116 protein-coding genes, 1 tRNA gene and 1 other RNA gene (1 of these 118 running past the window's edge) are annotated in these 112,916 nt (G+C 55.8%); 48 read left to right on the top strand and 70 right to left on the bottom strand.

Annotated features, from left to right (window positions below):
• The 9 genes from Q1B46_RS06425 to Q1B46_RS06385 all read right to left on the bottom strand — a co-directional run.
• Window positions 1-1,131, bottom strand: partial view of a glutamate-5-semialdehyde dehydrogenase gene (locus Q1B46_RS06425; protein WP_299946030.1) — the 5' portion only. 132 nt of this gene lie to the left of the window's left edge; 1,131 of the gene's 1,263 nt are visible here — the first part of the coding sequence; it begins with the start codon at window positions 1,129-1,131; its stop codon lies off the left edge, out of view.
• Window positions 1,132-1,165: 34 nt separating this feature from the next.
• Window positions 1,166-2,272 carry a glutamate 5-kinase gene (gene proB / locus Q1B46_RS06420; protein WP_299660308.1) on the bottom strand — a complete coding sequence of 369 codons (1,107 nt, stop codon included), beginning with the start codon at window positions 2,270-2,272 and terminating at the stop codon, window positions 1,166-1,168.
• Window positions 2,260-3,294 (bottom strand): GTPase ObgE, encoded by a 1,035-nt coding sequence (obgE, locus tag Q1B46_RS06415; protein ID WP_299946027.1) that lies wholly within the window; start codon window positions 3,292-3,294, stop codon window positions 2,260-2,262. Before obgE ends, proB begins: the two co-directional genes overlap by 13 nt.
• 37 nt (window positions 3,295-3,331) lie before the next feature.
• The gene (locus Q1B46_RS06410; RefSeq protein WP_299946025.1) at window positions 3,332-3,868 is read right to left on the bottom strand and encodes a GNAT family N-acetyltransferase; all 537 of its coding nucleotides are present in this window, start codon (window positions 3,866-3,868) and stop codon (window positions 3,332-3,334) included.
• Window positions 3,865-4,473, bottom strand: coding sequence for a LysE family translocator (locus tag Q1B46_RS06405; protein WP_299946023.1), 609 nt, complete (start codon window positions 4,471-4,473; stop codon window positions 3,865-3,867). The genes Q1B46_RS06410 and Q1B46_RS06405 overlap by 4 nt, the downstream gene beginning before the upstream one ends.
• A gap of 95 nt (window positions 4,474-4,568) precedes the next feature.
• Entirely contained in the window at window positions 4,569-4,838 is a 270-nt protein-coding gene (gene rpmA / locus Q1B46_RS06400; RefSeq protein ID WP_074734607.1) for a 50S ribosomal protein L27, read from the bottom strand.
• A gap of 11 nt (window positions 4,839-4,849) precedes the next feature.
• On the bottom strand, window positions 4,850-5,464 hold the full coding sequence (locus Q1B46_RS06395) for a 50S ribosomal protein L21 (RefSeq protein WP_299946019.1): 615 nt from the start codon (window positions 5,462-5,464) through the stop codon (window positions 4,850-4,852).
• Between the two features lie 221 nt (window positions 5,465-5,685).
• Window positions 5,686-6,492 carry a DUF2059 domain-containing protein gene (locus Q1B46_RS06390; RefSeq protein WP_299946016.1) on the bottom strand — a complete coding sequence of 269 codons (807 nt, stop codon included), beginning with the start codon at window positions 6,490-6,492 and terminating at the stop codon, window positions 5,686-5,688.
• Window positions 6,492-7,334 (bottom strand): DUF2059 domain-containing protein, encoded by an 843-nt coding sequence (locus Q1B46_RS06385; RefSeq protein ID WP_299946013.1) that lies wholly within the window; start codon window positions 7,332-7,334, stop codon window positions 6,492-6,494. Before Q1B46_RS06385 ends, Q1B46_RS06390 begins: the two co-directional genes overlap by 1 nt.
• A gap of 123 nt (window positions 7,335-7,457) precedes the next feature.
• Here Q1B46_RS06385 and Q1B46_RS06380 point away from each other — a divergent pair.
• From Q1B46_RS06380 to Q1B46_RS06340, 9 genes are all read left to right on the top strand, one after another.
• Window positions 7,458-7,547, top strand: a tRNA-Ser gene (locus Q1B46_RS06380).
• A 202-nt stretch (window positions 7,548-7,749) separates the two neighbouring features.
• Entirely contained in the window at window positions 7,750-8,304 is a 555-nt protein-coding gene (locus Q1B46_RS06375) for a hypothetical protein (RefSeq protein WP_299946009.1), read from the top strand.
• A 208-nt stretch (window positions 8,305-8,512) separates the two neighbouring features.
• Window positions 8,513-9,541, top strand: a complete 1,029-nt coding sequence (locus Q1B46_RS06370; RefSeq protein ID WP_299946007.1) for a zinc-binding dehydrogenase — start codon at window positions 8,513-8,515, stop codon at window positions 9,539-9,541.
• 42 nt (window positions 9,542-9,583) lie between these two features.
• Window positions 9,584-10,459 carry a branched-chain amino acid ABC transporter permease gene (locus Q1B46_RS06365; RefSeq protein WP_299946004.1) on the top strand — a complete coding sequence of 292 codons (876 nt, stop codon included), beginning with the start codon at window positions 9,584-9,586 and terminating at the stop codon, window positions 10,457-10,459.
• A gap of 5 nt (window positions 10,460-10,464) precedes the next feature.
• Complete coding sequence (locus tag Q1B46_RS06360) at window positions 10,465-11,562, top strand: branched-chain amino acid ABC transporter permease (protein ID WP_299946001.1); 1,098 nt, start codon at window positions 10,465-10,467, stop codon at window positions 11,560-11,562.
• On the top strand, window positions 11,559-12,323 hold the full coding sequence (locus Q1B46_RS06355) for an ABC transporter ATP-binding protein (protein WP_299945998.1): 765 nt from the start codon (window positions 11,559-11,561) through the stop codon (window positions 12,321-12,323). The genes Q1B46_RS06360 and Q1B46_RS06355 overlap by 4 nt, the downstream gene beginning before the upstream one ends.
• Window positions 12,320-13,093 carry an ABC transporter ATP-binding protein gene (locus Q1B46_RS06350; RefSeq protein WP_299660281.1) on the top strand — a complete coding sequence of 258 codons (774 nt, stop codon included), beginning with the start codon at window positions 12,320-12,322 and terminating at the stop codon, window positions 13,091-13,093. The genes Q1B46_RS06355 and Q1B46_RS06350 overlap by 4 nt, the downstream gene beginning before the upstream one ends.
• Window positions 13,094-13,098: 5 nt before the next feature.
• A complete protein-coding gene (locus Q1B46_RS06345) occupies window positions 13,099-14,985 on the top strand; it encodes a long-chain fatty acid--CoA ligase (RefSeq protein ID WP_299945995.1) in 1,887 nt (628 codons plus the stop codon).
• Between the two features lie 30 nt (window positions 14,986-15,015).
• The gene (locus Q1B46_RS06340) at window positions 15,016-16,176 is read left to right on the top strand and encodes an ABC transporter substrate-binding protein (protein ID WP_299945993.1); all 1,161 of its coding nucleotides are present in this window, start codon (window positions 15,016-15,018) and stop codon (window positions 16,174-16,176) included.
• Window positions 16,177-16,245: 69 nt separating this feature from the next.
• Here the strand turns inward: Q1B46_RS06340 and rpsI are convergent, their stop codons facing one another.
• Together rpsI and rplM are read right to left on the bottom strand one after the other, a co-directional pair.
• Window positions 16,246-16,731, bottom strand: coding sequence for a 30S ribosomal protein S9 (rpsI, locus tag Q1B46_RS06335; RefSeq protein ID WP_299660250.1), 486 nt, complete (start codon window positions 16,729-16,731; stop codon window positions 16,246-16,248).
• Window positions 16,732-16,737: 6 nt separating this feature from the next.
• On the bottom strand, window positions 16,738-17,196 hold the full coding sequence (gene rplM, locus Q1B46_RS06330) for a 50S ribosomal protein L13 (RefSeq protein ID WP_074734624.1): 459 nt from the start codon (window positions 17,194-17,196) through the stop codon (window positions 16,738-16,740).
• A gap of 242 nt (window positions 17,197-17,438) precedes the next feature.
• Here rplM and Q1B46_RS06325 point away from each other — a divergent pair, with 242 nt between their 5' ends.
• On the top strand, window positions 17,439-17,804 hold the full coding sequence (locus tag Q1B46_RS06325; protein ID WP_299945991.1) for a nuclear transport factor 2 family protein: 366 nt from the start codon (window positions 17,439-17,441) through the stop codon (window positions 17,802-17,804).
• A 3-nt stretch (window positions 17,805-17,807) separates the two neighbouring features.
• On the opposite strand, the gene Q1B46_RS06320 is transcribed toward Q1B46_RS06325, so the two are convergent.
• Window positions 17,808-19,211: a PLP-dependent aminotransferase family protein gene (locus tag Q1B46_RS06320; protein WP_299945988.1), complete on the bottom strand. Its 1,404-nt coding sequence runs from the start codon at window positions 19,209-19,211 to the stop codon at window positions 17,808-17,810.
• Between the two features lie 99 nt (window positions 19,212-19,310).
• Here Q1B46_RS06320 and Q1B46_RS06315 point away from each other — a divergent pair, with 99 nt between their 5' ends.
• Window positions 19,311-19,538, top strand: a complete 228-nt coding sequence (locus tag Q1B46_RS06315; protein ID WP_299945986.1) for a DUF1127 domain-containing protein — start codon at window positions 19,311-19,313, stop codon at window positions 19,536-19,538.
• A gap of 60 nt (window positions 19,539-19,598) precedes the next feature.
• Here the strand turns inward: Q1B46_RS06315 and Q1B46_RS06310 are convergent, their stop codons facing one another.
• A complete protein-coding gene (locus tag Q1B46_RS06310) occupies window positions 19,599-20,042 on the bottom strand; it encodes a PaaI family thioesterase (RefSeq protein ID WP_299945983.1) in 444 nt (147 codons plus the stop codon).
• 58 nt (window positions 20,043-20,100) lie between these two features.
• On the opposite strand from Q1B46_RS06310, the gene Q1B46_RS06305 reads away from it, so the two are divergent.
• From Q1B46_RS06305 to gluQRS, 4 genes are all read left to right on the top strand, one after another.
• Window positions 20,101-20,886: an enoyl-CoA hydratase gene (locus Q1B46_RS06305; RefSeq protein ID WP_299945981.1), complete on the top strand. Its 786-nt coding sequence runs from the start codon at window positions 20,101-20,103 to the stop codon at window positions 20,884-20,886.
• A 250-nt stretch (window positions 20,887-21,136) separates the two neighbouring features.
• On the top strand, window positions 21,137-22,477 hold the full coding sequence (gene trmFO / locus Q1B46_RS06300) for a methylenetetrahydrofolate--tRNA-(uracil(54)-C(5))-methyltransferase (FADH(2)-oxidizing) TrmFO (RefSeq protein ID WP_299945979.1): 1,341 nt from the start codon (window positions 21,137-21,139) through the stop codon (window positions 22,475-22,477).
• A 37-nt stretch (window positions 22,478-22,514) separates the two neighbouring features.
• A complete protein-coding gene (locus Q1B46_RS06295; RefSeq protein WP_299945977.1) occupies window positions 22,515-23,129 on the top strand; it encodes a class I SAM-dependent methyltransferase in 615 nt (204 codons plus the stop codon).
• The gene (gene gluQRS / locus Q1B46_RS06290) at window positions 23,126-23,971 is read left to right on the top strand and encodes a tRNA glutamyl-Q(34) synthetase GluQRS (RefSeq protein ID WP_299945975.1); all 846 of its coding nucleotides are present in this window, start codon (window positions 23,126-23,128) and stop codon (window positions 23,969-23,971) included. Before Q1B46_RS06295 ends, gluQRS begins: the two co-directional genes overlap by 4 nt.
• 23 nt (window positions 23,972-23,994) lie before the next feature.
• On the opposite strand, the gene hisI is transcribed toward gluQRS, so the two are convergent.
• A complete protein-coding gene (gene hisI / locus Q1B46_RS06285; protein WP_299945972.1) occupies window positions 23,995-24,384 on the bottom strand; it encodes a phosphoribosyl-AMP cyclohydrolase in 390 nt (129 codons plus the stop codon).
• 48 nt (window positions 24,385-24,432) lie between these two features.
• Here hisI and Q1B46_RS06280 point away from each other — a divergent pair, with 48 nt between their 5' ends.
• Together Q1B46_RS06280 and Q1B46_RS06275 are read left to right on the top strand one after the other, a co-directional pair.
• Complete coding sequence (locus tag Q1B46_RS06280) at window positions 24,433-24,885, top strand: iron-sulfur cluster assembly scaffold protein (RefSeq protein WP_299945970.1); 453 nt, start codon at window positions 24,433-24,435, stop codon at window positions 24,883-24,885.
• A 57-nt stretch (window positions 24,886-24,942) separates the two neighbouring features.
• Complete coding sequence (locus Q1B46_RS06275; RefSeq protein WP_299945968.1) at window positions 24,943-25,581, top strand: MarC family protein; 639 nt, start codon at window positions 24,943-24,945, stop codon at window positions 25,579-25,581.
• A gap of 189 nt (window positions 25,582-25,770) precedes the next feature.
• Here the strand turns inward: Q1B46_RS06275 and Q1B46_RS06270 are convergent, their stop codons facing one another.
• The 5 genes from Q1B46_RS06270 to Q1B46_RS06250 all read right to left on the bottom strand — a co-directional run bounded on the left by Q1B46_RS06270 (window position 25,771) and on the right by Q1B46_RS06250 (window position 31,565).
• Entirely contained in the window at window positions 25,771-25,893 is a 123-nt protein-coding gene (locus Q1B46_RS06270) for a hypothetical protein (RefSeq protein WP_299660217.1), read from the bottom strand.
• A 111-nt stretch (window positions 25,894-26,004) separates the two neighbouring features.
• Entirely contained in the window at window positions 26,005-28,095 is a 2,091-nt protein-coding gene (recG, locus tag Q1B46_RS06265; RefSeq protein ID WP_299945966.1) for an ATP-dependent DNA helicase RecG, read from the bottom strand.
• Window positions 28,092-30,344, bottom strand: a complete 2,253-nt coding sequence (gene ligA / locus Q1B46_RS06260) for an NAD-dependent DNA ligase LigA (RefSeq protein WP_299945963.1) — start codon at window positions 30,342-30,344, stop codon at window positions 28,092-28,094. The genes recG and ligA overlap by 4 nt, the downstream gene beginning before the upstream one ends.
• A 125-nt stretch (window positions 30,345-30,469) precedes the next feature.
• Window positions 30,470-31,186 carry a response regulator transcription factor CtrA gene (gene ctrA / locus Q1B46_RS06255; protein WP_299945960.1) on the bottom strand — a complete coding sequence of 239 codons (717 nt, stop codon included), beginning with the start codon at window positions 31,184-31,186 and terminating at the stop codon, window positions 30,470-30,472.
• Window positions 31,187-31,271: 85 nt separating this feature from the next.
• On the bottom strand, window positions 31,272-31,565 hold the full coding sequence (locus Q1B46_RS06250; protein ID WP_299945957.1) for a DUF1153 domain-containing protein: 294 nt from the start codon (window positions 31,563-31,565) through the stop codon (window positions 31,272-31,274).
• Window positions 31,566-31,695: 130 nt separating this feature from the next.
• Between Q1B46_RS06250 and mnmA the strand changes: the two genes are divergently transcribed.
• Window positions 31,696-32,841: a tRNA 2-thiouridine(34) synthase MnmA gene (mnmA, locus tag Q1B46_RS06245; RefSeq protein WP_299945954.1), complete on the top strand. Its 1,146-nt coding sequence runs from the start codon at window positions 31,696-31,698 to the stop codon at window positions 32,839-32,841.
• On the opposite strand, the gene Q1B46_RS06240 is transcribed toward mnmA, so the two are convergent.
• The 17 genes from Q1B46_RS06240 to Q1B46_RS06160 all read right to left on the bottom strand — a co-directional run bounded on the left by Q1B46_RS06240 (window position 32,838) and on the right by Q1B46_RS06160 (window position 48,949).
• A complete protein-coding gene (locus Q1B46_RS06240) occupies window positions 32,838-33,419 on the bottom strand; it encodes a hypothetical protein (RefSeq protein WP_299660199.1) in 582 nt (193 codons plus the stop codon). The genes mnmA and Q1B46_RS06240 overlap by 4 nt on opposite strands.
• Window positions 33,419-34,576, bottom strand: a complete 1,158-nt coding sequence (gene lpxB / locus Q1B46_RS06235; RefSeq protein WP_299945951.1) for a lipid-A-disaccharide synthase — start codon at window positions 34,574-34,576, stop codon at window positions 33,419-33,421. The genes Q1B46_RS06240 and lpxB overlap by 1 nt, the downstream gene beginning before the upstream one ends.
• The gene (gene lpxI, locus Q1B46_RS06230; protein ID WP_299945948.1) at window positions 34,576-35,370 is read right to left on the bottom strand and encodes a UDP-2,3-diacylglucosamine diphosphatase LpxI; all 795 of its coding nucleotides are present in this window, start codon (window positions 35,368-35,370) and stop codon (window positions 34,576-34,578) included. Before lpxI ends, lpxB begins: the two co-directional genes overlap by 1 nt.
• Before the next feature lie 4 nt (window positions 35,371-35,374).
• The gene (gene lpxA / locus Q1B46_RS06225; RefSeq protein ID WP_299945945.1) at window positions 35,375-36,160 is read right to left on the bottom strand and encodes an acyl-ACP--UDP-N-acetylglucosamine O-acyltransferase; all 786 of its coding nucleotides are present in this window, start codon (window positions 36,158-36,160) and stop codon (window positions 35,375-35,377) included.
• Window positions 36,157-36,630 carry a 3-hydroxyacyl-ACP dehydratase FabZ gene (gene fabZ, locus Q1B46_RS06220; RefSeq protein WP_299660187.1) on the bottom strand — a complete coding sequence of 158 codons (474 nt, stop codon included), beginning with the start codon at window positions 36,628-36,630 and terminating at the stop codon, window positions 36,157-36,159. The genes lpxA and fabZ overlap by 4 nt, the downstream gene beginning before the upstream one ends.
• A gap of 72 nt (window positions 36,631-36,702) precedes the next feature.
• Entirely contained in the window at window positions 36,703-37,272 is a 570-nt protein-coding gene (locus Q1B46_RS06215) for an OmpH family outer membrane protein (RefSeq protein WP_299945942.1), read from the bottom strand.
• Window positions 37,273-37,294: 22 nt separating this feature from the next.
• Window positions 37,295-39,655 carry an outer membrane protein assembly factor BamA gene (gene bamA / locus Q1B46_RS06210; RefSeq protein WP_299945940.1) on the bottom strand — a complete coding sequence of 787 codons (2,361 nt, stop codon included), beginning with the start codon at window positions 39,653-39,655 and terminating at the stop codon, window positions 37,295-37,297.
• 348 nt (window positions 39,656-40,003) lie between these two features.
• Window positions 40,004-41,356, bottom strand: coding sequence for an RIP metalloprotease RseP (gene rseP / locus Q1B46_RS06205; RefSeq protein ID WP_299945937.1), 1,353 nt, complete (start codon window positions 41,354-41,356; stop codon window positions 40,004-40,006).
• A 5-nt stretch (window positions 41,357-41,361) separates the two neighbouring features.
• Complete coding sequence (gene dxr, locus Q1B46_RS06200) at window positions 41,362-42,534, bottom strand: 1-deoxy-D-xylulose-5-phosphate reductoisomerase (protein WP_299945934.1); 1,173 nt, start codon at window positions 42,532-42,534, stop codon at window positions 41,362-41,364.
• Window positions 42,534-43,316, bottom strand: a complete 783-nt coding sequence (locus Q1B46_RS06195) for a phosphatidate cytidylyltransferase (protein ID WP_299945931.1) — start codon at window positions 43,314-43,316, stop codon at window positions 42,534-42,536. Before Q1B46_RS06195 ends, dxr begins: the two co-directional genes overlap by 1 nt.
• Window positions 43,313-44,044 carry a polyprenyl diphosphate synthase gene (gene uppS, locus Q1B46_RS06190; protein WP_299660172.1) on the bottom strand — a complete coding sequence of 244 codons (732 nt, stop codon included), beginning with the start codon at window positions 44,042-44,044 and terminating at the stop codon, window positions 43,313-43,315. Before uppS ends, Q1B46_RS06195 begins: the two co-directional genes overlap by 4 nt.
• Window positions 44,045-44,053: 9 nt before the next feature.
• A complete protein-coding gene (gene frr, locus Q1B46_RS06185) occupies window positions 44,054-44,617 on the bottom strand; it encodes a ribosome recycling factor (protein ID WP_299945928.1) in 564 nt (187 codons plus the stop codon).
• Between the two features lie 183 nt (window positions 44,618-44,800).
• Window positions 44,801-45,796 carry an acryloyl-CoA reductase gene (gene acuI, locus Q1B46_RS06180; RefSeq protein WP_299945926.1) on the bottom strand — a complete coding sequence of 332 codons (996 nt, stop codon included), beginning with the start codon at window positions 45,794-45,796 and terminating at the stop codon, window positions 44,801-44,803.
• Window positions 45,797-45,846: 50 nt separating this feature from the next.
• Window positions 45,847-46,941 carry a dimethylsulfoniopropionate demethylase gene (locus Q1B46_RS06175; RefSeq protein ID WP_299945925.1) on the bottom strand — a complete coding sequence of 365 codons (1,095 nt, stop codon included), beginning with the start codon at window positions 46,939-46,941 and terminating at the stop codon, window positions 45,847-45,849.
• Window position 46,942: 1 nt separating this feature from the next.
• Window positions 46,943-47,449, bottom strand: coding sequence for a DinB family protein (locus Q1B46_RS06170; RefSeq protein WP_299945923.1), 507 nt, complete (start codon window positions 47,447-47,449; stop codon window positions 46,943-46,945).
• Complete coding sequence (locus Q1B46_RS06165; protein WP_299945921.1) at window positions 47,449-48,153, bottom strand: DUF1326 domain-containing protein; 705 nt, start codon at window positions 48,151-48,153, stop codon at window positions 47,449-47,451. Before Q1B46_RS06165 ends, Q1B46_RS06170 begins: the two co-directional genes overlap by 1 nt.
• A 4-nt stretch (window positions 48,154-48,157) precedes the next feature.
• Window positions 48,158-48,949 (bottom strand): DUF2182 domain-containing protein, encoded by a 792-nt coding sequence (locus Q1B46_RS06160; RefSeq protein WP_299945919.1) that lies wholly within the window; start codon window positions 48,947-48,949, stop codon window positions 48,158-48,160.
• 89 nt (window positions 48,950-49,038) lie between these two features.
• Here Q1B46_RS06160 and Q1B46_RS06155 point away from each other — a divergent pair, with 89 nt between their 5' ends.
• From Q1B46_RS06155 to Q1B46_RS06125, 7 genes are all read left to right on the top strand, one after another.
• Window positions 49,039-49,770 carry a FadR/GntR family transcriptional regulator gene (locus Q1B46_RS06155; protein ID WP_299945917.1) on the top strand — a complete coding sequence of 244 codons (732 nt, stop codon included), beginning with the start codon at window positions 49,039-49,041 and terminating at the stop codon, window positions 49,768-49,770.
• A 34-nt stretch (window positions 49,771-49,804) separates the two neighbouring features.
• A complete protein-coding gene (locus Q1B46_RS06150) occupies window positions 49,805-50,167 on the top strand; it encodes a DUF4345 family protein (protein WP_299945915.1) in 363 nt (120 codons plus the stop codon).
• Between the two features lie 36 nt (window positions 50,168-50,203).
• Window positions 50,204-50,549: a transfer-messenger RNA gene (gene ssrA / locus Q1B46_RS06145) on the top strand.
• Between the two features lie 102 nt (window positions 50,550-50,651).
• Window positions 50,652-51,086: an ester cyclase gene (locus Q1B46_RS06140; protein ID WP_299945913.1), complete on the top strand. Its 435-nt coding sequence runs from the start codon at window positions 50,652-50,654 to the stop codon at window positions 51,084-51,086.
• Window positions 51,087-51,212: 126 nt separating this feature from the next.
• Window positions 51,213-52,028, top strand: coding sequence for a sulfurtransferase/chromate resistance protein (locus Q1B46_RS06135; RefSeq protein ID WP_299945911.1), 816 nt, complete (start codon window positions 51,213-51,215; stop codon window positions 52,026-52,028).
• Window positions 52,025-53,275: a chromate efflux transporter gene (gene chrA / locus Q1B46_RS06130; protein ID WP_299945909.1), complete on the top strand. Its 1,251-nt coding sequence runs from the start codon at window positions 52,025-52,027 to the stop codon at window positions 53,273-53,275. The genes Q1B46_RS06135 and chrA overlap by 4 nt, the downstream gene beginning before the upstream one ends.
• Window positions 53,276-53,351: 76 nt before the next feature.
• The gene (locus tag Q1B46_RS06125) at window positions 53,352-53,819 is read left to right on the top strand and encodes a ClpXP protease specificity-enhancing factor SspB (RefSeq protein ID WP_299945906.1); all 468 of its coding nucleotides are present in this window, start codon (window positions 53,352-53,354) and stop codon (window positions 53,817-53,819) included.
• Between the two features lie 28 nt (window positions 53,820-53,847).
• Here the strand turns inward: Q1B46_RS06125 and Q1B46_RS06120 are convergent, their stop codons facing one another.
• Window positions 53,848-54,411, bottom strand: coding sequence for a hypothetical protein (locus Q1B46_RS06120; RefSeq protein WP_299945904.1), 564 nt, complete (start codon window positions 54,409-54,411; stop codon window positions 53,848-53,850).
• Between the two features lie 203 nt (window positions 54,412-54,614).
• On the opposite strand from Q1B46_RS06120, the gene fumC reads away from it, so the two are divergent.
• The 4 genes from fumC to Q1B46_RS06100 are packed head-to-tail and all read left to right on the top strand — an operon-like array spanning window position 54,615 to window position 57,068.
• Complete coding sequence (fumC, locus tag Q1B46_RS06115) at window positions 54,615-56,012, top strand: class II fumarate hydratase (RefSeq protein ID WP_299945900.1); 1,398 nt, start codon at window positions 54,615-54,617, stop codon at window positions 56,010-56,012.
• A complete protein-coding gene (locus Q1B46_RS06110; RefSeq protein WP_299945898.1) occupies window positions 56,012-56,188 on the top strand; it encodes a DUF4169 family protein in 177 nt (58 codons plus the stop codon). The genes fumC and Q1B46_RS06110 overlap by 1 nt, the downstream gene beginning before the upstream one ends.
• The gene (locus Q1B46_RS06105) at window positions 56,185-56,406 is read left to right on the top strand and encodes a ribbon-helix-helix domain-containing protein (protein WP_299945896.1); all 222 of its coding nucleotides are present in this window, start codon (window positions 56,185-56,187) and stop codon (window positions 56,404-56,406) included. The genes Q1B46_RS06110 and Q1B46_RS06105 overlap by 4 nt, the downstream gene beginning before the upstream one ends.
• 59 nt (window positions 56,407-56,465) lie before the next feature.
• Complete coding sequence (locus Q1B46_RS06100) at window positions 56,466-57,068, top strand: DNA-3-methyladenine glycosylase I (protein ID WP_299945893.1); 603 nt, start codon at window positions 56,466-56,468, stop codon at window positions 57,066-57,068.
• A gap of 12 nt (window positions 57,069-57,080) precedes the next feature.
• Here Q1B46_RS06100 and Q1B46_RS06095 read toward each other — a convergent pair whose 3' ends face one another.
• The 4 genes from Q1B46_RS06095 to Q1B46_RS06080 form a co-directional block, all read right to left on the bottom strand.
• Entirely contained in the window at window positions 57,081-57,962 is an 882-nt protein-coding gene (locus Q1B46_RS06095; protein ID WP_299945890.1) for a fructose bisphosphate aldolase, read from the bottom strand.
• 72 nt (window positions 57,963-58,034) lie between these two features.
• Window positions 58,035-59,384: a cytochrome P450 gene (locus Q1B46_RS06090; protein WP_299945888.1), complete on the bottom strand. Its 1,350-nt coding sequence runs from the start codon at window positions 59,382-59,384 to the stop codon at window positions 58,035-58,037.
• The gene (locus Q1B46_RS06085) at window positions 59,381-60,592 is read right to left on the bottom strand and encodes a hypothetical protein (protein ID WP_299945886.1); all 1,212 of its coding nucleotides are present in this window, start codon (window positions 60,590-60,592) and stop codon (window positions 59,381-59,383) included. Before Q1B46_RS06085 ends, Q1B46_RS06090 begins: the two co-directional genes overlap by 4 nt.
• A gap of 87 nt (window positions 60,593-60,679) precedes the next feature.
• A complete protein-coding gene (locus Q1B46_RS06080) occupies window positions 60,680-61,432 on the bottom strand; it encodes a cytochrome c biogenesis protein CcdA (RefSeq protein ID WP_299660127.1) in 753 nt (250 codons plus the stop codon).
• Between the two features lie 105 nt (window positions 61,433-61,537).
• Between Q1B46_RS06080 and Q1B46_RS06075 the strand changes: the two genes are divergently transcribed.
• Window positions 61,538-61,771, top strand: a complete 234-nt coding sequence (locus Q1B46_RS06075) for a sulfurtransferase TusA family protein (RefSeq protein WP_299945883.1) — start codon at window positions 61,538-61,540, stop codon at window positions 61,769-61,771.
• Window positions 61,772-61,822: 51 nt separating this feature from the next.
• On the opposite strand, the gene Q1B46_RS06070 is transcribed toward Q1B46_RS06075, so the two are convergent.
• The 6 genes from Q1B46_RS06070 to purC form a co-directional block, all read right to left on the bottom strand.
• Complete coding sequence (locus Q1B46_RS06070; protein ID WP_299945880.1) at window positions 61,823-64,564, bottom strand: ribonuclease E/G; 2,742 nt, start codon at window positions 64,562-64,564, stop codon at window positions 61,823-61,825.
• A 511-nt stretch (window positions 64,565-65,075) separates the two neighbouring features.
• Window positions 65,076-66,410 (bottom strand): sigma-54 dependent transcriptional regulator, encoded by a 1,335-nt coding sequence (locus Q1B46_RS06065; protein WP_299660121.1) that lies wholly within the window; start codon window positions 66,408-66,410, stop codon window positions 65,076-65,078.
• Between the two features lie 11 nt (window positions 66,411-66,421).
• Window positions 66,422-68,200: an ATP-binding protein gene (locus Q1B46_RS06060; protein ID WP_299660119.1), complete on the bottom strand. Its 1,779-nt coding sequence runs from the start codon at window positions 68,198-68,200 to the stop codon at window positions 66,422-66,424.
• A 36-nt stretch (window positions 68,201-68,236) separates the two neighbouring features.
• Window positions 68,237-68,905 (bottom strand): phosphoribosylformylglycinamidine synthase subunit PurQ, encoded by a 669-nt coding sequence (purQ, locus tag Q1B46_RS06055; protein WP_299945878.1) that lies wholly within the window; start codon window positions 68,903-68,905, stop codon window positions 68,237-68,239.
• A gap of 26 nt (window positions 68,906-68,931) precedes the next feature.
• Window positions 68,932-69,162: a phosphoribosylformylglycinamidine synthase subunit PurS gene (purS, locus tag Q1B46_RS06050; RefSeq protein WP_299660114.1), complete on the bottom strand. Its 231-nt coding sequence runs from the start codon at window positions 69,160-69,162 to the stop codon at window positions 68,932-68,934.
• A gap of 99 nt (window positions 69,163-69,261) precedes the next feature.
• Window positions 69,262-70,017 (bottom strand): phosphoribosylaminoimidazolesuccinocarboxamide synthase, encoded by a 756-nt coding sequence (gene purC / locus Q1B46_RS06045; RefSeq protein WP_299660112.1) that lies wholly within the window; start codon window positions 70,015-70,017, stop codon window positions 69,262-69,264.
• A gap of 187 nt (window positions 70,018-70,204) precedes the next feature.
• On the opposite strand from purC, the gene Q1B46_RS06040 reads away from it, so the two are divergent.
• Window positions 70,205-70,525, top strand: coding sequence for a DUF1476 domain-containing protein (locus Q1B46_RS06040; RefSeq protein ID WP_299660109.1), 321 nt, complete (start codon window positions 70,205-70,207; stop codon window positions 70,523-70,525).
• A gap of 121 nt (window positions 70,526-70,646) precedes the next feature.
• Complete coding sequence (gene bmt, locus Q1B46_RS06035) at window positions 70,647-71,660, top strand: betaine--homocysteine S-methyltransferase (protein ID WP_299945875.1); 1,014 nt, start codon at window positions 70,647-70,649, stop codon at window positions 71,658-71,660.
• 8 nt (window positions 71,661-71,668) lie between these two features.
• Here bmt and Q1B46_RS06030 read toward each other — a convergent pair whose 3' ends face one another.
• The 10 genes from Q1B46_RS06030 to Q1B46_RS05985 all read right to left on the bottom strand — a co-directional run bounded on the left by Q1B46_RS06030 (window position 71,669) and on the right by Q1B46_RS05985 (window position 83,111).
• On the bottom strand, window positions 71,669-72,445 hold the full coding sequence (locus Q1B46_RS06030) for an enoyl-CoA hydratase-related protein (RefSeq protein WP_299945873.1): 777 nt from the start codon (window positions 72,443-72,445) through the stop codon (window positions 71,669-71,671).
• Window positions 72,446-72,518: 73 nt separating this feature from the next.
• The gene (locus Q1B46_RS06025; protein ID WP_299945871.1) at window positions 72,519-72,974 is read right to left on the bottom strand and encodes a cytochrome c-type biogenesis protein; all 456 of its coding nucleotides are present in this window, start codon (window positions 72,972-72,974) and stop codon (window positions 72,519-72,521) included.
• The gene (locus Q1B46_RS06020; protein WP_299946684.1) at window positions 72,971-74,935 is read right to left on the bottom strand and encodes a heme lyase CcmF/NrfE family subunit; all 1,965 of its coding nucleotides are present in this window, start codon (window positions 74,933-74,935) and stop codon (window positions 72,971-72,973) included. The genes Q1B46_RS06025 and Q1B46_RS06020 overlap by 4 nt, the downstream gene beginning before the upstream one ends.
• A gap of 74 nt (window positions 74,936-75,009) precedes the next feature.
• Window positions 75,010-75,588 carry a holin family protein gene (locus Q1B46_RS06015; protein ID WP_299945869.1) on the bottom strand — a complete coding sequence of 193 codons (579 nt, stop codon included), beginning with the start codon at window positions 75,586-75,588 and terminating at the stop codon, window positions 75,010-75,012.
• The gene (locus tag Q1B46_RS06010) at window positions 75,579-76,190 is read right to left on the bottom strand and encodes a holin-associated N-acetylmuramidase (RefSeq protein WP_299945867.1); all 612 of its coding nucleotides are present in this window, start codon (window positions 76,188-76,190) and stop codon (window positions 75,579-75,581) included. The genes Q1B46_RS06015 and Q1B46_RS06010 overlap by 10 nt, the downstream gene beginning before the upstream one ends.
• A 149-nt stretch (window positions 76,191-76,339) precedes the next feature.
• Complete coding sequence (gene ccmE / locus Q1B46_RS06005) at window positions 76,340-76,786, bottom strand: cytochrome c maturation protein CcmE (protein ID WP_299945865.1); 447 nt, start codon at window positions 76,784-76,786, stop codon at window positions 76,340-76,342.
• Window positions 76,787-76,793: 7 nt separating this feature from the next.
• Window positions 76,794-77,822, bottom strand: a complete 1,029-nt coding sequence (argC, locus tag Q1B46_RS06000; RefSeq protein ID WP_299945862.1) for an N-acetyl-gamma-glutamyl-phosphate reductase — start codon at window positions 77,820-77,822, stop codon at window positions 76,794-76,796.
• Between the two features lie 94 nt (window positions 77,823-77,916).
• The gene (murI, locus tag Q1B46_RS05995; protein ID WP_299945859.1) at window positions 77,917-78,726 is read right to left on the bottom strand and encodes a glutamate racemase; all 810 of its coding nucleotides are present in this window, start codon (window positions 78,724-78,726) and stop codon (window positions 77,917-77,919) included.
• An 8-nt stretch (window positions 78,727-78,734) separates the two neighbouring features.
• Entirely contained in the window at window positions 78,735-79,613 is an 879-nt protein-coding gene (locus tag Q1B46_RS05990; protein ID WP_299945856.1) for a lysophospholipid acyltransferase family protein, read from the bottom strand.
• A gap of 78 nt (window positions 79,614-79,691) precedes the next feature.
• Window positions 79,692-83,111, bottom strand: a complete 3,420-nt coding sequence (locus Q1B46_RS05985) for an indolepyruvate ferredoxin oxidoreductase family protein (RefSeq protein ID WP_299945853.1) — start codon at window positions 83,109-83,111, stop codon at window positions 79,692-79,694.
• 169 nt (window positions 83,112-83,280) lie between these two features.
• On the opposite strand from Q1B46_RS05985, the gene Q1B46_RS05980 reads away from it, so the two are divergent.
• The 6 genes from Q1B46_RS05980 to grxD all read left to right on the top strand — a co-directional run bounded on the left by Q1B46_RS05980 (window position 83,281) and on the right by grxD (window position 90,211).
• Window positions 83,281-84,189, top strand: a complete 909-nt coding sequence (locus Q1B46_RS05980; protein ID WP_299660080.1) for a LysR family transcriptional regulator — start codon at window positions 83,281-83,283, stop codon at window positions 84,187-84,189.
• 269 nt (window positions 84,190-84,458) lie between these two features.
• Entirely contained in the window at window positions 84,459-86,702 is a 2,244-nt protein-coding gene (locus tag Q1B46_RS05975; protein WP_299945849.1) for a mechanosensitive ion channel family protein, read from the top strand.
• 192 nt (window positions 86,703-86,894) lie between these two features.
• Window positions 86,895-89,054 (top strand): phosphoribosylformylglycinamidine synthase subunit PurL, encoded by a 2,160-nt coding sequence (gene purL, locus Q1B46_RS05970; protein ID WP_299945847.1) that lies wholly within the window; start codon window positions 86,895-86,897, stop codon window positions 89,052-89,054.
• Between the two features lie 137 nt (window positions 89,055-89,191).
• Complete coding sequence (locus Q1B46_RS05965) at window positions 89,192-89,428, top strand: BolA/IbaG family iron-sulfur metabolism protein (RefSeq protein ID WP_299945844.1); 237 nt, start codon at window positions 89,192-89,194, stop codon at window positions 89,426-89,428.
• A 149-nt stretch (window positions 89,429-89,577) separates the two neighbouring features.
• Complete coding sequence (locus tag Q1B46_RS05960; protein WP_299945842.1) at window positions 89,578-89,862, top strand: hypothetical protein; 285 nt, start codon at window positions 89,578-89,580, stop codon at window positions 89,860-89,862.
• Window positions 89,849-90,211 (top strand): Grx4 family monothiol glutaredoxin, encoded by a 363-nt coding sequence (gene grxD / locus Q1B46_RS05955; protein ID WP_299945840.1) that lies wholly within the window; start codon window positions 89,849-89,851, stop codon window positions 90,209-90,211. Before Q1B46_RS05960 ends, grxD begins: the two co-directional genes overlap by 14 nt.
• A 1-nt stretch (window position 90,212) precedes the next feature.
• Here grxD and Q1B46_RS05950 read toward each other — a convergent pair whose 3' ends face one another.
• The 3 genes from Q1B46_RS05950 to Q1B46_RS05940 are packed head-to-tail and all read right to left on the bottom strand — an operon-like array spanning window position 90,213 to window position 91,788.
• Window positions 90,213-90,563 carry an MliC family protein gene (locus Q1B46_RS05950; protein WP_299945838.1) on the bottom strand — a complete coding sequence of 117 codons (351 nt, stop codon included), beginning with the start codon at window positions 90,561-90,563 and terminating at the stop codon, window positions 90,213-90,215.
• Entirely contained in the window at window positions 90,563-90,955 is a 393-nt protein-coding gene (locus Q1B46_RS05945) for a cell division protein ZapA (protein ID WP_299945836.1), read from the bottom strand. Before Q1B46_RS05945 ends, Q1B46_RS05950 begins: the two co-directional genes overlap by 1 nt.
• A complete protein-coding gene (locus Q1B46_RS05940) occupies window positions 90,955-91,788 on the bottom strand; it encodes a hypothetical protein (RefSeq protein WP_299945834.1) in 834 nt (277 codons plus the stop codon). The genes Q1B46_RS05945 and Q1B46_RS05940 overlap by 1 nt, the downstream gene beginning before the upstream one ends.
• A 235-nt stretch (window positions 91,789-92,023) precedes the next feature.
• Between Q1B46_RS05940 and tkt the strand changes: the two genes are divergently transcribed.
• Window positions 92,024-94,048 carry a transketolase gene (gene tkt / locus Q1B46_RS05935; protein ID WP_299945831.1) on the top strand — a complete coding sequence of 675 codons (2,025 nt, stop codon included), beginning with the start codon at window positions 92,024-92,026 and terminating at the stop codon, window positions 94,046-94,048.
• A gap of 54 nt (window positions 94,049-94,102) precedes the next feature.
• On the opposite strand, the gene Q1B46_RS05930 is transcribed toward tkt, so the two are convergent.
• Both Q1B46_RS05930 and Q1B46_RS05925 read right to left on the bottom strand, forming a co-directional pair.
• Window positions 94,103-94,513 carry a hypothetical protein gene (locus tag Q1B46_RS05930; RefSeq protein WP_299945828.1) on the bottom strand — a complete coding sequence of 137 codons (411 nt, stop codon included), beginning with the start codon at window positions 94,511-94,513 and terminating at the stop codon, window positions 94,103-94,105.
• 16 nt (window positions 94,514-94,529) lie between these two features.
• Window positions 94,530-95,501 carry a DUF808 domain-containing protein gene (locus Q1B46_RS05925; RefSeq protein ID WP_299945825.1) on the bottom strand — a complete coding sequence of 324 codons (972 nt, stop codon included), beginning with the start codon at window positions 95,499-95,501 and terminating at the stop codon, window positions 94,530-94,532.
• A gap of 180 nt (window positions 95,502-95,681) precedes the next feature.
• Here Q1B46_RS05925 and gap (Q1B46_RS05920) point away from each other — a divergent pair, with 180 nt between their 5' ends.
• From gap (Q1B46_RS05920) to gap (Q1B46_RS05910), 3 genes are all read left to right on the top strand, one after another.
• Window positions 95,682-96,683 (top strand): type I glyceraldehyde-3-phosphate dehydrogenase, encoded by a 1,002-nt coding sequence (gene gap / locus Q1B46_RS05920; RefSeq protein WP_299945824.1) that lies wholly within the window; start codon window positions 95,682-95,684, stop codon window positions 96,681-96,683.
• A 73-nt stretch (window positions 96,684-96,756) separates the two neighbouring features.
• On the top strand, window positions 96,757-96,900 hold the full coding sequence (locus Q1B46_RS05915; RefSeq protein ID WP_299660053.1) for a hypothetical protein: 144 nt from the start codon (window positions 96,757-96,759) through the stop codon (window positions 96,898-96,900).
• An 81-nt stretch (window positions 96,901-96,981) separates the two neighbouring features.
• Window positions 96,982-97,986: a type I glyceraldehyde-3-phosphate dehydrogenase gene (gene gap, locus Q1B46_RS05910; protein WP_299945820.1), complete on the top strand. Its 1,005-nt coding sequence runs from the start codon at window positions 96,982-96,984 to the stop codon at window positions 97,984-97,986.
• On the opposite strand, the gene coaD is transcribed toward gap (Q1B46_RS05910), so the two are convergent.
• The 3 genes from coaD to Q1B46_RS05895 form a co-directional block, all read right to left on the bottom strand.
• Window positions 97,978-98,469 carry a pantetheine-phosphate adenylyltransferase gene (gene coaD, locus Q1B46_RS05905; RefSeq protein WP_299945818.1) on the bottom strand — a complete coding sequence of 164 codons (492 nt, stop codon included), beginning with the start codon at window positions 98,467-98,469 and terminating at the stop codon, window positions 97,978-97,980. The genes gap (Q1B46_RS05910) and coaD overlap by 9 nt on opposite strands.
• A gap of 82 nt (window positions 98,470-98,551) precedes the next feature.
• Window positions 98,552-98,989, bottom strand: a complete 438-nt coding sequence (locus Q1B46_RS05900) for a CBS domain-containing protein (RefSeq protein ID WP_299660048.1) — start codon at window positions 98,987-98,989, stop codon at window positions 98,552-98,554.
• 61 nt (window positions 98,990-99,050) lie between these two features.
• Window positions 99,051-99,953, bottom strand: a complete 903-nt coding sequence (locus tag Q1B46_RS05895; protein WP_299945815.1) for a LysR family transcriptional regulator — start codon at window positions 99,951-99,953, stop codon at window positions 99,051-99,053.
• Between the two features lie 104 nt (window positions 99,954-100,057).
• Between Q1B46_RS05895 and Q1B46_RS05890 the strand changes: the two genes are divergently transcribed.
• On the top strand, window positions 100,058-101,557 hold the full coding sequence (locus tag Q1B46_RS05890) for a CoA-acylating methylmalonate-semialdehyde dehydrogenase (protein ID WP_299945812.1): 1,500 nt from the start codon (window positions 100,058-100,060) through the stop codon (window positions 101,555-101,557).
• Between the two features lie 191 nt (window positions 101,558-101,748).
• Window positions 101,749-102,348, top strand: coding sequence for a L,D-transpeptidase (locus Q1B46_RS05885; RefSeq protein WP_299660045.1), 600 nt, complete (start codon window positions 101,749-101,751; stop codon window positions 102,346-102,348).
• Between the two features lie 68 nt (window positions 102,349-102,416).
• Here the strand turns inward: Q1B46_RS05885 and Q1B46_RS05880 are convergent, their stop codons facing one another.
• Window positions 102,417-102,893, bottom strand: a complete 477-nt coding sequence (locus Q1B46_RS05880) for a fasciclin domain-containing protein (protein ID WP_299660044.1) — start codon at window positions 102,891-102,893, stop codon at window positions 102,417-102,419.
• Window positions 102,894-102,964: 71 nt separating this feature from the next.
• Window positions 102,965-103,816, bottom strand: coding sequence for a class I SAM-dependent methyltransferase (locus Q1B46_RS05875; RefSeq protein ID WP_299945808.1), 852 nt, complete (start codon window positions 103,814-103,816; stop codon window positions 102,965-102,967).
• Between the two features lie 135 nt (window positions 103,817-103,951).
• Between Q1B46_RS05875 and Q1B46_RS05870 the strand changes: the two genes are divergently transcribed.
• Window positions 103,952-105,067 carry a carboxylate-amine ligase gene (locus tag Q1B46_RS05870; protein ID WP_299945806.1) on the top strand — a complete coding sequence of 372 codons (1,116 nt, stop codon included), beginning with the start codon at window positions 103,952-103,954 and terminating at the stop codon, window positions 105,065-105,067.
• Window positions 105,068-105,070: 3 nt separating this feature from the next.
• Here the strand turns inward: Q1B46_RS05870 and Q1B46_RS05865 are convergent, their stop codons facing one another.
• Entirely contained in the window at window positions 105,071-105,931 is an 861-nt protein-coding gene (locus Q1B46_RS05865; RefSeq protein ID WP_299945803.1) for a hypothetical protein, read from the bottom strand.
• A gap of 160 nt (window positions 105,932-106,091) precedes the next feature.
• On the opposite strand from Q1B46_RS05865, the gene Q1B46_RS05860 reads away from it, so the two are divergent.
• From Q1B46_RS05860 to mmsB, 3 genes are read left to right on the top strand one after another with little or no spacing between them, the layout of a single operon-like run.
• The gene (locus tag Q1B46_RS05860; RefSeq protein ID WP_299945800.1) at window positions 106,092-107,234 is read left to right on the top strand and encodes an acyl-CoA dehydrogenase family protein; all 1,143 of its coding nucleotides are present in this window, start codon (window positions 106,092-106,094) and stop codon (window positions 107,232-107,234) included.
• 7 nt (window positions 107,235-107,241) lie between these two features.
• Window positions 107,242-108,282, top strand: a complete 1,041-nt coding sequence (locus Q1B46_RS05855) for an enoyl-CoA hydratase/isomerase family protein (RefSeq protein ID WP_299945798.1) — start codon at window positions 107,242-107,244, stop codon at window positions 108,280-108,282.
• 3 nt (window positions 108,283-108,285) lie between these two features.
• The gene (mmsB, locus tag Q1B46_RS05850; RefSeq protein ID WP_299945795.1) at window positions 108,286-109,158 is read left to right on the top strand and encodes a 3-hydroxyisobutyrate dehydrogenase; all 873 of its coding nucleotides are present in this window, start codon (window positions 108,286-108,288) and stop codon (window positions 109,156-109,158) included.
• Window positions 109,159-109,207: 49 nt separating this feature from the next.
• Here the strand turns inward: mmsB and uvrA are convergent, their stop codons facing one another.
• Both uvrA and Q1B46_RS05840 read right to left on the bottom strand, forming a co-directional pair.
• Window positions 109,208-112,066: an excinuclease ABC subunit UvrA gene (gene uvrA, locus Q1B46_RS05845; protein ID WP_299945793.1), complete on the bottom strand. Its 2,859-nt coding sequence runs from the start codon at window positions 112,064-112,066 to the stop codon at window positions 109,208-109,210.
• Window positions 112,067-112,173: 107 nt separating this feature from the next.
• Entirely contained in the window at window positions 112,174-112,740 is a 567-nt protein-coding gene (locus Q1B46_RS05840) for a methyltransferase domain-containing protein (RefSeq protein ID WP_299945789.1), read from the bottom strand.
• Window positions 112,741-112,916 lie beyond the last annotated feature (176 nt).

Here is a 112,916-nt window from a genome sequence, read left to right as displayed (position 1 = left end):
ATCGGCGAATTGGGTTGAGGCGTTGTGCATCAGAATGGCGCTGTCTAGGCGTTCAAAGAACTGCGCCGCCGCAACGCTATCCTCGGTCATGATGCAATCGGTATGGCTGGAGCCGAATGTACCAATATGATCGATGGCCGCTTGGAGATCAGCAACCGGCTTGGCTGCAATGATGCTGTCCAGAAACTCTTTACCCCAATCCCCGTCTGTGGCTGGGATGGTGTTGTCATTGGCCAAGATACCCTGCGCATGAACCTCGACACCCGCAGCCTGAAGCGCCGCGATGACGTCACGCCCCAGCGTTTCGACCACATCCTGATGCACCAGCAAACACTCAGCCGCGCCGCAGATACCAGTGCGTCGAGTCTTGGCATTCAACACCACATCCAGCGTCTTCTGAGCGTCAGCAGACTTGTCGATATAGATATGAACGATCCCTTCCAGATGGGCAAAAACTGGCACCCGCGCTTCACGCTGCACCAGCCCAACCAATCCTTTGCCACCGCGCGGAACGATAACGTCGACATAATCGGTCATCGTCAACAGTTCCTGCACCGCTGCGCGATCGCGCGTGGGGATCAATTGAATGGCATCTTCGGGAAGGTTGGCTGCCTTTAGCCCTTCGGCAAGACAGGCATGAATGGCTGTAGAGGAATGAAAGCTCTCAGACCCGCCACGCAGGATCACTGCATTGCCGGATTTCAGGCACAATGCCCCTGCATCTGCCGTAACGTTGGGGCGGCTTTCGTAAATTACTCCGATCACACCCAGCGGTGTACGCACGCGCTGGATGTTCAGGCCTGTGGGCATATCCCATTCGGCCAGAACTTCACCCACCGGGTCGGCTTGATCAGCAACCAATCGCAGCCCATCGACCATTCCCTGTACGCGGGATTCGTCCAGCATCAGGCGATCCATCATCGCCGGGCTCAGGCCCTTATCTCGACCGAACTCCAGATCCTTCTTGTTGGCTTCGATGATGTCAGCGCGATTATTCCAAACGGAATCTGCAGCCGCGATCAGCGCAGCGTGTTTGCGTTCAGCGCTGGCAAAGGCAAGTTCGCGTGCGGCTTTTTTGGCGCGCTTGCCCAGGTCTTCCATCAGGCTGGGAATGCTGTCGAAATCTTTCATCTCAGGAGCCTTTCAGGTGGTCTTGTCTATTCTATCACAGCGCCAGATCGTCACGATGGATCAGCACAGCGCGGCCCGGATAACCCAAAGTCGCTTCGATCTCTGTGGACTTGCGCCCCTTTATCGCGTCGGCCTCTTGCGCCGTATAGCGGCTGAGTCCTTGTCCCAAGGGGCGTGCCGCTGGGTCGAGAATGGTAACCGGGTCACCGCGGCCGAAGTCTCCGGTTACTTCGACAATCCCAACGGGCAGAAGGCTTTTGCCGTTCGTCAGTGCGGTGACTGCACCGTCATCAATCATGATCTCGCCACGCGGCTTCATTGCCGATATCCAGCGTTTCCTAGCAGCATGCGGATCAAGTGTCGCCGTGAACCAAGTGCAATTCGCACCATTCTCCAACGCTTTCAGTGGGTTCAGTGGCGACCCTTCGGCGATTGCCATTGTGCATCCAGCAGCTGTTGCCATCTTGGCCGCCAACAGCTTGGTCTTCATGCCGCCTTTGGACAGCCCCGAACCTGCGTCGCCGGCCATGGCTTCGATCTCGGGCGTGATCTGTTCAATTACATCATATCGCGTTGCAGTTGCATCCTCGGACGGATTGCCGGAATAGAACCCATCAACGTCGGACAGCAGTATCAATTGGTCCGCACCGACCGTCACGGCGATCTGCGCGGCCAAACGATCATTGTCGCCATATCGGATCTCATCCGTGGCGACTGTATCGTTTTCGTTGACAATCGGCGTGACACCCAGACCAAGCAAGGTTTCCAGAGTTGCACGAGAATTCAGGTACCGCCGCCGGTTAGCGCTGTCTTCAAGGGTGACCAAAACCTGTGCGGTCTTAATGTCATGCGGCGTCAATGCCTCTTCATAGGCGCGGGCAAGTCGAATCTGGCCCACGGCTGCAGCGGCCTGAGATTGCTCAAGCGGCAAGGTCTGCATTGGCAATCCGAGAACACCGCGGCCAAGCGCGATCGAACCCGAAGAGACCAGAATGACATCCGTCCCCTGCCCCTTCAGCCACGCCACATCCTGCGCCAGTGATTGCAACCAGTCCAACCGCAATTCGCCAGTATTCCGATCCACCAGCAAGGCGGATCCGATTTTGACGACCATGCGGCTGGCAGTGGTCAGGGTTGCCAAGACGCCGCCTCCTCGGTGGGTTTCTGGCGCAGGCGGTTTTCGTCGATCTGGGCCCGCAGCGCGCGCAACACATCGGTCACACCCAGATGCGCAACGCCCGACATCGCCATCACCGGACCGCCGACCGCCTCTTCCAGCTCGGATTTGATCAGTTCACGTTCCTCATCATCCAACGCGTCGATCTTGTTTAGAACAGTGATGCGCGGTTTGTCCGCCAGCTCTCCTCCATAGGCTTCGAGTTCGGTGATGATGGTGCGGTAATCCTCGACCACGGTTTCCGAGGTGCCATCTACCAGATGCAGCAGCACTGCACAGCGTTCCACATGCCCCAGGAACCGATCGCCGATCCCCCGTCCTTCATGCGCGCCTTCGATCAGGCCCGGGATGTCGGCCACGACGAATTCCACGTTGTCAACGCCGACGACGCCAAGATTGGGGTGCAGCGTGGTGAACGGATAGTCCGCAATCTTGGGCCGCGCGTTCGAGGTGGCCGCAAGAAAGGTTGACTTGCCAGCGTTGGGCATTCCCAGCAGGCCTACATCGGCGATCAGTTTCAACCGCAGCCAGATGGTGCGGTCGATCCCGGCCTGCCCCGGATTTGCCCGGCGTGGGGCTTGGTTGGTTGAAGATTTGAAATGCAGGTTGCCAAAACCGCCATTGCCACCTTTGGCCAGCAGGACACGCTGCCCGACCTCAGTCAGGTCGCAGATTACAGTTTCTTCGTCTTCGTCCAGAATTTCGGTCCCTACGGGCACGCGCAGAATGATGTCGTCACCATCCTTTCCGGTGCGCTGCTGACCGCGTCCGGGCTGCCCGTTCTTGGCGAAGAAATGCTGTTGATAGCGAAAGTCGATCAGGGTGTTCAGCCCATCCACAACCTCGGCCCAGACCGTTCCGCCTTTACCGCCATCCCCGCCATCGGGACCGCCGTATTCGATGTATTTTTCGCGTCTGAAGCTGACGCAACCTCCACCTCCGGCCCCGGACCGGATGTAGACCTTTGCAAGATCGAGAAATTTCATGTGTGTCCCCTACTGCAAAGGCCCCATCGGCCACAAGTCAGAGTTTCTTTGAATACGTCCAGGTGGGCACATTCGCATCGCGCGCCACTGAATAGGTTTCCGCGTCGCCAAGATACTGGAACCCGCAATGGGTCAGCACCCGGGCCGAGGCGGGATTGTCTTGAAACACGCTGGCGAACATCGAGGAATTCTCCAATGGGTTGGCAAGGACCAGCGTTTCGACTGACAACGACGCGATGCCGGTGTTCCAATACACCGGAGCAACCCAATAGCCGACCTCGGATTGATTGCGATCCAGCCGCGCCAGTGAAATCAAACCGATCAGTTCTGGTCCGCCATCTTTGGTGGCGTCCATCGCCCAGACATCTTCGTCTCGGTCATCGGCCATCGCACGCGTGACAAACGCATCAATTGTGCCAGGCGGCAAAGGATGCGGGATCCGGGTGGTCATGCGTGCCACGCGCTCATCGCCTGCATAATGCTCGATCAGTCCCATATCCGACCGGCGCAGTGGGCGCAGGTCGAACCGCTCGGTTTCAATGACCGGCTGATTTATTATTGCCTCAAGTTTCATGAGTGCGCTCCTCCTCCGAACAACACAAAAAGCACGGACGCCACTGTCAAACTGGCTAACGTCCACATCAGATATTTTTCCGCAGGGCGACCTTCAACCGCATGGGCGATCCGGTCACCGGCAAATGTCCAGATCGGGTGCAATACGATCTGGCAGATCAACAAACAGAGAGCGATCGTGAGCGTCGCATCAAAACTGGACGTTCCGGTCGCGACAAACCCAGTGAACCCTGCGATGATCATCGCCCAGGCTTTGGGATTGAGCGGATGCACAATCAGCCCGGCCAAGAACCCCGGCACTTTCTTGTCTGTCTGTCCTCTGGAAAGCCTTAAATTGGCAATTTTCCATGCCAGCCAGCAAATATAGACCGCTGAAGCGTATTTCAGGGCCTCGAACACCAGCGGCGCCTGATCGGCCACTTGCATCAGGCCAAACCCGACCGGCCAGATGATAAGCTGCTTTCCCAAGATGACCCCGCCCACAAAGGGCAGCGCCGCCCTAAAACCATAGCGCGCACCTGTACCCAGCAGGACCATATTGGCCGGTCCCGGCGTGCCGACCTGGCTGGCGGCAAAAATCAGGAAGCTGGTGGTTGCGATAGTCATTGGCTTGGATGATCACGACTGCGTTAAAACGAAAAAGGGACCGGCACTTTGTGCCGGTCCCCCATGAATTTTTCTTAAACCTTCTGGGTTTCGGCTTACTCTGCGGCCTCCGCCACTGGCAGGACCGAAATGAAGGTGCGGTTTTTAAGTCCCTTGTGGAACTTTACGGCGCCATCGACAGTTGCAAAGATTGTGTGATCTTTGCCCATGCCTACGCCTTCGCCCGGCCAAAACTTGGTGCCGCGCTGACGCACGATGATGTTACCCGGGATGGCGGCCTGGCCACCATACAGTTTCACGCCAAGGCGGCGACCAGCAGAGTCGCGACCGTTACGGGAGGAACCGCCAGCTTTTTTATGTGCCATTCTCTCTCTCCTTAGCCTTTAGCCAGCTCTTTGGCCTGCTCAACCCATTCGGGTTTCACTTTGACCGTTTCGATAGCAGCAATCTGTTCATCCGACAAGGCGGCCAGAGCGGCAAAGCTCTCGATACCGGCCTCGTTCAGCTTTTTGGCGGCGGCAGGGCCTACACCAGTTAGCGCGGTCAGATCGTCTGCAACAACGGCGGCGGGTGCCTCTGCTTTGGCTTCAGCTTTCTTGGCAGGCTTCTTCGCCGCCGGAGCAGCTTCGCCAACCGGAGCCGAACCGGTTGCAGCTTTGATGCCAGACTTGTCTGCGCCCGACGACAGGATGTCAGTAATTTTAACCAGAGTCAGCTTCTGACGGTGGCCAACGGTACGCTTCGAGCTGTGCTTACGACGGCGCTTGACGAACTTGATGACCTTGTCACCCTTGATCTGTTCGATCACGTCGGCCTGAACGGCTGCACCATCGACAAACGGTGCACCAACAACCGGAGCGTCACCGCCCAGCATCAGTACATCATTGAATTGAACTTTTTCACCTGCGTCGGCAGCCAATTTTTCAACGCGGAGAATATCACCCGCCTGAACCTTGTACTGCTTGCCGCCAGTCTTGAGGACCGCAAACATGCGTCTTTCCTTTGTCTAACCCGCGTTCTGTGGTCCCCTTTCGGGTGTTTTTGGCCCCAATTAAATTGAAGGCCACCTCGAACAGCGCGCCCTTTTCGGGCTGTGTGAAGGACCCAGGGATCAGCCCCTTGGGTCAATAATAACGATACCCGGCGCGGAGATTCCGGCCGGGATGCGGGCTTATCCAAACATTCGGGGGTAAAGTCAACCCAATTCCGAGGTCAAAGATCCGAGGCTAGCATGGCCTGTGCGACAGCCTCTCCCAACTGAAACGAGATACTGTTGATCATTTGATCAAACCCTTCGAACAAAGCGCTATTCAAAGCACGCCCAGCTTCGGTGCGCGAAAAAGCGATATTCTCACGCATCTGGAATTCCGACAGCGGTTGATAGGCCAAGAGTAGAAAGGAGTACATCCATTCCGTCGTCTCTTTCTCGGTTTCCGCTTGCTGCGAGAGCAATTCCGCAAGCCACGCCTCTTCATTCGCAAGGGATTCCTGCCCTGTCGCCAATCCGCGATAAAAACTGAAATCAGCGCTTATTGTACCTCTGACGTTCTGTTCAATCAGGTTGTTTACCTGAACATATTCATCCACCAATCGAAAAAAGGCATCCTGACGATCTGCCTGTTCATAAGCTGTGCGTGCCATTTCCTCGATCGTTTCGTCGGACAGGGCACGGCGCGCCGAATTTTCAAGCGAGATGATGGTCTGACCCAAATCGCTTTCAAAGAAGATAGCCGCCTGTTCCAGTTGGGCGTCGGTCATACTCCGTTCGACCGCGTTCGACATTTGCTTGTGCATCCAGACAGGATCATAAAGCTCTTTGATCTGTGCTTCGAAATAGGACCCACCCGAACCGCCGAGCATCGACTCATTTATCGATTGACCTTGCGCCCGACCCTCTTCGCCCAAGATTTCCATAAACTCAGAGACTTGCATGGCCTGTAGCAACCGATCGGCTTGTTCGTTTGCCGCCAGCGGAACCGCCCACATTACTAAGGCAGCAGCGGTTGCAAGAACACGCATCAGATATCCTGCGCGGGGCGAAGCTCAGCCATTCGGGCTGCCAGCACCTCAAACCGCATCGCCATGATCTCGTACTGGATGGCGTTCAACAGTTCATACACCTCTTGCATCAAAGGCTGTTCCAGCGCCTCAACATAGGCATCGACATCTTCGTCCGAGAAATCCTGATAGGTGTACGCCGCGCCTGCCAATGCAGACAGTTGCAGGGATCGACGCATATCACCTTCATTCCGGCGCATCATTTCACGCAGCTCGTCACCGCTGAGTTGCAGGTCGATAATCCCGGACGCACTCGCCGCTAGCAAAAACCGAACCTGAATCTCCTGCAACGCACGTAATGAAGTGCCACTCGCGTCCACGGCGCGGTTCATCCGCTTCAGACTTTCGACTCGGGTCGACCCATCCCTGATCAGCCCCGATACAATTTCCTGCCCGGCACGCTGTTTGGCATCGTCGTCTTCATCGGAATGGGCTGCGTTTTCAGCAACCACCAATCTTTGCCCCAAGTCTGAGGCGTAAAACGACACGGCATGGGTCAAAGCTTCATCGCTGAGTGTTTGCTCAAGGATCGAAACTGCGGTTTCGTGCATCTGTTCAGTATCGAAAACTTCTTCAGTCAGGCGCGCCCAATCTGATCCAAATCCGTCAGGATCTATGCCCAGCATCTCAGGGGCCGAGGCTGAAGCATGCACTATACTCTCTAGGGCAACGTCAAACCCGGTGGTGTTTAGAAAGGCCTCAATCCGGTCTCGGCTGGCGGCCTGAGAAGGCGGTGCAAACGCCCCGAGCGCGAGGAGCGGAAGAACAAGACTGAGGGCGAACTGGCGTATCTGGTAGGTCATAAGTATCAGCCTAGGTGTTTTCTTGCCTCTGGCAATGGAAAATCCGGGGATCGATAGAATCCAGAATTTTCCACTTGCACCCCCGCCCGTTCCTCACTAAATCCCCCCATCACAGACCCCCGCGGAGAGGTGCCGGAGTGGTCGAACGGGGCGGTCTCGAAAACCGTTGTGGGTGCAAGCCCACCCAGGGTTCGAATCCCTGTCTCTCCGCCACTTACTTTCGATTCTTCAAGACTTTATTGTTCCTTCGATTGGTCAATGTGGCCAGCGATGGCATGATGTCGCCACTGCGCGCCATGCCAATCAGCGCAGTGTAGCTCAAACCCGGAATGTGCCGCAATTTCACGGGTTTTCCCCTTGGCGTTGGCGTAAATTCGTACCATCTCAGCGACACATCATTTGAAGGAGACACCCTATGTCGCGCCTATTACTTATCGTTGCCATCGCCGTTATCGGCGCAGGTGCCTATTATTTTGCGACGAAACCCGATCCAACCCCGGCGGAACAGCTTCAATCTGCTGCAGAAGATGCATCTGACGCAGTTGGCGAGGCTGCTTCAGCGGTGCAGGAAGCCGCGACCGAAGCCGTAGACGCCGCAACTGAACAAGCCTCCGAAGCGGCGTCTTCGGTGGCGGATCAAGCAAGCGAAGCTGCATCGTCCGTTACTGAACAAGCCAGCGATGCTGCGGCGGCTTTGACCGACCAAGCCAATGACGCCGCTACGGCAGCGGGCGATCAGGTCGCTTCGCTCACTGCACAAGGGCAGGAATTGTTCAATTCGTGGGTGCAGGACGGCACGCTGACTGCTCAGAACTTCGACTATGACGCCATCGTCACGTCGGTTCAGGAAAGCACTCTCTCACAGGACATCAAGACGCAGGCCCTTAAGATTCTTGACGACATCAAAGCTTCGCCTGAGCTGATTGTCGAAAAGATACAAGACCTGCGCAATTTGCTGACCCAGTCGTAAACAAACTCTGAACCAGCCCAACATGGGCTGGTTCTACCAAACCTGACACATTGCCATTTGCGAAGATACGCGGTTGCACTAAAAAAAGACCGTGAACTTTACCTGTCAGATTAGCTGCGCTTACTCAATATATTGCTTCCGTTTGTCCGAGGGTTACATTGAGCTAACAATAATATTGTGCTGAACTTGCTTTCAAAAGGACTGTTTGATGACCTCTTTGCCAGACACCATGTTCGCCATTGTTCAGACCCACGACGGATATTCGGGCACAGCGACCCGCCCAACGCTGGAAAACGCCGCGGACTGGTTGGCGGAGGCGGAATTACCTCTGCCTACTCCGGGTCCGGGTCAGGTGTTGATCAAGCTGCGCACCGCTTCGGTAAACCCATCCGATATCCATTTCATAAAAGGCGAATATGGTCAGCCACGGGTCAAAGGCGCGGCGGCAGGGTTTGAAGGGTGTGGAGACATCGTTGCAACAGGAACCGGAGCCGAATCCCTGCAGGACCGGCGTGTGGCCTTTGTGGCTGCGGGATCGGGCGCATGGGCTGAATATGTTGTGACACAGGCGCAGATGTGTATTCCGTTGCGGCCCGATATCTCGGACGAAGATGGCGCTGCGCAGATCGTAAACCCGCTAACCGCCATGGCGATGGTGGATATTGCGCGAGAAGCGGGTGATGCTTTTGTAGTTTCTGCTGCGACCAGTCAGTTGGGTAAGCTGATGTGCAGCCTTGGGCGGGATCTTGGCCTGAAACCTATTGCGCTTGTGCGGCGTGCCGAAACTGTCGAAACTCTCAAAAACCTTGGTGCGGCAGAGGTCGTGGTAACCGGCAACCTGGAAGCAGCGAAGCAGTTCGCGGCCATTAGCGGCACCTTGAAACCTCGTGTTTTCCTTGATGCTGTGGCTGACCAGTTTTCTGAACAGGTATTTTGCGCCATGCCTAATGGTGGACGTTGGGTGTGTTACGGCAAACTCAGCACAGAACTGCCAAAACTGACGCAAATGGGTCAGCTCATTTTCATGAGCAAGCGGATCGAAGGGTTCTGGCTAACCCGATGGATGATGGATACGCCGCCCGCTGACCAGATGCGCGTTGTAGGCGAAGTACAGGCTCGATTCGCCGATGGGCGGTGGCGCACGGATGTCTCTGCCCGGCTCTCGTTGCGAGAGGTGTTGCCAAATCTGGCGGATGCTCTGAAAAAGAGTGACGGCAAAGTGATTATCACGCCATAGTAGAACAAAGCGCCGGACATAACCGGCTGAGGGAGGGTGAGATTGGATAACGCACAGCTGCTGATCAGCGGGCTGGCGAATGGCTGTGTCTACGGCCTTATCGCACTTGGCTTTGTTCTGATTTACAAAGCGACCGAGGCGGTGAACTTCGCCCAAGGCGATTTCATGATGCTGGGTGCGTTTGTCACTATTGGCCTGACCAATACCGAATATATGGGCCTTCCCTTCTGGCTGGCACTGCCGATCTCGTTGGGGATCATGGGGGCGCTGGGGTATCTGGTAGACCGATTGATCATCCGCCGACTGTTTGGTGAAAGTCAGACTGCCGTCGTGATCCTGACCATCGCTTTGGGTTTTGTCATCCGATTTGCCGCCGGGCTGATCTGGGGGCATGAGCCGCAAACACTACAGAACCCACTGGCCGGAAAAGATATTCGGTTTGGTGGCCTTGTTCTGGGGATGGAGGATGTGGCCGTCATCGTCGTCACTGTTCTACTGACCTGGGGCCTTTATGTGTTTTTCAGCAAGACCAAGCTGGGCCTTGCCATGCAGGGCGCGTCACAGAACCAGTTGGCGGCCTATTATATGGGTATCCCGGTCAAACGCGTGCAGGGTTTCATCTGGGCCCTGGCGGGCGTGGTCGCCGGGATTGCCGGTATTCTGTTCGCCGCCAAAGGATCGGTTGATCCAACAACCGGCCTGCTGGGCATCAAGGCCTTCGCTGCGGCGGTGATTGGTGGGTTCGGCAGTCTGCCCGGCGCATTGGCCGGAGGACTGATTGTCGGCGTGATCGAGCCTTTCGCCAGCCGCTATATCGCCGCAGGATACAGCCAGATCGCACCTTATGCACTGCTGCTGGCGGTGCTGATCTTTCGACCGCACGGGCTGTTTAGCCAGGTGCGGGTCAAGAAAGTCTGAAGTTCATGCGGATCGTCTTCAAAACCAACTATATGCAAGACCTTCGCCCTTGGAAGGACGGCTATCAGCTTGGCCTCTATCTGATCCTCTTGGCCGTTGCTGCCGCTGCACCCTGGTGGTTGGATGATTTCTATCTGGGTGAACTGACCAACGTGCTGATCTGGGCGATTGCGGGGCTCGGCCTGATGATCCTGACCGGCCATACTGGGCAAGCCAGCCTTGGACATGCCGCCTTTCTGGCCGTCGGTTGCTATGCCAATGTCGTAATGATCGAGGCGGGCGTGCCATTCCTGGTGGCTTTTCCTGTGGCGGGTCTGTTGACCGGTATTGTTGGTGCCACGGTTGCCATTCCTGCCCTTCGCCTGCACGGCATCTATTTGGCCATCTTTACACTGGCCCTGTCGGTCCTGATGGACGACATCATCGTTTTGGCCGAACCCATTACCGGAGGTGTTGCTGGCAAGTATTTGGGCGGTGTGGAAATCTTCGGCCATCTGGTTGATCGTTGGGCCACGCCAAGCCAATTCTTCTGGCTGGTGCTGGCCGTCGCCATCATCGTGACGCTAGGCTATATCAACCTGCTGCGCTCATCTTTGGGCCGCAGCTTCATCGCTGTACGCGATTCCGAGGTTTCGGCACAGGCGATGGGCGTAGACATCGCGCGCACCAAGACCATCTCATTCGCCCTGTCCTGTGCGGTCACCGGACTGGCTGGCGCGCTGATGGGACTGTTTGCAGGGGCGTTCAATAACGAGACCTTTAGCGTCGTCATTTCAATCCAATTGCTGATGATGATCGTGATCGGCGGGCTCGGCTCGATCCATGGCGCGTTTCTGGGCGCTATTGTAATTGGCTTCCTGCCGCAATTCTTGTCGATTTCAAAGGAATACGCCGCGGCCCTTCTCGGGGGCAACGCCGTCGCTATACCGGGGTTGGAGTTCGGCATCTTCGGCATGATCCTGATCGCCTTCATCCTGTTTGAACCTATGGGCCTTTATGGCCGGTGGCTGAAAATCCGAACGTGGTTCGAGCTGTTTCCATTCTATCGAAAGGACATGTTCAAACGACAAAAGTCTTATCTCAAGACGGAGCGTCTGAGATGAGCTTGTTGGAGTACGAAAACGTCACATTGAAATTCGGAGGTCTGACCGCAGTCGACAATTTGTCTTTCGACGTTCAGGAGGGTGAAGTTTTTGCCATCGTTGGCCCGAATGGCGCAGGCAAGTCCACCGTCTTTAACCTGATCTCACGCTTTTACGATCCCTATGCCGGGTCGATCCAGTTCGACGGGCATGATTTGCTGCGTGTCAAAGCTTCGGCTGTTGCGGCCTTTGGCGTGGCGCGCACTTTCCAGAACATCGAACTTTTTGAACACGCGACCGTTTTGCAAAACCTTCTGGTCGGGCGTCACCGCCATCGCAGAACAAATTTGATTTCAGAGATTCTGTTCACGCCCTCCGCACGCAGGCAAGAGATTGAAAATCGAGAAAAAATTGAAGAAATCATCGACTTCCTCGACCTTCAGGCATTTCGCGACAAGATGATCTCGGGCCTGCCTTATGGGGTTCGCAAGGTGGTCGAAGTTGCGCGGGCGCTGGCCACTGAACCGAAACTGCTGTTGCTGGACGAACCCGCCTCGGGTCTGTCGGTGGAAGAAACCACCGATATGCGCTGGTGGATCGATGATATCCGGCGGCAAATGGGCATCACCGTCCTGATGGTAGAACATGACATGGGGCTGGTCTCGGGCGTGTCAGACCGGGTTCTGGCGATGGCGGATGGCGCGAAGCTTGCGCTTGGAACACCTGCAGAGGTCCAGTCCCACCCGGCTGTGATCGAGGCTTATCTGGGCAAAGCCTCATGAGCCAGCCGATCCTAAGCATCCGCAATATCGAAAGCTTCTATGGCCCGATTATGGCGATACGTGGTGTGTCATTGGACGTGCATCTGGGTAAGATCGTCTCGATCCTGGGCGCAAACGGCGCGGGCAAGACAACGCTGATGAAAACCGTCTCGGGCGTGATGGATCCCGAGAAAGGTACGATCACATTTGATGGCCAGCAGATACAAGGATCGGAACCTCACAAGGTTGTTCAGAAAGGTATTGTGCATGTGCCCGAAGGGCGCGAGGTATTTCCGCTTTTGACCGTCGATGAAAATCTGAGTCTCGGGGCATATACCCTTTCTGACAAAGGTCAAATCGATCACGACCGCGATCTGGTTTTCTCATACTTTCCGGTTCTGAAAGAGCGTCGCACGCAAGAGGCCGGTACGCTGTCCGGCGGGCAGCAGCAGATGCTGGCCATCGGGCGCGGCTTGATGGCTAACCCGCGCATCATGTTGCTGGACGAACCCTCGTTGGGCCTGTCGCCGCTGCTGGTGCAAGAGATTTTTGGCATCCTTAAACGCCTCAACGATGAACAGAATATGACCATGATGCTGGTCGAACAGAACGCCAACGCCGCGCTTGAGCTGGCCCATCATGGCTATGTGATGGAGATCGGGCGGATCGTCATGGACGGTGCCGCCGATGTATTGCTGCAATCCGAGGACATCCAGAACTTCTATCTGGGCGTTCAGGAGGAAGGCGCGCGGGAAAACCGCCGCTGGAAGCGCAAGAAGACGTGGAGGTGAGCCGAATGGATGCAAGCCCCCTGCCCCCTCAGACCACGATCAATGGCGTACAGTTCAACGAAGCACCAGGTCAAAGGCCGTTGCGCGTTGATGGCTGTGTTACGACTTGCGAACTGTTTCAGAGACGCTGTACCGAGTTGGGACCGCGCACGGCGCATCGCGAAAAGGATTTCGGTATCTGGAAGTCCTATTCCTGGGCCGACTATTGGCAACATGCCAAGTGGATCGGGCTGGCCCTGCGCGAACTCGGGCTAAAGCGTGGTGAGGTCGTTTCGATCTTGTCCGAAGACCGCAAGGAATGGGCGTGGTTCGATATGGGCATCCAATGTGTCGGTGGGATTGCCTCGGGCGTCTACACCACGGATGCGGCCAGCCAGCTGAAATATCTGATCAATGACAGTGGCAGCCGGTTTCTGATCGTTGAAGACGAAGAACAGTTGGATAAATTCCTGGAAGTTGAAGAAGACCTGCCTGATCTGCTTATGGTCATTATTCTTGAAAACGAAGGCCTGCACGACCTCGATCATCCGCGCTGCATGATGATTGGGGATCTGTACGCTTTGGGGCAGCAGGCAGAGGCAGATGAACCCGGTGTATTCGAGACGGAAATCGCGATTGCCACACCGCAAGACACCGCCCTGCTCATCTATACCTCAGGGACAACCGGAAACCCCAAAGGTGCAATGCTGAGCCATGAGAACATCATGGCCGCAATCGAGGCCGGGGCGCATTCCCTGCCTTCCCAATCAACCGACGAACAGCTGTGTTTCCTACCGCTTTGTCATATCCTCGAGCGGGATGTGTCGATCTACTACCCTCTGGCGATGAAAAGTACCGTGAACTTCGCGGAAAGTCCTGAGACGGTGTTTTCAAATCTGCAAGAGGTCTCGCCCGCCACGTTCACCGCCGTGCCGCGCGTGTGGGAGAAGATCTATTCTCAGGTCATGTTCATGGTGAAAGAGGCAACGCCGACCGGGCGTTTCGCCTTTACACAGGCACTCAGGGCGGGCATGGCGCGGGCCGATTATGTTCTTGAAGGCAAACCTGTTCCTGCGACGGTGGGATTGCAGTTCTGGCTCTGGGATCGGCTAGTTTTACGCAACCTGCGCCGGATGTTAGGGATGGACCGGATGCGGCGTGGCGGTTCAGGTGCTGCACCGATCTCACCCGAATTGCTCAGGTGGTACTGGGCGATAGGTGTACCCATTGTCGAAGGGTTCGGGATGACTGAAACCGCTGGCATCGCAGCGCTGAACACGCTTGAGGCCAACAAGATCGGCACCATCGGAAAACCGGTCCCCGGCAATGATTTGCGCATCTCGGAAGACGGAGAAATTCAGGTCAAAGGACTGAACGTCTTTCAGGGCTACTGGCGCAACAATGCGAAAACGGCTGAGAGTTTCACCTGCGACGGCTGGCTGCGCACGGGTGACATGGGGCATATCGACGATGATGGCTTTGTCACCATCACAGGGCGCCTGAAGGACATCATCATCACGGCGGGCGGCAAGAACATAACGCCAGCCGAGATTGAGAGCGGTTTGAAGTTCAGTCAGTTTATCTCGGATGCGGTAATTATCGGGGACCGGCGTAAATATCTGACTGCACTGATTATGATCGATCAGGAAAACGTCGAGAAATTCGCACAAGAGCGCAAGATCCCTTTCTCGAATTTCGCATCCCTCTGCGCAGCGCCGGAGGTCATCGATCTGATCGGAGTGGAAATTGCCGCTGTTAACAAAGAGTTTGCACGGGTCGAGCAGATCAAGGATTTTCGTCTGATTGATGTATTGCTGACCGCCGAAGATGAGGAATTGACCGCAACGATGAAACTCAAACGTGGTTTGGTGGAAAAGAAACACGTACTTCTCATTGAAGATATGTACAATTAATTAAGGGGCGACCCAACAGGGAGGAGAACTATGAAACAAATGATTAAGGGGCTTGCTGCAGCCACAGCATTGACCGCATCCGCCACGATGAGCTGGGCGCAAACCCAAGGCGTGAGTGATGATGAGATCGTCATTGGATCAGTGAATGACCTCAGCGGTATTTTCGCAGCCGTGGGCGTCCCGGCAACCAAGGGCGCAAATGTGGTCTTCGATCGGGTCAACGCCGAAGGTGGCGTGCATGGGCGCAAAATTCGCTTTGTGGTTGAAGATAACGGCTATCAGATGCCGCGCGCGATGCAGGGTTATAATAAGCTGCTAAACCGCGACAAGGTGTTTGCGATGTTGCAATCGCTGGGCACGCCGATGAATGTCGCCGGTTTCAAGCTGCTGGACCCGAAAGGAATTCCCAACGTCGCCCCCCTGACAGCCGCACGGCAAATGCTGCAGGAGCCGGTGAAGAACAAGTTCACGTCGTTCTCGACCTACTACGATCAGGCGCGGATCGGGGTGAAATATCTGAACGGTGAATTCGGATCACAAACCGTTTGCACCATGTACCTGCCCACAGATTTCGGCGAGGAGATTCTTGAGGGCAGCAAAGCCGGCGCTGAAGAGGCTGGCATCACCTTTGGTACAGAGACCACTCATAAGCCGGATGAAACGGATTTCGTGGGTTCCTTGAGCAAGCTCAAGGAAGAAGGCTGTGACATCGTCACCATGGCTTTGGGTGTGCGCCAGGCGATCACTGTGGTTGGAACGGCCAAGAAGATGGGTCTTGAGGATATGAAGTTCCTCGGTACCTCGGCCAGTTTCCTGACCGTGGTTGCACAGGTGCCGGGCGGTGTCACGGACGGGTTCTATGCTGCTGCGTCCTGGCTGGACCTGTGGGCGCGCGCGGAGGAACCTGCGCCCGCAGCCTTTATCGCGGAATACAAAGAGGCCACGGGTGAAGATCCCGTCGGTTTCTCAATGCTTGGCTATTCGGCGGCAGAGATGATGGTCAAAGCGCTTGAGGCGGCAGGTCCTGACCTGACCCATGACAGCTTCATCACCGCCATGGAATCGTTGGACTATATGGATGAGTTGGTCGGTAACCAGATCACCTATGGACCGGATGACCATCAGGGCGCTGATACCGTATTTGTCAGTGTCGTCGAAAATGGCGCATGGAAGTTGGTTTACGAAGAATAAGCGATCCAACAACGCAAAGAAAAAGGGCTCGCATTTGCGAGCCCTTTGTTTTTTCGAAATCCGCGGCGATTAACGCTTCGAGAACTGGAACGAACGACGCGCTTTGCGCTTACCGTATTTCTTACGTTCTACAACGCGGCTGTCGCGGGTCAGGAAGCCAGCGGCTTTCAGGGCGCCACGCAAGCTGGGGTCGTACAGCTGCAGCGCCTTCGAGATACCGTGCTTGACCGCACCGGCCTGACCGGTCAGCCCACCGCCTTTGACGGTTGCAACAACGTCAAACTCGCCTTCGACGCCAGCAATCTGGAACGGCTGGCGCAGGATCAGCTGCAGAACGGGGCGTGCAAAGTACACGTCCTGGTCCTTGCCATTCACGGTGACCTTGCCGGAACCCGGCTTGATCCAAACGCGGGCAACAGCGTCTTTACGCTTGCCGGTGGCGTAGGAGCGGCCCAGCTCGTCACGTACGGGTTCACGTACGATGACTTCTTCGGCCACGGTTTCAACGCCTGCGACGGCGCTCAGCTCTTCGAGAGTATTGATCTGATCAACCATCGGTCATTAGCTCCGGGTGTTTTTCTTGTTCATGGATGCAACATCCAGAACTTCGGGCGCTTGCGCCTCATGGGGATGCTCAGCACCGGCATATACGCGCAGGTTTGTCATAACCTGACGCGACAGGCGGTTACCCGGCAGCATGCGCTTGACCGCTTGGGTCACGACGCGCTCGGGGTGCTTGCCCTCAAGGATCTGCTGCTTGGTGCGGGATTTGATGCCGCCCGGGTGGCCAGTATGCCAGTAGAAGTTTTCTTCACGCTTCTTGCCGGTCATCTGGATTTTGTCAGCGTTGATCACGATGACATTGTCGCCCATGTCCATATTCGGAGTGAAGGACGGCTTGTGCTTACCACGCAGGCGCATGGCTACGATCGACGCAAGACGACCCAAAACAACGCCCTCGGCGTCGATCAGGATCCATTTCTTGTCGATGTCTGCAGGGGTTGCAGAAAAGGTTTTCATGGCAGGATAGTCCTGTTTGATGTGAAAGACCGCCCCAGCGGAGCGGCCCGAATTCGATGGATGCGTATCTAGACACCCCCTGATGTCTCGTCAAGCGCCGCACCTTTAATATAACTATGCTAAAACAATAGCTTATAAAATAGGTATTATTTTACCCCAAATTTTACACCCGCAATTGGATTAGATTTCGCCGCTCTGGTACAACTATCAATAATCGACCTCAGTATGCTTCGGAGGATGACATGATAGAACTGAACCAAATCATCGCAGATTATGGAGCTGCCTGGCAGGAACATAGCGATGGCAAACGGCTTGAGTTGCTAAAGCGGTGCTTTTCAGAAACCGGCCAGTATATCGATCCGACCGCTCAGGTTTCGGGCAGAGATCAACTCTGCACCCATATCGGTGAAGTTCTACAGAATTCGAATGGACGGGTGGACATAACCAGTGAACCATCCTCGCACCATGATGTGGTGCATTTCACCTGGCACATGGTTGCGCCTGATGGTTCGGTCATGGTGTCTGGGCATGACTTTATTCGTCGCGATGATGAAGGTCAGATTGCCCATTTGGCAGGATTCTTCGGTGACCCCACGCCGATGAAATAGTCGCTAGACGCTTATTTGTTCTGGCGGATTGTCCAACAGCGCACGTAGGCGAAGCATGGCATCTTCAAACTTCTCCAATGAGACATGCCCATTTACTGCAATGCGGACTGCATTTGGTGCGCGACCGTCACGCAGCGCAAATTCGTCCGCAGATCGCAGTTGAATTCCTTCACGCTCGGCCGCGCGACTGAACGCAGCCGAACGCCAGCCTGACGGCAAATGCAGCCAGACAAAGGGAATTTCTGAATCCCAATTCAGGTCAAATCCACCCAAAGCGTTTACTGCGACTCGCACATATTCCCCCATCTTGACTCGGACATCTTTTGCCAGTTGCCTTGCCTCGGGGTGCCCCAACAACAACCGCGTCAGTTCGGCCAAAGGTTGGGCAAGCCCGAAATACCCGTACTCAGCACATCGGCGCAGATCGACACTCCGCTCTTTTGGCGCGATAGCGAAACCAACGCGCAGCGCAGGCGTCAGGGTTTTTGAGATTGATGAGACGTGCCAACCCCGCTCAGGTGCCAACGCCCTATAACTGGGCGCGCGGGCCTCACCCATTCGGTAACAATCATCTTCGACGATCTGGAGGCCATATTTGCGTGCAATCTCGACCACTTCCTTGCGCCGCTCTAACGGCGAATGGCCACCTGTCGGGTTCTGCACCTCGGGTGAAACGCAGATTGCCTGCGCCTTTGTTTGCCTAAGGATGTGATCCAGCGCTTCGGGGCTGATGCCCCACTTGTCCATCTTTACTCCTACAATCTCTGCGCGCATCAACTCCCCCGCCCGCCGAAACCCGGCATAGGACAGGTCTTCGACCAGAACGACGGGTCTCGGATCTTTCAGAAGGGTCTGGAACACGACGCAAATACCGCTTTGCCCGCCATGAGTCAGTACAATGTCATCCGCAGTCAATGAGCCAAGTGGAAGTTCAGACAACCAGTCGGCCACGACCTGACGCACCGGTTGATAGGCGTCCCGGGTCGGATAGTTCATGAACATCCTCGGATCGCCTTTGGCAACCTTTTCAAGGCATTTTCGGATCAAGCTTACCTGCCCGACATCCGGCAAGCGCGGGCTGAACAGACTGACGTTGGACTCATACTTGTCGTCTCTGAGATGCAGTTGTCGCGACCAGACATCATCCAGAATGGGCGATCGCGGCGGGGCAACAAATGTACCACGCCCGACCTCAGCTTGTAGCAAACCTTCATCCGTTAGAATTGTATAGGCTCTGGCAACTGTTCCTGGTGTGATCTTAAGTCGATACGCCAGTTCGCGGACCGGAGGCAGCTTCTTTCCGACCTCCAGTGATTTGTTTTGTATCGCTTTTCGGATCGTGTCGGCGACCAGAGTGTACTTTGGACCTTTGGATTTCGGGAGCGCCTCTGGCCAAATTGTATCCATTACAATTCTTCCTTTGATTCCGACACAATGTTGAATGTATCAAAACACTGTACCGAACATGTTAGTTTTGTGTCAATACAATTTGAAAGGATACCCAAGATGACACGCGCAATGCACAACCCCGCCCTCTTGCTGCTGAACGACAGCCCTCGGCTGCCGCTTATCGCCGCGCTGGCCGTGCGGTTCGCGGCGAGTGTCACTCAGTGGGAACAACGTCGCCGCAGCCGCATAAATTTGGGCAAACTGGATGACAGGCTGCTTCGCGATGTCGGACTGACGCGCCATCGCGCCGATGCGGAAATCAGCCGCCACTTCTGGATGAAATAGTTTATCCCCAGTCCCATCTTAGGGACCTCTTCCTGGCCGGGGTCTATCCCCGGCCCTTTTTTATCCGAATGCAGCTGCGGTTGAGCCTTCTGGGGGAATGGAATAGGTCATGCTTGCCCGGGCCACAGGCTTGTCGGAACCTTCCGAATACATCAGCACATCGCCAATGGCCAATGTTCGGCCCAATTTCAACAGCTTACATTCGGCAACTAAATCAGACCCGCTTTCGGGTTTGCGTAAGAAGTCCATTGAACTGCTGGTGGTTACCGCCAGTGATTGCCGACCCTTTCGCGCCAGAACCATTGCATACACGCTGACATCAGCCAGCCCGAACATGGATGGGCCGGATACGGTACCACCAGGCCTCAGATGACGGTTCCCAACTTTCAGGCGCATCGTGATCGTTGTTTCCGTCAAATCCTCTACGACAAAGTCGTTGTGAACCTGTGGAAACACGAGTTCCAGATATTCGATCAGTTCTTGTTTATTCAGCGCTAATGACATGCTTCCCCTCATGGCTCTGCCCGCCTAGAGTTGGCCCGAATGCCAGCGGGAGGGCAAGATGGCAATTCTGGAACGTAGCGACACAGGTGCAATAGCGCGGCTAAAGATGAACGCGCCCGAGCGGTTGAACGCACTTAGTGACGAAATGCTGGCAGCCTTGCAGGCCGAATTCGACGTATTGCGTGACGACAAGTCGATTCGTGTCATTATTCTTTCCGGCGTGGGGAAAGCGTTCTGCGCAGGGCACGATCTGAAACAAATGACGCAAGGCCGTCAGGCCAGCGACGGTGGGCTATCATATTTTCAAGATCTGTTTGATCGGTGCGCCAAAATGATGATGACCATTCAGTCCTTGCCCCAACCGGTGATCGCGCAAGCACACGGCATTGCCACCGCTGCGGGCTGTCAACTGGTGGCAACCTGCGATCTGGCAATCGCGGCCGAGGGAACGCGTTTTGGGGTAAATGGGGTCAATATAGGCCTGTTCTGCTCGACGCCTATGGTGGCGCTCAGTCGTAATATACCACGTAAACAAGCGTTTGAGATGTTAACTTCAGGTGACTTTATCACAGCCGAGCGTGCAGCTAAACTGGGTTTGATCAATCGATTTGTGCCTGAGCATCAGCTGGCCGAGGAAACAAATGCATTGGCTGAAAAGCTGGCGACCAAGCTGAGCAGCGCGGTCAAGATCGGCAAAACTGCGTTCTATCAACAGATTACGATGTCCACCGATCAGGCCTACGCCTACACCGCCGAGGTAATGGCGCAAAATATGATGGATCGGAATACCGAAGAAGGAATTAACGCCTTTATTGAAAAGCGACCGCCAAATTGGCGTCAGTAAGGCGACTATTTCATACATTTTTCTCTACTGTTCGCATTTTTGCACTTTCCAAAAGGGCGACACTGTGGCAATGCTGGGACGAGGCTAAGGCCTGAACACACTTTTGGGTCGCCGTGGGCGGAAGGTCCCTCCAGCTGGTTTCTCTCACCGGCGCAGACATTCCCGCAGCGGCGACCCCAAGACTTCATCCAAAAATTAGACTGATAACTGCGCATTGCGCATGACGTTGCTCTGCCTTATTTGGCAGCGCATGACAGACAAATTGCATATCGTGGGCGGCGGCATGGCCGGGTCCGAGGCGGCCTGGCAGGCGGCGGAAATGGGCGTGGATGTTGTGGTCCACGAAATGCGGCCCAACGTGGGCACCTTTGCGCATCAGACTGGCAATCTGGCCGAGATGGTGTGTTCAAACTCTTTCCGCTCAGATGATGACGAACAGAACGCTGTCGGCTTGCTGCATTGGGAGATGCGCGCAGCAAACGGATTGATCATGACCACCGCCGATAGCCATCGCTTGCCTGCGGGTGGCGCGCTTGCAGTAGATCGCGATCCGTTTGCCGAATCTGTGACAACCAAGCTGAGAGCCCATCCGCGCGTCTCGGTCACAGGCGAAGAGGTCACCACACTGCCCAAAGAGGGCCACTGGATATTCGCCACCGGCCCGCTGACATCACCCACATTGGGTCAGGCCATTCGCGCGGAGACAGGGGCCGAGGCGTTGGCCTTCTTCGACGCCATTGCCCCTATCATCTATGCGGATAGCATCGATATGAGCAAAGCTTGGATGCAGTCCCGCTATGATAAGGGCGAGACAGAAGAAGAGAGGACCGCCTACCTTAACTGCCCCATGGATCGCGATCAGTACGAAGCGTTCATTGACGCATTGCTGGCCGCAGATAAGACCGAGTTCCATGAAGGTGAAACCGCTGGTTATTTTGATGGCTGCCTGCCAATCGAAGTCATGGCTGAGCGCGGCCGTGAAACCCCGCGCCACGGCCCGATGAAACCCGTTGGCCTGACAAATCCACATGAGCCGGATGTAAAGCCCTATGCCGTGGTTCAGCTGCGCCGCGACAATGCTCTGGGCACGTTGTTCAACATAGTGGGCTTTCAGACCAAGATGAAATACGGAGCACAGACCGAAGTGTTTCGTATGATACCGGGACTGGAAAACGCCAGTTTTGCGCGGTTGGGCGGTATTCATCGCAACACGTTCATCAATTCTCCGACTTTGCTGGACGCGCAGATGCGCCTGAAATCCCAACCCAATATTCGATTTGCAGGTCAGATAACCGGGGTCGAGGGGTATGTGGAAAGCGCTGCGATGGGTCTGCTGGCTGGCCGTCTGGCCGCAGCAGAAATATTGGGTCGCACCCTGCCCGACCTGCCACAAGACAGTGCAATGGGTGCCCTGATCCATCACATCACCGGTGGTGCGGAAGCCAAGACCTTTCAGCCGATGAACGTAAATTTCGGTTTGTTCCGCCCGGTTGATGGTTTGAAAGGTGGCCGGCGGGGTCGTAAGGATCGCTACAAAGCATATACCGATCGGGCGAAAGCTGTCTGGAGCGACTGGGTAAACCAGTGTTGACTGGACGCCACTCCCGGCCTGCGCCTAACATGTAGGTATGAGCGACAAGTTTTTGAAAGACACATACAATCTGAACTCTGCCGAGGACACCCATGACCACTATCAGAAATGGGCGGGCTCTTATGATGATGAGGTTGGTGAACATGGCTATGTTACCCCGGATCGTGTTGCGGCGGCGTTAAAGTCTTTTGTTTCCGATGCTGATACTCCGGTGTTGGACTATGGGTGTGGCACGGGGTTGTCCGGTGTGGCACTGCACAAGGCCGGATTTCGCGTCATCGACGGGATGGACCCGACACCAAAGATGCTGGAAAGGGCAGCGACCAAAGAGGTTTACCGTAAATTAATCAGTTTTGATCTGGCAGATTCTGAACCGATCGAGGCTGGCTCTTACTCTGCGATTACATCCATAGGCGTTATCAGCGTTGGCGCAGCTCCGCCGGAAACCTTTGATTTGCTTATGGACGCATTGCCCAGTGGCGGTTATCTGGCGTTTTCCTTCAATGATCACACGCTGGCCGAGCGGGCATATTCCGGGCGCCTAAACGATTGGCTGGACATGGGCCATGCACGGCTGCTATTTCGCGAATATGGCCCACATCTGCCCGGAATGGACATGAAATCTGACGTTTACGTTGTTGAAAAAGCGTGACATTCGCAACGCGTTTCGCTCCGTCTTCGACGGGTCCGCTGCATCTGGGGCATGCTTATTCCGCGCTTCTGGCATACGATCTAGCGCAGGCTGCGGGCGGTGAGTTTTTATTGCGCATCGAAGATATCGATCAATCGCGATCCCGTCCCCAATGGGAAACCCAGATTTACGATGATCTGCATTGGCTTGGCTTGTGCTGGCCACAACCGGTGATGCGCCAATCCGACAGGCTTGGGCAATATCGTCAGACGCTTGGAGCGCTGATAGATTTAGGGCTGGTTTATCCCTGCGGATGCAAGCGGGCCGATATCGAAACCGCGGCCGGAGCGCCGCAGGAAGGTGTGCCCCAGTTTGGGCCAGACGGGCGCATCTATCCGGGCACCTGCCGCAAGCGCCCTCTTTCGGATGCGAGCCCTCACGATGTTCTGCGTTTGGATATGAACAAGGCCATAAACGCATCCGAACTTCGTACGTTTTGTGAAACCGGTGAGGCATTTGCAGGGGCGCACCCACTTGATGCCAACACGCTTCTAGACGCGGTGGGCGATATTATCCTCGTTCGGCGAAATATGGGCAGTTCTTACCATTTATCCGTTGTCGTTGACGACGCCGATCAGAACATCACGCATGTGGTGCGTGGGGAGGACCTTTTCGACGCAACGCAGATACACGTACTGTTGCAAGGCCTGCTTGGATTGCCAACACCGGTTTATCATCACCATAGGTTGATCCGAGACACGACGGGAAAACGGCTTGCAAAACGCGATGATGCCCGTGCCATTTCGCTCTATCGCCAACAAGGGGCTTCACCCGCAGAGATCAGGGCTTTGGTCGGTCTTTGACATGGTTGTTGCCACAGACGGCATTATTCCATCGGTGACATAAGCTCGACTTCGTTCCCGTCGCGTATGGCTGTGTAGAAACAGCTCCGCCGATTGGTGTGACAGGCGGGTCCGGTTTGGTTCACCAGCACCAGCAGACAATCCCGGTCGCAATCGACCCGAAAGTCCAGCAACTGCTGCACATGGCCAGAGCTTTCGCCTTTGACCCAGAACGCCTGCCGCGACCGCGACCAATAGGTGACGCGCTTGGACTCTAACGTGCGATTGATGGACTGGGCATTCATCCAGGCCATCATCAGAACCTCTCCGGTTTCTGCATCCTGCGCGATCGCAGGGATCAATCCCGCCTCGTTGAATTTCAGAGTCGACGGATCGAACAAGACTGTATCAGCCATCGCAAAAACCTTTTGCATCCCAGAATCCCGCCATTATGTATGGGGAATAGACAACGAGGGAAAGCCATGAGCGGCGAAACCGATCTGATCAAGCTCTATTCCGGGCGCATACTGGCACTTGCTGCGGATATTCCGCATCTGGACCGGTTGGACAATCCCGATGCGACAGTGAAGAAACGCGCGCCCCTGTGTGGGTCGACCGTGACAGTCGACGTCAAGGTCGAAGACGGGCGGATCACGGAGTTTGGGCAGGACGTCAAGGCCTGTGCGCTGGGTCAGGCATCGGCCTCGGTCGTGGGCAGCGCGGTGATCGGAACTACGCGGGCTCAGGTCGAAACCGCGCGCGATCAGCTTTCTGCGATGCTAAAGAAAGACGGCCCTGCCCCCGTTGCACCCTTTGACGGGCTCGAAGTTCTTTTGCCTGCACGGGAATACAAGAACCGCCATGCTTCGATCCTTTTGGCGCTTGAAGCGACTGCCGATGCGATGGAGCAAGCCGAACAAGCCAATTGCGCCTGAGCGTGGCCTTTCCGGGTAAAGCCGTATAGGGTTCCTCAACTGTCTTGGGGGGCTAACGTGAACAATTTGCTGGAACATTTCGTAACGCTCTGGGTTGTTATCGACCCGATCGGCACGATCCCCGTCTTTATCGCCGTCACCGCAGGTATTGCTGCAGGAGCGCGTCGAAAAACCGCCCTGCTGGCGGCATTGGTGAGCGCGGGCATTCTATTGTTCTTCCTTGTCTTCGGCCAGTTGGTGATCGAGGCGTTGGATATCGGCCTGAACTCGTTTCAGGTCGCGGGTGGAATTATCCTGTTCCTGTTCGCGCTGACCATGATTTTTGGTGAAAGCAAACAAGAGATCGAACAACGTCAGGCCGAAGAAGACATGGATGACAAAATGCACAAGACGAACCCGGCCATATTTCCGCTTGCTGTGCCTTCACTGGCGTCACCCGGTGCGATGCTAGCAATTGTTGTTCTGACCGACAACAACCGGTTCAGCATCGCCGATCAGAGCATTACCGCGCTGGTGATGTTGGTCGTGATTGCCATAGCGTTTGTATTGATGTTGCTGGCCGAGCCGATCATCCGGTTGATCGGGCATTCCGGCGCTGCAATCATCAGCCGCGTGATGGGGATGATCCTGGCATCTGTTGCGGTGAATTCCGTCCTGTCTGCAGCGATCGAAATCATCAAAACCGGGCAGCTGTAAAAAAAAAGAACCGCCGCACTTTCCGGGCGGAAAGGGCGGCGGCAAGTCATGCGTTTCTCATGTAGGGTCCGGATAACCGCGCGGGGCCGAGGCTGGCCCCTTCAAGGGAAATGGGACAGGCAGGTCACCCTTGATTAAGATGGGGAGACAAGCGCGGTGTTGTCGGCACGAGATCGCAGGCAGAAAGGCTTAGAACCCGCTCGGAAGGTGAAGGGCAACCACCAGCATCACGATCAGCGAAACCGCACCGGCTGCATCCTGCAAAATCGTGGATTGCGAGCGGGAAAAGGCAGTCTTGATCTGGGTCAGCATGGTCTCATCTCCGGTCAGGTATTAATCCTTTGTTGACCTTTTGTTCTCATATTTCAGTGAGTCAGTAAAGAACTTTTTGAGAACATTTGTGAACTTAATGAAATTTTTCGCTTAACCTACTGAAATCAAACGGATCGCTTGATCCTGCTTCATGAGCCAAAGAAGAACACGCGCCGCCTTCCCTCGGGCTGAGGTCAGTTTGGGGTCTGCAGACAGCAACGCACGCGCGTCAGATTGTGCCACAGCCATCAATCCGGCCTGCCTTTCCAGATCGGCAATGCGGAATTTTGGCAGACCAGATTGCGCTGTACCGATCAGATCTCCCGCGCCGCGCATCTGCAGATCAGTTTCCGCTATTCGAAATCCGTCCTCGGTTTCGCGCAGAACCTCCAGGCGCTTGCGTCCGCCTTCACTGAGCGGCGGTTGATACATGAGCAAACAGGTCGAGGCATCTTCGCCCCTGCCGACCCGCCCTCGCAACTGGTGTAGCTGTGCCAGCCCAAAGATTTCAGCCCGCTCAATCACCATGATCGTGGCGTTGGGGACATTCACCCCAACCTCGATCACTGTGGTTGCAACCAGAACTTTGGTGTGACCGGTCTGGAATGCGGCCATGGCTGCGTCTTTGTCCGCAGGTGGCATCTGACCATGCACGAGGCCAACCACGTCATCGCCCAGAATTGCACGCAGCCGTTTGAACCGTTCCTCGGCTGCAGTCAGGTCAGAGACTTCTGATTCATCGACCAGCGGACACACCCAATAGCATTGCTTGCCCGCATCAATCGCGCTGCGCAGATGGGCCACGACTTCATCCATGCGCTGGGTGCTGACGATCGCCGTCTTGATTGGTTTACGACCAGGCGGCTTTTCATCCAAAACCGAGACGTCCATGTCGCCGTATTGCGCAAGGGCCAGACTGCGCGGAATAGGGGTTGCCGTCATCACCAGAACATCAGCGCGCTGGCCTTTCTCGGACAGCTCCATCCGTTGGCGGACACCAAATCGATGCTGCTCATCAACAATGGCCAATCTCAGGGCGTTGAACTCAACATCGTCTTGAAACACCGCGTGGGTGCCGACCAAGATCTGTATGTCACCTTGTTTCAACGCGGCCAATTTTGCCCGTCTTTCGGCTCCCTTATCGCGCCCGGTCAGGATTTCCAGCACAACCCCGGCCTCTTCAGCCAATGGGCGCAATCCTTCAAGATGCTGACGGGCAAGGATTTCGGTGGGTGCCATCATCACCCCCTGCCCGCCTGCTTCGACCGCAATCAACAACGCCATGAATGCGACCAGCGTTTTCCCCGCCCCCACATCGCCCTGCAGCAACCGGTTCATCCGCGTCTCCAAGGCCATATCCGCTGCGATTTCTTCAATCGCGCGCGTTTGTGCCCCGGTTGGTCGATATGGCAGGCTGGCAAGGACCTGAGATTGCAGCGCCCCGGTGCCGAGGCTGACGATCCCCCGCGTCTTTCGTTCACGTTGCCGCGCCAAAGCCAATGTCAGCTGATGGGCCAATAGCTCATCATAGGCCAAACGCTCTCGCGCAGGGGCAAAAGGTGCCACATCATCCGCGCCATGCGGGTGATGCGCCATACGAATGGCAGTAGCCCAGTCGGGCCAGCTTTGCTGTTTCACTTGGGCAGAATCTGCCCATTCGGCCAGTACGGGTACGCGCGCCAGGGCGCTCTGCGCCGCTTTGAAGGCCGTTTTCTGCGTCACACCCTGCGTCAGATGGTACACCGGCTCAAACTCAGGCAGTTCGCCTGCGTTTTCAGGCGCGACCATATGATCAGGATGCACCATCTGTGCCATGCCATCGAACAGTTCAAGCTTTCCCGAAACAACCCGGCGCGCACCCTGAGGCAATATCTTTTTCAGATAGTCCCCTCGGGCATGAAAAAACACCAGTTGGAAATCCGCCTGACTGTCTTCCACATGAATGCGATACGCCCCCCCTTTGTTGCGCGGGGGTCGGTGTGTTCCGATCGCAACCTCCACAGTTAGAGTCGTCGGAAGGTCAGCCCCCTGTATTGTCTCACGCCGCCGCCGGTCGATCACCGCATAGGGCAGCGAGAACAAGACATCGCGCGGAGATTCGATCCCCAACTGGCCCAGCAGCTGCGCCGTTTTCGGCCCCACACCGTCCAGTGTTTCAAGCCCCGAAAACAGCGGGAAAAGTTGCTCGGGCCGGCCGCTCATAGATCGCCGATCAGCTGCAGCCAGCCATCTTCATCCAGGGTTTCAATCCCCAGATCTGCCGCTTTCTTTGCCTTGGATCCTGCACCCGGGCCCGCCACTAACAAATCTGTTTTCTGACTGACCGAACCCGACACTTTGGCACCCAGGGCCTCTGCGCGGGCCTTGGCCTCGGCGCGTGTCATCTTTTCAAGCGTTCCAGTGAATACGACGGTTTTTCCGGCCACCGGACTGTCCGAAGCAGGAGCATCCGGCGGATCAATGGTCAGGTGCTTGCGCAGATCATCAAACGCTTCGCGCTCCTCTTGATTGGCGAACGCGTCAGAGAGAGAAAGCCCAAGCGTGGCCCCAATTCCATCGATCCCGATCAGATCAGCCCAGGCGTTCGCCGCGTCCTCTGGGACGTTCCCATCGGCAATGGCTGCATCGCGAACCTCTTTCACCCGAGCGCGCCGGCCTTCATCGGAGGCGGCGATCCTTTCGGCATCTTCCGCCTCATCAGCCGCGCGTTGCGCGCGTGCCGCCGGGCGGGCCGTATCGATAGAGGCGGCCATTAGATCCCAATCCCGGTAGAACAACGCCAGATCCCGCGCGCCAACTTCGCCCACATGGCGGATGCCAAGCGCAAACAGAAGCCGGGCAAAAGGTATTGTGCGCTTGTCATCAATCGCAGCAAACAAGTTACTGGCCGATATTTCCCCCCAACCATCGCGGTTCTTCAACCGGGCAAGGTTACCTGCATCGCGATCCTGCAACGTGAAGATATCGGCAGGTGTATTGATGGGTAGAATGGGGTCGTCATAGAACATCTCGATCTGTTTTGCGCCAAGCCCATCGATATCGAACGCCTTGCGTGAAACGAAGTGCTTAAGTTTTTCGACCGCTTGTGCCGGGCAAATCAGGCCGCCAGTACACCGGCGCACTGCATCACCTTCTTCCCGAATTGCGTCGCTTGTGCATTCAGGGCAGTTCGTCGGAAAGGCATAGGGTTGCGCATCATCGGGTCGTTTCGACAAATCAACATCCGAGATTTTGGGGATCACGTCCCCGGCCCGGTAGACCTGTACCCAGTCGCCAACCCGAATGTCCTTGCCATCACGAATGGTACCACCTTTGGCATCCCGACCTGCGATATAATCCTCGTTGTGTAGGGTCGCGTTCGAAACGACTACACCACCCACGGTCACCGGATGCAGCCGTGCAACCGGGCTGAGCGCGCCGGTTCGGCCCACCTGAATGTCAATCGCTTCGAGCCGGGTCCAGGCGAGTTCGGCCGGAAATTTATGCGCAATCGCCCAGCGAGGCGTGGTTGAACGAAAACCCAGTCTGGATTGCAATCCCAGATCATTGACCTTGTAGACGACCCCGTCGATGTCATAGCCCAGAGTGGCGCGCTGCGCTTCGATCTGGCCATAGTGATCCAGCATCTGATCTGTCGTGTCGCATAAACGTGTTAGCGCGTTCACCTGAAAACCAAACGCTTTAAGGCGATCTATTGCCCCCATCTGTGTTTCGGCCAGCGGTTCGGACAGTTCCCCCCACGCATAAGCAAAAAACTTGAGAGGCCGCGACCGCGTTATTTCGGAATCCAACTGACGAAGAGAGCCCGCCGCTGCATTGCGCGGGTTAGAAAATGTTTTGCCGCCCGTTTCGGCTTGACGCGTGTTCAGTGCTTCAAAATCGTGATGAGACATGTAAACCTCACCCCGAACCTCAAGCACCTCTGGGGCACCTTCAACTCTGTGCGGGATATCTGAAACCGTGCGCGCATTTGTCGTCACGTTTTCGCCGGTCTCACCATCCCCTCGGGTCGCTGCCTGAACCAGCTCGCCATGCTCATATCGCAGCGACAACGAAAGACCATCGATTTTGGGTTCGGCTGTATAGGCAAGCGGCGCGTCGTTCGATAGTCCAAGATACTTGCGAATCGAACGATCAAAATCGGCAACATCTTCATCGTCAAAAGCATTGCCCAGCGACATCATGCGAATTGCATGATTTACTTTCGCGAACCCTTCTGAGACCCGCGCGCCCACTTGCTCGGTAGGGCTGTCAGTGCTTTTCAGATTGGGGAACCGCGCCTCAATCTCCGCATTGCGGCGCTTGAGTGCATCATAGTCCGCATCCGATATTTCCGGAGCATCTTCCGCGTGATAAAGCTGATTGGCCCGCAGCAATTCCTTGGCAAGGCGCGCCAGCTCAACTCGTGCTTCATCTTCCGTCAGATCTGCTGTTGCAGTGGTATCGCTCATGGCCCCGCCCTGTCACGTCGTCCTGAATCCCAGTGATAGGGCGAGGCCATGGTCAGGTCCAGTGTCGTGCTGAGCCGCGAGTGATTTTGCCGTCCCGGACCTGCGACGGCAGTGGCGGTATCAGATCAGGCGCCAACAGCCATCCGGGTTTCGCCCAAACTGCTTGATTGTGGATCGCGCAGAACATAACCGCGGCCCCAGACCGTTTCGATATAGTTTTCACCACCGGTCGCATTGCTAAGTTTTTTGCGTAGCTTGCAAATAAACACGTCGATGATCTTCAATTCAGGCTCATCCATGCCGCCGTATAGATGGTTCAGGAACATTTCTTTGGTTAAGGTTGTCCCCTTACGCAGGCTTAAAAGCTCAAGCATCTGGTATTCTTTGCCGGTCAGATGCACCGTCTTTCCGTTAACTTCAACGGTTTTGGCATCCAGATTGACGGCCACCTGCCCGGTATGGATGATTGACTGAGAGTGACCTTTGGAGCGTCGGATAATCGCATGGATACGCGCCACCAATTCCTCGCGATGGAATGGTTTGGTCAGGTAATCATCAGCGCCAAAACCAAAACCTTTGATCTTGCTTTCGGTATCATCCGCGCCTGACAAGATAAGGATCGGCGTCTCAACGCGCGCGATCCGCAGCTGACGCAATACCTCATGGCCGTTCATGTCAGGCAGGTTCAGGTCCAACAGAATGAGGTCGTAATCATAGAGCTTGGCCAGATCGATACCTTCTTCGCCAAGGTCCGTCGCATACACGTTGAGATTAGCGTGCGTCAGCATCAGCTCGATGCTTTTAGACGTGGTTGGATCATCCTCAACAAGAAGTATGCGCATTTTGTACTGCTCCAATTTAGGTCAAATTCTTCAACTGATTTGAGCCTGAATAAAAATGGTTAATCTGACGTTACCGTTGATTCATTTATTCACTTTCATCCTTAGGTTGTCGATATTTTTTTAGAGCAGTCGCCTTCAACGCATCAATGCCATGTTCAGCGACTGCCGAAACCCACGCGTTGAACTCTTCATCGCTGATGCCGTATCGCTTTTTCGCTTCGGACAACGAAATCAACCCATAGAGCACACCGCGCACAACAATAGCCTTGCGCGAGGCAACCCAACGCCGTGTGTCCGCGGGGGGCAGATCCGCGCGTGTCAGTACGCTTCCATCCGGCAGGGTAACCGACCTTGGCCCTTCCACTTTGTGCAAATACATCTGTTCTACCTTCCTCTGCTGCGACAAAGCTGCACCCAGCCTACTTAAAAGGGTGTGAAACTGCCCCTTGAGAGTGTGTAGAATTTTCTTATATTCTGCCGGTCTTTCTTAACCCGGACTGGAACCGTAGATGGCCCTCGATATCGAGACCCCGCTCAACTCGCTTGGCTTTGCCAAACCGCCCTCGGAAACGCGGGTAGTCGTGGCCATGTCTGGTGGTGTCGACAGTTCCGTTGTGGCGGCTTACCTGGCGGATCAGGGATATGATGTCGTGGGGGTGACGCTGCAATTATACGACCACGGTGCGGCGCTGGCCAAAAAAGGAGCGTGCTGCGCGGGAATCGACATCCACGATGCACGCCGCGTGGCAGAAGAGCGCGGCTTCCCGCATTACGTTCTGGATTACGAGAATATCTTCAAGGATGCCGTGATCGATGAATTCGCCGACAGTTATCTGGCCGGGGCGACCCCGGTGCCCTGTATCCGCTGCAATGAGCGTGTGAAGTTTAAGGACCTGTTGGAAACCGCCAAGGACCTTGAAGCCGATTGCATGGCCACCGGTCACTATATCCAGCGCAAGATGGGCCCAGATGGGGCCGAACTTCATAGCGCCGAGGATGCAAACCGCGATCAATCCTATTTCCTGTTCTCAACTACCCCTGAGCAGCTGGATTTTCTGCGCTTTCCTCTGGGCCATCTGCCGTCCAAGGACGCCACGCGCGAAATGGCCGCGCAATACGGGCTGGCCGTCGCAGATAAGCCGGACAGTCAGGACATCTGTTTTGTACCCGATGGCAACTATGCCAGCGTTATTGAAAAGCTGCGCCCCGGTGCCGTAGATCCGGGCGAGATTGTGCATGCGGACGGCCGTGTTCTTGCCCAGCACAACGGTGTGATCCACTACACGATCGGTCAGCGCCGCGGGCTTGGTATCGGCGGCCTCAGCGAACCTCTGTACGTGGTCAAGCTGGATGTGGACAAGAAACAAGTTGTCGTCGGCCCCAAAGAGATGCTGGCCACCCGGACTGTTCCTGTGCGCGAAATCAACTGGCTTGGCGACGAACCCTTCACCTCTCGGGATGAATGGCAGGTGTCGGTCAAGGTCCGCTCAACCCGCCCACCGCGTGAAGCGATCATTCGGCCTCTGTCGGATACAACTGCCGAGGTTGAGTTGCTGACACCTGAAGAAGGTATCTCTCCGGGGCAGGCTTGTGTGTTTTACGAAACCGGTGGAAGCCGCATCTTTGGAGGCGGCTGGATCTGGCGCGGTTACTAAATCGCGTCGGTCCATGAGTTGCTGAGGATATAAATTCCCGCGCAAACCATCACGTAGGGCACCAGCTTTTCAAGCCGTTGAGCAAACCCGCCGGTCATAATCGGGGAACGCGCGCCCAACAGCCCAAGCAAGGTTAGTGTCAGCGCCGCTGCCACGGCGCCTGCGACACCCGCAATCCGATAGCTCGGGGCCGAGTCTGCCAAGAGTGGCGCCAGAACTGCGAAGGTGTCCATCGACAGGCTTATGAACAGCAGCATGGTGATGAAGGTCGAGGCACCCGATGAAATGCGCGGTGTCTCCTCGGTCTCTGCACCCCGGAATTGACGAGCTATTCCGATCAACCCAAGGCCCAGCGGGATCACGCCCAGATAACCCGCCCAATGTGGCACCACGTCATCGACACCCAAGGCCAGCAACAAGGCGGCAGTGATGATCATAATCTGGGCCAGCAGGAACCCCGCCACGGTCCTGCGCGGGCCTGAAACCATCATAAGCGCAACAAGCGCCGCAAGATTGTCGAGGTTCGTCAACACCTGCGCCATGAAAGCAGACGCCGCAAAGATTACATGATCAAACATCACGCGTTCATTCTGTCTAGAATAGCCCTTGCCGCACGCAGGCCCGGAGCTTCTCCGCCCCGGCCAAGACGCTCCATCGTTGTTGCCATAGCCTGATGTTGAGCATCTGGTGTGGCGGCAACCTGTTCCAAGGCTGCGGCAATCTTGTCCGGCTGGCAGTCATCCAGCAGGCATTCAGGTACCGCGTGGGTATCCGAGACCAGATTGACCAGCGTGACCGTATCGAGCTTGACCATGCGCTTCGCGATCAGCGTGGTCAGCCAATTCAGATTGTAGGCTATCACCATCGGTGTCGCCTGTGCCGCCAGCTCTAATGAGACCGTACCGGATGCAGCAAGCGCAAGATCAGCCGCCGCAAAACCCGCCCGCTTCTGTGCCTGCGCGTCGTCCGAGGGCAATTCCCGCGGATCGATTACTATCGGGCGGCCATGCCAGTCCCGAACCTGCTCGGCAACCGCATCAACCATATGCGCAACCGCTGGCACCACCACACGCGTCTCGGGGCGATCATTCAGGAAACTATCAAGAGCCGCACCAAATATCGGTGCCAAACGTTCGACCTCACCTCGCCGAGAGCCGGGAAGCGCGAGGATGATAGGCGCGTCGCCAAGATCATGATCCGCGCGAAATTTCTCGACGTCTTGGTTGGACGCGATCGGTTCGTTAACAACGGGATGGCCGACAAAGTCACACTCCATCCCCGCCCGTTCCATGTAGGGCGGTTCAAACGGCAACAGTGCAAGAACGTGGTCAATTACCTTGGCCATCTTGTCCGCCCGTCCGGGTCGCCATGCCCAAACACTGGGCGCAACATAGTGGACGGTACGAATACTGCTGGAGGCTTTCACCAGCTTGGCCACTCGGAGCGAGAAATCCGGACTGTCGATGGTGATCAATACATCTGGCTGCGTATCCAGAACGGCCTGAGCGGTCTCTGCAATACGGCGTTTTAGGTGAAAGAACTTGGGCAAAACCTCGACCAAACCCATAACACTGAGTTCAGACATGGGAAAACGGCTGGCCAGACCCCGCGCCTGCATCAGCGGTCCACCGACCCCATCAAACTGTACCTCTGGCACGAGGGTTTGCAGACCTTCCATCAACGCGGCCCCTAACCGGTCGCCCGAAGGTTCTCCGGCGACCAGAAAAACACGCATCAGACCGTGCGCTCGCGGACAGAAAGGAACAAGCCGAGGCGATTGCATTCCTCAACGACACGGTCCTGTTGCAAGACGATGACGCCGCCCTTCTCAATGACGATCCCTGAAAGACCTGCCGCAACTGCACCCGACACAGTATCAGGACCGATTGCGGGCATATCCGCGCGCCGGTCCTGATCAGGTTTTGGACCTTTGAACAGAATGCCCCCACCTGCGTCGGGGCGTTGTGTCAAAGACTGCAACATCCAGGCGGTGCCATAGATGCCCTCAATCGCCAGTGCCTGTCCCTTCAACACAACACAGGCCTGACCGATATCTGCAGCCCCCATGCTGTGCAGGATGCCTGCTGCACGGTCTGCATCTGCATAATCGGTGTCTGAAGGCTGTGCGTCGGTCAGCGTACCAAGAGGCGGCAACAAATCCGGTGCGATTTCATGGGCCGCGCGTACAGTCAGATCCGCGTCCTCGAAGATACCTATAACCGCGCGCAAAGCACCGTCATCACCGGCCATTATGGCTTTTTGCAAGATCGGGACCAACGGCATCGTCGCGGCATCAATGCGCGCGGGGTTAACGGTTGGGCGGCGTACCGCACCGGCCATACAAATCTCGGTCACACCGCGCGCCTTAAGATCGGCGATAAAACTGCCCAGTTTCTCAAGCGGAAAGACAACATCGACGGTTAGCGTATCGGGCTCGAACCCTTCCAACGCACACACCAGCGGGCGGTTTTGCAAGCACGCGACCACCTCATCCGGTAACGCCCCTGTTCCCGCAATCAGCGCCAGCATGGTCTTACTTCCTCGGGGTCAGGAAAGAACGATCTGTATTTCCCGTCACAAAATCGACAATCTGGCGAACATATTCGTTGTCGGCATCCTCACCCAACCGGTTGGCCCGATCCATGAAAGTTCCGTCGCCTTCGGATAGTTCTTTGAAAGCTGCCCGCAGTGCCGAGATATCCTCGCGCGTTACGCCGCGCCGTTTCAACCCAACCAGATTCAAACCATCCAGCTCTCCGCGCGGTGCTTGAACCAGACCATAGGGAATCACATCATTCGGGACCATGGTCAGTGCACCAATGATGGCACCACGACCAACGCGCACAAACTGATGCAGACCCGAGATACCACCGACGATGACGTCATCCTCGATGATGCAGTGACCAGCTGCACCCGCGTGGTTGACCAGGATGACGCGGTTGCCGATCTGCACATCATGCGCCACATGGACACCCGCCATCAGCAAGCAATCATCACCGATCCGGGTGACGCCACCGCCACCATCTGTTCCGGTATTGATGGTCACATGCTCGCGAATGCGGTTGCGTTCACCGATCTCAAGACGTGTGTTTTCGCCACCAAATTTCTTGTCTTGTGGGATTTCTCCGACAACGGCAAAGCTGAAAATCACCGTATCATCACCGATCGAGGTAGCTCCGGTGACAATAACATGGGATTTAAGTTCCACTCGGTCGCCCAAGCGAACCTGTGGACCGACGTGACAGAACGGCCCGATGGTACAGCCCTGCCCTATCTGCGCCCCCTCTTCGATGATTGCGCTGGGATGAATACCGCTCATGTCGTTTTTTCCATGTCCCAATCGACATAGGCCGAGAACTCAGCCTCGGCGGCGACTTCTCCGTCAACAGTCGCACGACCGCTAAATTTGAAGATCTTGCCACCCTTCTTGCCGCGCACGGTTTCGACATGCATCTCAAGAACGTCTCCGGGCACCACTTTGCGGCGAAACTTGCACTTGTCGATGTTCATGAAATAAATCAGCAACTCGCTGTCGATCACATCCATGCCGACGCCCAGCATAACCCCGGCAGTCTGCGCCATCGCTTCGACTATGGTAACACCCGGCATGATCGGAGTGCCTGGGAAATGGCCCTGAAAGTGCGGCTCATTCATAGTGACATTCTTGATGCCAACCGCCGATTGATAACCATCTATTTCCACAACCTTATCGACCAGCAAAAACGGATAGCGATGCGGCAATATACGCTGAATCAGCTGAATGTCGGCGCTCTTGGTTTCCGTGGTCATTGTGCGGATGTCCTGTTCTGGATGTCTCTTTCAAATGTGGTTAGCAATACCCGCACTTAAGGGCAAGTCAGCCTATTCGTCATTGGTGTTTTCTAATGTCGACCCGTCACCAATTGCGGCATCTATCCGGGCGATCGCCGCTTCGGTGATATCTGACGCACCAGAGCTGAGAACGACGTTGGCCCGTTCGATAACAACCGAAGCCCCATATTCGCGCAGAAGTTCGATCAACACCGGTTGTGCCATTTCGAAAAACTGGTTGCGTGCCTCTTCCCCGCGCCGCGCCAAAGCATCAAGTTTCGCACGCTGGCCGTCACGGTGCGACTGGACTTTTTCATCGAATGCCTCAGCCAAGGGGCGGAATTCGTCGGCGGACAGCTCGGCCCGTTTCTCGGTCAGGTCTCTTTCTTCTTTGCTGAGCTGCGCGACGATAAGCTCATTCTCATCGGCTAAAAGGGCGCTCTCAGCCTCGATCTCGCGAAAGATGCGCTGGCCAAAACGAGAGTTGGCAAAAAGGCGTTCACTGGAAACGGTCAGTACATCCGTTTGCGGTACGCCCAACTGTTGCGCCATCAGTGGCATTGGTACCAACAGCACCAGCCAAACACACAGGGCCCGAAGTGGGCCCTGCAGTTTATCCATCACGCTGGCTATCATCCGATGATCAGAACTGTGCCTGAATGGTCAGGTCAAAGGTCTGTTCGTTGTCGAATTCTTCTTTCTTGAGCGCTTTGGAGAAGTTGAAGCGCAGGGGACCAAATGGCGTGGTCCACAGAACTGAGACACCCACAACATGGCGGATCGATCCACCGGCGCCGACGATGTCAGCACCCGAAGTGTCCACGTTATTGATGTTGTAGAGGTTACCCACGTCATAGAATACGCCGCCCCGCAAACCAAGCTCTTCCGGTAGGCCCAAGGGGAAATCGGATTCAAAGCGCGCAACCCAGTAGTAGTTGCCGCCGATGGCATCATCCTGGCCGTTCGACAGATCGCGCGGACCCAGACCGGCAGGTTCGAAACCTCGGAATGTATTCGGGCCCAGCACAAATCGATCAAGGGTCCGGCTGAAATCGTCCCCGGTCCAGTTGAGCGCACCAAGCTCCAGCGTCGCACGCAGCACAACCTCTTCATTCAACACGCGTTTCTGTGCAATCGCACGGGCTGTTGATTTGATATATTCATTGTCACCGCCCAATCCGGCAGCATCAACGCCTAATTCCAGAAGAACGCCCGCATTGGGATTCAATCCACCCAGTCGGCTATCGTACACATAAGAGATACCGATCGAGCTGGTCGTCCGCTTGCCCTGAGCGATTTCCGAGGCAATCACAGCGCCGTTTGACTCATTGTTTTGCTGAGTCATTTCGCTTTGGTTCCAGCCGTAACGCAGCCGCAGCGCCGAAAGCTCGCCGATGGCATAGCTGACCTGCGGATTGAAGAATACGGTCTTGGTATCGTAGCTTGCAAAGCTTGAGTTGGTACTTGCGAGGCCCAAACCCAGATCAAAACGCAGCTTCCGTCCCAAAAGATATGGTTCGGTAAAGTTGATCGTATACTGCTCAGAGTCCTGTGCTGTAGACAGCGTAACCCCAAGGTTTTGACCCCGGCCCAGGAAATTGGATTCGTTCAATCCGATTGCGATCCCGAAACCATCTGAGACCGAGTAGCTGCCGCCAAGGCTGAGTGAACCGGTTGGTTGTTCCTCGACGTCCACATCAACGATGACCTGACTGGGCGATGACCCTTCGCGGGTTTCGACATCAGCGTTCGAGAAGAAGCCAAGCGCGCGAATGCGCTCGGCACTTTGGCGAATTTCCCTTGGGTTGAACGGGTCACCTTCGACTGTGTCGAACTGACGGCGGATCACCCGGTCGAGAGTCGTTGTGTTCCCTTCAATGTCGATACGTTCGACGAAAATACGCGGGCCACGGGTTAGCACGAACTGAACATCCAGCGTCAGGTCACGCGGATTACGCGTTACCCGAGGTTCAACCCTGAGAAAATCAACACCCTGCTTCAGGCCTAGACGCTCGAGCCGGGCAATTGAGTTTTCGACCACAGTAGGTGAATAGATCACGCCGGGTTTAACCTTCAACGCGGCCTGATACGGCGCCGGATCGACACCAGGGATTTCACTTACGGTCGAAATCTGACCAAAGGCAAATTTCTGACCTTCGGTGACGTTCATAACCAGGAAGAATGCATCGCGTTCGCGCGTGAATTCCACGTTAGCGCTGTTTACCCGGAAATCGATATAACCACGTGACAGATAGAAATCGCGGATCACCTGCTTATCGAATTCAATGCGGTCTGCAATGAACGTGTCACCCCGCAGGAAAGTCCGCAGAATGTTGGCTTGCTTGGTTTCAAGAACGCGGCGCAGGCGGCGATCCGAATAGGCGCGGTTGCCGACAAAGCTGACGCGTTCAACCTCGATCGTTGTGCCTTCAGCAACTTCGAAAACCAAATCCACCCGGTTGTCGTTGCGGCGGATGATGCGCGGGATCACAGTGGCTGATACCCTGCCCTGCGCCGAATAGATTTCAGCGATCAGGTCTGCGTCTGCTTCAGCCACTTGGGGTGTAAAAACACGACGTGTTTGGGACGAGATCGCCTCAAGAAGCACGTCATCCTTGACGCGGCGATTTCCTTCGATGCTGATCTGATTAATTGTTGGGTATTCTTCGACGGCAATAACCAGAGTATTACCGCGCGGCGTCAGTTCAACTGTTTCAAAAACACCACTGTCAAGCAAACGCTGAAAAGCGTCGTTGATCTGTCCGGCGCTTACGGTCTGGCCCGGTTCGATTCCCGTTCGGGCGATGATCGTCGAGGTTTCGATCCGTCGATTCCCCTCAACTTCGAAGCGGTTGATCGTGTAGGATTGCGCTTGCGCGGGCTGCGGTATTATCAGCAAACCCGGTGTAGCAAAGAGAAAAAAGAGCGCTAGTGCCTGCCACAAAATGTTGTTTTTCTGTCCTCGAGCGCCGCAGAATGTGCCCGTGCCCCTGCAATCAGTCATTTTTGTCACTACCCAGAATTCTCAGCCTTTAGCTGCTGAGTAGCCCGATTGAAGACCCATGTCAAAAGACCAAACACAAAAAAACGGCCCACCGGGCCGCCGTGTTTTTCCTAGGCTTGATCGGGAGAATCACAAACCGACGAGATATCCGCCCACAGCCAGTGCCAAAGCGGTCACGCCAAAGCTAAGAAATACATCCCAATTCAACTGAAACAGGACACTGAAACTTTGATAAGATCTCTGAAACGTTTTGGTCATAGCTCTCAAGCTCGCTCATAGAAAGATACCTATGAACATACGCTCGAATTACGGCAATATTGCGTCCAAACGATGCCTGTCCCGCCATATTCAGCAGAACAGATCGTTGCTAACCGAGAAGATCATCAATGAGAGGATCAGGGTAATTCCAATCCCCATCAAAATACGCAATGCGTTATCGCTGGGCGGTTTTCCTGACACCGCTTCATACGCATAAAACACCAAATGCCCGCCATCGAGCGCCGGAATGGGAAACAAGTTCAGCAAGCCGACCGCCGTGGACAAAACAGCAATAAAGAAGATGAAGTTCTGCGCACCCTGACTGGCCATCGCACCGGACGTTTCGGCGATGCCAATTGGCCCAGAGATATTGCAAGTACTGATCGCGCCGGTAATCATATGCCACATACCAGACAATGACCCCTCGATGATGCGGCCTGTCTGAGCAAATCCGGTTTTGACCGAATCCCAGATACCCGCCCGAACGGTCTGAGGTTCGAACATCATCCCTCTGATGATACCGATCCGCCAATGGGTAACAAAGCCGCCATCAGCTTTGGGCTCGTCTGTCCGTCTGGGGGCGAGCGCGAACTCAAGCTCCGCACCGTTTCGCCACACATCCAGAAGCAACACGCGCCCATCCGAGCTTTCGACGCGTTCCTTCAGCTGTTCGAAGTTGAAAATTGGATCCCCGTCGACAGCGGTGATGACGTCGCCCTGCTGCAACTGAATATCCATCGCGGCACTTCGCGGCGTAACCTGTTGGATCAATGCGGGAAACAGCCATGGGGCTGATACATCGATGGTCTCACCGTCGCGGATAACAGTATAATCCAGCGCAGGTTGGACGGGCAAAGCATCCACGAAATCCGACCAACCGCCGGCATGATCGAAATCTGGTGTCGGAACGCCTGCGATGGCAACAATCTCGTCGCCTTCCAACAGTCCCTGCTCCACTCCGGGAAGCGGCTGCAGAGCGCCGACGGTCAGCGGCTCGCGCGACACCCCTTGCGACCAGTAGACAAGTCCAAATACCAGGATCGACATTGCAAAGTTGAAAATTGGTCCTGCGGCAACCGTAGCCGTTCGCGCCCATAGCGGGGCACCATGCATGGTTCGGCGCAGCTCTTCCGGGCTCTGCTCGACGATTTCATTTATCGCGTCCTCGTCTTTACCAGACGCGGCATTGGCATCCCCCAAAAACTTGACGTAACCACCAAATGGTAACAACGCGACTTGCCAGCGCGTGCCGCGCTTGTCGATGCGGCTCCAAAGAACAGGACCAAATCCGATCGAGAACACTTCGGCATGAATGCCTGACCAACGTCCGACAATGTAATGTCCGTATTCATGCACAGCGACAATCACTGAAAGCGCAATAACAAAGGCAGCTATCGTGTAAAGAAGATTGCCAAATTGCGGGATCAAAGAGAGTATGTCCAAAGATTTTATCCTGCTCGTTCCAATACGGTTTCATCGACCCACTGCCGTGCGAGATGGTCCGTTTGCTGTACATTATCAAGGGTCAAAGGCGCATCAATAAGGCCATCTGTGGCCTCAAACCGCTCTAACACGGCCGAAACCGCGTCGGCCATATCCAGAAACCGGATACGGCGTCCAATAAAGTGATCCAACGCCCGCTCTTTGGCGGCGTTGAAAATCGCACCAGACAGGCCGCCGCGTTGCATCACCTCGCGCGCCAGACGCAAGGCGGGATAGCGGGCTTCATCAGGTGCGTGAAAACGCAACTGCCCCAACTGAGCCAGATCAAGCCTTGCAACGGGTAGATCAAGCCGCTCGGGCCAGTGCAGAGCGTAACCGATGGCATGGCGCATATCGGGCGCTCCCAGATGCGCCATCAAGGCTCCGTCCCGAAAGCCGACCAGCGCGTGCACGATAGACTCGGGGTGCACCAGAACTTCGATGCGTGACGGTTCGATACCGAAGTATTCTTTAGTTTCTATAACTTCCAGCGCCTTGTTAAACATTGAAGCGCTATCAATTGTGATCCGCTGCCCCATGTTCCAGTTCGGATGGCTAGACGCTTGTTCAACCGTCGCTGTCGCCAGATCGCGAAGTGGCCACTCCCGAAACGCACCGCCGCTTGCGGTGATAATGATCCGTTCGACGCTTGCGATATCTTCGCCAACAAGCGACTGAAAGACCGCCGAATGTTCACTGTCTACAGGTAGCAGCGTGGCGCCATGCGTCCGAGCGGTCTCTAATACCAGTGGCCCCGCACAAACCAGCGTTTCCTTGTTCGCTAGTGCCAGTGTGGCGCCTTGTTTCAGGGCCTCAATCCCAGGTGCAAGGCCTGCCGATCCAACAATAGCAGACATCACCCAATCGGCAGGGCGCGCGCCCGCCTCGATTAAGGCCGCCTGCCCTGCGGCCGCTTGCACGCGGCTGCCAGCCAACGCGGAACGCAGATCATCCAACCGATCGTCAAATGCCGTCACCGCCACGTCGGCCCCAAAATGCACCGCATCTTCTGCCAATTGTGCAATATTGCCGCCGCCAGTCAGCGCGACCACGTCATAGGCATCAGGATTTCTTGAGATCAGGTCGAGCGTATTCTGCCCAACCGATCCCGTCGCGCCAAAAATGGATACCTTTCGCATCACATGCCTCCGGGCGCGTAAATCAGCCCTGCAAGCAGGACAAAGACCGATGCGCCCATCATCCCGTCGAACCGGTCCAGAAAACCACCATGGCCCGGTATCAGATTTGAACTGTCCTTAACCCCAAACCCGCGTTTGGTGGCGCTTTCGATGATGTCACCCGCCTGACTGGCCATCGAGGCCAGAACCGACACCAGCACGAAAGCCACACCAAAACCGGCGTACGAGGCAAAAACTGCACCTACCAAAGCTGCGGCGACCCATCCCCCGACAGTTCCAGACCACGTCTTCTTAGGGCTGACTTTTGGCCAAAATTTAGGTCCGCCGAATGTCTTGCCCACAAAGTACCCAGCGACATCCGTCGCAACAACGACCATGATCAACCAGACCATCCAACCAAAGCCCAAAGTCTCGCGAATCGAGACAAAACCCAGCCCCGACGTCGCGATCCAAATCGCAAACAAGACATATGTGCCACGCGCGCGACTGATCTGTCCGGCACCAACCAACGCAGGGGCGATTAAGCAAGGCAGCTTATAAAGCACTGGCAGGTGATAGCTCAGAACAACCGCGACGCCGGTCAGGATTGCCAGCTGAATCGCAACCCCACTCCGCTGAGGATCTATCATCCGGACCAGTTCCCAGATCATCAATCCGCAGGCGGTCGCGATGAATGCTTCAAACCACAATCCGCCCAGCCATACTTCGATGGCTGCTATGACCACCAGAACCGTCGCTGACAATACCCGAGCAGTCAGATCAGACCATCGGCCGTCACTCATGCTGGAACCGCTCCAAACCGCCGTTCACGTGATCCGTAGTTGTGGCACAAGCGTTCCAATTCTGCGGCAGTAAAGTCAGGCCACAACGTATCTATGAATTCGTATTCGGAATAAGCCGACTGCCACAGAAGGAAATTCGAAATCCGCGCCTCGCCACTGGTGCGGATCACCAGATCGGGGTCTGGCAGAACACGCGTATCGAGATATTTGGGCAGAGTTTCCTCGTCCACATCTTCGGGGCGCAACACGCCATCGGCCACATCACGCGCCAAACGCTTGGTGGCGCGGGCCACTTCATCCCGGCCGCCATAGTTCAGGGCGACCGTCAGATGGACCAGGTCATTGTGCTGTGTCTCACGTTCTAGCGTATCCATAAGCTCGATCAGCTTGGCATCCAGACGCACACGATCACCGATAAAGCGAACCCGGATACCGTTATCCCTTAACGTGTTGGTCTCTTTGATGATATAGCGGCGGAACAGGCTCATCAAACCGGCGACTTCAACCTGTGTTCGTTTCCAGTTTTCCGTCGAAAACGCAAAGATCGTCAGATATTTGATCCCAAGCCCCGGACAGGCCTCGACCACGTCGCGAACGCGGCGCGCGCCCGCATGATGGCCAAAAAGCCGAGGCCGCCCGCGCGCCTGCGCCCAACGGCCGTTTCCATCCATTATGATTGCCACATGACGTGGTCCGGCAAGCGGAGGGGTATGGGGGTCCTTAGGCATCACCGAAACTCAGACCTGCATAATCTCGGCTTGTTTGGTTTCAAGCGCCTCGTCGACGACTTTGATCATCGTGTCAGTCAATTCCTGCACTTCAGCCTCCCAGAATTTCTGGTCATCTTCGGATATACCGTCAGCTTTGGCTTTCTTGATCTGGTCCATCCCATCACGGCGTACGTTGCGGATCGAAACCCGCGCGTTTTCCGCATATTGACCCGCGACCTTACCCAGCTCGCGGCGACGTTCCTCGTTCAGTTCGGGAATCGGCAACATGATGATTGTGCCGTTCAACTGTGGATTGATCCCCAGACCACTTTCTCGGATCGCTTTTTCAACCTTACCTACAAGGCCTTTGTCCCAAACATTCACGGTAACCATTCGCGGTTCTGGGACATTGACAGTGCCCACCTGATTGATTGGCGTCATTGCGCCATAAGCGTCAACCATAACGGGTTCCAGCATCGAGGCTGACGCCCGTCCGGTCCGCAGCGAGGCAAATTCGGTTCTGAGGTTGGCCATCGCGCCATCCATGCGGCGTTTCAAGTCATCGGTATCAAGTTCGAAATCATCAGACATGCTGCTCACTCCCCGTCTTCAAGTGATGTTCTGATGGGTCTTAAGCCATCACAATTGGGATGTATAGCAATCTTGGTCACGAATTGTCGCAATGACCAGAACTGTTTCCGGCATTCCCCTATTCCAAACACCCAAGAATGGTCGGAAACCCGGTCCGGCCGTTTTTTCTTGCCTCCAACGAGGTCAGGCGTTCACGTCAACCACGACCCGACCCTTGACCTGTCCTTGAAGAATATCCGCACCCAACTGTGGCAAGTCAGACAGGATTGCCGGATGAATCATCGCCTCAAGCTTATCCATTGGCAGATCCGTCGCGATACGCTTCCAGGCGCGGACGCGGTTGTCGTAGGGTTGCATGACACTGTCGATGCCCAAAAGGTTCACACCACGCAGCAGGAATGGGATTACAGTTGCAGGCAAGCCGGCACCTCCGGCAAGGCCAACTGCAGCAACAGACGCGCCATATTTCATCTGCCCCAGCACACGGGCAAGCATGGCCCCGCCAACCGCATCAATGCACCCTGCCCAGGTCTCACTTTCCAATGGACGCTTGGTGGTCTCGTTCAACTCGTCGCGTGGAACGATTGTGGTTGCGCCCAAAGACTTAAGGTAATCAGCCGTTTCTGGGCGTCCGGTTACTGCCGCAACCTCATAACCCAGATGTGCCAGAATGGCGGTCGCTACCGAGCCGACACCACCCGCGGCACCTGTGACCAGCACCGGGCCATGGCCCGGTTGCAAACCGTGATCTTCCAGCGCCATAACGGCAAGCATGGCGGTAAACCCAGCAGTCCCGACCGCCATTGCCTGCCGTGTATCAATCCCTTGCGGCAATGGGACCAACCAGTCTGCGCGGGCGTTTGCTTTTTGGGAATATCCGCCCCAATGCGCCTCACCCACGCGCCAGCCAGTCAAGACGACCTTATCGCCCGGTTTATAGCGCTCATCGCTTGATTGCTCGACCGTGCCTGCATAATCGACGCCGGGAATATGCGGATAGCTGCGCACCAGACCGCCACCCTTGGGTGACATGCACAATCCGTCCTTGTAGTTCACTGTCGAGTAATTAACAGACACGGTCACTTCACCATCAGGCAATGCGTCCGGCGATATTTGCTTGACCGATGCGGCTGCGAGGCCACTTTCCTCATCCTTTTCAACGAGTAGTGCATTAAACATAACCTATCTCCTTCTATTGCCTTAAACGGCCATAACTTCGAATTCAGGGTTCAGCGCCAGAACGTCTCTTGCACTTCGGCCCACCGCATTCCGTGTTCGGTCATAACCTCGATCCGCGTACCGGGATCCCAATGCGAACGGTCGACCATTCCGATGGCAACATTCACTCCAAACTCCGGCGAATACGCTGCCGAGGCTACCTGACCGACCTGGCTCCCGTTGGCCCGCAAGGGCCAAGATTCGGTACACGGACCGATCGTGCCATCAATGACAAGCGGACGAATTTGCCGAGGTGGTCCATTCGCGGCCTGATCCACAAGCGCGGCCTTCCCGATATAATCCAGCGGAGAATTGCAAAAACGGGCAAGCCCGCATTCATAAGGAGTATTCTCGCGCCGCATGTCTGATCCAAAACTCAACAGACCGCTTTCTATCCGCTCAATTCCGTTGGGGCACCCCGCCTGCACATTCAGGTCGCGCCCATTGGCAAACAGCGTATTCCAGAGCGGCATTCCATAATCCGCCCCTTCAACATAAATCTCGAATCCACCTTGTTTGGACCAACCCGATCTGGCGACGACGAATGATGTATCTTCGAAGGCCAAGCGTTTGTATCGGAAGAATTTAATGTCTCTGACGTCATCGCCGAAAATACGAGCCATCAGATCATTCGCTTTGGGGCCTTGCACAGCGAGCGGAAACACGTCCGGCTCTGTAATTTCGACGTTCAGACCCAACGCGATCACGATGCCCAGGACAAATTGCCAAAGATCACCATCAGCAACGGACAACCAATAGTGGTCGTCTGCCAGTTTGATCGCGACCGGATCGTTCAGCATACCGCCATTGTGATCCACAATCGGCACATAATAACACTGATCCGCCTGCATCCGGTCCAAATCTCGTGGGCTGAGCATCTTCATTAACTGCAGTGCATCCGGACCCTTGATCTGAACCTGTCTTTCACATGAGACATCCCAGACCTGCACATGCTGTTTCAAATGGGCCGCATCGGCTTCAACACTATCGAAGACCGTTGCCAGCAGCGTGTGATTGTAAACCGTGTACCCCTTAACCCCTTCGGCCTCGACACCCGGTGTAAATGGGGTTTTGCGCACACGTCGGTTTGGCACAATGGCTGCCATGTCAGACATCCTCTGGCAGAAAGACAAGATCACTGACCGGCGCTTCAGAGCCTGCTTCGGTCAGCATCTGATGCAACTGTCCGCGATGGTGGGTTTGATGATTGAACATATGGATCACACATTGCACATAAGGCTTTGCCACATCGGCTTCTTTTGCTGCCGAGTACCAAGTGAATGAACCGCTTAATTCGGTATCACCCAATGTGTCGGCCCATCTGGTGATCCGAGCGTCGATAGTATCACGCAACGGCATCCAGTCTGCCATCCCTGTGCAAATCGAGACGCTGTCAGGAATTCCACCACCTGGCCCCGGACCTTTGTCAAACCGGGATATCCAGATCCAATCCCCCCAAAGCAGGTGATTGGCCGTCCCCATGATTGATCCAAAGAAGGCACTGCGATTCCGCACAAGCTCTTCACTTGGAAGAGCCCGAAGAAAGCCCTTCAACTGATTGTTTTGCCAGTGACTATAGCGCGCCATCTCACGGGCGTAGGCACCGGTAATCATCACTTTGGCCCGTGCCAGTTGATGGGACAAATCTCGGCCGATTTGCCACCGAAATCCCACACACGACCATAGTCGCGGACCTTGGATTTGGTGCCCCTGGCCACGATAATGTCGGGGCCCATCCAATATTTCGAGTTCGAAACCATCACCGGATGCTCAGGGTCCTTGCCTGTTAGCATCTCAATCTCGCCCTGAATCTTGCGCCCGATCACGATGCGGCGCTTGGTGCCGTCACGTTCGATCACGACCGGAGCACGCTCGGCCCCGATGATCTCGCTGACCAGCATGGTGAACAACCCGGTGGTTCCACCCGCCTGACCGCTGAATATTTGCAGCAGACCGTTATAGGCCTTTCCGCTGGCGCGCTCGTCCACATAGGCTGCGACTTTCCACTGACCTTCGCCCATACGGCCCGGGATATCGACCAGCAGCCCGACGTTTAGGCCCGACAGATCTTCGCCCTCAAAATGGCCCTCATCGATGATGATGCCCATCCACGCATGGCAATGCCCTTCGGTCGGAGGGTGCGCGCCCAGCGAAACCACGCATGGGCAGAACACGTCGCAGGAACAGTTCAGGATCAACTCACCCTTCACTGCCCAATTTGTCGGGCTCATCTCACGTCGCTTGGGATTTGGCATCCTGCTGTCAATTCTCTGACTGACCGGCAGCTTGTCTGCATTCGGTTTTCTGTTCTTAGCCATCGACTTATCCTCCGTAAGCAATGTGATGAACAAGCAACGCCAATCCACCCGATATTAGGACAAACCCCATGGGTCGGGTCACCGCGTGCCCGATCTGGGGTAGTTTCTCAAAAACCATGAACAAGGTCGCCAATCCCATCCACAACAGGCTCATGACGCCGCCGACAAAGCCTAAGGCCATAAATCCCCAACAGCATCCGACGCAGAAGGCTCCCAGCCCCAGCCCCATGCGCATTCCTCCTGCAAAGCCGGTTCTCCAGTGCCCAAGGAAATAGGTCATCGGTGCGTGGCAAACGCCATGACAGACCTCTTTCGCGCGGGTAAACTGGAAGGCCCCGACAACCATAAGAAGGCCAGCTGCCAGATAGGGGGACTTTGCAATACCCAGCATATCGATCGCGCCGCCAAACAAGAGCGCCAGTTGCAACCCCGTGATCACCGAAGCAAATCCAACCCAAACAAGGAAATACCCCAGCAACACACCCAGCCACCCTGCCCGTGTTCCGTTCGCGCTACGAATCAGATCATCATAGCTGCGCAAAGTCGGCACCAAAGTCGGCAACATCATCGCGGCCATCATGATCGCCCACATCCAGAACAGCGGGGCGAACTCTGCCATGGGCATGTACATGTCCATGCGCGGGTCCATTGCCGCCATGGCCTGCCCGATCGGGCCGGGGCGGCCAATCCAGTCCAGGTCCATGTCGCGGCTCATTTGGAACATCATCCACCACGACCAAAGGATCAGGATGTAAAAACCCAACCAAACTGCGCTGCGAAATACTGGGCGACTCACTTGCTCCTCCCGACTCGACTCGCTTGCATTTCAAATGTCAGACTTTTAAATGTCAGACAAATAAAAATTGTCTGCCAACGTAAATGACCATGAAAATTGATCCCCAGAGTTCTGCCGATCTGTCAGCACAAATCGCCCAAGCGATCCGGGATGCCATCATCTCGGGCCAACTGATCGTTGATGAGCGTTTGCCTTCAGAATCCGAGCTTGCCGATCAGTTCAAAGTTTCACGCCCGACAGTTCGCGAGGCGCTCAAGCGGCTGGCGGCGCAATCGCTGATCCGTACACAACGCGGCGCAACGGGCGGTGCTTTCGTGAATCGCCTGAGCTTTGAGGACGCCTACTCCCAGCAGGTTACAACCTCGACGCTGTTGCTGTCTATGAACGCAGTCAATTTCGACACCGCGTGTGAGGCGCGCTATGCGTTGGAGCGCGCCTGCGCACCACTGTCGGCGCAGCGTCGAACAGCGGATCAACTCGCCACAATGCGGGCCGAGATTTTTCGACAGGCACAGCCCGGTTTAACTGATGAAGCCTTCTGCGCTTCGGACGTCGCCTTTCATCGCGCGTTGGTGGACGGCGCAGGCAATCCGGTTTTGTCGTATCAACTGGCTGGCGCTGTTGAGGCGATGCAGCCTCTGATGAACATGATCACCTTCACCGCGCGTTCTCGCGAACAGATCATTGCGCTACACACCGCCATCGCAGACGCTTTGGAAACGCAGGACGCCCGTAAGGTCGACGCGGCACTGGTAAAGCTTGAAGTTTATACAAGGCAGCTGGCTCAGGACGTGGCCGAGAAGCGGCGCAAACCGGCATAACAAAAGAACGCAAAAACAGTGACATGAGGTTAAGATGACCACAGCCCTGAACGTGATTGCCGCATTGCTGACGATTGGCTTTGGTCTTTTTGGGCTTCTTGCCCCCGCATTTACAGCCAACGCGCTGGATCTGGCCCCGACCAAAAGCACCATGGGCCTTAGCGAGATGCGCGCATCAGTGGGCGGATTATTCGTCGTAACCGGCTTGGCCGCGTTGTTGCTCAACAATCCGATGGCTTATGCGATGTTGGGCATTGTCTACGCTGGCGCGGCGCTGGGTCGGTTTGTTTCCGTGTTTGTTGATCACCCACCTTTGGCCAAAGCACTGATATTTGGTGGAATCGAACTTGTTCTCGCTATCTGGCTAATCCTGGCCAACTTGAACAGAGCGTCATAACTTATTGAAACGCAACTGTCCTTTATCCCGTAAATCGAGTTTGCATCCTGCCGCGGCCTCACTTATATATGTGATGTCCTTCGGGACTATGGACATAAACGCGCTCGTAATAAGCGGATCGGACCCGGGGGCGGTACCCGGCGGCTCCACCAACATCCCTCATTTGGGGATCATGGGGCCGAAATAGGATCGACGAACGTCTAAAGGGGTTAGCTTTGTCTCGGCGGGGTGCCACCGTATCGGCCCGAAAAGTACAATTGCAAATGACAATCGTGCTCCGGTTGCAGTTGCTGCGTAAGCAGTAGCAAGACCGAAACTTAAGCCCTTGCGCCTAGCCGCGTAAGGCGGGGTTCGCAGGTACCTGGCAACAGAAACCTGCATATTCCCCCCAGTATTGCGCGTAATCTGAACAAGATGTCAGATTTTGTTCACGGTTTATTTAGGCCTGTGCCCCATCGTCACATTCAAAAGACAGGAGGCCGCTATGACCAACGCAGAAATGCTTCGTACCTGGTATTCCGAGGTTTGGGAACAGGGCAACACCGACGCAATCGACCAGTTTTTTACCCCTGACATCACCACGGAAGGGCTCATTCCTGAGATGCAAATGGATGGCGACGATTTTCGCGACCTGGTCACGGCATTCCGCCATATCTTGGGTGAAATAACTGTCGAAATGCCGAAGATTATGGAAAGCGGCGATTGGGTCAGCGCCTTTATTCACCTCAAGACCTTTCGCGCGGACAATGGTGCCCCAGTCACGGCGACTGGCCAAGTCATGGCGCGGTTCAAGGGTGAACAAATGGTAGAGGCCTATAACCAGTTCGATTTTGTTTCCCTTTTCGAACAGCTTGGACAGTTTCCGCAGGATACCCTTCCGGTATGCATGACCGGGCAAAGATTGGACTGGGCCGGATAATCACAACCGAAAGCTTGACCCATCCTGCATTTGCACGCTAGCAGATGTTCATGGGGTAGGCTTGCGAACACCCCGTGAGGCGGCAGCCCAAGTTCGCATGTATCCAAAGCAACAAGGAAACATGCAATGGCTGCCCCCAATGCAATTACACCCCGACAACTTTTACGCCTGATTGGAACACCTCAGGCCCCTGCACTTATTGATGTCCGCACGGATGCAGATTTCAAAGATGATCCCTGCCTCATCCCTGGGGCAGTCCATCATTCCCATGACGATGTAGCTGGTATCAAGAAACTGTCCGATGATCGGCCTTGTGTCGTGATTTGCCAGAAAGGCAAAAAACTAAGCCAAGGAGTTGTTTCCTGGCTACAGGCTGATGGCGTAACCGCTGAATATCTAGAGGGCGGAATGTTCGGATGGCATGACATGGCGGGTGCGCAATCTGTGCCCGTTTCTGCCCTGCCCGCCCCTGTAGGCGGTCATACGCTTTGGGTGACACGGCATCGCCCCAAGATCGATCGCATCGCATGCCCTTGGTTAATCCGCAGGTTTGTTGACGCGCGCGCGCGGTTTCTCTTTGTCGCACCGGGTGAAATTCAGGGCGTTGCCGAACATTTCGGGGCTATCCCCTTTGATGTCGAAGGCACGCATTGGAGCCATCGCGGCGATAAATGCACGTTTGATACGATGCTGGACGAGTTCACTCTGCATTCCGATCCGTTGAACCGCATGGCCACAATCGTACGTGCGGCGGATACGAACCAGCACGACACAGCGCCCGAAGCTGCTGGGCTGTTGGCCATATCGGTCGGGCTATCGCGCCAGTATCGGGACGATCATCAGCAATTGGAGGCTGGATTGCACCTCTATGATGCGCTCTACCGTTGGGCGCGGGATGGATCGGAAGAAACGCATGATTGGCCTGCAGGTCACGGTCAATGACCCCTTCATTTCGTGAGCTGATCAGGGTCTTTGGGCGCATTGGCCTGTTGTCCTTCGGCGGGCCCGCAGCGCAGATCTCGCTGATGCATCAGGAGTTGGTGGAAAAACGCCCCTGGCTGGACGAGCAAACCTATCTGCGTGCGCTTTCGCTGTGCATGTTGTTGCCAGGTCCCGAAGCCATGCAGTTGGCCACATACGCGGGTTGGCGACTGCGCGGCGTGACCGGAGGGTTGATCGCCGGCAGTTTGTTTGTGCTGCCGGGCGCGATGGTGATTGCCGTTCTTGTCTCACTCTATGCGGCATTCGGCACTTTACCTCTGGTTCAGGCTGGCTTTTTGGGCATCAAAGCCACCGTCATCATTATTGTTCTCCAAGCTCTGCGAAACCTTTCGAACAAAGCGTTGACGGATGTCGAACATCGGGTGATCGCGGGCCTCGCCTTTTTGGGGATTTTTGTATTCAACCTTCCATTCCCGTTGATTATCCTCTGCGCCGCGATATGGGGGTATGCCACCTCAAAAGAGCACGCGCCAACAACCGTCGCCACAAGCCCCAGCCTTGAGAAACCCGTTCGAACAGCGGTGTTCTGGCTCATTCTTTGGTTGGGGCCGTTGATTGTGCTGCATCTGACCGGGCAAGAGCTGCTCAGCGATCTGGGCTGGTTCTTTGCCCGTCTCGCGGTGGTCACCTTTGGTGGCGCCTACGCGGTGCTGGCTTACATGACCCAGACTGTCGTCGACAACTATCACTGGATCAGCACGGACCAGATGATCGACGCGCTTGGGTTGGCAGAAACCACGCCCGGCCCACTGATCCTGGTGACACAATTTGTGGCCATGCTCAGCGGACAGATTGCCGGGGGCACTTCTCTTGCGCTGGCGGCAGGTCTGGTCGCGTTGTGGGCCACCTTTGTGCCCTGCTTCCTGTGGATTTTTCTGGCAGCGCCACATCTGGATAGAATCTCCGCGCGCCCGCGCCTTGGGGCTGCATTGCGAGGAATCACTGCCGCCGTGGTCGGAGTGATTCTCAACCTTTCCGTGTGGTTCGGCCTGAATGTCCTGTTCAACAGCATTCCTGGATGGCACTGGGGTCCGGTCTCCATACCCCTGCCCGACCTGACAACGCTTGATATCAAGGCGCTGGTGCTGACGATCGTGGCGGGCCTGTTGATATTCCGCATGAAATCCGGTCTAGCGACCACACTCGGTTTTATGGCTTTGGCTGGAATCGGGTTGCAGTTTTTGTAATCAATACAGCCCAGCACGGTCTTTCGTTTCCGTTCGAATGGGCTATGCTGGAATTAACCACTTTCGAGGATCAAACATGTCGCAAGACATCGACTACGGGAATTTGATGCATACGGCCATGCGTGGCCTGATCAAGACCGTCCTTACCGACGTGTCCGAAACCGGCCTGCCCGGTGCGCATCATTTCTTTATCACCTTTGATACACGATATGAGGGCGCCGAACTGGCCGATTGGCTAAGAGATCGCTATCCGGGTGAAATGACGATTGTCATGCAGCATTGGTTCGAAAATCTTGAAGTCGGAGATGACGGGTTTTCGATCACTCTGAATTTCGGTGACGCGCCTGAACCGCTGTACATTCCTTATCTGGCGATCAAAACCTTCGTAGACCCTTCGGTTGAATTCGGCCTGCGCTTCGAAAGCCCTGAAGATGAGGAAGAAGAGGACTACGTGACCGAAGAAGCCGCCATCGAGCTTGAAGCCGAAGAGCAGGAACCCCATCAAGATGCAGATGTGGTTTCACTGGATAGTTTCCGAAAATAACTCGAATTTGCCCCGCGCGATGCGGGGTTTATTCTTTTTTCAGGAATGTTTCGACCGAGCGTGATTTAACTCCATCTCGGAACCGCGAGAATGACAGGTTCAACCCGCCTTCCGCCAGTGTCCGGTCGAACTGCTGCAGCTCGTAACCGCCGTTTTCAGCTATGAACAACGAAAACACCGTCAGGGTGTTCCCTTCAATCCGCCCCCAGACAAACGGTTCACCTTTCATCGGATCAAGCGGGACTTCGTGGCCAAACACGTTACGTTTCATTGCTGCTGAATAAACGTCGTTACGATCTGAGCTTTGGAAATCGACTGAGTATTCCTCATCCTTGATACGTCCGTCGGCTTTATACGTCGTGGTCGTCCAGCTTACATTGAAACCACTTTTGATTTCATGGATCGACACACTCATATCCCGAGGGGTCGAAGTTCCATCTGAATCAACAACCTCAGCTGATCCTGTGTAATCCCCTACAAAAGGTTCAATCCCCGTGGCGTGTGCTTGCTGCACAAGTGCAGCGAGCCAAATACACATGGCAAAAGCCAATGCGTACGCATACAGGGGTCTTTTCAAAAGTGATACGCGCATGGCTGCCTCCGTTGATATGTCCTTATTCTAACCTTAGCCCGCCGACGTACAATGGCACTGTTTTCGCTAACAGAAATTATTTGGTGCGGCGCTGTGTCTATACCTTTGTTCAGCCCGAGTTTAAGGTGCGCGCAACTGGCCGATTGCGCCACAGCCTTGCTGCGGGTAAACGGCATACGACTGCATACCAGACGGAGCGACCGATGTCCCAAACCCGTACCGAATCCGACAGCTTTGGCCCGCTTGAGGTTCCTGCCGACAAATATTGGGGGGCGCAGACCCAGCGCTCGATCATGAACTTTCCCATCGGCTGGGAGAAGCAGCCTGTCGCCATCGTACGCGCGCTGGGTGTGATCAAAAAAGCATGCGCTATGGAAAACAAGGCCATCGGTAAGCTGGACGCCAGGATCGCCGACGCAATCATTCAAGCTGCGGGCGAAGTTATTGAGGGCAAGTTCGACGACAACTTCCCTCTGGTCGTCTGGCAGACTGGATCTGGCACGCAGTCGAACATGAACTCGAACGAAGTGATCGCGAACCGTGCGATTGAGATCCTGGGCGGTGTGATTGGCTCGAAAGATCCCGTGCATCCGAATGATCATTGCAATATGGGCCAGTCTTCAAACGACACTTTCCCAACAGCGATGCACATTGCCACCGCAGTCAGTGTTCGTGACGTCCTGCTGCCCGGTCTGAACAAGTTTGCCGATGCGTTAGAACAGAAAGCTGCTGAATTTGCTGGCATCATCAAGATCGGTCGCACTCATACACAGGATGCGACGCCCCTGACGCTGGAACAAGAATTCGGCGCTTACGCACATCAGATTCGTCAGGGCATCGCGCGGGTCGAGGCATCGATGCCGGGTATTTATGAACTGGCACAGGGTGGCACCGCAGTCGGCACTGGTCTGAATACACATCACGGTTGGGATGAAGCTGTCGCGGCCAATATGGCCGAGATTACAGGCCTGCCATTTGTCACCGCACCTAACAAGTTCGAGGCATTGGCAGCCCATGACGCGATGGTATTCCTGTCTGGTGCACTCGCCACCATCGCCGGATCAAGTTACAAAATTGCCAACGATATCCGCTTGCTGGGCTCTGGCCCCCGTTCTGGTCTAGGCGAACTCATTCTTCCCGAAAACGAACCAGGTTCGTCGATCATGCCCGGGAAAGTGAACCCGACACAGGCCGAAGCTTTGACTCAGGTTGCAGCCCATGTGATGGGCAACGATGCCGCGATCAAATTTGCTGGATCGCAAGGTCACTTCCAGTTGAACGTCTACAACCCGATGATGTCCTATAATCTGCTTCAATCGATACAGTTGCTTGGCGATGCAACCGACAGCTTTACCGAACGCATGCTGCTGGGAATCAAAGCGAATGAGCCGCGCATCGAAAAGCTGATGATGGAATCGTTGATGCTTGTAACCGCGCTGGCGCCGACCATCGGGTACGATAATGCCACCACCGTCGCCAAAACGGCGCACAAAAACGGCACCACCCTAAAAGAAGAAGCGATAGCGCTGGGATTTGTAGATGAAGATACGTTCGACGCCGTCGTGCGCCCGGAACATATGATCGGTCCAAAGGAGCGGTAATGGGCAAACCGGTAAACCTGAACCGGTACCGAAAAGAAAAAGCGCGGGCCGAAAAAAAGGCTCGCGCCGAAACCAATGCTGCCAAGCATGGGCAAACAAAAGCAAACAAGACAGTTGTGAATCTGGAACAGGACCGGCAGCGTCGTGATCTTGATGGTCATAAGGTCGAAGAATGAGCGGCCGCCCCATCAAACGCTCTCTGACATTGCAGGGTCATCGAACATCGGTTTCGCTTGAAGATGAATTCTGGCAAGCCTTCCGCGAAATTGCTCGTGAAAAAGAGCTTCCGATCAATGTATTGGCGGCCAATATTGATGCGGAACGTGATCCGGAAACCGGCTTGGCATCGGCCATTCGTGTCTTCATTCTAGATTGGTATCGACAGGCTGATTGATCACTTGATTTATGCCATCAGCGTCGTTTACCCTCGATAAGAACAAAAAGGGTACACCCATGAGCGATTTGGCAACCGGCCCAGATGGAAATCCAAGATGCGCGTGGTGTAACGCCACGCCTGAGTTCTTCGAATATCATGACAACGAATGGGGATATCCAGTTTCCGACGATCGACGTCTTTTTGAGAAGTTGTGCCTTGAAAGCTTTCAGTCAGGTCTAAGCTGGCGCACCATATTGTCCAAGCGTGAAAACTTCAGAGCCGCGTTTTGTAACTTTGATTTCAACAAGATCGCAGAGTTTTCTGATCCCGATGTCGAGCGACTTTTGAACGACAAAGGTATCGTACGTCATCGTGGTAAAATCGAAGCTGTGATCAACAACGCCCGCCGCGTACAAGAGTTGATCGCAACCCACGGATCTCTGGCCGCTTATGTCTGGAAGTATGAGGCCGAGATGCCTCTTGCCCCACAAACCGCATCTACTTCGGCGGAATCTATTGCGATGTCAAAAGACCTGAAGAAACGTGGCTGGAAATTCGTGGGCCCCACAACCGTGTTTGCGTTCATGCAGGCCATGGGGTTGATCAACGATCATGCCATTGGATGCGCCATGCGCGAAAAAGCGGCGCAGTTGCGCCGCGATTTCATCAAGCCCGAATAAAGCTGCCTGCGTTCAGATCGAAGCGCGGTAGATATTGTCGATATTGCTACCAAGCGCTGCGTTGAATTCCGCATCAGATTGCTGCTTGGACAACCCTTCGGTCAGAGCGCGCGAGAAAGAGGCAATCATCTTGCCGTTCTTGCTGAGCAAATCGCAGGCTTGTTCAGTCGAATAACCACCAGACAACGCAACGACGCGCAGGACGCGCGGGTGGTCGGCCAGTTCGTCATATAGGTTGGCCTGGTTTGGGATGGTCAGTTTCAGCATCACTTCCTGGCCTTCAGCAAGCTGATCGAGGTTCTTCAGGATTTCCGATTTCAGGATATCTTCAGCCTCAGCTTTGGTTTCCGAATGGATGTTCACCTCGGGCTCGACAATCGGGACCATGCCCGCATCGGTGACCACGCGTGCTACGTCAAATTGCTGCGCAACAACATCAGCGATGCCCTGTGCGTTGGCTTCGTGAATGACTGAGCGTTCTTTGGTCCCGAAAACGTCTTCCGATTTGGACAACGTATCAGCCAGACCCGGGATCGGTTTCATCAACTGAACGCCGTTCGCCTGATCCTCAAGCCCTTTGTCGATTTTCAGAAACGGGACAATGTTTTTCTCTGACCACAGGTAGTCTGCGACCTTCTTACCGTTGATTTCTTCGCCCAGTGTCCGTTCAAACAGGATCGCGCCGATTACTTTGTCCTTGGTGAAATCGTGGGCCAGAATGATCCGCGCGCGCATTTTCTGAATTTCGCCGAACATCTCTTCATCAGATGAATAGTCTGAGGCGTCGACGCCATATAATGCCAGTGCTTTCGGGGTGGAACCGCCGCTTTGATCCAGTGCTGCGATAAATCCTGCGCCATCGGACATCTGCGCGCGCTGTTCTGCTTTCGACATAACTCATTCCCGTTCAATATGATTCCGCATTTTCAAACCGCATACAGCATGCCGTCAAGCGATGGTAGTTTGTTAGCGCTCAACCACACGCAACCAAATCCCATCTTTCGATCTGACGGTCAGATGTGCGACCGGTACTGGTGTATTGCCTTTGATTGTTTCGAAGCGATAGCGACGTAGCAGCATCGACAGGATGAGTGGGCCTTCGATCATGGCAAATCCGGCGCCAGTGCAGACCCGAGGCCCCGCAGAAAATGGGATATAGGCGTCGCGCTGGCATTTCTTGCCGTTCTCCGTTGCCCAGCGGGCAGGATCGAAATCGTCTGGCCTGTCCCAAAGTCGTTCATGACGATGCAGGTGCCAGGGGCTGACAACGATCTGGGACCCAGTCGGAACATCCCTGTCGCGGAACTGTTCGGGACAGGTTGCCTGCCGCACCATCATCGGCACCGGAGGATACAACCGAAGCGCCTCGCGAAACACATCACGACTGAGGTGCAGACGGGACATGTCAGAGAATTCGGGCGTGCCAATGGCCTGAGCTTCCTCAGCCAGTTTGTCCTGCCAGTCGGGATACAACGCCAACAGATACAATGCCCAGGCCAACGCCGATGCGCTGGTCTCATGCCCGGCCAAAAAGAAGATCGCGACCTGATCAACCATCTCCTGCGTATCAAAACACTTTTCGGTTTCTGGGTTCGGTGTTGTCATAATCTTTGTGGCCAGATCATCGGGCGCCGTTCCATTCTTGATTGCCGCTGCCCGCTCAGCCGTTAGTCGGCGGATCAGATTTCTTATCTGGCGAGCTGTCTGCCGGGTCTTACGGGAATGGAAACGCGGCACCCAACTGGGAACCGGTACAAAGGCTGCCAGATTCAACAAGGGTTGTTCCCGCTGATAGAGCCGGAATTTATCAAAGACCTGTGCGGCAACCTCATGTTCGATGGGGACCGAAAACAGGGTTCGGAAAATCACATCCGCCGCCACGTGGCTTGTGATGCCCTCGCACTCCACCTCTTGCCCGACATGCGCTTCAAGCCTGTCCACGCAGGCTTGCGCCGCGGCCACCATGGCTGGAAACGTATCTTTCAACCGCCCGCCTTCAAACGCAGGATCAATGATCCGCCGCTGCCGCCGCCATTCCGCGCCATTGGTAAGAAACACCGACCGACCAAGCAATGGGCGCAGACCTTCGCTGATACGGTTTGATTTTGGGAACGCATCGGGGCGATCTTTCAGCACGGTCCGGATCAGATCAGGCTGATTGATCAGGTATGACCGAAAGAACGGGGTTCGAAATTCGGCCATCCACGCCCGGTACAGGCGCTGGGGCTGGGCAGATAACAGGTCCTGTCGAAACAAACGCAGATACCGCCAGAGCGAGACCTTATCGGGACGTGGTGTTGGCTTTGGCGGCCTCATGTGTCCACCGTAGTGTATTTGGAAACCGCTTTTTCGATGCGCGAACGTGAAGGCGCACGGTTCATATATCGCTGCGCAAGCGTTTGGGGGCCTGCGGTTATTCTGAAGTAATCGTAATCATTGGGTCTATCGAAGGCGCAAAGATACTGGAAATGAAGCCGAAAGAACCGCCACCTGAGCTGCTTCCAGCGCTCAGGCGAAAGCGTCTGGGTGAACGCCGCAGAAAGAACCAGAGGCCATCGTTTACCGGAGCGCGATACCCCGCTGACCGCGACCGGATCACACAGCGCAAACGCACAGCCGTCACCTGGTGCCGATACATCGACCCAGTTGAGTTCTTCGCTTTCTGAAAGATATTGCAAATCGGCCCGTAAGGCGTTGGCCTTAGGCAGGAAGGAGACCATCGGCACGACCTGCCCCAAAGTCAGGAAAGACAAGGCTCGATCGCTTGAAATCCCCGACCCCCGCAACACCTCGGCCAACACAGTCACGCCCAGATGGGCACCAGAGCTATGGCCGACAACCAAAACTTCATCAAAATCCGACCTCAGAGCCAAAGAAACCTGCCCTGCAAACTGACTGAGACGCGCTTGTATCGCGGGTGAGTACTCCCCTTTCATGCGCGCCGAATGGGCGTAGTCATGCATTAGGTAATATGCAAAAAATCGGCTGTCTATTTTTCTAAACCAACGCATCAACCCAAAGATCACTGCCGAAGCAGGCAATAGTGACCACCACCCGATGAACGGGGCCAATCCAGCAACCACGCCCCAAGCGGCAAGCAGCGCCAGCGCCAGTTGAACCAAAAGCATTCCCACCGGGTATAGTGCTGCGATAACTGGCCCCTTGCGCAGTTGCATAAGTCGCCAAAGCGTTCCAGTTGTGATGTAAATCCAGGCGGTCCTTGCCATTTGGGCGTATGTCGCCGGAATCGATCGGGCCATGCTGTCCCGCACGATATCGGACCACACCAATACATCGATATCAGTCTCGACCGGCCCACCATCCTGTTGCGATGTGACGTGCCAGCCATATCCGCCGTCACCTTTCTTGGCGCTGATATCAATCTCATAACCTGAAATGGCCGCCTGTGCGTTGCCTTCTTTACGATAAAGCTCTCGGTAACGGCGCGGAGGAATCGGATCGTAACCGGGAATATAAAAAACCCGGCGCTTGCGCACCTGCAGATGGGGTTGTTGACTGCTCATGACCCGGCCCTCTGATCCGCAGACTAGCGCAGCGGTACCTTCAAGGTAAGACCCGCTGTTCAGCCATCCACGTTTAACGCCAGAGGGTTAACCAAAGTTCGCCAATGCCGGAAATGTTTCAAGAAGCCACCAGCTGAACTCGGTGAACAACCCGGTGATCAGCATGATACCGACAAACAACAGCAACCCGCCCATCACCTTTTCGATGGTGCCCATATACGGCTTGATCCTGTTCATCAGGGCCATCGACCGATTCAGGAACATTGCTGCCAGAAGAAACGGTATGCCCAACCCCGCAGCGTAAACCCCAAGCAACAAAGTGCCACGCGCGACCGAAGCCTCTGACGCCGCCAGAGATAAAATCGCGCCAAGTTGCGGACCGATACACGGGGTCCAGCCAAAGGCAAACGCAAGGCCCAGGATATAAGCACCAAAGACCGAACCACCGGAATCTCCGGTCTCAACCCTTGCTTCACGATCCAGAAGAGGAATGCGAAATACATTCAAGAAGTGAAGGCCAAAGACAATCACCACCGCCCCGGACAATTTGGCAAATAGCACCTGATTTTGAAGGACAAACGCCCCAAAGGCCGAAGCTGTGAAACCCAGCAGCAGGAAGACCGTCGACAAGCCAAGCACAAAAAACAGCGCCGAGAGTGTAGCCTTCCGTCGCGCCCGCGCTTCATCCTGCATTTCATTGATCGTTACACCGCTCATATAGGCCAGATAGGGCGGCACAATCGGCAGCACACAGGGTGACAGAAAGCTGATCAACCCGCCAAGCATGGCGATGAACATGGCAGGCAGCAGCCCAGCGTCGATGATATCAATTCCAAACATACAACTGCACATATGGTATCGAGTGACCTTCGTCACGGGGCCATTCAGTCACATCCTCGTGGTTGCATACTGGACAGCAGCGCAGCTTGGAAATATCTCAACCGGATGACAGATGAGACGGAAACACTGGATGCGCTGGGATTGTTATGCCCCTTGCCTGTGCTGAAAGCCCGAAAACGGCTAAAATCTCTGCCTGCGGGTGGGTTGCTTCGTATATTGGCTGATGACCCGGCAGCAATTATCGACGTACCGCATTTCTGCACTGAAGCGGGCCATACACTGATCTCAGCAGACAGTTCAAATGGGCACCAGATATATCTGATCCGCAAATCTGACTAAAGCCTCTGGTATCAGAAACGAAAAAGGCGGGCCAACTGGCCCGCCTTTTCATTATTGTCCCAATGACCACCAACCGCGCCGCTTTGGCTTGGCCGGTGATGGTTCAGGTTCCTCTGCCACCGTCTCAAGGACAGGCTCCGGCGTTTCGATATCGACGACCTCAGGTTCAGCAGGTTGCTCTTCGGTTTCGGCGACGACCGGTTCTGCTTCTGGTGATCCTTCATCCGACTGCACTTGCGCTGCCTCAGGCTCAGGCGTTTCCGCAACGTCCTGAGTGTCCTCGGTTTGCTCCGGCTGTTCAGCTTCAACAGCTTCGGGTTTTGCTGTTTCCGGTTTGCTCTCTTGCTCAACGGCTGGTTCGTCGTCTGCAGACTGTGGGGCTTTAGCTTCCGCCTCTGCTTCAACATCCTTTTTACGACGCCGCGGCGCCCGACGTTTCTTGGGTTTGGCCGTTTTCTCAGCCTCTTCCTCAACTACCGACTCAGCCTCATCTAGCTTGGCTTCGACCGCTTCAGCTTGAGCCTCGGAAACCTCTTCGCCTACGGTATCAGCCTCTTCGCCATTTCCGTCCGAGGCATCTTCACCACCAGAACTTTTCTTGCGACGCCGCCGACGCCGTTTGCGCTTGGGCTTAGTCTCTTCTTCGACCTCGACCGCAGTTTCTTCTTCGCTTTCGTCCTCATCAGTGGCGTCGACCATATCCATCAGCGACGCGTCCACCGAGACCACTGGCGCGGTTGCTTCCGGGACAACGCGACTCGCGGTCTTGAACTTCTCCATCGAGAAATCAGGGCTGACCAGATGCACATCCCCTTCGATCCGAACCGACAAACCATATCGCGCCTCGATCTGGGCGATATGTTCGCGTTTCTGGTTCATCAGAAAGTTGGCAATACTCACCGGGCAGCGCACCAGAACCTCGCGCGATCGGCGGCGGGTGCCTTCCTCTTCGATCTGACGCAGGATCGACAATGCCATATTGTCATCCGAACGGATCAGACCGGTGCCATGACAAGCCGGGCACGGCTGAGTCGTCGCCTCAAGCATACCGGGGCGCAGACGCTGGCGGCTCATCTCCAACAGACCAAAGCCCGAAATCCGCCCTACCTGAATTCGGGCACGATCCGTTTTCAGCTTGTCTTTCAGACGCTTCTCAACGGCCGCGTTATTCTTGCGCTCGTCCATATCGATAAAGTCGATGACGATCAGGCCCGCAAGGTCGCGCAATCGCAACTGGCGCGCCACTTCTTCAGCAGCTTCCAGGTTGGTCTTAAGAGCCGTTTCCTCGATCGAGCCTTCTTTGGTCGCCCGGCCCGAGTTCACGTCGATCGCGACCAATGCCTCGGTCACTCCGATCACGATATAGCCACCTGATCTCAGCTGAACCGTGGGATTGAACATCCCCGCCAGATAGCTTTCAACCTGATAGCGCGCGAATAGCGGCAGCGCATCCTCGTACCGTTTCACGTTCTTGGCGTGGGACGGCATGATCATCTTCATGAAGTCCTTGGCGATGCGGTACCCGCCCTCGCCTTCAACCAGAACCTCATCGATATCGCGGTTATAAAGATCGCGGATCGAGCGTTTGATCAGATCGCCTTCTTCATAGATTTTCGCGGGCGCAATGGATTGCAGCGTCAGTTCACGGATTTGCTCCCAAAGCCGTTGCAGATATTCATAGTCGCGCTTGATCTCGGATTTTGTACGCTTGGCCCCGGCCGTCCGCACAATAAGACCCGCGCCCAACGGCACGTCAATTTCCGAGGCAATGTCCTTCAGCTTCTTCCGATCCGCCGCGTTTGTAATCTTGCGGCTGATCCCGCCACCACGCGCGGTGTTCGGCATCAATACGCAATAGCGCCCGGCAAGCGACAGATAGGTTGTCAGCGCCGCCCCCTTGTTGCCCCGTTCTTCTTTCACGACCTGCACCAGCAAAACCTGGCGCACCTTGATCACTTCCTGAATCTTGTATCGGCGCGGCCGCGGCTTGCGCGGTGGGCGAATATCTTCGCTGTCATCTTCATCCGCTACGGATTCGATGGAATCGTCTTTCGCAGTCGCGTCGGTCTGCTTGTCATCGTCTTCGGAATCGCCATCTTCTCCTGCAGATTCCGGTTCAGCTGCGGCTTCGGCGCTCTCAGTTTCAGAGGCTTCCTCTGCCGCTTCGGTGGATGCATCCGCTGGGCTTTGCTCAGCAGTTTCTTCCGCATCTACGACTTCAGTAGCGGCCTCTCCCGTCTGCTGGGAACCACCTGCATCATCCGGTTCTTCCACAGGCGTATCCGCAACCGTCTCCATCGGAGATGTACCTTCAGGCACAGACAAATCTGCGGTTTCGTCACTGTCGTCCAGATCGATGGTTTCCATCCCCGACGGCTCGGAAGAGACTTCCATCGTTTCCACTGGATCGTCGGACTTAACGTTCGCTGCTTTGCTGCGCGAACGTGATCGGCGCTTTTTCGGCTTCGATTCTTCCGCGTCATCCCGCGCGCGCATAGATTCGGCATATGCACGCTCTTCCTCCATCAACGCCTCACGGTCGGCGACGGGGATCTGGTAGTAATCAGGATGAATCTCGGAAAACGCCAGGAACCCGTGTCGGTTCCCACCATAATCCACAAAAGCCGCCTGCAGCGACGGCTCGACCCGAGTTACTTTTGCAAGATAGATGTTGCCAGCAAGCTGGCGTTTGTTTTCGGATTCAAAGTCAAATTCCTCAACCTTGTTTCCATCGACCACCACAACGCGGGTTTCCTCCGCGTGGGTGGCATCGATAAGCATTTTCTTAGCCATGTGTCCTTGGTGCACCGCGCCAAACGCGTTGTCCTGACCCGTCCAGGCGGACAGGCGCTTTTGGGAAGGTGTCTTGTACGGGCGATATCGGACGGCGCGCGGCAGGGTCTGGCGCTATGGCCCCCTGCCCGTATACTCAATCGTTGCGCGCGCGTCATCGCGGTTCTTCTCCGACAGGCGCGTTGATCGCGGCCTGCCCATTTATTCCTTTCGCCCGTATAGACGGGCTCAGGCGTTCATCTGCCCAATCAAGGGCATAATCGGTCTGCAGTACCGCGCGGGATCGATCCTCGTCATCGGCTCAGCAGCGAATCTCAAAAAAACGGGGCTTGCAGGCGTAAAACGCCCGGCCCGTCCGACCACAATAAAAGCAGTCCTGTGGAAAAGACAATGGGCAAACTGCATTCAGCCCCGGAACGCAGCGCAGGATCTCTTCATCTGGCCCAAAATACCTCGGGGGCGTGAATTGGCCTGCAAGGCCAAGAGAGGGGGCTGGCCCCCTCTATGAGCGTTACAAATAGTCTGAACGCTGCAGCCCATATTTGGCCATCTTCTCGTTCAGCGTCCGGCGCGGCAGGCACAACTCGTCCATCACCGACGCGATCGAGCCCTTGTGACGGCGCATCGTGTTGTCGATCAGCATCCGCTCGAACGCTTCGACGTATTCCTTCAACGGCTTGCCTTCAGTCGTCATCACCGGCTGCATTTCCTCATGATCGGACATCAGCAAAGACGCAATCGTCCCAGAGCCGCGCCGCGATTGCAGTACCGCGCGTTCGGCAATGTTGATTAGCTGCCGTACATTCCCCGGCCACGGAGCTTGCAACAGTTGTGCCGCTTCCTGTGCGCTGACCTGCGGGGCCTCACACCCGTATTCCTCGGCAAACTGCTCACTCAGACGGGTGAACAAGGTCAGAATATCTTCGCCTCGCTGACGCAGCGGCGGCATGGTGATGCGCAACGCCGCAAGTCGATAGAACAAATCCGGTCGCAACACGTCTTCCGAGGTCTTACCTGCCTCTTGCAGGTTCGAAATTGCAACGATCCGCGTTTCCGCAGGCGTACCTTGATCATTCATCACGCTAAGAAGCCGGGCCTGCAGCGTATCGCTCAGCGCTTCGATGTCTTCCAGAACCAATGTCCCACCACGCGCTTCTTCAATGGCCGGCAATTGTGTGTCCTCGGGCAACATCGGTCCGAATAGACGTTTTGAGAGCGTCTCTTCCTCCAGCGCAGCGCAGGATACCAGAACAAATTTCTTGCCCGCTCGGCTACCGACCGCATGCAAGGCGTGCGCGACCAAGGTCTTACCGGTCCCTGTTTCACCATCGATCAGAACATGACCATCAGCCTGCCCCAGATCCAGAATGTCCTCGCGCAGACGCTCCATAACAGGGCTTGCACCGATTAACTTGTTCATGATCTGGGTGCCGCCCGAAAGCTCGCGCCGCAGTGCACGGTTGTCTAGCGTCAGGCGTCGTGCATTACTGGCCCGCTTGGCCAATTCTGACATACGATCCGGGTTGAAAGGCTTTTCAAGGAAATCAAACGCCCCGACACGCATTGCTTCGACTGCCATCGGAACATCACCATGCCCCGTAATCATGATCACGGGCAGAGTGCTGTCCGCACCCATCAGCTTTTTCAGCAACTGTATGCCATCCATGCCGGGCATCTTGATGTCAGAGATCACGATCCCCGGATATTCGGGCCCCAGAACCTTGAGTGCATCCTCGGCGCTGGCGAATGTCTCGGTGTCGTATCCCGACAGTGCCAGCCACTGGCTGATCGACTGACGCATGTCCTGTTCGTCATCCACGATGGCGATCTTCATGGCCTGTGCCATAGTCACTTCCTTTATTCCGCAGCCTCAAGGCCGTCGCTACCCAGAATGGGCAATTGCATCTCAAACACCGCGCCGCCCTGCTGTCCGTTGCGCGCAGTCAACCGTCCGCCATGGTCGTTCACGATCCCGGACGAGATGGCAAGCCCCAGACCAACGCCGTCTCCGGGGCGCTTGGTCGTGTAGAACGGCTCGAACAGGTTCTCGATATTCTCGATCCCGTGGCCATTGTCGCGCACGGTCAATACAGCCGTATCACCCGCGGCGAGGATTATTTCGACATCAGGTTCCTGAACAGATTTGGTGGCGTCCAGCGCATTGCGCAAGAGATTGACCATAACCTGTTCGATCCGCATCCGATCTCCCATCACTATAACAGGTTCTTCGGGCAGAATCTGGGTAATCTTGACATGCCGCTGCCTCAGCTGCGGCTCCATCATAGACAGGCTTGAGGCCAGTGCTTCGCCAAGATTTACTGGCGAAAACGCATCCGCGCCCTTACGCGCATAAGATTTCAGCTGGCGCGTGATGGCCCCCATCCTCTCGATCAACCCGTCAATGCGGCCAAAGCTGGCCAAGGCCTCTTCGGGGCGGTTCCGGCGCAGCAACAGACGTGCGCCTGCCAGATAAGTTTTCATCGCCGCCAGGGGCTGGTTCAGCTCGTGACTGACTGCAGCCGACATCTCACCAAGTGCGGCCAGTTTTGAGCTTTGCGCAAGGGTTTGCTCGGCAACTTCCAGCGTCTTTTCAACCCGTTCCCGCTCAGCAATTTCCCGCTGCAGCCTGGTATTCAATGCGCGAAGCTCCGCCGACTCGCGCTGGAACAGCGTCATACGCGACGTGGCCCTGCGGCTGAGCGCATAGAACGCGAGCGCCAGAAGAATCGCAAAGGCCATGATTTCCAGCGCAAGTACGCTATTCACCCTCTCCCGGATCGACGAATAGGTGGTGAACGAGGTCATCTGCCAACCCCGGAAGGGGATGCGCGTTTCCATCCGCATCACCGCCTCGCCCTGCAAATAGGCATCTGGGGGCAGCGCATTCCAATCTGTCGTCGCGCGGATCGCACGCTGAATGGCGCTTTGCGGGGGTTGACGCAGGATCGCGCTACCTTCATCCAGACCACGCCATTTCGGTTCCGTTGACAGGATTATCGCACCGGTGCTGTCGGTCACCATCACGGCGTCAGAAATCCCCGCCCAAGCGCGTTCGAATTTCTGCAGATCGACCTCTACGACAATGACACCAAGGATCTCGGCATTGGCCTCGATGCGGCGCGAATACACAAAGCTGTAACCACCTGCCTCACGCGGAATGACCGAGAATATCGTGGCATTCGACCGCATCGCATCAATGAAGTAAGGGGAGCCGCGATGACCTTCGCCGAGTCGGCTACGATCGGTCGCCGCGACCGTAAAACCGTCACCGTCCAACAAAACCAGTGAGGCAGCACCGATTTCCTCGACAAAGGATATCAGCCGCTGCGTCGACAATGTGTAATCACTGGACTGCAGTGCCGAAATCAGCGTCGGATCACGGGCAAGAAGCTGCGGAACAATGGAATTGCGTCGCAACTCGCTAAGCAGGTTGCCCGAATACAGCGCAAGACGAAGCTCGGCCCGGTTCCGAGTGGATTCGGTGAAACGGCTGGTCAAAAGACTATTGGTAATCCAGACCGTGGCGACGGTTGCGATCAGCAGAAAGAACACGGCAAGCCGCAGCCGCCAACCCATCGGCGACCCGCGCAGCCGGTTCAGGAACCAACCGCTGCCTGATTGATCTTCTGCACTCATATCCTGACGCTACGCGTCCAGACTGATGACCTCAAGTCACGCAGGTGTCAGCACCCCCGCCAATGCGCGGAAGAGCGCCGTTCCGTCGGTGCCTCCGTGGCCTGAATCCGCCGCCCGTTCCGGGTGGGGCATCATACCTAACACGCGACGGTTGTGCGATAATATGCCTGCAATATCGTCGCGCGAACCATTCGGATTTTCGGCGTAAGTGAAGGCAATGCGATCCTGATCTTTCAGTTCCGCCAGCACCTCATCGTCTGCAAAATAATTGCCATCATGATGCGCGATTGGGATCCCGATCACATCCCCAGCATTGTACCCTTCGGTGAAGGCGCTGTCGCTGGTTTCCACCTTCAGGCCAACAGTTCGGCAGATGTATTTCAGCCCCGCGTTGCGCAGCAACGCCCCCGGCAGAATCCCGGTTTCGGTTAGAACCTGAAAGCCGTTGCATATGCCGACGGCATAGCCGCCACGTTCGGTATGCGCAGCCAGCGCCTTGCAGATCGGCGACTGGGCCGCAATCGCCCCGCAGCGCAGATAATCCCCGTAGGAAAACCCGCCGGGCACACCTACGATATCGATGCCCTCAGGCAACGTGGCATCTTTGTGCCAAACCATATCGACCGAAAACCCCGCCTGTTCGAAGGCGACGGCAAGATCACGGTCGCAGTTGGAACCGGGAAAAACGATGACGGCTGCGCGCATGACGGACCCTCCTTGGTCGTGAAAACTTAGATCAGTTCGATCTCAAAGCGTTCGATGACCGTGTTGGCCAACAGCTTTTCACACATCCGGGTCACGTCTGCCTCGGTTGCGCCATCTGCCAGTTCCAGATCGATCACCTTGCCCTGACGAACACCTTCGACCTGATCAAACCCCATCGCACCCAATGCGTGACGCACGGCCTCGCCCTGCGGGTCCAGAACCCCGTTCTTGAGCATCACATGCACACGTGCCTTCATGTTCGAAAACTCCAGTCATGGACCGTTTGATGGTCCGTTTCGTTGCGCGCGGGATACCCCGCTTAGGCTTGTCGGACAACCCTGCCACCAAGGGCAGGATCAGTTGATCAGAGTGGGTTTGGTGACGTTGCTTTTGGGCAGTACACCAAGGCGACGGGCGACTTCTGAATACGCGTCAGTCAGGCTGCCAAGATCACGTCGGAACACGTCTTTATCCAGCTTTTGACCGGTCTCGATATCCCACAAACGGCAGCTATCGGGGCTGATTTCATCGGCAACGATCAGGCGCTGGAAATCGCCTTCGTATACCCGCCCAATCTCAATCTTGAAATCAACCAGACGAATGCCCACTGCCAGCATCATACCGCTTAGGAAATCATTTACACGCAGCGCCAGGCTGAGGATGTCGTCCATATCCTGCTGACTGGCCCAGCCAAAGGCCGCGATGTGCTCTTCGGTTACCAGCGGATCACCCAGCGCGTCTTCCTTGTAGCAGTATTCGACTATCGGGCGCGGCAGCTGGGTGCCCTCGGCAATGCCGAGACGCTTGGACATAGTTCCTGCCGCATAGTTGCGCACAATCACTTCCAGTGGGATGATCTCACAATTGCGGACCAATTGTTCGCGCATATTCAGACGCCGAATGAAATGGGTCGGCACGCCAATCTGCGATAGGCCTGTCATAAAGAACTCGCTCAGACGGTTGTTCAGAACGCCCTTGCCGTCGATGACATCTTTCTTCTCGGCGTTGAATGCGGTGGCGTCGTCCTTGAAATACTGCACGATTGTCCCGGGCTCAGGACCTTCATACAGGATCTTCGCTTTACCTTCGTAAATCTTTTTGCGACGCGCCATGAGCGACCTTTCCAGTCTGAGGAAAGGGAATGAGTCCCCTTACGTTGGCGCCCTCATAGTGCAAGCCCCGCCTTCCCGCAAGTTCGCGACCCCGAGAGGCTTTGACGCAGCGCAAATACCTTGCACCCGGGGTGTCGTATAGTCATATCATCAGGAAAGATCATTCAACCCAAGAGGTCCCCAACCAATGACCACATTTGACGAACGTGAAGCCGCATTCGAAAGCAAGTTCGCCCATGACGAAAAGATGCAGTTCATCGCACGCATGCGCCGCAACCGGTTCATGGCGGTCTGGGCCTCGGCGCTGAAAGGCGAAACCGTGGAACAGGCACGGAAATACGGGCAGGAGCTGGTGCATACAGATCTTCAGAATGTCAGCGAAGACGACGTGGTCGAGGCGGTCAAAGGCTATCTCGGTGATCTCGCGGATGAGTCAAAAATTCGCGAGAAGATGGTCGAGCTGCTGATTGAAGCCAAAGAACAGGTAATGGCCGAAGCCGACTCGTAAGGTTTGACTTGCAAGGCTCATGATCTTCATGAGTTTTATGAATTTGATTTGACGCCCCGGTCATGAGACACGGGGCGTCTCATTTTTTGATGGGCTTTGGCCTCATATTTGGATTGCCCCAATGACAAATGCGCTCAGCACCCTTCTGGAAACCGTCGACGTCATTCTTGCGGATGGGGCGACCGGAACTAACCTGTTCAACATGGGCCTGCAATCCGGTGATGCGCCGGAATTGTGGAACGTCGATGCCCCCGACAAGATCCGGGCTTTGTATCAGGGCTCGGTCGATGCGGGCAGCGATCTGTTTCTGACCAACACATTTGGCGGTACTTCTGCACGGCTAAAGCTACACGACGCCCAGAACCGAGTGGCCGAGCTGAATCGCATTGGCGCTGAACTGGGTCGTGAGGTTGCCGACAAAGCGGGCCGCCCGGTTATCGTGGCCGGTTCCGTCGGCCCCACAGGCGAAATCATGCAACCAGTTGGCAGCTTGTCGCATTCCGAAGCCGTGGAAATGTTTCATGAACAGGCCGAGGCGCTAAAGGCCGGTGGAGCGGATGTTCTGTGGCTTGAGACCATTAGCGCCCCCGAGGAATTTCGAGCTGCAGCCGAGGCATTCGCGCTGGCTGACATGCCCTGGTGCGGCACCATGAGCTTTGACACTGCGGGCCGGACAATGATGGGCGTCACGTCCTCTGACCTGGTGACGATTGTCGAGACTTTGCCCAATCCTCCGGTCGCCTTCGGGGCCAACTGCGGAACGGGTGCGTCCGACATTTTACGGACGGTGCTTGGCTTTGCCGCACAGGGCAACGAGCGTCCGCTGATTTCAAAAGGTAACGCAGGCATCCCAAAATATGTGGATGGACATATCCATTACGACGGAACACCCGAGTTGATGGGGCTGTATGCTGCAATGGCCCGGGATGCAGGGGCTACGATCATTGGCGGATGCTGCGGCACCATGCCTGCGCATCTGCGCGAAATGCGCGCGGCCCTGGATGCTGGCCCGCGTGGAGAACGCCCGACACTGGATCAGATCACATCAGCGCTTGGCCCATTTACATCGGCCTCGGATGGCACCGGAGATGATGCCGCGCCCGAACGACGCACGCGCCGCCGTCGCCGGGCCTGATCGACGGATCAGCGCCCCTCGAACTTCGCGGGGCGTTTTTCCAGAAACGCCACCACACCTTCAGCGAAATCGCGGGTACGTCCGCATTCACCCTGCAGATGTGCTTCGGCTGCAAGCTGTTGCGGCAACGTCCTGTCATAGGTCCCCCGGATCGCCTGTTTGATCGCCCGGAAGCCGGCGGTTGGACCATTGGCCAAATAAGCGGCCCGTTCGCGCCAGTGCGCATCGAACTGATCATCAGACACCGCTTCCCAGATCAACCCCCAATCATCTGCCTGACGCGCGGTGATTTTGTCCGCAAACAGGGCAGCCCCCATCGCTTTGGCAAATCCCATCTGACGCGGCATAAACCATGTGCCGCCAGCATCCGGCAACAAACCAATCCGCGCGAAAGCCTGCAGGAAATAGGCGCTTTCGGTTGCGATCACCACATCGGCGCAAAGCGCCAGATTGGCCCCCGCCCCCGCTGCTGGGCCATTGACGGCCGCGATGGTTGGGACCGGACAATCATAGACAGCCTCAAGCATCGGTTCATATTCGTCCCGCAGCGCGCGTTCGAGGTCGATCTTTCCCGTGCTCGACGCATCACCAAGATCCTGGCCAGAACAAAAAGCAGGCCCTGCGCCCGTCAACACGATTGCGCGCGCATGGCGGGCTGCGTCTTTCATCGCATAGGTGATCTCGGCCCGCATCTGCGTCGTCAGCGCATTCATCTTGTCCGGCCTATTCAGCGTCAAAACCGCCAGATCATCCGTGATATCCAGAAGGACCGCTTTGTATTCCATGTAAAACCTCACCTGCGCAGCGTTTGGCAAAACACTGACGCAAATGTGGAAAAAGGAAAAGCAGAACCGCGCGTCAGTCTTCCAGAATCCGTCGCAGACGTTCCTGTTCTTCCTCACTCAGTGTATCGGCATGCACTGCATTCTGATGCTGGGATCGCTTGCGTAAAAAGTTCCAGCCCACGCCAGCCGCGATCAGCAACATGATTGGACCCGCCAGCCATAGCATCAGATTGGCACCAGTTGTCGTCGGTTTCAGCAGGACATATTCCCCATAGCGGTCGACGATGAATTCCACCGCTTCCTGATCCGTATCTCCGGCGACAAGGCGTTCACGCAAGAGGATGCGTAAATCGCGCGCAAGCTCGGCATTGCTTTCATCGATGCTTTCGTTGCGGCAGACCAGACAGCGCAACCCAGTGCTGATGTCACGCGCGCGCGCCTCTAGCGCCGGGTCGTCCAAAACCTCATCCGGTTGAACGGCCAATGTCGGAGACGCGATCAGCAACAGGACAATAAGCAATCGTTTCATTCAGCTGGAACCCCGCTTGCAGGGGTTTTACGAGCCCCGGCAGCAACCCGAAAACGACGATCCGACAGGCTGAGCGCGCCGCCCAAAGCCATCAGGATACATCCACCCCAGATCCAATTGGCCAGAGGTTTGATATAGGTTCGCATCACCCAACCACCATCTGCCTGCTGATCGCCGATCACGACATATAGATCGCGCAGCAACCGATAGTCGATGGCTGCTTCGGTCGTGGGCATCCGCGCCACTGGATAGTCACGTTTTTCGGGGTGCAACGTTGTAATCTGCCGTCCATTCTGTTCGACGCTTACATCCGCCGTGGTCGAGAAATAGTTCGGCCCCTGCACCCGGCGCACATCTTGCAAGGTCAAGGTAAACTGACCAACCTCAAATGGCTGACCCGCTTGCGCGACACGGATATCCTCGACCTCCCAAGCCGTCAGACCTGCAATCGCGAAGATCGTGACGCCCAATCCGGTATGCGCAACCGCCTTGCCCCAATCCGCGCCGGGCAAACGGAACAGACGTGCCAAGTTGCCTTTGCGGCCCGTACGGCTCCAAAGGTCAACGATTGCGCCGAAGGTGATCCAAGCGCCAAGAAACAGGCCCACCGGCCCCAATGCACTGCGTCCAGTCTGCATGACCCAGACAAGTATCGCCAGCGCGACCGCCAACACAAAGGCGTAGCGAAGCGACCAAGCCGCCTTGCCCAATTTGCCGCGCTTCCAAGGCAGCATTGCGCCCACCGGCAGCACGATGCCAAGGGCAACCATGAATGGCGTAAAGGCCGCATTAAAGAACGGAGCACCAACCGAAAGCTTTCGATCAAACGCCATCTCGGCGATCATCGGCCAAAGCGTGCCAAAGAACACGACGAAACAGCTGACCGCTAGCAACAGGTTGTTCACAATCAGCGCACTTTCGCGGCTGACCATGCCGAAAACACCCTTTGCTTCCATCGCCTGCGCGCGCGCTGCAAACAGCGTCAATGCACCGCCAATAAAGACCACCAGAATGACCAGAATAAAGACGCCGCGTTCAGGGTCACTTGCAAAGGCGTGGACCGAGGTCAAAAGCCCCGATCGCACGATGAAAGTGCCGATTAGCGAAAAGCCAAAAGCGATGATTGCCAACAGGATGGTCCAGCTTTTTAACGCTTCACGCTTTTCAACCACGATAGCAGAATGCAGCAGAGCTGCGGCCAGAAGCCATGGCATGAACGACGCATTTTCCACCGGGTCCCAGAACCAGAATCCGCCCCATCCCAATTCGTAATAAGCCCACCATGACCCCAGTGCGATGCCGATGGTCAGGAATATCCACGCTGCAAGGGTCCAGGGTCGCACCCAACGACCCCATGCCGCATCCACGCGCCCTTCGATCAGAGCAGCAACAGCAAAGCTGAACGCCATGCTCAGGCCAACATAGCCCAGATACAGGAACGGTGGATGAAACGCCAAGCCGGGGTCTTGCAACAACGGGTTCAGGTCGCGGCCATCGAAGGGTGGCACCGGTAACCGATCAAACGGGTTCGAGGTGAATAGAATGAACGCAAAGAACGCCACACCGATCGCAGATTGTACTGACAGAACACGCGCCTTGAGTGTTGGTGGTAAACCCCCGCCAAAAACTGCCGCCATCGCCCCAAAAATGGTGACGATTAAGACCCATAGTAGCATCGAGCCTTCGTGGTTTCCCCATGTCCCGCTGATCTTGTACAGCATCGGCTTGGCGGAATGGCTGTTCTCGACCACGATCCGAAGCGAGAAGTCGGACGAAACGAAAGCCCATACCAAGGCCCCGAAGGAAAACGCCGTCAACAGGAACTGAGCGACGGCTGCGGGTTCAGCAAAGACCATCCATCCGTTCCAGCGGTTGGCAGCCCCAATCAGCGGCACCACCGTCTGAACGATGGCAACCAGGAAGGCTAAGATCAGTGCGAAATGGCCGAGCTCTGTAATCATGACCGAACTATACTTCGATGGCCCGGTAAGTGCCATTCACATTCGCCTGTGATCACCGCACATAGTGTCGCGCCTCAGGCTTCTCGCAGGCGGCGCCAGTCGTCTAGTGCAGGATTTGAATCCGGCTGCGCAACCCCCTGGGTCGGAGAAATATTCGAACCGGATTCAACCTGCCCCGAACTGTCATCGCGCAACCCTTGGATTGCCTCCAGATGTGCCATCACGTCTGGCGCCCGCAGCAATGTGGCACTGATTTCCCGTTGAAAATCCTGTGCTTTTACCTGATGCCGCGCACCAAAGTAAAACGACACGATAACCCCCAACAGCCACCATAGTGGTTCCGGGACCAATGCAATGCCCTGCATTCGCGCAGCGAACCATAGCGGATTAATCATAGCGGCCAGAAACAGACCCAACGTGCCCAACGCCAGTGCGGGACGCGGGAGGCGATTCAACCCGTCCATGAAGCGATCAAAACCTCCCTTTGCAGGTGTCGCGAATTCAGATCCGAATTGCGCCATGGCTGCCTGACGCAGCGCCGCTGAACGCACGGCCCCGCTCTCTGCATTTTCGCGAAATACTTCGGTGGTTTCTTGAACCACGTTGCGGCCACCACCAAACAAAAGCGCCAGCAGACCAGAGATCAAACCCATCCTGATATCCTTTTCTGAAAATCTGCAGCACTCAGATGATATTTGGGCGACAGGAATTCTTCGGCGCGTTTAATCCACCCACCTTTGCCACCGGCCCGCGTCCGGGCATATTTGCGAAGTGCTGCTCGCCGATCCGCCAATCTGAAATAATAGTTACGTCTTGCGACGCCATAAGCATCCCTAAGCGCCAGTGGCTTGGGCTTTGCAGCATCACCCGCCGCGCTTACGGTCTGAGGGCCAATGACCCCGTCAATTGCGACTCGGTATCCCATCTGACGCAGAACGCTTTGTAAAATCTGCACTGCCTGGGCGCCCGCGTTCACATACATATCAAATATCGATGCCTGCAATGCTTCGGGCAGCACTCCCAGGCGCGGCTTCTCGAAATAGTGATTGATAAAAATCTCAACGGCCTCTGCCTTGCTCAGCGCGCGCACATCCTTTCGGGTCACGGTGCCATCCCCATCCAGATCAAGGCCCAACCGGCGCATGGTGTGTATTGTCACCCCGTATTTCGTGGCCCCGCCGGGATCATCCGGATCGTCAACGAAGCCACCTTCGCGCGCGACAATACCTTCTGCGATCTGTCGAACCGTCTGCATGAAACCATCCCTTGTTCAGATGGCTCAAACGGTCAGCCAATTGTGTTAACACCGCAGAAAAACAAAGGGCGTTGCCTGCCTTTCACACGCAACGCCCTGCTTTTTCTGTTCAAAAACACTGCCGTCCGAGGCATGCAGCATAGCTGCATTCAGCTATCTCCGGCCTCCTTGTAAACGCCCTGCTCTTTCAGCGCGTCCACGACCTCTTTCGGCATGTAAGTTTCGTCGTGTTTTGCAAGGATTTCAGTGGCTTCAAACACGTTATCCACATAGCTGCCCGTACCGACCATGCCCTGATTTTCAGAGAACAGATCAGGCAGAACACCAGTAAATGCGACCTTGACGCTTTCGCCGCCATCCGTAACGACAAAATACACCGTCTCGCCCTGCCCTCGTATGATCGAACCTTCCTCGACAAGCCCGCCAATGCGGAACACTTCAGTCGGCTTGGGCGGTTCGGCGATCACCTGACTTGGAGAACGGAAAAAGTTGATGCCATCGCGCATCGCATATCCGATTAGACCCGTCGCCAGCACCAAGGCTACGACAGCCATTAGAATAACTTGAACTCGACGACGTTTCTTAAGCGTTTTCATGCCTTCCTCACGGGAACAGTGGGGCCATCATCAGGCCCAGGGTTTCATCTTCACCTAACATCAGGTTGGCGTTCTGCAAGGCCTGCCCACTGCTACCTTTTGTCAGATTATCCAGTGCAGCAACGACGATCGCGCGACGTTCGATCCGATCACTGGCAACCCCGATGTGGCAGAAGTTTGACCCCCGAACATGGTGGGTTGACGGTGTTTCACCAAAAGGCAGAACCTTTATGAAGGGCTCGGCGTCGTAAGCTGACTGCAGCGTTTCATAAACGCTCTGCGGATCACCCTTTACGTAGGTCGTGGCCAGAATACCCCGATTGGCCGGGATCAGATGTGGCGTAAACTGCACATGTACCGTACGCCCTGCGATTTCCGAGAGCTCCTGATCGAACTCACCCAGATGCCGGTGGGTGCCCCCCACCGCATAAGCGTTCGCACCTTCGCTAAGCTCTGCATGCAGTAGGTTTTCTTTTAGTGCTCTCCCTGCGCCCGACACCGTGCATTTGAGGTCCAGAATGATGTCATCCAAATCAATCACACCCGCCGATACCAGCGGCCGCAATACATACTGCCCAGTCGCGGCATTACACCCGGTCCCGGCGACCAGCCGCGCGGTTTGAATCTTATCACGGTAGAATTCGGTCAGGCCATAGACGGCCTCTGCCTGATGCCCAAGCGCGGCATGTGGGTTGCCGTACCATTTCTGGTATTCATCGCCATCCCGCAGCCGGAAATCCGCAGAAAGGTCCACTATTTTCAGAGTATCGGGCAGCTCGCGGATGACCTCCTGGCTGGTCTTGTGCGGTAGGGCGCAGAAGCACAGGTCGATCTGCGAAAAGTCGATCTCGGAAATCTTGCAGAGCACGGGCAAGTCCATATGGCGCAAATGCGGAAACACCTGCGCCATGGTTTGCCCGGCCTTGCGCTCGGCGGCCAGAGCTTTGATTTCCATATTCGGATGACCGGCGATTAGCCGCACCAGTTCTGCGCCGGTATAGCCGGAAGCACCCAGAATTGCGATTTTATGGGTCATGTCAGACCTCTTTCATTCATGTGTCACATGGGGTGACCGCCGCTGTGACGGTCAACGAATTACGAAATGGGAAAAGCGCCGTCCTTGACCTTGGTCAGGCGGCTTCAAACGAGATTTGTCGTCGGAGAAATTGCGTCGCACGATCCGTCACGACACCTGGCTTGCCCGTTGTCAAATATCTGCCTGCGCCCTCACCTATCATATTTGGGTGGCGTTGCAGGTAGTCCGCTAGACTCTCGGCGACTAAGTCTCCCTGGCTGTAAACTTTCACATCCGAGCCAAGTGCCTGTTGGAACGCTTCGGCCATCAATGGGTAATGCGTACAACCCAGAATCGCCGCTTGCGGTTCCGGCATCTTGCGTTTCAGTGCGTCCACATGGCTGCGCACCAAGGCTTCGGCCAGAATTAAATCGCCCTCTTCGATGGCATCGACTACGCCGCCGCAGGCCTGCGCTTCGACATCCACACCAATCGCCCGGAATGCCAGTTCCCGCTGAAACGCGCGGCTGGACACCGTTGCAGGCGTTGCAAACAACGCCACATGCTGAATCTGAACTTCGCGCGGTGGAGAATTGTCGCCCCATTGCCGTTCCGTCAGCGCCTCGATCAGAGGCACGAATACGCCCAACACGCGCTTGCCCTCGGGTACACCAGCCTCCTGCATCCGGCGCAAAGCGGCGGCGCTGGCAGTGTTGCAAGCCAGAATCACCAGGTTGCAGCCGCGATCCCACAGATCCTGCACGGCGGTGCGGGTCAGGTTGAAAATATCTTCAGCATCGCGCACGCCATATGGCGCGTGCGCGCTATCCGCATAATACAGAAAATCCACGTCGGGCAGACGTTTCTGCGCGGCGTTCAGGACGGTCAGACCGCCCAACCCGGAATCAAAGATACCTACTGCCATTTGCCCCTTCAGGCGCGATGCCGTTCCTCAAATTCATAGCCATAGTCATAGGACTTTAGTGGCTCTGGAGACAGCTCATACGTGGCTTTGCGCAGGAAATCCATCATCTTGCGCGTATCCCTGCCCAGTGGGTCCAGAATATCGCGCCCGATCGGGTCTCCGACGACGACACGGACCGGGGTGTCGACGCGTTTTTTGAACTCTTTGATCAGCAAACCCATCCGCAAGGTGTTGTGCAGATGGCTCGCAATCTGAAACAGTCGTGAGGTGTGACCGTCGAAGAACACCGGCACCACGGTCGCATTCGACTTGGCAACCATGCGAGCGGTAAACCCGCGCCACCCCGGATCCATGGGATGCGCAAACGGTTTGACCGCAGTGCTGACAGTGCCACCCGGAAAAATCCCGATTGCCCCGCCATCGCTGAGATAGTTCAAAGCGGTCTTACGCGTTTCAAGGTTCAGCCTCATCGCCTCTTTCGTGGCGTCAAACGAGATTGGCAGGACGATCCGGTCCAGGTCTTCGGCTTTGCGAAAGACATGATTGGCCAGAAGGCGAAAGTCTCCGCGCGTCTGGGAGAGGATATGCCCCATCATCAACCCGTCCAGGATGCCATAGGGGTGATTGGCGATCAAAATGAGTGGACCGTCTTTGGGAATGTTCGATAACGCACCGCCCACCACATCCAAAGTCAGCCCATAGCGATCCACCATCACAGACCAGAAATCACGACCCTGCGCGACGTCCTGATCATACCCGTCCGCACGACGGATCAGGCGCATTCGGCCCGTAGTGTTTTCCATCAACTTGATCAGCATACGCCCACCCCGCGTTTCGGCTGAGTGGGCATATGAAATGTCACGGGCGACATGATGGCGCGAGGGCATAGGTTCCTCCGATTGTTTACCGAGTAGATAAAGCCGAGGATCCATTTTGCATAGCTCGCGTGACAGGCTTGTGAAGCTTCACTCTGCCGCAGCCGTCAATACAGGCCCGCCCTCTCGGATCACGGCAAGCAAATCTTCGCGTCGTTTCGCAGCCTTAGCCTCATTCGCCACCAGAACCGGACCAAACCCGCGAATATCCAAGGGCAGAGCCGCAAGAGCCGCAACCGCATCACGTATCTCAGGTGTCAGAATAGGCAGGACTTCTTTCATATCCTGCTCGTACTGACGGATCAGAGCGCGTTCCATTTTGCGTTCAGCCGTATATCCGAAAACATCCAACGGCGTACCGCGCAGCGCTTTCAGTTTCGTCAAAATCTTCAACGGCCGCAGAAACCATTCGCCAAACGCCTTCTTGGCTGGCCGCCCATTCACCCCCTTTGTGCCTAAGGTCGGCGGCGCAAGATGGAAGGTCATCTTGAAGTCACCATCAAACTCGGCCTCCGCCTTCTGGCGACTGTCTAGCAGCAACCGTGCGACCTCGTATTCATCCTTATATGACAATAGCTTATGGTATCCTTTGGCAACTGCCTCACGGACGTCTTGATCCTCAACGCTCTCAACCAGTTTGCGATAGCGCTTCGCCAATCGCTTGCCCTGATAGTCTGTCAAATGCGCTGCGCGGAAATCGATCACCTGATCCAGCGTCTTTGGCAACTCTGCCACGTTCGGTTGTAGAATGTTGGAGACATCTTCGGGATGGGTCACCGCCCAGCGACCAACTTCGAATGCTCGTTTGTTGCGTTCGACCGCCGCGCCATTCAGCGCAATCGCTTCCATGATTGACTGATGACTGATCGGCAGCAGACCGCGCTGCCACGCTGCGCCAAAGATCATCATGTTGGAATAGATCGAGTCCCCCATCACAGCCCGCGACAGATCGGTGGCATCGAACAGAACCACCCCATCTTTCAGACGCGCCTGCAAGGCGAGTTCAAGCTGATCGCTGGGTATCGTGAATTCGGTATCACGCGTAAAGTCACCGGTGATGATCTCATGATTGTTCACCACCGCTCCGGTCTGCCCGGTCTGAGTCAGACCCAGTGTTTTAGCCCCAGCCGAGACCACCAGATCACCGCCGATCAACGCATGCGCCTCGCCCGTGGCGACACGGATTGCGCTGATATCTTCGGGCCGGTTGGCCAGACGACAATGGATATGAACGGCACCGCCTTTTTGCGCGAGGCCTGCCATTTCCATCATACCCGCACCTTTACCGTCGATTTGCGCAGCCTGTGCAAGAACCGCCCCGATCGTGACGACCCCGGTACCACCAACACCGGTGATGACCACGTTGTGCGTTCCGTCGATTTGTGGCAGCGAAGGTTCGGGCAGATCGGGCAGCTCGATATCGGTGGTCGCCTCTTTGCGGACCTGTGCACCCTCGACGGTGACAAACGACGGGCAAAACCCATTCAGGCACGAGAAATCCTTGTTGCAGCTCGACTGATCAATGGCGCGTTTCCGCCCCAGTTCTGTTTCCTTCGGCACGATCGAGACGCAGTTCGACTGAACGCCGCAATCCCCACAACCTTCGCAGATATCAGTGTTGATAAATACCCGCTTATCCGGGTCCGGGAACGTCCCCCGCTTGCGCCGCCTGCGCTTTTCCGCAGCACAAGTCTGGATGTAAACAATGACCGATACACCTTCGATTTCACGGAACTTTTCCTGAACCTGCATCAGTTCCGACCGCTCGAAGGTTTCGACACCGACAGGCATCGCTCCGAAATTCACATCCTCTTTCTCATCGTAAACGACTGCGACATCTTTCACGCCCATAGCCTTGACTTCGGCCACGATACGTTCAGCACTCAGCCCGCCTTCGTTTTCCTGCCCACCAGTCATAGCGACGGCATCGTTAAACAGAATCTTGAATGTAATGTTGGTCCCCGCCGCCAACGCAGCCCGGATCGCCTGAACACCCGAATGGTTATAGGTTCCATCACCGAGATTCTGAAACACGTGATTGGTGGTCGAAAACGGAGCCTCACCCACCCAATTTGCCCCCTCACCACCCATCTGAGTGAACCCGGTGGTCTCACGATCCATCCACTGAACCATGTAGTGACAGCCTATCCCCGCATAGGCCCGGCTGCCTTCAGGCAACTTGGTCGAGCTATTATGTGGGCATCCCGAACAAAAATAAGGCAATCTTGCAGCGATTTCCTGGGCATTATCAGCGCGACGTGCCTCGTCCAGTTTTGCAAGACCTGCGCGAACGCCATCGGTATCATGGCCTTCCTCAACCAGAATCTGGCCAAGTTTTTCGGCGATCATGATTGGATCAAGCGCCCCTCTGGTCGGGAACAGCTCTTCCCGATGCAGCGTTCCGGCACCGCCCTTGTACCAACCGTACACACGGCGCCCACGTCGGTCGTCAAAAATGGCCTCTTTGACTTGAACTTCGATCAGCTTGCGCTTTTCCTCGACGATGACGATCAGGTCCAACCCTTCAGCCCAGTCGTGGAACCCCTTCATATCCAAGGGGAAAGTCTGTCCGATCTTATAAGTGGTTATGCCTAGGCGCTCGGCTTCGTCCGCGTCGATGTTCAGCAACGACATGGCATGAATCAGGTCCAGCCAGTTTTTGCCCGCCGCGACAAAACCAATCTTGGCACCGGGTTTGCCCCAAACCCGCTTGTCGAGTTTGTTCGCGTGCGAAAATGTCTCGGCCGCAAAGCGTTTGTAATCAATGACCCGCGCCTCTTGCAGGTGGGGCGTATCGCCCAGCCGGATGTTGAGACCGCCCTCCGGCATATCGAACTGAGGGATCGTAAGCTGCATCCGGTCCGGGCGTCCGTCCACAACCGAGGTGACCTCGATTGTATCCTTCATCGTCTTCAGCCCGACCCAGACCCCGGCAAACCGGCTGAGGGCAAAGCCATAGATGCCGTAGTCCAATATCTCCTGAACGCCTGCCGGGCTGACCACCGGCATATACATATCGACCAGAGACCATTCAGATTGATGCAAAACGGTCGAGCTTTCGCCCGTGTGATCATCGCCCATGGCCATCAGCACGCCGCCCTGCTGGGCTGTACCTGCCATGTTGGCATGACGCATAACGTCACCTGAACGATCAACGCCGGGGCCTTTGCCATACCATAGGCCAAATACGCCATCGTACTTCCCGTCGCCACGCAGACCAGCCTGCTGACTGCCCCACAAAGCGGTGGCAGCGAGGTCTTCGTTCAAACCGTACTGAAAGGTCACATCGCTTTCAGTCAGTTGCTTTTCTGCACGCGACATTTGCAGGTCGACAGCACCAAGGGGTGAACCGCGATATCCCGTTACCAGACCGGCGGTGTTAAACCCCATCGCACGATCGCGTTCCTTTTGCATCAACATCAGACGCACCAACGCCTGAGTTCCATTCAAAAGAACCGGACTTTTGGTTAGATCGAACCGATCATTCAAGGTGATTTTCGGCTGACTCATCTGACGTCTCCCCTCGTCGGATTAGTGTGCTGCATTTGTGTTCATATTAGGTCACGAATGCTGACCTGTATAGTAATTTTCTCCTTTGCCGTAACGATTTCCCGGTTTGATTGTGGAATTTGTTACGTGTTTCATATAGGGCTGCCGAAGGATAACGAAAGTTGCGGCGATGGATTGGGACAAGCTCAGAATATTTCACGCGGTTGCAGATGCCGGAAGCCTCACACATGCAGGAGACAAGCTGAATTTGTCTCAATCTGCTGTGAGCAGACAGATTCGTGCGCTCGAAGAATCACTGGATGCGACCCTGTTTCACCGACACGCGCGCGGCCTGATTCTGACCGAACAAGGCGAGTTGCTGTTTGATGCAACCTCGGCCATGTCGAAACGACTGGATACCGCCGCTGCAAGAATCCGCGATAGCGAGGATGAAGTTTTTGGTGTGTTGCGCGTCACCACGACATTCGGCTTTGGCACCCTTTGGCTCGCGCCGCGTCTACCCAAACTTTACGAACAATATCCTGATCTCAATGTCGATCTGATGCTGGAAGAGCGTGTATTGGATTTGCCCATGCGCGAGGCAGACGTTGCCATTCGCATGAAAGAACCCAGCCAGGCCGATTTGGTACGCAAACGTCTGATGACAGTGCAGATGATGCTTTATGCAACAAAGACCTATCTGGACAGCCATGGTGGCAAACCTGAAACGCTGGAAGAAATCGCCAAACACAGGCTGATCTGCCAGACCCCTTCTGCACCCCAGGTTGGTGCCAGTGCCTCGATGGTCAAACACCTTATGACGTATAACCCGGGCTCGCTTTTAACTGTGAACAACTATTTCGGGGTTCTACAGGGTGTGCTCCATGACCTTGGGATTGGGGTCCTGCCCGATTATGTGACCGAGGACTTCCCCGATCTGGTTCCAATCCTGTCTGATATTGAAACCGCAGATGTCCCGGTTTACCTTGCCTATCCAGAAGAGTTGCGCCATTCCAAGCGGATATCGGCCTTTCGTGATTTCGTTCAGGATGAAATCATCGCCCACCGCAAGCAACTGAGGCAAATGGGCAAACTCTAGCCATGCGCTCAGGGCATAGCGGGCATGATGCTTAGATTGCCTAATAGGCCTTGATCGTTAACAAACTGATCCCTAAATGAGCAATTGAAGGCGGTGATGCTGTAACGCTCATCATCTTCATACCTCCCTGTTGGACTACGGCCGAGCTTAGTGCTCGGCCTTTTTTTTGCGCAAGTTGTAAGTCAACTCAGAGAATAATACTGGGAAAATCGAACACCCGGGCCTATGATCCGGAAAAACAATTATAATTCGTGTTCGAGGGCAATCTCATGTTCCACTCAATCCGCCTATTGCTGGCGATGGTAACTGTCATATTTCTGTCAGTTCCGCTTCATGCACAAACCACTGGCACGTCGACCGTTACAATACCCGACGATCTGACGCCTGAGCAGGTCGACGATCTGGTTGCACGGATGTCCGATGACCAAGTGCGCGCAATCCTGCTGGAACGTCTTGATGCCGTTGCAGAAAAACAGGCCGCAGAAAGTGAAGGCCACGAGGACCCTCTGACCGAGATCCACGAGATCTGGGCTGAGATGGTCACATCGTGGACTCAAGTTCTGACGACGTTACCCAATATCGTCAGCGCGCAAATCAAAGCGTTCGACAATTTCTCAACGACGTTCGGGTCAACCGGTGTGTTCAAGCTTTTTGGGCTAATCTTGATGGTTCTGGTTGCCGGATACGCCGCCGAGAAACTGTTTGGCCTGCTTACCCGGAAATGGCATGAACACGCGGGTGGAGAAGAGGATGCAGACCTTTGGGGTGCTGTGCGGTATCTGTTCCGCCGGTTCTGCCGCGAGATCGCCGGGTTGGTTGTGTTCTATGTCGTGATACGCGCGCTTGGGCGCGGTCTGTTGACGACAGAACAGATTACGTTTGCTGCCCCATTTGTGTTCTACCTGATTTGGATTCCACGACTGGGCTCGGCAGCCTCACGGTTCATTCTGGCCCCCAACAAACCGCATTATCGGCTGGTCAACATTGATGATCATTGGGCGAAATACCTGCACCGAAATCTGATTGGCCTCCTTATTCTGGTCGGGCTAACCTTGTTCGTCGTTCGGTTCAATGCGCTCAACGGCGTCACACCTGCGGATACCCGGATTGGTTTCTGGCTCAACGCTGCGATACACATCTATATCGGCGTGATCGCCTGGACAGCGCGGGAGGGGTTGTCTCAGATGATGCTGGGCACCGACCCGGATCACACCAAATTCGACGAGGAAGTCGCCCACTATTACCCCTATTTCGCCATCGGCGTTTCAGCCGTCATCTGGCTGCTTGTCGAGTTTCTGATTGCCCAGCGTGATCCCGCGACCCTCGCTTTGCTCTCTAAGGGGCCACATTTCACAACAATGTTCTGGCTGTTGATTGCCCCGGCGTTGGATACGCTCATTCGCGGGCTCGTACGTCATCTTCAGCCCCCGATGTTGGGTGAAGGTCCGCTGGCTGAAAAAGCGTATCGGTCGACCAAGCGCAGCTACATCCGGATTGGTCGCGTTCTGGCCGGATTGTTTGTTGTCTTCATGATTTCTCGTACCTGGCAACTTGACCTGCGCCACATCGCGTCGGCTGGCATCGGAGCTGAGGTTGGCGGCGCGGTCATCGAGTTCCTGCTGATCATTGCGGTCGGCTACATCATGAACGAGGTCGTCTCGCTGTGGATCAATCGCCGTCTGGCGAAGGAACAGACCGCTGCCGAGGCTTTGGACGAAGAAGCCGGTGGCGAAGGCGGCGGCGCGGGCGGCTCTCGGCTGGCCACCGTACTGCCGTTGCTGAGGATCACCGCTCAGGCGACGATCGCAGTAATCTTCGGCCTGCTGGCTCTGGGTGCGTTGGGGATCAACATCACCCCGCTTCTGGCCGGTGCCGGTGTTTTGGGTCTGGCCATCGGCTTTGGTGCGCAGAAATTGGTGGCTGATATCGTCGGCGGTGTCTTCTTCCTGATCGATGACGCGTTCCGTGTCGGCGAATATGTCGATGTCGGCGGCACCATGGGAACGGTCGAGAAAATATCGATCCGGTCCATGCAGCTGCGTCACCACCGTGGTCCAGTTCACACGATTCCCTATGGCGAGATTCAGAAGCTGACCAATTTCAGCCGCGACTGGGTTATCATGAAGCTGAAGTTCACCGTGCCTTTCGACACCGACCCCAACAAGGTCAAGAAGATCTTCAAGAAGATCGGTGCCGAGATGATGGCCGATGAAACCCACAAGGATGGTTTCCTGCAACCGTTCAAGTCTCAGGGCGTCTTCGACTTTGACGATGTTGGCATGATCATCCGGGGTAAGTTCATGGCCCTACCCGGTAAGCAGTTCACACTGCGCAAAGAGATCTTTAACCGGGTCAAGGCCGAGTTCAATGCAAACGGTATCGACTTTGCCCGCCGCGAAGTTCGCGTTGCGATTCCGGGCCTGGATGATAACGAAAACCTGTCGGAAGAACAAAAAGCAGCCGTAGGCGCGGCCGCTGCGGATTCTGTTAATAAAGGTCAGAATCCAGCTTAGCCGTTTGGGTCAGACGCAAGTAAAATTGCGGCTGATCCAGCAAATCTGCAATGCACCCAATGCGGAACCGGCGTCATCGCCGGTTCCGTTTTTTCTTATGTGGGTGACCCTGCGCTGTCTTGACCCTTCCCACGGGCGCGCCCTTGCCCTACAAGGCCCGCAATCTCGGTCACCATGGACACAGGACAGACGATGCAAGAGCCCGCCATCACCCCGGATCTGATTTCTGCACACGGGCTCAAGCCCGAGGAATACGACATGATCCTCGAGATCATCGGGCGCGAGCCGACATTCACCGAACTGGGCATCTTCTCGGCCATGTGGAACGAGCATTGTTCCTACAAATCCTCGAAGAAATGGCTGCGTACCCTGCCCACATCCGGCCCTCAGGTCATTTGCGGACCGGGCGAGAACGCGGGCGTTGTTGATATTGGTGATGGCCAGGCTGTGGTGTTCAAGATGGAAAGCCACAATCATCCGTCCTATATCGAACCCTATCAAGGTGCAGCGACTGGCGTGGGCGGCATTCTACGCGATGTCTTCACCATGGGCGCGCGTCCGATTGCCTCGATGAACGCGCTGTCCTTTGGTGAGCCCGACCACCATAAGACGCGTCAACTGGTGAATGGTGTGGTTGAAGGCATCGGTGGTTACGGCAACTGCTTTGGTGTTCCCTGCGTGGGTGGTGAGGTCCGTTTTCATCCGGCTTATAACGGCAACTGCCTTGTGAACGCTTTCGCTGCGGGTCTGGCCGACAGTGATAAGATTTTCTACTCGGCCGCATCGGGTGTCGGTATGCCCGTTGTTTATCTGGGCGCAAAAACCGGTCGTGACGGCGTGGGCGGCGCGACGATGGCATCCGCCGAGTTCGACGATACAATCGAAGAAAAGCGCCCCACCGTTCAGGTAGGCGACCCCTTCACCGAAAAACGCCTGATGGAAGCCACGTTAGAGCTGATGCAGACCGGCGCAGTGATCTCGATCCAGGATATGGGTGCTGCGGGCCTGACCTGCTCGGCTGTAGAAATGGGTGACAAGGGTGGCCTTGGAGTGCGCCTCGATCTGGAAAACGTGCCCCAGCGCGAAGAGAATATGACCGCATACGAGATGATGCTGTCCGAATCTCAGGAACGGATGCTGATGGTTCTCAAGCCCGAACTTGAAGCCGAGGCCCGTGCCGTTTTTGACAAATGGGACCTGGATTTCGCCATCGTTGGCGAAACGATCGCCGAAGATCGCTTCCTGATCATGCACAAAGGTGAGGTCAAGGCCGATCTCGTTCTGTCCAAACTGTCCTCGACCGCACCGGAATATGACCGCCCATGGGAACCGACCCCCGAGGCAGAAGAACTTGCCGAAGTGCCTCAGATCGATCCAATCGATGGGCTGCGCGCGCTGCTTGCTTCGCCAAACTATGCCGGCAAACAATGGGTGTATGAACAATACGACACGATGGTCATGGCGGATTCGAACCGTACTCCGGGATTGGGTGCAGGAATGGTCCGTGTTCATGGCACTGACAAAGTGCTGGCTTTCACCAGCGACGTCACCCCGCGCTACGTCCGCGCCAACCCGGTCGAAGGCGGTAAACAAGCCGTGGCCGAAGCTTATCGCAACCTAACCGCTGTGGGCGCGAAGCCGCTGGCAACCACGGACAACCTGAATTTTGGCAACCCCGAAAAGCCCGAAATCATGGGCCAGTTCGTTGGCGCGATCCAGGGCATCGGTGCCGCGGTTGGTGCTCTGGATATGCCCATCGTGTCGGGTAATGTCTCACTTTATAACGAAACCGACGGTCAGGCGATCCTGCCCACACCAACAATCGGTGCTGTGGGTCTGCTGCACCATGCGGATGAGATCATCGGCAACGAAGTCCGTGAGGGTCATGTTGCGTTGGTGATCGGTAAATCCAACGGCCATCTGGGCCAATCTGCATTGCTGGCCGAGGTGTTCAACCGGGAAGATGGCGATGCCCCTCATGTCGATTTGGACGCCGAGCAGCGTAATGGCGACTTCATCCGCGCCAATCGCGAGATGATCAAGGCCTGTACCGATCTCAGCGATGGCGGGCTTGCGCTGGCCGCGTTTGAACTGGCCGAAGCTGCCGGTGTGGGCGTTTGTCTCGATGATGCGTCGACCGAATTCCTTTTTGGCGAAGATCAGGCCCGTTATTTGGTTGCGTGCAACTTCGATCAAGCCGAGGCGTTGATGATCGCCGCCGGTCAGGCTGGGGTTCCCTTGATTTCGGTCGGCCGCTTCACCGGCGATTGCGTCAAGATCGGCAGCTCTGAGGCCGCGCTTGAAGAACTGGCGGCAACTTTCCGCAGCAGTTTCGCCGAAGCTGTCGCCTGATCACACCAACATCGCGTTTGCTCAAATCTTGCGCCCAGCCTCGGGCGCAGTTTTCGTCATGATGGCGCACCCGAGCGCCCTTGCGCGCCCGGTTCAGGCGCTCTACATCTTGGGAAAGACCTTCAGGAGAAACCTACATGCCGATGAGCGCCCACCAAATCGAATCCCTGCTGCGCGAAGCCTTTCCCGACGCGGAAATCCAGGTTGGCGGTCAGGACGGCGTACATATGTCCGCGATGGTCGTAGACGAGAGCTTTCGTGGCAAGAACCGCGTGCAACAGCAGCGCGCAGTTTATGCGGCTCTGAAAGGTAAGATGGATGGTCCGGCTGGCGAGCTGCACGCGCTGGCGTTGACGACAAAAATCCCGGAGTAAGTGTCGACACTGCTGGATATCCTCTTTGCCTTTTCGTGGTGTGATGATGTCGTTGGGTTCGTTAAATATGGGCCTCGATATTGGAGAGACACAAGGCAGAAACAGCGTCGCGATTACTTATTTCAACACGCAAAGGATTGAATTTGATCATGGGCCTCCGGATCATAGCCGCAATTGCAGCATTGATAGTTGCCGCCGCGTTGATCGAAGCCTATGTGAAGCGCAACAGAAAACGAAAACTATCAGATATGCGCCCTGACCCCGATAAGCTGAGTAAGGTCGAGGGCGTTGAACGCTACGGGCCGGACCCTGTGAAACTTGCGCAAGCAGAACACCGGCGGCTTGAGGAAGAAGGATGGGCGCCAACGCTGCCCCAGACTGGAACGACCACCGCAGAAGCGGATGAAAAGGAAAAGCAAGATGAGCGACGTTAAGACTCAGATCGACGAGACCGTCAAAGCCAACGATGTGGTGCTTTACATGAAAGGCACCAAAGAGATGCCACAATGCGGCTTTTCTTCGCGTGTGGCCGGAGTGTTGAACTACATGGGCGTTGAATACGCCGATGTGAATGTTCTGGCCGATGAAGGGGTGCGTCAGGGTATTAAGGATTATTCCGACTGGCCGACTGTTCCTCAGCTTTATGTCAAAGGTGAATTTGTCGGCGGCTGCGACATCATTACTGAAATGACGCTATCGGGTGAGCTGGACACGTTGTTTGACGAAAACAATGTGGGCTACAACAAAGACGCAGCGGACAAAATCCGCGAAGCGAACGGCTGATCTATCGGCTGGTGCAGTCCCTGAGCAAGACAAGTTCCGGGGCTGTGCTGCCTTCAGCCTGATGGCTGATTGTGGCTTCCCAGCCTTTGGATCGCAGGGTGTATGTCCCTGCCCCGTCTACCGATTCATAACGGATGCCCGACCCGCTTTGGACCTGCTTCATTGCAATCAATTGGTCCTGCAACAGCATTGCGGCAGCCCCTGCACCATCGGCGGCGTTGAAGTAGGACACCGGCACCTGTGTGTCGTTCTCACAGCTAAACGTCACTGACAGAATGTCGATCTCGGCCAGTGCTGCCGTACCACACAGCGAGGCGGCGGCCGCCAACTTAACTGCGCGGGCAACCGTCATCAGGCTGTTCTCTCCTCGATCACCGCTGCCAAGGCCTCCGCACGTGCGGCCATTTCCGCCAGCGTATCTGTGACTGAGGGCGGTACAACCGCAACTTCGATCCGTTCAGGCTCGGGCTGAGGTTGGTTGCGCAAACGCGTCAACTCAGTCTCAGCCTCAACCAGTTTGGCTTCTGCCATCTTCAGGCGATCTTCATGCGCTGCAGCTTTGTCAGCCAGCATGAGGCCAGCCATCAGCAGCATGCGCGCCTCGGGCATGCGTCCGATCTGATCCGACAGAACCTGCGCTTCGTCATCCAGCAGCTTTGCTGCGGCTTGCAGAAAAGGTTCTTCACCTGCCTGACACGAGACGTCAAAACCTCGACCACCGATGTGAATTGTAACTTCGGGCATTATTCTACCTCTCCTTCAGCCAGGTTGGCATGGTTCAGCAGGGGTTCAAGTCGCGCCAGAACCGCATGTGCCTCGGCAGCGTCCGATGCCCGCGCGGCGCGGGTCGCCTCAAGTTCAGCAGCGGTAGCCCGGTTCAGCATATCTGCATCTGACACGCCCTTTTCAGCAGCAGCTCGCAATTCATCCACCGAGCCGCGCAACTGTTCATTCGCATTGCGCAATCGCTGTAGATCGTCATCAAGACGTGACATCGCCGCGCCATGACTAGAGCGTTCAGCGCGCAACATCTCAAGCTCGGCGTTAAGTTCAGTCAGGCGCTCACTATCAACCAATTCCGCGCGCAGGTGGGAAATTTCCGCCTCCATCTCTTCCGCGCGGTCGGCAATCGGGGTCAATTGTTCGACCTCGGCCCGCAACGACTCGGCCTCTTCCGCGGCATTCTCGAAAGATTTCAGAGTTTCAATTTCCGCTTTCAGCACTGCCACTTCGTCACTGTTCTCTAACGCGGCCTTGGCTTCGGCCAGCTCAGCGCGCGCAGCCTCAACCGTTGCAAGCTTCGAAGTCGCTGCCGCCAACTGCTCACGCAGTGCATTAACCTCATCTCCGGAACCAACCTGCGCCCGCAATGCGTCTATTTCTATTGCGTGCTTTTCCTTAAGAGACTTCAACCGCTCTTCTAGCTGCGCATTGGCCAACCGTTCTTCTTCAAGCGCCGTGTTCACCGCAGCATCATCACTGACCGCAGGTCCTGCGCCCTGAAGCGCGTCAACTCCGCTGCCGATCCGCTCCATCGCTGTTATGATACGGCGCTGTAGTTCTTCGATCTGACTCATGCCCCTGTCACCTCTTTACCAAGGTTCATTCTGCTATTCGCCTGCCCGAATCAAAAAGCGGCGGCTCTCGGGCCCAGTCTAACGGAATGTGACAGAAAATACCCACTGTTTGGTTTCAATCACTTGCACAACGCACTTGAAGCGCGGAAAAGGCCGCTAAGCCAGTTCTGCTTGCACTTTGGCAATCGAATGGTATTCAGCGCCCATCTGCCCGTAACCCAAAGGAACTACGCCCGTGGACCTGACTGCGCTGCGCAATGCCAACCCCGAACACTGGGACAAAGCTGCGGCCATCCGCACCCTGACCCTTGACGCCGTCGCTGCCGCCAATTCCGGCCATTCCGGTATGCCGATGGGCATGGCCGATGTCGCGACCGTATTGTTCGAAAAGCACCTGAAATTTGACGCCTCTGCGCCGAACTGGCCGGACCGCGACCGGTTCATCCTGTCGGCGGGCCACGGTTCGATGCTGGTCTATTCGTTGCTGTATCTCACCGGACATGCAGACGTGACGCTGGAAGAGATCAAGAACTTTCGCCAGCTTGGTGCCAAAACAGCCGGCCACCCCGAGAACTTCCTAGTTGATGGTATCGAGACCACCACAGGCCCTCTGGGTCAGGGTATTTCAAACGCTGTGGGCTTCGCCATGGCCGAGGAAATTCAACGCGCGCAATACGGCAAGAAAGTGGTCGATCACTATACCTATGTGATCGCAGGCGACGGCTGCCTGATGGAAGGTGTCAGCCAAGAGGCGATCACCCTTGCCGGCCGTCATGAGCTGGGCAAACTGATCGTCTTCTGGGACAACAACAACATCACCATCGACGGCACGGTAGACATCGCCGACCGCACTGATCAGGTGCGCCGTTTCGCAGCGTCGGGCTGGCAGGTACTGGAAATCGATGGGCACGACCCCAAAGCCATCGACGCCGCCATCGAGCGCGCCAAGAAATCGAACAAACCGACCATGATCGCCTGCGAAAGCCACATCGCTCTGGGTCATGCCGCGCAGGACACCTCAAAAGGCCATGGCGCGTTGACGGATCAGGATCAGCTGAAAGCTGCCAAAGAAGGCTATGGCTGGCCGCACGGCGCATTCGACATCCCAACAAACGTGAAATCCGCTTGGGAGGCAATCGGCGCGCGCGGAACCTCTGAGCGCGCAGCCTGGGAAGAGCGTTTCGCCCAACTGTCCGAACGCAAGCAGGCCGAGTTCAACCGCGCCTATGCATTCGACGCACCCAAGAAACTGACCGGTGCCATCCGTTCGTTCAAAAAACAGATGTCAGAAGAACAACCCAAACTGGCCACCCGCGCCTCTTCGGAAAAAGTTCTGAATGTCGTGAACCCAATCATGCCTGAAACGATTGGTGGTTCGGCGGATCTGACCGGTTCGAACAACACTAAATCTGCTGATATGGATGTGTTCCTGCCGGAAAACCGCAAAGGTCGCTATATCCACTATGGTATCCGCGAACACGGCATGGCGGCAGCGATGAACGGCATGGCGCTGCATGGCGGCATCCGCCCCTATGGCGGGACCTTCATGGCCTTTACCGACTATGCCCGCCCGTCCATGCGTCTGGCTGCATTGATGAAAATCCCGACCGTGTTCGTGATGACCCATGACTCGATAGGTCTGGGTGAAGACGGCCCGACCCACCAGCCGGTGGAACATCTGGCCATATCGCGCGCCACGCCGAACACCTATGTGTTTCGTCCCGCAGATGTCATTGAAACTGCCGAGGCTTGGGAACTTGCCCTGACCTTCAAGCAAAGCCCATCGGTCTTGTCCCTGACCCGTCAGGGTGTGCCGACTGTTCGGACCGAGCACAAAGGCAGGAACCTGACCTCACAAGGCGCTTATGTGCTCGCTGATGCGGAAGCCAAGCGTCAGGCAATCCTGATCGCCACCGGTTCCGAGGTCTCGCTGGCCATGGAAGCCAAAGCGATGCTCGAGGCCGAAGGTATCGGCACCCGCGTCGTCTCAATGCCCTGCATGGAGCTGTTTGCCGAACAGGATGAAGTCTATCGCAAACGCGTCCTGCCTGCTGGTGCCATCCGTGTGGGTATCGAGGCCGCCGTTCGCGCCGGAGGTTGGGATCGCTGGCTGCTGGGCGAGCGCGGTCGTGAAGCCAAGGCGGGTTTCATCGGAATGTCGAGCTTTGGCGCGTCGGCCCCGGCGGGTGAGCTCTACAAGCACTTCGGCATTACCGCCGAAGCGACCGTTGCCAAGGTCAAGGAATTGCTGGGGCTATAAACTCTCGGCTCAACAGTCAAAGATACAAAGGGCGGCTTTCTCGGCCGCCCTTTCCTATTTTGGCTGGTCCAATTCCGCCTTTAACGCCTTATGCGCTAGTTTCGCAAAGTCCAATCGCAGTTCGTACCGTTCCGCGGGTGCAATCCCTCCGGGTACGTATTGCCCGGCCCAAGACAAAACTTGCCGCACATGCGTTCCATAAAGCGGAACGAAGTGCGCGGACTGACCCGTGAGCAGGTTGAACATGCGCCCGCCTGCCCATTTGGCACGTTCGGCAGCTTTTTCCGCCGTGTCGATCCGAAAATGCAGAACCCGATACAGTGCGTTCGGCTCAAACGGCATTTGTTCCGCACCAAGGTTCATGGCAGCCAACGCTGTAGCTTTGCGTTTAGCTGCGAGCCCCCTCAACTTAAACCGGGTCCGGAATTGAACCGGTCGATAGGCTGGTAAATGACTTAGTTCCATCACTCACACCTTCGATTCAGTGAGCGTTGGGCTTACTTGAAGTTTTCCCGATCATCGGCGCAATCACTTTCGTCGCCAACGGTATCAAAACAAATCCCCAGGCCAAACCGAATACACCGTCCATGGTGGCTTTGGCGATCCACTCTGCGACTTTCTCCCATTGAACTGGCACCGCATGTCCGACAGCGTAAGCCCAATCATGGATATGATGCCCAAGCCAGCCAAAACCCAGAACCTCCATCCCGTGGATGATGATCGACCCTCCGACCCAGAGCATTGCAGCCGTTCCAACGATTGAAAGCGTCTTCATCACACCCGGCATGGCTTTGACCAGACCTCGGCCCAGCCCGCGCCCAATGGGCGTCGGCGCGTTCTGTGCCAGATACAAGCCCACATCGTCCATCTTCACAATCAGCGCGACCGAGCCGTAAACCGCAAGGGTCACACCCAGCCCGACCACCGCAAGCGTCGCGGCCTGCATCCAAAGGTTGGGTGCCTCGATCGCTGCCAACGCAATGGTCATAATCTCGGCGGATAAAATAAAATCGGTCTTGATCGCGCCTTTGACTTTCTGTTCTTCCAGATGTCCCGGGTCGCGGTTTTTCAAGTCTTCTTCGATGACGTGACTGCCATGCGGGAACAGGACGTGAAAGATTTTCTCGGCCCCTTCAAAGCAAAGGTATGAGCCACCGATCATAAGCAACGGTGTGATCAGCCAAGGGGCCAAATTCGCCAACAGCAAAGCCACGGGCAGCAACAGAACAATTTTATTGAATACCGATCCACGCGCGATCCGCCAAATGATTGGTAATTCCCGCGCCGGTGCGAACCCTTGAACGTATTTTGGGGTCACTGCCGCGTCATCAATGATCACACCAGCCGTTTTGGCTCCTGCCTTGCCTGCTGCTGCCACGACATCATCCACGGATGACGCCGCAACCTTTGCTATACCTGCCACATCATCCAACAGGGCCAACAGACCACTCATCGCGTATCCTCGTGTTTCGCTGCTGTTGCCGACACTACCTGATCCACCCCTTAGCGCAAGCGTTAGCGCAACCGGAGAAGGTTTGCGCTAACACCTTAAAAATATGCCATTTTTGCCCTTTTGAGATTCACCTTTCACGGCTATATGGCCTGCAACACAAGCGCAGTTTGGAGACGTCGGATGACCATCAAGGTCGGTATCAATGGTTTTGGCCGCATTGGCCGCTGTACCCTGTCGCACATCGCCGCATCGGCGCGCAACGACATCGAAGTGATCAAGGTGAACGCCACCGGCCCGCTGGATACCTCGGCGCATCTGCTGAAATATGACAGCATACATGGCCGTTTCCCGCGTGAAGTTTCCATCGAAGGCAACACCATGGATCTGGGCCGTGGCCCGATGGAGATGTTTTCAACCTACGACATGAACGAACTGGACTGGGAAGGCTGCGACGTCGTTCTGGAATGTACCGGCAAATTCAATGACGGGTTGAAAGCGCAGACTCACCTCGAACGTGGTGCCGGCAAAGTCCTGCTGTCGGCCCCCGGCAAAAATGTCGACAAGACCATTGTATTTGGCGTGAACCACAACACCCTGACCGCGAACGACAACATGGTATCCAACGGCTCTTGCACCACCAACTGCCTTGCTCCGCTTGCCAAGGTTCTGGATGAAGGCATCGGCATCGAACATGGCATCATGACCACAATCCACGCCTATACCGGCGATCAGCCGACGTTGGACCGCCGTCACAGCGACCTGTATCGCGCGCGCGCAGCGGCCATGTCGATGATCCCGACCACAACCGGTGCTGCAGCGGCACTGGGAGAAGTTCTGCCAAACCTCAAAGGCCGTCTGGATGGTTCGGCCATCCGCGTGCCAACGCCAAATGTCTCGGCCGTCGACCTGTCTTTCCGCGCCTCGCGCGATGTTTCTGTCGAAGAGGTCAATGCAATCGTCGAAGAAGCTGCCAAAGGTCCCATGCAGCGCGTGCTTGGCTATGAGCCCGCGCCGCTGGTCTCGACCGATTTCAACCACACCGAGGAAAGCTCGATCTTCGCGCCCGACCAAACCCGCGTTGTTGACAGCCGTATGGTTCGCGTACTGGCGTGGTATGACAATGAATGGGGTTTCTCGGTTCGGATGGCTGACGTCGCCGTTGCGATGGGCCGCCTTAACTGACCCTTTGCACATCGCTTGTACCTTTAGGCCCGCTCAGGTTATCTGAGCGGGCATTTTCGTTCAGGGCGCAGCAATGACAAATCAAATCGCCATCTGGCTTGGAGTTCTGATCCTTGGCGCTCTGATGCTGGACGTTGCGCTATTTGGAACCGAGCATCTGCTGTTCCTTGGCAAGAAACTCTACGAATTTTTGGATTGGATCGCCTTCTGGCGCTGACACAGGTTTCGCTTGACTTTCGCGCCAATCTGGATTTGTTAGCGCTAACCATTTATCGATCGCATTTGGACGGAGCGTACCATGACACTCAAGCTGGCAATCAACGGATTTGGACGGATCGGACGCGGTGTGTTGCGGGCTGTCATGGAATCTGGGCGCACCGACGTGGAAATCGTTGCTATCAACGATCTGGCAAAGCCCGAAATGAACGCCCATCTGTTCGAATTCGACAGCGTGCATGGGCGCTATTCCAAACCAGTAACGCTCAGCGATGCTAGCCTGGATGTCGGCGCTGGACCGATCCGGTTGACCAGTGAACGTGACCCAGAAGCGCTGGACTGGTCGGACGTGGATGTGGTTCTGGAATGCACTGGCGTTTTCCGCACTCGTGAAGCGGCTGAACGACACCTGAAGAATGGGTCGAAGAAAGTTCTGATCTCGGCCCCTGCCCGTGGTGACGGCGGTGTTAAGACCATTGTCTTCGGCGTGAACGATCACGAACTGACGGCAAATGATGTCATTGCTTCGAACGCATCGTGCACCACCAACTGCCTGTCACCCGTCGCCGCAGCACTGGATGCAGGGCTGGGTATCAAGCACGGCAACATGACGACCATCCACGCCTACACGGCCAGCCAACCGGTTCATGATACAGCGGGCAAAGACCCCTATCTGTCACGCGCTGCAGCGCTGTCGATGATCCCAACTACAACCGGTGCGGCCTCGGCAGTTGGTCTGGTATTGCCGCAATTGGCCGGGAAACTGACCGGACAAGCCATTCGGGTGCCTACACCCAATGTCTCGGTCGTCGACCTGGTGGCCGAAGTTTCGCGCCCGACCACCGAAGATGAGGTCAACGCCCTTTTTGTTGAAGCTGCAGCGAAAATTCCCGGCGTTTTGGCCGCCGAGAATCGCCCGCTGATTTCGATCGATTTCAACCACGACTCGCATAGCTCAACGGTATCGCTTGCTGAAACCAAAGTTACCGATGGCACGTTGGTGCGTGTCCTCGCATGGTATGACAACGAATGGGGTTTCTCGAACCGGATGCTGGACACCGCGGCGGCGATGGGTGCCTTAGCCTAACCGTTCACGCAGGGCCGTATTAACGCGGGGCGTGACAAATTTTGAAACGTCCCCGTTCAATCTGGCAATTTCCTTGACCAGTTTCGAGGCGATGGCCTGATGCCGTGCTTCTGCCATCAGGAAGACCGTCTCGATCGAGTCGTCCAGCACGCGGTTCATACCAACCATCTGGAATTCATATTCGAAATCAGCGACGGCGCGCAGCCCGCGAACAATGATCTGTGCGCCAACATCGCGGGCACAGTCGATCAGCAGGTTCTCAAACGGGTGTGCTACAATTTCTGTACCGGTCTGTTCAGTCAGATGGGCGCATTCCGCCTCGATCATCGCGACGCGCTCTTCAAGGGAAAACAGAGGGCCCTTGTCACGATTGATGGCGACACCAATCACAAGCTTATCCACCAGCGCGGCCGCACGGCGGATAATGTCAATATGACCCAGAGTGATCGGGTCAAAAGTACCGGGATACAATCCAACCCGCATAGGGCTCTCCAGCGCAACAATATTTCTGCGCAAGCAAACATAACTTTGCCGCAGGTGCAAGAGGCTGAAACAGCCCCTGCGACTAGTGGCCCATGATCATGCCTTCCAGCGCGTCTTTTTCCATTGCAAGTTCAGCCAGTTGCGCCTTTACAGCATCGCCAAGCGTTACGATTCCAACCAGTCTGCCGTCTTCTAAAACGGGCATATGGCGAAATCGGCCCTCGGTCATTTGCGACAGGATGGACTCGACCGAATCTTGTTGGCTTGCGGTTACTAGCTGCTTGGTCATGTAGTCGCTGACGGGCTTATCCAGGCATCCGCTACCGCTGGCAGCCAGTTCACGAACAATATCCCGTTCCGACAAGATGCCCGAGGCTGTCTGCCCCCCATCTTCGGAAATGATGACCGTACCAATCCGCTTCTCTGCAAGTATCCCAGCGGCCTGAGAAACAGTCGCCGTAGGCTCAACTGTCATCACATCACTGCTGGCCTTGGATTTGAGAATGGCCTGTACAAGCATTAGCAAAAACCTCCGGAATAACGTACTGTTTTCCAAAGCGTTGCCGGAATGTCTGAAGGTGTCAAGGTGAAGCTTCTGCTTCCAGCCGCGCCACTTCGTCCCGCAGGCCACGGGTCAGTGCCTCGGCAAAGCGATTCAACCGTTCATTGCGCTGATCGCCCTGATGGCGAACCAGATAGAATCCACGGGTCAGACTTACCTGATCCGTCAGGATTTTTTGCAATCCTCGATGGAACGGCAACGTAAAGTCATGCGCCACACAGACCCCTGTGCCCAGTGACACCTGCCGCAACTGCACCGAGACCGAGTTTGATGCAAGCGCGACACGCTCAACACCAATATCGTTGAGGTAATCCAACTCGCGATCAAAGATCATATCCGGAATATAGCCGATCATCCGGTGCCCCTTTAGATCCTCGACCGTTCGGATTTCGGCGTGGCGACTCAGGTATTCTTTCGTGGCGACCATGTGCAGCCGATAATCGGATATCTTTTGAACCAAAAGCTGCCCGGCAGTGGGTGCGCTGACGGTGATGGCCATATCGGCCTCGCGCCGAGACAAATTGATAATACGTGGTAACGCCAGAATCTGGATGTCGAGATCAGGGTTCGCATCGCTGATCTTGGCGCAGACCTGAGGCAAAAGGTAATTTGCGCTCCCATCCGGTGCCCCAATTCTGATCTGACCGCTTAGCGACTTGGCCGAGCCCGACATGACCCCGGTCGCCGCACGCATCGCCTCTTCTGCCTGCAGCCCGTGCTCCATCAACCGCTCACCCGCAGTCGTCAATACATAGCCCTGCTGTGATTTCGTGAACAACACCGCGTCCAGTGCCGCCTCTAATCGCGCGATCCTGCGCCCGACGGTCGCCGGATCGATCTTGAGCACGCGCCCCGCTGCCGAAAGGCTCTCGTCACGTGCGACCGCAAGAAAAATCCGCAAATCATCCCAATTCGGTGTCATGATCCAACCTTTGCATTTTTGCAAAACTGATTTGAAACATTGCCTCTGTTCAGGGGATTTTCGCAAGCCTATTCTGCGCGCAACTTAATTCGGAGGAATTTGCAATGCAGGACCTGACCCATTTCATCAATGGTGAAAACGTCGCCGGTACATCGGGACGTTTTGACGATGTCTTCAACCCCGCCACTGGCGAGGTGCAGTATAAATGCCCAATGGCCAGCGTGTCTGAAACCACCGCAGCCATCGAAGACGCAGCGGCCGCGCAGGTCGCCTGGGGTGCAACCAACCCGCAGAAACGTGCACGCGTCATGATGGCAATGGTTGGGCTGATGAACCGCGATATGGACAAACTGGCCGAGGCCCTCAGCCGCGAGCATGGCAAGACCCTGCCCGACGCCAAGGGTGATCTACAGCGTGGTCTGGAAGTGATCGAATACTGCATCGGCGCCCCGCAGATGCTGAAAGGTGAGTTCACAGACAGCGCAGGACCCGGCATCGACATGTATTCGATGCGCCAGCCGCTGGGCGTGGTTGCCTCGATCATGCCGTTCAATTTCCCTGCCATGATGCCCTTGTGGCATGTAGGCCCGGCACTGGCTTGCGGCAACGCTGTGGTTCTGAAACCATCCGAGCGTGACCCCTCGGTGCCATTGATGCTGGCCGAACTGTTTGTCGAAGCAGGTCTGCCAAAAGGCGTGTTCCAGGTGGTCAATGGCGACAAAGAGGCCGTGGACACCCTGCTGGACAGCGAAATCATTCAGGGCGTTTCGTTTGTCGGCTCGACCCCAATTGCGCAGTATATCTATTCCCGTGCCACTGCGAACGGCAAACGCGCACAGTGTTTCGGTGGTGCCAAAAACCACATGATCGTCATGCCCGACGCAGATTTGGACCAAGCTGCCGATGCCTTGGTTGGTGCAGGTTTCGGCGCTGCGGGCGAACGCTGCATGGCAATCTCGGTTGCTGTCCCTGTGGGTGAAGAAACTGCAGACGCCCTGATCGAAAAGCTGATCCCGCGTGTCGAAATGCTAAAGGTTGGGCCATATACCGCAGGCGATGACGTGGATATGGGTCCGGTCGTAACCGGAGCCGCCAAGGAGCGCATTCTGGGCCTGATCAAATCGGGCGTGGAACAGGGCGCGAAGCTGGTTGTCGATAATCGTGACTTCAGCCTGCAAGGTTATGAGGACGGCTTCTTTGTCGGCCCGCATTTGTTTGACCACGTCACGCCCGACATGGACATCTACAAGCAAGAGATTTTTGGCCCGGTTCTGTCGACCGTCCGCGCTGGTTCTTACGAAGAAGCGCTGAAACTGGCCATGGATCACGAATATGGTAATGGCACCGCAATCTTCACGCGCGACGGTGACACCGCACGTGATTTTGCCAACCGCATCAACATCGGCATGGTCGGTATCAATGTCCCGATCCCGGTTCCGCTGGCTTATCACACCTTTGGCGGCTGGAAGAAATCCATGTTCGGCGACCTGAACCAGCACGGCGCGGACAGCTTCAAGTTCTACTCGCGCACCAAAACTGTCACATCGCGCTGGCCGTCAGGCATCAAGGAAGGTGGCGAGTTCAACTTCAAAGCGATGGACTGATCTACCCACTCATATTTCTGGAAACCCGGTCCAACACAGGCCGGGTTTTTTTCATACATCTACGCCAATTCATGCCTGATCGCCCACCTCACAAGAAATTCAGAGGCGCACCTCTGGAAAAATCAGGCAATCACCAATAGTTTATCGTCAAATAAATCAATCGAGCAGTTCGTATCATTCCGGAGGCAACCTTGTCCCAAAATCATTTGACCCGCCGTCATGCACTGTTGGGTGCTGCGTCTTTGATCGCGGCCCCCGTCATCGTTCGCGCACAGAGTATCGATGCTTTCCCACAGGATGAGGATGCGATCAGCACACAGTTACCGGTGCGCCGCAATGTATCCTCGTTCTCGCAGCAAAATTGGCAGGATCACTTTGACGAATTGGGTGCTGGTGCGCTGTTGGCCGATATCACCAGCCGCGCTGTGCACTACTGGGGCGCAGATGGCACCTACAGGCTTTATCCAAGCTCTGTCCCCATGAGCGAAGAACTGACCAAACGTGGCTATACCAAAGTCGTTCGCAAGGCTGAAAATCCAAGCTGGACGCCGACAGCTTCGATGCGCGAACGCGACCCGGCATTGCCCGTTCGCATGGAAGGTGGCGATCCCGGAAATCCGCTTGGGACCCGCGCCATGTATCTGGACTGGCCTGCCTATCTGGTTCACGGCACCCACGACACCCGTAAGATCGGACGCCAGAGTTCATCCGGCTGTATTGGTCTTTATAACCAGCATGTGGAAGAACTGTATCCGCTTGTGCAGGTCGGCACACAGGTTCGTCTGCTGTAAGCGGCACATCAAAGAAATAACAAAAGCCCCGGCCATCTGGACCGGGGCTTTTCACTTGGGGGGTCGTATTATTCAGGGATGATCACTTCGTCGACAACGTGAATGACGCCATTGCTGGCTTCGATGTCAGCTTGCACAACCTTGGCGCCATTTACCTTCACGCCGTTTTTTGCGTTCACGCTCAGACGATCGCCTTGGACGGTTAGAACCTTTGCGCGTTTACCTGCAATGTCACCCGACATGATCTTTGCTGGCACGACGTGATAGGTCAGGATCGATACCAGTTGATCCTTGTTTTCCGGCAACAGAAGCGTTTCAACCGTGCCTTCCGGCAGCGCGGCAAATGCCTCGTCCGTGGGTGCGAACACTGTGAACGGGCCTTCGCCTTTCAGGGTATCGACCAATCCGGCGGCCTGAACGGCGGCGACCAAAGTGTTGAACGACCCAGCAGAAACTGCGGTATCTACGATGTCTGCGGCCTGTGCCTTGACGGGCAAAGCAAGTGCAAGTGCGGCGGCAGCGCCCATGAATGTACGGCGGAACATGGCTGTTAACTCCTCTCCAGCTTGTTATGGAAAGGGGTACGGCCCTTGGCCTTCGGCGGATCACATCGCGTTCAATTTTCTTTGAGTTGAACCCAAATACTCTGCGCTCGTCCGTCTTTCAAAAACGGAAGTGCAGCCACCGCGTCAGGCCGGGATTGCTGCAAGTAGTATCCAGGCCAAAGCATTGAATAGAAACCAGATTGCAGAAGTGCATGCAGCATATATTGCTCGCCCCATCCGGGGCAATCATAGAAGAACCGCTTGGGATATTCGTAGGGCAGAAAAACATCGTGGACATGAATGACAACGCCCGGTTTCAGCGTCGGAATGATCCGGCAGAACAGATGGGCGACGTCATTACTCATCCGAACCACGTGGCTTGAATCGATGAACAGGACATCCCCGGCCTCTAGCTGATCAAAGAGCGCCGGGTCGACCTCTTCCAGCCGTTTTTGTTCGAACTGATCAACGACATGGGCGATGTCGGCACGCGGGTACGGATCAATTGCAGTGATGGTTGTGTCCAAACCGCCGTCAATGACCGCTTGCCGCGTTACACGGGTTGAATTCCCACACCCGACCTCGATCACCCGTTTCGGCTGAAAGCGGCGGATCATCAGATAAAGCGCATCCGCGTCCGGACTGTCATAGTATCCATTGTTGATGCGATAACCCGTCTGGTTGCGCGCGGGGTCTTTCAGTGCAGCAAGCTCGCCCGAATGCCGTTTGTACGCCTCGACCAACTGCGAGATTTCGAAATCTTCCATCCCCGGTGAAAGCGCATAGGCCGGACGGGTCAGTCCCCCTGCCCGTTCGAACGCTTCCAATCGCTCTCGTTCATCCTGCTCGGTAACCTTATCGATCAGCTTCACGCCCAACTCATCCAAGGCGGCGTTGATCTGCGGAAATTTTCTGGGTTTCACGAGGGCGGCTCCACATTGCGTTGCGCCTGATCCTTACCGTTGCACGCAGGACCTCTGCAAGAACCCTTGCGCCAAACCCTTGGCAAAAGACATATTTCCGTATTCACTGAGTGGAATTTAGCGACGAGGGCCGCAATGCAGAAGGAATTCACGTTAGGCATCGAGGAAGAGTATCTGCTGGTTGATCGCGACAGCCTGCAGCTTGCGCATGCTCCAACCGCATTGATCAAAGCCTGCCAGAACGACTTTGAAGGTCAGGTCAGCCCAGAGTTCCTGCAATGCCAGATCGAAGTGGGAACCCGCCCGCATGCCACGATCAAGTCCGCTCGCGAAGATCTAAAGCGTTTGCGATCCTGCGTCTCAAAACGCGCGGCGGAATACAATATGGCGCCCATTGCCGTTTCCTGCCACCCGTTTGCGAACTGGAAAGATCAGCACCATACGCGAAGGGAACGCTATGATGCGCTGCAACACGCACTTGGGGGCGTTGCACGTCGGATGCTGATCTGCGGCATGCATGTGCATGTCGGGGTAGAAAACCAGGCCCTGCGCGCTGATCTGATGCCGCAGCTGTCCTATTTCCTGCCTCATCTTCTGGCTTTGTCCACCTCCTCTCCCTTCTGGAACGGCGAGGATACAGGCCTGTCCTCATATCGATTGACCGTGTTTGACAATTTGCCCAGGACTGGTTTGCCTCCGGTATTTGGCAGTTGGGGCGAATATGAGCGTACGACCGGAGTTCTTGTTGAATTGGGTGTCATTGAAGACACCTCAAAAATCTGGTGGGACTTGCGCCCCTCGCACCGTTTCCCGACGCTCGAAACCCGGATCATGGATGTGCAGCCCCGGTTGGAACACACATTGTCCTTGGCCGCATTGGTACAAGCCCTGACCAGGATGCTGTGCCGCCTGAAAGACCGCAACCTGCGTTGGCGGCAATACGACAAGTTCCTGATCGGCGAAAACCGTTGGCGCGCGCAACGCTATGGCGTCGGTGAAGGAATGATCGATTTCGGGGATCGCTCGATCAAGCCCATGGCAGAACTAATTGGTGAACTCATGGGGATGCTGGCCGAAGACACCGAAGCCTTGGGAACCATGACCGAGATTGCGCGCCTGAGGCACATCGCCGAGACCGGAACCTCATCCACCCGCCAACGTCGGATCCACGCCGAGGCTGTGGCGCGGGGCGATGATCCGGGAATGGCCGTTGTCGAACATCTGATCGAAGAATTTCACGCAGATTTGTAAGGTTCAGACTGCGGCCAGAATATCTTTGATCCGCTCGGCCACTGGTTCATACAGGTCCCGATCCGTCCAGTACCCATTATGCGAAAATGGGTTCCATGACGTAAATATCTTGCCAGCGTTGATTGGCTTGTCCTTAAGACCACCGCTTTGCGCCAGTTGCGCATAACGCGGGGCACTTTTACCCAACGGGAACCCTAGAACATCATGGCGGTCATAATAATTGTGCCACCATGTCGGGAATTGAAGCGCCGGCGCCAGTTCTCGGTTCGGAGCCATGATTGGGAAAATATCATTCTCGGGATATGCAAACAAAAAGATCGGTATATTGCACCCGAAAGTAACAATCCCGGCCACTGTTTTCATGTTTTCAACATGTGTCGGATGCGTTGGCGATCCCCCCTGCCGCAGATGCCTTTGCATGTCGTAAATATAGTTCGACATAATATGCCCGCCCAGCGAATGGGCCAGTATCAAAATAGGGCCGTCATGCCCTACCTGATGCTTAACCACGCCCATCACATTCTCGATCTTCTTGTGGATCGCGTCATATATTTTGTCGTTACCATCCGGTGTTGGACGGTACGAGGCTGCATCTGACAGATTACAAACGACAAACTCGCGCAGTTTGTCGTATCCCAGACTGCGGTTGATCTTGCGCAGATAGTCTTTCTGCCGCCCTTGCAGGATTTGCGCCCAAACCACCTCGTGCCAGATCACATGGCTCATATCTGCGCCCAACCGGTTCGCAACACGTCGTTTCAGGCCTTTTGAAAATGTCGGGGTCGTCGACGCGGGTTGCCCTTGTGGTCGATATTGGCTTCCCATTCCGTGAATCGCGATCACGGCCATTTTGTGTGACGGCATCGGAATACTCCATGAAATAGTATTGTAGAATTCCGGCAGTATAACGCAGCAGTTCAATTCTCCCAAACAGGGCCACAGCGTTTGCCGCCGTTGAAAAATTTCTGTAAGGATTGAGGAATAAAACGCTCGTTCAATTCTGCAGAGTACAGGGACCACAGCCATGGATTTCGCGCTGACCGAGGAACAGACAGCCATCTTCGACATGGCCTATGCCTTTGGCCAAGAACACATCGCACCATTTGCGCGTCAGTGGGAATCTGACGGCACCATCCCAAAAGAGCTTTGGCCAAAAATCGGAGAGCTTGGGTTTGGTGCCCTATACGTCACAGAAGAAAGTGGCGGATCAGGGCTCAGCCGGCTTGATGCCACCTTGGTGTTCGAGGCCTTGTCGATGGCCTGCCCGTCAGTCGCGGCGTTCCTATCGATCCATAACATGTGCGCCAAGATGTTGGACAGCTTTGCCAGCGATGAGTTGAAATCGCGTATCATGCCTCGAATTCTCAGCCTTGAAACCGTGCTGAGCTACTGCCTGACAGAGCCCGGCTCAGGCTCGGACGCAGCCGCATTAAAAACCCGCGCCGAGCGAACGAATGAGGGATACACCCTGAATGGCTCAAAGGCGTTCATTTCGGGCGGCGGATATTCGGATGCCTATGTCTGCATGGTGCGCACCGGCGAGGACGGTCCCAAGGGCATCTCGACGGTGTATGTTGAGGATGGAACCCCCGGACTTAGCTTCGGTGCGCTTGAGCAAAAGATGGGCTGGAAAAGCCAGCCCACAGCGCAGGTCCAGTTTGATGATTGCAAAATCGCCGCCACCAATCTGGTCGGTGCTGAGGGCGACGGTTTTAAATACGCAATGAAAGGGCTGGATGGAGGGCGATTGAACATCGCGTCATGCTCACTGGGGGCTGCTCAGAACGGATTGGACATGACGTTGCAATACATGTCTGAGCGTAAGGCCTTTGGCCAATCGATTGATCAATTTCAGGCGCTGCAATTCCGTCTTGCGGATATGGAAATCGAACTGCAGGCCGCACGCACCTTCCTGCGGCAAGCGGCTTGGAAACTGGATCAAGGTGCGCCTGACGCCACCAAGTTCTGCGCCATGGCCAAGAAATTCGTAACCGAGACTGGATCGAAAGTGGTCGATCAGTGCCTGCAGCTACATGGTGGTTATGGCTACCTAGCAGATTACGGCATCGAAAAGCTTGTGCGCGATCTGCGGGTACATCAGATACTTGAGGGCACGAACGAGATCATGCGCGTCATCGTCGCGCGACAGATGCTTGCCAACCGCTGAGGACCTCATGGCTGACATTGACATCCGCACCGTCGGACGCGCCGGGCGCATCACGTTGACACGCCCCAAAGCGTTAAATGCGATGAGCTATGAGATGTGCATGGTGATCGACACCGCATTGCGCAATTGGTGCGAGGATGATGCGGTCGACCTGATCATCTTTGACGCCGAGGGCGACAAAGCCTTCTGCGCAGGAGGTGACATCGCCGAACTCTACGCCACCGGCACCAAGGGCGATTATAACTACGGCCGCACATTCTGGCGCGACGAATACCGGCTAAACGCCTTGATCTTTGAATACCCCAAACCTGTGATCAGTTTCTTACAGGGATTCACCATGGGCGGTGGTGTGGGCATCGGCTGCCACGGAAGTCACCGCATCGTCGGTGAAAGCTCAAAGATTTCAATGCCGGAATGTTCAATCGGCCTCGTCCCGGATGTGGGCGGTTCGCTGATGCTGGCGCTGGCCCCGGGCCGATTGGGGGAATATCTGGGAACGACCGGCCATCGGATGGGACCCGGAGATGCCATATATGCGGGCTTTGCCGACCACTTCATTCCTCAAAGCCACTGGCCTGACCTTATCGAAATTCTGGAGGCTTCGGGTTGCACGAACATCATCGAAAAGCACACCGAAACACCCCCCAACGGTAAATTGGCCGAAATCCAATCGCAGATAGATTGGTTTTTCGAAGGTGAAGGCCTGACCAATATTCTGAAAAAGCTGCGCAGCGAGGACCAAGAATTTTCGACGAAAATTCTCGACACCCTCCAGCGGAATTCTCCGATCTCGATGGCTTGCACAGTCGAAATGTTGCACCAGCTCCGGGGCGCAAACCTAACCCTGCACAAAGCCTTGGACATGGAATATCGGTTTACCTATCGCGCAATGGAATACGGAGACTTTCTCGAAGGCATCCGTGCGCAGATCATCGACAAAGATCGCAACCCCAACTGGCAATTTGCCGATTTGGATGTACCCGCAGCGGCAGTCTCAAAAATGTTGCAGCCATTGGGCGAAAACGCGTTAAGTTTTGCAGAGGAGTAAGGGATGAAAATCGCATTCATTGGACTGGGCAATATGGGTGCCCCGATGGCGGCCAATCTGGCGGCTGTCGGGCATGATGTGGTCGGTTTTGATCAGGCGGATGTGTCGGTCGATGGTGTGACGATGGCCACCACGGGGGCCAAGGCCGCCTCAGAAGCCGAAGCCGTCATCACAATGCTGCCCAACGGTCAGATTCTGCGCGCGGTTGCCGACGAAATCATTCCCGCCATGGCTCATGGCACAGTCCTTATCGATTGCTCAACCGTCGACGTCGACAGCGCACGCTCGGTGGCCCAACAGGCCCTCGATGCGGGCCTTCTGGCTGTAGATGCCCCCGTTTCCGGCGGAATCGGCGGAGCGGCTGCTGGAACCTTGACCTTCATGGCCGGCGGCTCTGACACCGCCTTTGCCAAGGCTGCACCACTGTTTGATATAATGGGTCAAAAGGCCGTACATTGCGGCGAAGCTGGTGCAGGACAAGCCGCCAAGATTTGCAACAACATGATCCTGGGCGTTACCATGATTGCTACCTGCGAGGCCTTCGCATTGGCCGATAAACTCGGCCTGGACCGGCAAAAGATGTTCGACGTGGTGAGCACGTCCTCTGGCTATAGCTGGACGATGAACGCCTATTGCCCGGCGCCTGGCGTCGGCCCGCGAAGCCCCGCCGACAACGGCTATCAGCCAGGTTTTGCTGCCGAATTGATGCTAAAAGATCTGCGCCTCAGTCAGCAAGCTGCTGACAGCGCGGATGCGGATACACCGATGGGACAGGCCGCAACAGCACTGTACGAAAAGTTTGTCGAGACCGAAGGTGGATTGGGTAAGGATTTCTCTGCCATGTTGCCGCGGTTTGAAGAGCGCAACCGCAGCTAAAAGCGCGAGGCGAGAGCCTCGCATCATCCTGCCCTCCAACTGTCGAAACTTATTCGGCCGCAACGCGTTCCGGGTTCAACATGGGCTTCAGATATCGTCCGGTATGGCTACGCTCGCAATCCGCGACCTGTTCCGGCGTGCCTTCTGCAACGATTTGACCTCCACCATCGCCACCCTCGGGGCCGATATCGATGATCCAATCGGCGGTTTTCACGACATCCAGGTTGTGTTCAATCACCACAACCGTGTTCCCTTGATCCACCAATTCATGAAGCACTTCTAACAACTTACGCACATCTTCGAAGTGCAAACCCGTGGTGGGTTCATCAAGGATATAAAGTGTTCGTCCGGTGGACCGCTTGCTGAGCTCTTTTGACAGCTTCACCCGCTGTGCCTCACCACCGGACAATGTGGTCGCCTGCTGGCCAACCTTGATGTAGCCAAGCCCTACTCGCGCCAACGCATCCATCTTGTCTCGGATTGACGGCACCGCTTTAAAGAACTCCTGCGCGTCTTCCACAGTCATATCAAGCACATCTGCGATGGATTTGCCCTTGAACTTGATTTCAAGCGTCTCGCGATTGTAACGCGCGCCTTTGCAGGTTTCACATGTCACGTAAACATCGGGCAGAAAGTGCATTTCGATCTTGATTACACCATCACCCTGACAGGCCTCGCAGCGTCCACCCTTGACGTTAAAGCTGAACCGACCGGGTTTATAGCCGCGCGCCTTGGCCTCTGGCAACCCAGCGAACCAGTCCCGTATTGGGGTAAAGGCCCCCGTGTAAGTCGCTGGATTTGAACGCGGAGTCCGCCCGATTGGGCGCTGATCGATATCAATCACCTTGTCCAGATGTTCGAGCCCTTTGATCGTCTCACAAGGCGCGGGCGTCTGCCGTGCACCGTTCAACCGCATCGAGGCGGTCTTGAACAGGGTTTCAATTGTCAGCGTCGACTTTCCGCCACCCGAAACACCGGTCACACAAACGAATTTGCCCAGTGGAAACGCGGCCGTCACAGTCTTTAGGTTATTTCCTGTCGCTTTAACCACAGTCACCTTGTGCTTCTTTCCCTTGCGCCGCTCGGACGGTATCGCGATCTCGCGCGCACCTGACAGATACTGGCCGGTGATCGAAGCTGCATCGCCCGCTACGTGCCCCGGCGTACCGTGGCTGACCACTTGTCCCCCATGCACCCCAGCCCCTGGGCCGATGTCGAACACGTAATCAGCCTCACGAATAGCTTCTTCGTCATGTTCAACGACAATCACTGTGTTGCCCTGATCGCGCAGGTTCTTGAGCGTGTCCAGCAACCGATCATTGTCACGCTGGTGCAGGCCGATTGATGGCTCGTCCAGAACATACAATACGCCGGTCAAACCCGAGCCAATTTGGCTGGCCAAACGAATACGCTGGCTTTCGCCACCTGACAGGGTTCCACTTGAACGCGAAAGCGTAAGATACTCTAACCCCACGTTATTCAGAAATCCGAGCCGTTCGCGGATTTCCTTCAGAATGGCCCGTGCGATCTCGTTCTTTTGTACGGTCAGATGGTTCGGTGCATCCTCAACCCAGGCCAATGCCTCTCGTATGGACATCTGAACCACCTGCCCGACATGCAATCCCGCAATCTTCACGGCCAAGGCTTCGGCGCGCAGTCGGTATCCTTCGCAAGTGCCACAGGGGCGATTGTTCTGATAGCGCTCGAACTCTTCGCGAATCCACGCGCTGTCGGTCTCGCGGTATCGGCGCTGCATGTTGGGGATAACACCCTCGAAACTCCGCGTGACCTGATAAACGCGCCCGCCTTCGTCATAGCGGAACTGGATCTCTTCATCACCAGAACCCCTCAGGAAAACTTGCTGCACGATTTTGGGCAGGTCCTTCCATGGTGTGTTCTTGTCAAACTCATAATGCCGCGCGATGGCCTCGATGGTTTGCAAGAAATACGGAGATTTGCCCTTCCGCCACGGTGCCAGCGCACCGTCATACAGTTTCAGTGTCTGATCTGGAACGACCAGCCGTTCGTCAAAGAAAAGTTCGACCCCCAAACCATCGCAATCCGGGCAAGCACCGAAGGGTGCGTTGAACGAAAACAGGCGTGGTTCGATTTCGGGGATGGTGAAACCACTGACCGGGCAGGCAAAATTCTCGCTAAAGGTAATCCGCTCGGGATCACCTTCTTTCGGCGCGGTTTCCAGAATTGCAATCCCGTCCGCCAAATCCAAGGCGGTTCTAAGACTGTCAGCCAGGCGGGTTTCCATCCCCTCGCGAACGACAAGACGGTCAACCACCACGTCGATATCGTGGCGGAATTTCTTATCCAGCGTTGGCGGCTCATCCAACTCGTAGAATTCGCCATCCACTTTGACGCGCTGGAAACCCTGCTTGCGAAGTTCAAGGAATTCTTTCCTGTACTCACCCTTTCGGTCACGCACGATCGGGGCCAGCAGATAGCCGCGCGTGCCCTCCTCCATCGTCATGATCCGGTCGACCATATCCTGTACTTGCTGCGCTTCAATCGGCTGCCCCGTGGCGGGGCTGTAGGGCGTTCCGGCGCGTGCAAACAGCAGGCGAAGATAGTCGTATATCTCGGTCACGGTCCCTACGGTCGAACGCGGGTTCTTCGAGGTCGTCTTCTGCTCGATCGAGATGGCAGGGCTTAGCCCGCTGATGTGATCAACATCAGGCTTCTCCATCATATCGAGGAACTGGCGCGCATAAGCCGACAGACTTTCGACATAGCGGCGCTGACCTTCGGCATAGATCGTATCAAACGCCAACGACGACTTGCCCGAGCCAGACAGACCAGTAATCACCACCAGCTGATCCCGCGGAACATCGACATCAATGTTTTTGAGGTTATGCTCGCGCGCGCCGCGCACCTCGATATTCTTCAGTTCAGCCATTCTGGCCCCCAACAGATACGTTCTTCAGAGATAAGCGAGCAGCGCCGAGTCTCCAATCGAAAAATTAGAACAAAGCAAGAACTAGCGGATTTTCTCGCGCTGAACAACTATTGATCCGGTTTCCGGGCCAATGCCCATGCGCAAATTGGAAAATTCGGATCATTTTCCAGGTCATCTGTTTCGGGATTGTAGGTCGGCGGCCATTCCAGCTCCAGGTTTCGCTTGGCGGCCTGACGATTGCCCCACTGCTCGGCCTTGATCCCGTCCGGATCAAATCCGCATTCGCTCAACAGGTTTAGCAAACCACGTGCAGTCCACCGTGAACAATCATGTGGAGCAGCGTGAAACGGGATGAAAAATGGCACCGCGAGCCAGAAATACCCACCGGGGCGCAACATCTCCAGCACATTCAACGTCGCTTCGTACGGGCGATCCAGGTGTTCCCAGACCTGATTTGCCAGGATCAGGTCAAACTGACGGATTTGGTCCTGATCATCCAACAATGGCCCATTGCAAATATCAAGCTGGCGTTGCCAGGTTTGGGTATAGCTTTGAAAGGCAAATTGCTTGCCCCACGATCCCGAAATCTCAAAGGTCGTCAATGTCTGCGGATTCAGCTCTTGAATCCACTGCCGACTGCGGCGCGCCATCACGATCCGGTTCAGGCTGGTCATAAGCTACCCCTTGGGCTGAAATCACACGGACGGACACCTCATGCCAGACCTCAGGACACCCTGCAATGTCCGGGCTAACGTATTTGAGTTCTGAGGAAAATGGCGCGGTTGACGGGGCTCGAACCCGCGACCCCCGGCGTGACAGGCCGGTACTCTAACCAACTGAGCTACAACCG

Source organism: uncultured Ruegeria sp., assembly GCF_947500045.1.
Lineage (GTDB): Bacteria > Pseudomonadota > Alphaproteobacteria > Rhodobacterales > Rhodobacteraceae > Ruegeria.
The sequence above is the reverse complement of the archived record's forward strand: the minus strand, read 5'-3'. Positions and strand labels throughout refer to the sequence as shown.

Coding starts and splice junctions, on each gene's coding strand:
- Q1B46_RS05900 (WP_299660048.1), bottom strand. CDS start 98,989: ATGCTTGTACAGGCCATTCTCAAATCCAAGGCCAGCAGTGATGTGATG.
- bamA (WP_299945940.1), bottom strand. CDS start 39,655: ATGACTGATTGCAGGGGCACGGGCACATTCTGCGGCGCTCGAGGACAG.
- Q1B46_RS05960 (WP_299945842.1), top strand. CDS start 89,578: ATGGGCCTCCGGATCATAGCCGCAATTGCAGCATTGATAGTTGCCGCC.
- Q1B46_RS06240 (WP_299660199.1), bottom strand. CDS start 33,419: ATGTTTGATCATGTAATCTTTGCGGCGTCTGCTTTCATGGCGCAGGTG.
- ctrA (WP_299945960.1), bottom strand. CDS start 31,186: ATGCGCATACTTCTTGTTGAGGATGATCCAACCACGTCTAAAAGCATC.
- rplM (WP_074734624.1), bottom strand. CDS start 17,196: ATGAAAACCTTTTCTGCAACCCCTGCAGACATCGACAAGAAATGGATC.
- Q1B46_RS06140 (WP_299945913.1), top strand. CDS start 50,652: ATGACCAACGCAGAAATGCTTCGTACCTGGTATTCCGAGGTTTGGGAA.
- Q1B46_RS05950 (WP_299945838.1), bottom strand. CDS start 90,563: ATGACGGTTGCCCGCGCAGTTAAGTTGGCGGCCGCCGCCTCGCTGTGT.
- Q1B46_RS06040 (WP_299660109.1), top strand. CDS start 70,205: ATGACCACATTTGACGAACGTGAAGCCGCATTCGAAAGCAAGTTCGCC.
- Q1B46_RS06135 (WP_299945911.1), top strand. CDS start 51,213: ATGGCTGCCCCCAATGCAATTACACCCCGACAACTTTTACGCCTGATT.
- Q1B46_RS06395 (WP_299946019.1), bottom strand. CDS start 5,464: ATGTTTGCGGTCCTCAAGACTGGCGGCAAGCAGTACAAGGTTCAGGCG.
- Q1B46_RS06320 (WP_299945988.1), bottom strand. CDS start 19,211: ATGGATACAATTTGGCCAGAGGCGCTCCCGAAATCCAAAGGTCCAAAG.
- Q1B46_RS06410 (WP_299946025.1), bottom strand. CDS start 3,868: ATGAAACTTGAGGCAATAATAAATCAGCCGGTCATTGAAACCGAGCGG.
- rpmA (WP_074734607.1), bottom strand. CDS start 4,838: ATGGCACATAAAAAAGCTGGCGGTTCCTCCCGTAACGGTCGCGACTCT.
- Q1B46_RS06070 (WP_299945880.1), bottom strand. CDS start 64,564: ATGGCTAAGAAAATGCTTATCGATGCCACCCACGCGGAGGAAACCCGC.
- Q1B46_RS06175 (WP_299945925.1), bottom strand. CDS start 46,941: ATGGCAGCCATTGTGCCAAACCGACGTGTGCGCAAAACCCCATTTACA.
- Q1B46_RS06080 (WP_299660127.1), bottom strand. CDS start 61,432: ATGTTTGGAATTGATATCATCGACGCTGGGCTGCTGCCTGCCATGTTC.
- Q1B46_RS06165 (WP_299945921.1), bottom strand. CDS start 48,153: ATGGCTAAGAACAGAAAACCGAATGCAGACAAGCTGCCGGTCAGTCAG.
- Q1B46_RS06360 (WP_299946001.1), top strand. CDS start 10,465: ATGCGGATCGTCTTCAAAACCAACTATATGCAAGACCTTCGCCCTTGG.
- Q1B46_RS06305 (WP_299945981.1), top strand. CDS start 20,101: ATGGCAATTCTGGAACGTAGCGACACAGGTGCAATAGCGCGGCTAAAG.
- grxD (WP_299945840.1), top strand. CDS start 89,849: ATGAGCGACGTTAAGACTCAGATCGACGAGACCGTCAAAGCCAACGAT.
- gap (WP_299945820.1), top strand. CDS start 96,982: ATGACACTCAAGCTGGCAATCAACGGATTTGGACGGATCGGACGCGGT.
- Q1B46_RS05930 (WP_299945828.1), bottom strand. CDS start 94,513: ATGGAACTAAGTCATTTACCAGCCTATCGACCGGTTCAATTCCGGACC.
- purL (WP_299945847.1), top strand. CDS start 86,895: ATGCAAGAGCCCGCCATCACCCCGGATCTGATTTCTGCACACGGGCTC.
- frr (WP_299945928.1), bottom strand. CDS start 44,617: ATGTCTGATGATTTCGAACTTGATACCGATGACTTGAAACGCCGCATG.
- Q1B46_RS06350 (WP_299660281.1), top strand. CDS start 12,320: ATGAGCCAGCCGATCCTAAGCATCCGCAATATCGAAAGCTTCTATGGC.
- Q1B46_RS05880 (WP_299660044.1), bottom strand. CDS start 102,893: ATGTTCCGCCGTACATTCATGGGCGCTGCCGCCGCACTTGCACTTGCT.
- fabZ (WP_299660187.1), bottom strand. CDS start 36,630: ATGACCACGGAAACCAAGAGCGCCGACATTCAGCTGATTCAGCGTATA.
- Q1B46_RS05925 (WP_299945825.1), bottom strand. CDS start 95,501: ATGAGTGGTCTGTTGGCCCTGTTGGATGATGTGGCAGGTATAGCAAAG.
- Q1B46_RS06390 (WP_299946016.1), bottom strand. CDS start 6,492: ATGCGTGTTCTTGCAACCGCTGCTGCCTTAGTAATGTGGGCGGTTCCG.
- Q1B46_RS06270 (WP_299660217.1), bottom strand. CDS start 25,893: ATGCTGACCCAGATCAAGACTGCCTTTTCCCGCTCGCAATCCACGATT.
- murI (WP_299945859.1), bottom strand. CDS start 78,726: ATGGCAGTAGGTATCTTTGATTCCGGGTTGGGCGGTCTGACCGTCCTG.
- Q1B46_RS06095 (WP_299945890.1), bottom strand. CDS start 57,962: ATGTCGAAAGCAGAACAGCGCGCGCAGATGTCCGATGGCGCAGGATTT.
- Q1B46_RS05870 (WP_299945806.1), top strand. CDS start 103,952: ATGCAGAAGGAATTCACGTTAGGCATCGAGGAAGAGTATCTGCTGGTT.
- uvrA (WP_299945793.1), bottom strand. CDS start 112,066: ATGGCTGAACTGAAGAATATCGAGGTGCGCGGCGCGCGCGAGCATAAC.
- Q1B46_RS06015 (WP_299945869.1), bottom strand. CDS start 75,588: ATGGGTTTGATCTCTGGTCTGCTGGCGCTTTTGTTTGGTGGTGGCCGC.
- bmt (WP_299945875.1), top strand. CDS start 70,647: ATGACAAATGCGCTCAGCACCCTTCTGGAAACCGTCGACGTCATTCTT.
- dxr (WP_299945934.1), bottom strand. CDS start 42,534: ATGCGAAAGGTATCCATTTTTGGCGCGACGGGATCGGTTGGGCAGAAT.
- Q1B46_RS05865 (WP_299945803.1), bottom strand. CDS start 105,931: ATGCCGTCACACAAAATGGCCGTGATCGCGATTCACGGAATGGGAAGC.
- Q1B46_RS06370 (WP_299946007.1), top strand. CDS start 8,513: ATGACCTCTTTGCCAGACACCATGTTCGCCATTGTTCAGACCCACGAC.
- acuI (WP_299945926.1), bottom strand. CDS start 45,796: ATGTTTAATGCACTACTCGTTGAAAAGGATGAGGAAAGTGGCCTCGCA.
- Q1B46_RS05980 (WP_299660080.1), top strand. CDS start 83,281: ATGGATTGGGACAAGCTCAGAATATTTCACGCGGTTGCAGATGCCGGA.
- Q1B46_RS05965 (WP_299945844.1), top strand. CDS start 89,192: ATGCCGATGAGCGCCCACCAAATCGAATCCCTGCTGCGCGAAGCCTTT.
- Q1B46_RS06110 (WP_299945898.1), top strand. CDS start 56,012: ATGGGCAAACCGGTAAACCTGAACCGGTACCGAAAAGAAAAAGCGCGG.
- Q1B46_RS05975 (WP_299945849.1), top strand. CDS start 84,459: ATGTTCCACTCAATCCGCCTATTGCTGGCGATGGTAACTGTCATATTT.
- Q1B46_RS06215 (WP_299945942.1), bottom strand. CDS start 37,272: ATGGATAAACTGCAGGGCCCACTTCGGGCCCTGTGTGTTTGGCTGGTG.
- Q1B46_RS06120 (WP_299945904.1), bottom strand. CDS start 54,411: ATGCGCGTATCACTTTTGAAAAGACCCCTGTATGCGTACGCATTGGCT.
- Q1B46_RS06010 (WP_299945867.1), bottom strand. CDS start 76,190: ATGCAGACGGTTCGACAGATCGCAGAAGGTATTGTCGCGCGCGAAGGT.
- Q1B46_RS05890 (WP_299945812.1), top strand. CDS start 100,058: ATGCAGGACCTGACCCATTTCATCAATGGTGAAAACGTCGCCGGTACA.
- Q1B46_RS06375 (WP_299946009.1), top strand. CDS start 7,750: ATGTCGCGCCTATTACTTATCGTTGCCATCGCCGTTATCGGCGCAGGT.
- Q1B46_RS06195 (WP_299945931.1), bottom strand. CDS start 43,316: ATGAGTGACGGCCGATGGTCTGATCTGACTGCTCGGGTATTGTCAGCG.
- Q1B46_RS05840 (WP_299945789.1), bottom strand. CDS start 112,740: ATGACCAGCCTGAACCGGATCGTGATGGCGCGCCGCAGTCGGCAGTGG.
- purC (WP_299660112.1), bottom strand. CDS start 70,017: ATGGCGCGTCGCAAAAAGATTTACGAAGGTAAAGCGAAGATCCTGTAT.
- Q1B46_RS06075 (WP_299945883.1), top strand. CDS start 61,538: ATGACAGATGAGACGGAAACACTGGATGCGCTGGGATTGTTATGCCCC.
- Q1B46_RS06345 (WP_299945995.1), top strand. CDS start 13,099: ATGGATGCAAGCCCCCTGCCCCCTCAGACCACGATCAATGGCGTACAG.
- lpxB (WP_299945951.1), bottom strand. CDS start 34,576: ATGCGTGTTTTTCTGGTCGCCGGAGAACCTTCGGGCGACCGGTTAGGG.
- Q1B46_RS06150 (WP_299945915.1), top strand. CDS start 49,805: ATGACCACAGCCCTGAACGTGATTGCCGCATTGCTGACGATTGGCTTT.
- Q1B46_RS05895 (WP_299945815.1), bottom strand. CDS start 99,953: ATGACACCGAATTGGGATGATTTGCGGATTTTTCTTGCGGTCGCACGT.
- ccmE (WP_299945865.1), bottom strand. CDS start 76,786: ATGAAAACGCTTAAGAAACGTCGTCGAGTTCAAGTTATTCTAATGGCT.
- Q1B46_RS06315 (WP_299945986.1), top strand. CDS start 19,311: ATGACACGCGCAATGCACAACCCCGCCCTCTTGCTGCTGAACGACAGC.
- Q1B46_RS06295 (WP_299945977.1), top strand. CDS start 22,515: ATGAGCGACAAGTTTTTGAAAGACACATACAATCTGAACTCTGCCGAG.
- Q1B46_RS06100 (WP_299945893.1), top strand. CDS start 56,466: ATGAGCGATTTGGCAACCGGCCCAGATGGAAATCCAAGATGCGCGTGG.
- mmsB (WP_299945795.1), top strand. CDS start 108,286: ATGAAAATCGCATTCATTGGACTGGGCAATATGGGTGCCCCGATGGCG.
- Q1B46_RS06155 (WP_299945917.1), top strand. CDS start 49,039: ATGAAAATTGATCCCCAGAGTTCTGCCGATCTGTCAGCACAAATCGCC.
- Q1B46_RS06065 (WP_299660121.1), bottom strand. CDS start 66,410: ATGGCACAGGCCATGAAGATCGCCATCGTGGATGACGAACAGGACATG.
- Q1B46_RS06030 (WP_299945873.1), bottom strand. CDS start 72,445: ATGGAATACAAAGCGGTCCTTCTGGATATCACGGATGATCTGGCGGTT.
- Q1B46_RS06025 (WP_299945871.1), bottom strand. CDS start 72,974: ATGAAACGATTGCTTATTGTCCTGTTGCTGATCGCGTCTCCGACATTG.
- Q1B46_RS06125 (WP_299945906.1), top strand. CDS start 53,352: ATGTCGCAAGACATCGACTACGGGAATTTGATGCATACGGCCATGCGT.
- fumC (WP_299945900.1), top strand. CDS start 54,615: ATGTCCCAAACCCGTACCGAATCCGACAGCTTTGGCCCGCTTGAGGTT.
- chrA (WP_299945909.1), top strand. CDS start 52,025: ATGACCCCTTCATTTCGTGAGCTGATCAGGGTCTTTGGGCGCATTGGC.
- trmFO (WP_299945979.1), top strand. CDS start 21,137: ATGACAGACAAATTGCATATCGTGGGCGGCGGCATGGCCGGGTCCGAG.
- Q1B46_RS05860 (WP_299945800.1), top strand. CDS start 106,092: ATGGATTTCGCGCTGACCGAGGAACAGACAGCCATCTTCGACATGGCC.
- purS (WP_299660114.1), bottom strand. CDS start 69,162: ATGAAGGCACGTGTGCATGTGATGCTCAAGAACGGGGTTCTGGACCCG.
- Q1B46_RS06060 (WP_299660119.1), bottom strand. CDS start 68,200: ATGAGTGCAGAAGATCAATCAGGCAGCGGTTGGTTCCTGAACCGGCTG.
- Q1B46_RS05915 (WP_299660053.1), top strand. CDS start 96,757: ATGACAAATCAAATCGCCATCTGGCTTGGAGTTCTGATCCTTGGCGCT.
- Q1B46_RS06280 (WP_299945970.1), top strand. CDS start 24,433: ATGAGCGGCGAAACCGATCTGATCAAGCTCTATTCCGGGCGCATACTG.
- Q1B46_RS06090 (WP_299945888.1), bottom strand. CDS start 59,384: ATGAGGCCGCCAAAGCCAACACCACGTCCCGATAAGGTCTCGCTCTGG.
- Q1B46_RS05855 (WP_299945798.1), top strand. CDS start 107,242: ATGGCTGACATTGACATCCGCACCGTCGGACGCGCCGGGCGCATCACG.
- obgE (WP_299946027.1), bottom strand. CDS start 3,294: ATGAAATTTCTCGATCTTGCAAAGGTCTACATCCGGTCCGGGGCCGGA.
- Q1B46_RS06405 (WP_299946023.1), bottom strand. CDS start 4,473: ATGACTATCGCAACCACCAGCTTCCTGATTTTTGCCGCCAGCCAGGTC.
- Q1B46_RS05990 (WP_299945856.1), bottom strand. CDS start 79,613: ATGCCCTCGCGCCATCATGTCGCCCGTGACATTTCATATGCCCACTCA.
- Q1B46_RS06325 (WP_299945991.1), top strand. CDS start 17,439: ATGATAGAACTGAACCAAATCATCGCAGATTATGGAGCTGCCTGGCAG.
- Q1B46_RS06310 (WP_299945983.1), bottom strand. CDS start 20,042: ATGTCATTAGCGCTGAATAAACAAGAACTGATCGAATATCTGGAACTC.
- Q1B46_RS05940 (WP_299945834.1), bottom strand. CDS start 91,788: ATGAGTCAGATCGAAGAACTACAGCGCCGTATCATAACAGCGATGGAG.
- Q1B46_RS05945 (WP_299945836.1), bottom strand. CDS start 90,955: ATGCCCGAAGTTACAATTCACATCGGTGGTCGAGGTTTTGACGTCTCG.
- Q1B46_RS06170 (WP_299945923.1), bottom strand. CDS start 47,449: ATGATTACCGGTGCCTACGCCCGTGAGATGGCGCGCTATAGTCACTGG.
- Q1B46_RS06385 (WP_299946013.1), bottom strand. CDS start 7,334: ATGACCTACCAGATACGCCAGTTCGCCCTCAGTCTTGTTCTTCCGCTC.
- Q1B46_RS06340 (WP_299945993.1), top strand. CDS start 15,016: ATGAAACAAATGATTAAGGGGCTTGCTGCAGCCACAGCATTGACCGCA.
- hisI (WP_299945972.1), bottom strand. CDS start 24,384: ATGCAAAAGGTTTTTGCGATGGCTGATACAGTCTTGTTCGATCCGTCG.
- Q1B46_RS05985 (WP_299945853.1), bottom strand. CDS start 83,111: ATGAGTCAGCCGAAAATCACCTTGAATGATCGGTTCGATCTAACCAAA.
- uppS (WP_299660172.1), bottom strand. CDS start 44,044: ATGCCTAAGGACCCCCATACCCCTCCGCTTGCCGGACCACGTCATGTG.
- Q1B46_RS06085 (WP_299945886.1), bottom strand. CDS start 60,592: ATGAGCAGTCAACAACCCCATCTGCAGGTGCGCAAGCGCCGGGTTTTT.
- lpxI (WP_299945948.1), bottom strand. CDS start 35,370: ATGCTGGCGCTGATTGCGGGAACAGGGGCGTTACCGGATGAGGTGGTC.
- argC (WP_299945862.1), bottom strand. CDS start 77,822: ATGACCCATAAAATCGCAATTCTGGGTGCTTCCGGCTATACCGGCGCA.
- purQ (WP_299945878.1), bottom strand. CDS start 68,905: ATGCGCGCAGCCGTCATCGTTTTTCCCGGTTCCAACTGCGACCGTGAT.
- recG (WP_299945966.1), bottom strand. CDS start 28,095: ATGAGCGGCCGGCCCGAGCAACTTTTCCCGCTGTTTTCGGGGCTTGAA.
- Q1B46_RS06355 (WP_299945998.1), top strand. CDS start 11,559: ATGAGCTTGTTGGAGTACGAAAACGTCACATTGAAATTCGGAGGTCTG.
- mnmA (WP_299945954.1), top strand. CDS start 31,696: ATGGCCCTCGATATCGAGACCCCGCTCAACTCGCTTGGCTTTGCCAAA.
- ligA (WP_299945963.1), bottom strand. CDS start 30,344: ATGAGCGATACCACTGCAACAGCAGATCTGACGGAAGATGAAGCACGA.
- rpsI (WP_299660250.1), bottom strand. CDS start 16,731: ATGGTTGATCAGATCAATACTCTCGAAGAGCTGAGCGCCGTCGCAGGC.
- gap (WP_299945824.1), top strand. CDS start 95,682: ATGACCATCAAGGTCGGTATCAATGGTTTTGGCCGCATTGGCCGCTGT.
- coaD (WP_299945818.1), bottom strand. CDS start 98,469: ATGCGGGTTGGATTGTATCCCGGTACTTTTGACCCGATCACTCTGGGT.
- Q1B46_RS06250 (WP_299945957.1), bottom strand. CDS start 31,565: ATGTATTTGCACAAAGTGGAAGGGCCAAGGTCGGTTACCCTGCCGGAT.
- lpxA (WP_299945945.1), bottom strand. CDS start 36,160: ATGAGCGGTATTCATCCCAGCGCAATCATCGAAGAGGGGGCGCAGATA.
- Q1B46_RS06020 (WP_299946684.1), bottom strand. CDS start 74,935: ATGATTACAGAGCTCGGCCATTTCGCACTGATCTTAGCCTTCCTGGTT.
- Q1B46_RS06105 (WP_299945896.1), top strand. CDS start 56,185: ATGAGCGGCCGCCCCATCAAACGCTCTCTGACATTGCAGGGTCATCGA.